The organism is Paenibacillus sp. H1-7, from assembly GCF_022354825.1.
Taxonomy (GTDB): domain Bacteria; phylum Bacillota; class Bacilli; order Paenibacillales; family NBRC-103111; genus Paenibacillus_S.
Genome location: NZ_CP031168.1, coordinates 6,455,023 through 6,570,365 on the forward strand (window position 1 = coordinate 6,455,023; position 115,343 = coordinate 6,570,365).

Below are 115,343 nucleotides of genomic sequence, written 5' to 3' on the forward strand. Positions count from 1 at the left end.
TCCCTCAGCCAGAGCAAGCCGCGAGTCAACCGGTCGTCCAGCTTTCCGACCATTTTGTCTTTCTTGAATATCGCTGTACCATGGATAAAGCCTATCGTCTGATTAGGCTGCTTGTACGGATCGGCCGGAGCGATATCCACCCAAGGAACGGCAGCAGCCTGAGCATCACCGATCAGCATTTCGGCCAAATCCTTGACCGTCACCTTCATCCCGGTTTGCAGCTTGGCCATCTCGCGAAGCACCTCCGCCGAGCTTCTTTCAATTGGCGGTATCAGCCCTATGACCTTCTTCGCCTCACTGCTTACAAATACGTCAGCACGTTCACGTGGCCCCGGAGCTCGCATCATAAAATCAAGCTGATTGCGGATTCCCTGTTTGGCCAGCTCTTCGCCGAAAATAAAAATTTCACAATGCCCCCAAAAGATGCGCCGAGGAAATTGCTCCTGGAGCTTAGCCATCGCGTCCGCCAGCGTCACTCCATAAGCCGATTTGATCAGCGTCTGCGCCCCGCCCGTGCTGCTGCCCGTTCCGGATGCTCCATGCTCGCCGCCTCCCGAGGCTTTTGGGACGTATACTTCGACTGAGAGCTCGATCGTCTTGTCGTCCCTTTTATCCAGGCCGGCAGCCATGATGAGCATCAAATCGTTCACTTCGTTTCGATCCCAACAGCCGGCCAGCGGAATAACGAGCAGCAGTGGCAGAAGTAAACCGACCGCTTTTCCCGGAAAGGCCGTCATCCCGGCTTTTTGCAAGATGAGTCTGATTATGTCGATCATGCAGGTATAGGACCTCCCTCTCTCCGGTTGTCAATGGTTTGATGGCTGGGGCGGAGCCTCTTTTTTGCACAGCCAGGCGATGACGAGCAGCAGAAGAGGCAGCAGCATTTTCATAAAGATCATATAGATCGCTCCGACAACATCGAAAAAATGGGCCATCTCCTGCAAATTAGGCGCAATCCAGAGAGTGTACGGTACAAGTAATATGCCAAGCGGGTACACTGTCGAGCGAAAGTTTTCGATAGCGAGCCATTGAGTGAAGACCAGAACGAGCGTGTAGTAATACACGCAAATTTTCAAAAAAATACTCATCACCCAAACCGCCATGACCAGCGCCTCCATATGCTCGATGAAATCGGCAAGGCTAATATAGCGGGCGGCAACCATAACCGGATAAGTAAAATTGGCCGCGACTTCTCCAAACAACAGCAGAATAAAGAAATTCGTTATACTCATCGTGAAGGCGACAGCGATAACAGCGATGAACCCCCATGTTCTTCCCTTAGACCGGTCTGACAGCATAGGAAATAAGAATGAAAGGAAAATGAAATCGCCGAACCAGCTCGTTAACGTAAACGAGCCACGAATCGATGAACGGAGCCCGTTCTCCATCATAGGGAAAAGTTGATGAATTTTCGCATCCGGAATAAGCAGAACAAACGCCAGCAGCAAAAAGAAAATCATGAACGGCACGAAAACTTGGCCGCACCTCGCCAATACGGCCACGCCGCAGCGAACGGCAACGGCACATGTAAAGATCATACAGATGGCTACGGCGATAAGAGGTGTGCTTGGCAAAAAGCTCCCTACCACAAACTCTCCGTATTCCCTAATAACAAAACCGGTGTCCTGCGTATACAAAAAAAAGTAGAGAAACCCGTATACTTTGCCGAGCGGCTTCCCCAAAATGTGCTCGCTTGCCTGAATCATACTCATTTGCGGATACCGTTTATTGAGACGGTCGACGATAAATACAAGAAGCAGTCCGCCAAGTGCCGCCCACAGCGGAGAGAGCCACGAATCTCTGTGAGCGTATCTTATTGTAATCGCGGGAACGATCAGGATCGCTGTAGCCAAGATCGTCGGGTACATCAGAATACCCATTTGAAGAGCAGACAGCTTTCCTTTCTCCATCATCCGGCATCCTCTCCTTGAGGAGGCTTCGGCTGCAGCCCGGGAACTTGCCGGTAAGCGTTGTATAAGCCATTACTCAGGTGCGGCCGCTTGTCACGCGTCCATAACGGGGCCCGGATCAGAACGTCCCCCAGTTCGTTCTTCTTCAATGGAGCTAAAGGGGAAAGATAAGGAACCCCGAAGGAGCGAAGCGTGCTCAGATGGATGACGATCAATATAATCCCGAGCATGAGCCCGAGCAAGCCGAGAAAGCCGGCCAGGAACATGAGCGGAAACCGCAGCAGCCGAACGGCAATTCCGAGCGTATAGCGCGGAAAGGTAAATGACGCGATTCCCGTGAAGGCAACGACCATGACCATCGGCGAGGAAACGAGGCCGGCGGAAATAGCCGCTTGGCCGATAACCAACGCACCGACGATACTTACGGCAGCGCCGACCTGCTTGGGGAGCCGCAGCCCCGCTTCACGCAGCGCCTCGAACGTGATCTCCATCAGCAGAGCTTCCACTAATGCCGGGAACGGGATTTCCTCACGTGATTTGGCAACACTCAGCAAAAGGGTCGTAGGGATCATCTCTTGATGATAGGTAAGAATCGCCACATAAGCCGATGGGACCGTCAGTGCTATAACGAAGAAGAAATACCGCAGCCACCGGATTAACGAGCCTGCCCAAAACGACTGATAGTAGTCTTCGGGAGATTGCAATAAAGAAAACAAGGTGATCGGAGCGACGAGCACGAATGGAGAGCCTTCGATGATAATGCCGACTCTTCCTTCCAGCAGGTTGGCGCTAACGGCGTCCGGACGCTCCGTTGACATCAGCTGCGGAAACGGGCTCATCGCATTGTCGCCGATCAGCTCCTCAATATAGGCGCTGTCAATAATTCCGTCGATTTCAATCCTCTTAAGCCGGCTGATCACTTCATTAACCAGGTTCATATCGGCGATGCCCTCTATGTAGGTAACGACTACTTCGGTTTGGGTGTACTGCCCGATCTTGAGCAATTTCATCTTCAGAGCGGGGCTCTTGATGCTTCGGCGAAGCAATGAGGTATTCACGCCGATCGTTTCGGTAAAGCCAAGTCTTGGACCGCGCACGACCGATTCGGCTACAGGCTCTTCAATGCTTCTCTTCGCCCACTTGGCTACGCCGAGCGAGATTGCCTTCTCATACCCGTCGATGAACATGACCGGATTGCCCTTGGATATTTGCCCCACCGCCTCTTCCATGCTGGCAAGCTCCTTAGCGTGGCAAACGCTGATGTTTTTGGCCAAATTTCCGACGGAGGCGTTAAAATCTGCCGCATTTTGCAGCGGGGCAAGCACTTGCTGGTCGATCAGCTCTATATCGCTCATATCTTCTATATAAATGAGAAAAGCTTGAGTAGTCCCGTAAACCGTAAATTGATGAAACACTATGTCCGAGCAATCCTTGTATAATGTGGTCAGCAGATCGATATTCGCTTGAATATTCGTCGCAACCGGAAGGGTTTGATCAGCTGGTGAGCCTGCAGAGCCAGCCTGTTGATTCTGGCTGTCATGCAGCCTATGGCGATGTTTGAACACATATTTCAAAAAGTTCATGGCTGCATCCTCTTTTACTCGTTTTATATCCATTTTCACCTAACAGCCGCATTTTTATCCTAACATTGGAAAACTGTTGGCCTCGCAGAAATGAATAAAACGTGAAAAAACCGTCCGAATCATGGTTCGGACGGCTCTCTTTGTATATGCAGCGCGCTGCGGATTATTGCGTTAATGTTTTTACCAAGCGTGTCGCCTCTCCATTAGGCGTGTCGATAGACTCATACAATTTGACCGTTAATGGATAATCGAGCTGCTCGGTGCGGACGTTGCTGAACTGAATCGTTTGTTCCCCGCTGATCAGCTTGTTCTCGCCGGTGAAAGGCACCGTTTGCGATCCGAGCACGCGGCCCAGATTGTCGGACAGCTCGACTTTGAATTTGGAGAAATTCGGGTCGACGACGACATCCTCCAGCCTTTCTACATTCAGCCACAGCTTAAGCTTGTAAGAATAAGTCTGACCTTGGCCGTTCGCCGCCGGATTCGTGTAGGAGCCAATCGTCCAATCGTCCAGCTTGACGGTGAACGGATAGAAGCTCATGACCGCATCCTCCGTATCCTGCTGCACCGCTGCCTGGAAGCTCGCTATCGTGCTGCTGTAAGGTGCTGCCGTTGTGGTATCCTGCAGCTTTATCGTGAGCTGATTTCCGTTCTCGGATGCCGGAATCATGAACGAATAGCTGACAACGTAGCCGAGATTCGGCATCATATTAGCCGCTGCCGTCGTTTGGCGGGTTCCCGTATAGCTCGAGCCGTCTCCTCCGACAAGCTGGGCTTGGAAGGCCGGTGTGGCCACGGTCATATCGCTCTTGTTCGCCAGCTTGAATTTGGCGACAACCGATTTGTAGCCCTCTCCCGCGTTGTCGTGCATATGAAGCTCGACCAGCGATACCTCCGTCGTTGTGCTGACCAGCTGATTCAACGGGTCAAAGGAGATCGGCTGCCCGATAGTATAGCTTGGACCCGGGTTCGAAGGAGCCGCTGGTGCCGGAGCCGTAATGCTTAATCGGCCGATATCGAAACCGGCAGGCTGTGCAGCGCCGCTCCCTGCAGCTGGTACGCCTTGACTCGGTTGGGCTCCACCCGGAACAAAGGTCTCCGTCGTCATCAGCAGCAAGCTTTGCAGAGGGACATCCTGATCCGCCGTTATAGCAAAATGGACGTATTTCTTCTCTCCTGCGGCCAAGCTGACCGGCTCTTGCTCCACTCTTTTGCCGGTATACACCTTATCGGCCGCCTTGCCGTCCAATCGAAAAGCCGGTACGTTCTCGGAGTTCGCTCCCGTATTTTCCGCGAGCAGCGTGACCAAATAAGTAAACCCGTTGGCATCGCTCTGCTTGGTCAGCTCAACCGGCGTATATCGCAGCGGAGATGTGGACGCAGGCAGTGTAAACGGCTGGCCCCAAGCGATGTTCGCAGCGGGGTCGGCCACCTGGTTTTTCGTTCCGTACCAAACATTCGCAGAGACTGGGACATTCAGCACTACCGTCTCCGTTTTCGGATACGTATACTCATCCACCTCAACGAAGGATAGCTCGCTGATGTCCGCATCTCCTGGCCGGTCTACGGTAACCATATAGGTCAGCTCCGCATTTTCCTTAGCCATAACGGATTTCACATTCGCGCTGTTCGCTTTGAGCGTATACTCGATACCTTCCGTCGTTTTGATCCGAAGCTCGTAATCGGGAACCCGGGTCATGGCGGCTCCGTTATTCGTGAGGCCGATCAATGCGCCCAATTGCAGGCCCTCTGCCGTACGGCTTACGGAAACTCCTTTCACTTCAACCGATAACGATTCGTTCAACGTGTAGGACGGTACCGTAATGACTGTCGCCTGGGACTCCGTCCCTTCTGCCCCGGCAGGAAGCACCGAGACGGAGGTCATGAGCGAGATCGATAAGACAGCGGCAGCCATTGTTGTTTTCCAAGTCGTTTTCATCGTTTTTCATTCTCCTCATAGGTTGATATCTGAATGTCCAACCTTTTTGTGTGTTGTTTGGGGCAGCTTATCCCTGTACCTTGGTCTGATCCTTGGTCTGATCCTTCTCCTGCTCTTTGACCGCAGCAACCTTCTGCTTGTCTTTGAGGTGGTGCTGACCGGATACGACAAGCTCCTCGCCGAGTGTCAGCCCTTCAACAATCTCCTGATACGTTTCGTTAACTCGTCCAAGCTTCACCGGCCGCTTCTCCACCGTATCGCCTTTCAAAATAAAGACGAACGCGTTGCTGCCCTCGCGAACGATGCTGAGGCTCGGAACTGCGATAACCTGCTGCTCTTCCACGCTGTTCAGCTGTACTTGAACTCTCGTTCCCGGCTTCAAATATCCGTCGGTATTCACAGCTTCAAGCTCTAAGGAAAACGACTTGGTCTGTGCATTCATCACATCGGCCAAGTACGTTACGCGTCCTTTGAGCAGCTTGGTCGGATTGTCCGCGCTGTAAAAGGTCAGCTCCTGCTTGCCTCTCGCCAGCTTAGCGGCCGACTCGGATAATTCGGCCTTCACTTTGATCGGATCGATCTGCTGGACTTGGCCGACTTTGCCGCCGCGAGCAATCATGGCGCCGACCTCCACATTCAAATCGGTCAAGACTCCCGCTATAGGAGCCTTCACTTCATAATTGGCCAAAGTATTGTTAATGTCCTGTAGGCCGATTTTGGCTGAATCCACTTGGGACTGTGCCGCGGCCAGGCCGTTCGTTTTTTGCATCGCATCCAGCTTGTTTTGCAAATTCTGCAAATCCAGCTGGGCGTTGTTCACCTGCATCTGGCTTTGCTCCAGCTGGCGCTTCGTTACGAGTCCCGCATCATAATCGTTATGCATTTTGTTGTAGTCCTTCGTAACGTTGTCCAGCTGCTGCTGGGCTTTAGCGATGGAGTTTTGCAATTCGGTCTTCGAATTGGCCAAATCCTCCGTAGATTTTTGCAGCGTATCTTGAGCGCTTTGCAAGGCTACCTCGCTTTTTTTCTTTTGCAGCAGGGCGTCCTTCGTATCCAGCCGGAAGATTACATCCCCCTGCTGGACCAGGTCGCCGCGCTTTTTCACAATTTCCAGCACCTGCCCGTCCGCTTTCGGACTAATATCGACCTGCGAGGCAGCCACGACGTCCGCTACCTGCTCTTTCGGATCTCCCATGCTTTGCTTGCCGACGGGGGTAACCTTGACCGTCTTCGTATCCGTTGCGGCTGCCTGCGGAGCCGCCTTCGGTGCCGAGCAGCCCGCAGCAAGCGCCGCCGCCAGCAGCAGCATCCCTGCCGTTCTAGTCAGAGCCCGCCGCTGCAGGTTCCTTTTTCGCTGATTCATTGATGACTCCTCCCCTTATACCCCGATGGTGTGGTCCGCTTTCTTCTCCCGGCGAAACCAGGTACGCATCTTGTTCTTGATTGCTTCAATCAACTCATACACTACCGGAACTACAACAAGCGTCAGCAGTGTTGATGTCGTTAATCCGCCGATTACGACCACAGCCAGACCTTTGGAAATCAATGTGCCCTTAGTCAGTCCAAGCGCGAGCGGAATCAGCGCCACGACAGTCGCTCCGGCCGTCATAATAATAGGTCTCAGCCGCACCATACCGGCTTCAACCAGCGCATGCCGCACCGTGTAGCCTTCCGCTCGTAGCTGCTGCGCACGGTCGATCAGCACGATTGCATTCGTCACGACAATCCCGATAAGCATCATAAAGCCGATCAGTGATGTAATATTCAGCGACTCTCCGGTTAACAATAAGGCCAATAGTCCGCCGATTGCGGCGAATGGCAGGGAGAACAGAATCGCGAAAGGAGCTCCCGCATTCCCGAAGGCAAGCACCATAACGAGATACACGATACATACCGCCGCACCCATCGCCACGAACAATTGCGAGAAGCTTTCTTCAATGTCGGCGCTGACACCCTTCACTTCCCGCGATACGCCGTCCGGAAGCTGAATGGAGCCGAGAGCTGCCGATACTTTATTACTCACGCCCGACTTGTTTGCATCATCGATTTTGGCGGTGATCGTAACCACCTGCTCCCGTTTTTCTCTTTGCAGCGAAGCAGGAGCTTGTTTTTCTTTGATTTTGGCTACTTCATTCAAATAAACGGTATTACCGTTAGAAGCTTTCAGCGGAATTTTGCCGATCTTCTCCAGCGAGTTTTTATCCGCCTTGGCCAGCTCCACCGTCGTTGTGTACAAGATGTTGTCAAACCGCAAATCGCCAAGATTATCTTTGGCAATCCAGCTTCTGGCGGTGTCACGAATAACAGCCGAGCTCAAGCCGAACTGACGGGCCTTTTGCTGATCGACCTCTATTTCCACCTCCGTCTTGGAATCGCTCAAGCTATCCTCGATTTCCGACAGTTCCGGGAATTGCTGCATTTGCTGTTTGATCAGAGCGGCGGCTTCTTCCAGCTGCTTCTGGTCGTCACCCTTCAGAGCGTAAGAGAAGTCGGTCGAGGACACGCCTCCTCCGCCCCCGGCCAGCGTTCTTGGAGTCACCTCCGAGCCTTTGGGCAGCTCGTTTAGAATGAGCTCCTGATATTGCTTTTTCACCTGTTCAGGGTCAACCTTCTCATTCACCTCGGTATACACCTCGGATTGATAGGCTACCTGATCGGTTTTGCCGCCGTAGCCGACTAGCGCCTCCACATAAGTGAACAGCGGCTCTCCCGTGCTGTCTTTCGCATCGCGAAGCATCGCTTCGATCTGCTTGGTTTGCTGGTCCGTACTCTCGAATGAAGTCTCATACGGGAGCTTGATTTCGTAGTACATTTGCCGTTCGGCGTCCGCGCTTGGAATAAAGCTCACCGCCAAATTCGGAACAACCGTGGCCAACGTCAGAACAAGAATTAGTGCTGAAGCAATCAAGGTCTTGCCGCGGTTGTTAAGACACCATTGCAGCACCTTCTCATAAAAAACTTGAACCCGTCCGCGTTTGGTTTCATCATGATGGGCGATGCTCTTGCCGCGCAGCACCAGCAGCTTGGCCATCATAGGGATGACGGTGAGTGCCACCAGCAGAGAAGCAAGCAGCGCACAAGCTAGCGTGATAGCGAACGGCCGGAAAAACTCGCCTGCAATGCCGCTGACCATCCCGATCGGAGCAAATACCCCTACGGTCGCTAAAGTGGAAGATGTAATCGCCATGGACACTTGCTTCGTAGCCAGCTTGATGACCGATTCATTGCGCTCATGGGCTTTTTGCAGCGATGCGTAAATATTCTCGATAACGACGATACTATCATCGACGACGCGTCCGACAGCGATGAACATACCGCCCAGCGTCATGATGTTCAGCGTAATGCCCAGCTGCGACATCATCAGCAATGTAATCAGGATCGATAAAGGAATCGACACGAGAACGATCAGCGTCATTCTCACATTGCGCAAGAACAGCAAAATCATAATTGATGCCAGTAATGCACCGGAGATGCCTTCCTTCAGCATGCCGTTGACGGATTCTTTCACCTGATCCGCACTGTTATAAACCGATTTGAACGTGATACCCGGCATCGTCTGCTGCCATTGCTCTATCAGCTTGTCGGCGTCATCGGAAAATTCGACCGCATTGGCTGCCTTGGTCTTATACAAATGAATGCCGATAGCCGGCTTGCCGTCGAACCGCGCGTTGAATGTCGCATCCGTTACGGCCTTGATTTTGGCAACCTGGTCCAGAGTGATTGTGCTGCCGTTACCGATGGTCAGCTCCATCTTCTCCAAATTGTATAAGCTGTCCAGATCGCCCGTGACTCTGGCCATCTTCGTATTGCCGTCAAAATCGACCGAACCGATAGGACCTTTGGATAAAGCATTGCGAAGCGACGCTGTGACTTGGGCCGGCGTTAAACCGAAGCTGTTCAATGCATCGGCATCCAGCTGAATATCCATGGAGGTTTCTCTCGAACCGACGGAGTCGACATGGTCAATCCCTTGCATCGCCTCGAAGCCCGGCTTGATCTGATCCTCGTACAGCTTGTCCAGCTCCGTCTGGCTCATGCCGTTGTCGGCATAGATCGCTAAGTAATAAGCGGGAATCGAAGCGAAGCCGAACGTCGATACCTTCGGTCTATCCGCCGTCGCGGGAAGCTTCACTTCCTGAACGAGGCTCTCGATGTCCTGCTTCCGCTTATCGGTATCCGCTTTCTGCTTCAATTGAACGATGATCATTGACATATTATCGCTGGAGGTCGAGGTCAACGTATCGAGATCCTCCAGGTTCGCCACTTTATCTTCGAGCGGCTTGGTGACCTCTTCCATAACATCCTGAGGAGGTCCCGGGTAAGTAGTAGATATAAGAACGACCGGAAACGAAACATCCGGCATATTCTCCACCTTCAATGTGGATGCCGAGTATAAGCCTCCGCCCATCAGCAAGGCGATAATGATGAATACCGCGGCCACATTTTTCATGGAGAAATGGGTCAATCGATCCATTGCTTTCCCTCCTAAATTCAAACGACTTTACTAAAAGTACACGACGAATATGAACGGAGCATGAACACGGCGATACATCCGCGGTAGTAAATTTTGCAAAACAAAATACCCCACAAAGTGAAGCTTTGGCTTCGAAGTCCATCAGACACTTTGCGGGGAGTCCCGATCCAAACTATTTACATGCAAAAACAGAGCCTCGCCTCGGATCTATTGCCCATCCAACACTGAAGCTCTGTTCAAGTCTTGACTCTACTATACCGAATTGAATCCGCTGACGGCCAGCTGAAAATGTTGCTACTATTACCACCGATATAATCCGCGCCTGCTCTTTCGGGACGACAAAAAAAAACCACAAGCCGATGGCCTGTGGTTGAATGATTTGAACGATGCTATAGTGCCAGCTTCGGCCTCTGAAACGAAAGCTTGAAGGTCGTTTCCCTGTCCGTGCTTTGAAATGAAATATCGCCGTTGTTTTTGGTCATGATTTGCTTGCAAATGGCTAGTCCCAAGCCGGTTCCGTTCGTTTTGTTCGTGACAAAAGGAGCAAAGAGCGTCTTGGCCAGCTCCGCGGGGATGGCGGGACCGTTATTGCCTATCCATATCCACGTATGATCCTGATCCTCGAAAGCTTTGATCGATATGATCTTTTCGTATTTAACCTCCGACAACGCATCGATCCCGTTATTAAGCAGGTTGTTCAATACTTGCTGAAAGGCGAGCTTTTGTACCCGAAGCGTTATGGAGTCGGGAATGTCCACCTTCAAAACTACATTCTCGTTAATAAGCCTCGGATTCAGCAAAGACAGATTGTATTCCAATATCTGCTTCAGCGAAGTATCCGCAAGCTCTTCTTCTATAATAGGCCTTTTGGAAAAGCTGAGAAAGCCGGTCACCTGCATATGCATGTTGTTGCATTCCGCTTCTATGAATTCCAGATAAGCATCCGCCTTCTCCATCGGCAATGCTCTAAGGTTCGTACGCAGCAGCTGCAAAAAGCCTTTAATCGAAGTGAGGGGATTGCGGATTTCGTGAGCCATGCTGGCGGCCATCTTCCCGAGCAGCGTAATCCGGTCGTCATGCAGCTGAGTAATAGCCATATCCTTTTCCTTCAGGTCGGAGATGGTCCGCTGCCAATAATTCTCGCACAGCAAAACTTCAAAATGATCGATCCGCAAGCAAATTTCACGAAACAGCTTTAAAGTAAGAAAATCGCTCCCGACCTCTATCAGCGACTTTCTCCACAAATGGGAACAGCGAATAATATCTATGATCTCAAGCTCTAATTCCTGATATTTTGCGCACCAATCGGGCACCACTTCCTGCAGCGGATGCTCGGTCATATCGATGTGCAAATCCGTTAAATAATCAAAATACACATCGGCTTTACGGTTCAAGCTGGCTGTATTGTAGTCTGCATGATGCCCTTTCATATATTGAAGCCATCTTTCTATAACCACTGGCTTACAGTCCCGCAATTGCTTTAGCAAAGGCTCTTCAACCATGATGAAAACCCGCCTATATGTAGTAGTGTGATCTATAATAACATATCACAAAGCCGATAGAAGTCCAATGCCAGTTTTTACAGGATTTTATATACATTTTGACTTTAGATTCGGACAACGGATGTTATGCAGAGATGTAGATGTTAAACTCTCCGATCGTTTCGATGGTAAGAGGAATGCTGAATACTTGACCGCCCCATTCATAGGCCGAGTCGTTAACAAGATTCGGCGGGGTAATGTCTACCTCGATGCCCTGCTGGTACAATAGCGTGCTTGCGTTTCCGCTGATCATATTACCCAATTCTCCGACCGCGCTTTGGCACAGCTCATCGAATTGAGTGACGGGATAGCCGCCCATCATCCCGGAAACCATCCGGAAGGCTACCGTCTCGGGAAATCCGAATAAAATATCCTTGTTCATTTGCCCCAAAATGCCAATCTTCAGCCACACATAATCGTCCGCATAGTGAATCGTTCTCATACTTAGCTGACCTACGACCGGTTTGATTTGAATCAAGGTCTCGATAACATGGAGAGACGAGGTTAGGAACGGATTCACGAAATTCGCTTGCACACAATACAACCCCTTTTCAAATAAAATAGGTGAGAAAACCTCTACCCAGGCCTTTCAAAAGATGAGCGACCGCGTTCAAAGGTAGGTTTAATCGCCAAATAGAATTTTTCATCCGATGATATTCGGAATCTTATAAATTCTATTGTGGTAAATAAAAAAACTGCCCGAAATTGGGCAGTCTTGTTGTACAAGAACTGGAATATAGCGCAATTTCGGTAACCCAGCCGCCGTAGGATATTCGATAGTCCCTTAGGCCTGAGGCTTTGCGTCCTTGCTTTTCAGCAAGTTTGCCTTTTCGGTTTGTCGATGGATGTGATGTAACAAAACTAAACACATTGTAGCACATAAGCTGATAAAATAGTACCAGTTCCGTATATTTTTTCTTCCGGACCCGCGACTTTGCTCCTAAATCGGCGCCAGCTCCGACTCTTCCGTGATAGAATTTTGGAACTAAGCATAATTGCTTACGTCACACGAAACAAGGCTGTGAAAAGGGAATGAGCAAGGATACCGAAGAATTTCCTTCCTCATTTTCCTTTTTTTGTATATAATAGTAAAGTGGTAAAAGGCTGCGGGAAGGAGCTTGTTAATTTGGAAAACAAGCCTGTCGTGAAACAAATCGAAACGATATATATGCCGGTCACCAATGCGGTATCGTCGGCTGAATGGTATGAACGGCATCTGGGACTGACTCTTCTCAGACCGCCGAGCGAGGATCAAGCCCAACTGAAGGTCGGATCGAATCAATCCATCTTTCTAATAAGGACGGAAGAACGGACCACCTTGAATTACAAATCCATAGACGATCCTGAAATGGCGGCGCTAACCGTAGAAGTCTACGATATCGAAGAATTGCATGCGCGGATGGTAGAAAACGGTGCAAAAACAGACTCGTTTGCGGATAACGGCGGCTGCGGGATCAGCTTTCATGCCTATGACCCGGATGGGAATAAGCTGCATCTATGGGGCGGCTGGCCAACCAAAACCAATGAAAGAGGCTAGATCCATGAACCAAGTTAGGCTAGTTAGCGATCTCCAACGATCCAAGGAATATTACAACAACCAGCTGGGATGTACTGTGGATAGCTGGGGGCATGCGGAACGCAAGGAGCCCCGTCTTGGATTTATTTTGTACGAAGCGGAGCATGCAGATGATGTCCGGCCGAACCGCAAGCCTCGCGCCGCCAACTATCCGAAGCAATGGGAAGGCCCGCTCAGCGGCATCGATACATATGCTTATACGGACTGGGACCGGATTGATGATCTGCTTGAGCAATTTCGCTCCGACGGAGCTGTGATTCATTACGAAATGAAGCTTGAAGATCAAGGCGATATGCTATGGAAGGAATTTGCGGTTAGCGACCCGGATCAGTACGTCATTGTATTCGGCGCCGGGAAAATGAAGTGATTGATGTCCTGATTGACTATTAAAGAAGGGAATGGTCTTCATTGGTTCCAATTCAGATTAGTGGCACCGCCGTTGTCCTGTTGGTAAAAAATCTCGAGCAATCGATCCAATTTTACACTTGTCTCGGATTTGCCTACGAGGCCATAGGCGGGAACATCAAGCACCATCACGTCTCGCGGGATAAACTGACTCTCATTCTGCTGCAAGCCCGGCACGAGGACGATGTGAAGCCGCTCAGTTCCATGTACGAGGAGCAGTACTTCGACGTGTTCTGTTATACGAACGCCGTCGACTTGTTGTTTAGCGAATTAGCCGGCAGCCATGTCACCATAGCTAGAGCCCCTCACTATTCCCTGCAGTGGAGCGAATTTACAATCCAGGATTGCAATGGGTATAGCATCGCGTTTGGCGGCGGCATCGTCAATCCCGAGCTTGCACTGGAAGAATTAAGAAGCTAATTAAAGCAAAAAAAGTAGTTAGGTACACCACATACCCCCTACTTTTTCATGTATAATAAGGGAGATACCAACTAGACGGGAACTTGTAAATACACAAACCTCCTTGGGGTGGTGGGACGCAAGTGAAGAAACGTGCCGTATTTTTAGGAAGAAAGCAACAGATTGAAGGCGTTTACAGTGTGACCAGTCGAAGCCAATTGGCTGAACTGGCCGATGTGTATCCGGAAGTGGTGAATGAGGACAATGTGGAGGAGCATGCGGCTGCTTTAAAAAAGGTCGAAGTCGCCTTCTCCACTTGGGGAATGCCGACCTTCTCCCAAGAAAGCATTCGACGTTATTTGCCGAATTTGAAAGCGCTCTTTTACGCTGCGGGCAGCGTCCAGCGCTTTGCAAGACCGTTTCTGCATTCGGACATTATCGTCGTCAGCGCCTGGGCCGCCAATGCGGTTCCGGTTGCCGAGTTCACGGCCGGCCAAATCGTGCTGGCCAACAAAGGCTTTTTCCAGTCCGCCATGAGGTCCAAGGAAGCCCGTTCCGAAGCGTCGAGGTACGCGCGGTCATTTCCAGGCAACTACAATGCCAAAGTCGGCATCATCGGGGCAGGCATGATCGGCAAAAAGGTGATCGAGCTGCTAAAGCCATACCAGCTGGACCTTATCGTCTTCGATCCCTTCCTGTCCGATGCGGCCGCTGAACAATTGAATGTCCGGAAAACCGGGCTGGTCGAGCTCTTCACGCAATGCCATACGATCTCGAACCATCTGGCCAACTTGCCGGCTACCGTCGGGATGCTTAATAAAACGCATTTTGACCGGATGCTGCCGAATGCAACCTTCATCAATACCGCTAGAGGCCAGCAGGTTGTAGAGTCCGACCTGATCGAAGCGCTTCGAGCGGTGCCCACGAGAACGGCTTTGCTGGATGTGACCTACCCGGAGCCCGTCCGGCCGGACAGCGAGCTGCTGAAGCTGGATAACGTTATCTTGACGCCGCATATCGCCGGCAGCAATCCCGCGGAAACCGATCGGATGGCCCGCTATGTCATCGAAGAATTCCGCCGCTATCTGCAGCAGGAGAAGCTGCAGTACCAAGTATCCCTCGCTATGCTCGAAACGATGGCTTAATGCGAATCCGACTTACTACCTCTCAAAAAGGGAGTCCTTGCTCCGGCGCTGCGTTCTTCGCCGAAGCAACGGCTCCCTTTTCGATGGAGTGCAGTGGAAAACAATTGACTGAAGCCGGACCGCTTCGCCTTCTAGCCTATTTTGGCCATCGGCTCGTTATCGGAGAATAAATCGGGGTTCACTCTCAGCAAGCCTGAGATCGTCTCGTGGAGCAGCACCGTGTCACATACTCTCACAAGCGCATCGCCCAAATATCCCTTGTACATCGCCTCATGCCTCTCCAATACTTCCTCTACCTTCCAAAAATGCTCCGACCAGCGCAGCCCGCAGTGTCTCCGGGACGGAACCGAAATTTCCGTGCCGTCGCTTAAGACGGTATACAGCTGCTCACGGGTATCGGTAAGCCGTCCCGGAATATCCATCCACTCCTCAATGCCGTGAATGAATGTATTCCGGCGCAGATCGACGCCGACCAGCAGAATGGTAGCTTTCCTGTCTAGCAGCTTGCCCCAGGCGGAGTTGCGGTGGCATGGCGTGTCATAGCATTCATCCCCGCGGACGAACTCCTCGGCATCGCGTCCCAACGCAGCAACCGAGTGGGTCGGATGAAGCGAACGGTGAACCCCGGGACGTTGGCGGAACAGCTCCGGCAAAATGCCGACGCAAGAAGGAGATGACTCCACATTGAATTTGGGGTTGCTTGCATTAATATAAGACCAGGTGTGGGTAGGCAAAACAAGCAGACCCTCCTGCATATATTCGGACAGGGCGTCCAGAACGGTATCCGCTCCGCCCTCGACCTCTCCTATACTTTTCATGGAAGAGTGAACCAACAAAGTCCCTTCCCTGTCAATGCCCATATATGCGAGCTGATCCATCAAGCTCATTTTTGTATGCATTCGATTGACCTCCCGTTACAGAGTAGTTTGCTTTGGCAAAGAGGGTACGGCGCTGATTTCAGAAGCTATCCGCCCTACCATCCCGCTCATTACGGTGCTTCTAGCTGTCGAGACCGCGTGTTTGATGGCGTCGGCGTTAGACGAGCCATGGCTTTTGATGCATACGCCGTCGATACCGAACAAAGGGGCGCCGCCATATTGTCTATAATCCATGCTTTTCATGAATCTTGTCAAACCGGGTCTTATTATAGAGGCCGCCAGTTTGGTAAGGGCAGACCGGGTAAACTCCTCTTTCAAATGAGACGTTATCGCACCAAGAGCACCTTCAAACGACTTCAACAAAATATTGCCGCTGAATGCATCGCAAACAAGCACATCGCAAACGCTATTCAGAACATCTCTTGATTCTACATTACCCACAAACGAAAAGTGCTGCTCTTGTAACAAGGTATACGCAGTTTTAACGAGTTCGTTGCCTTTTTTCGGCTCCGCGCCTACATTTAACAATCCGATGCGGGGGTTATCGATGCCCAATACTTTGGACATGTAGACATGTCCCATCCATGCATATTGCAGCAGCTGAGCGGGAGTCGGGTCCATAATAGCCCCTAAATCCAGAACCAATACATGCCCTCCACTCATCGTAGGCAGCAGCTGTGCCAATGCAGGCCGCTCAATGCCTTTGATTCTGCCGATAACGAAGAGCCCCATTGCAACTAATGCACCCGTGTTTCCAGCGGATACCATAGCGTCTGCTTCCCCGTCACGGACCATCCGTCCGGCGACCACGAGGGAGGAATCCTTTTTGCGGCGAACGGACTGTACAGGCTCATCATCACCTGCGATCGTCTCGGATGCGTGCACCAGATGTACATTCGGAAGGTCTTCGCTTAGCCAGGGTTTCATTCGGTTCAAGTCCCCAATAAGAACAATGTCATCGTCCTTCCACGCTTTTGCCGCCATCAGCGCCCCTTTCACATTGCATTCCGGAGCCGAATCGCCGCCCATCGCGTCGATTGCGATTCTCATCTTAAGCGCCTCCTTGCTTGGCGTATTTCATCCGAATCATCGAGAAATTGACTGTAGATTCAAGAATTGCCGCACGCAAGGGCATTAATGATGGGGTTATCCGAAGCTCGATTCCCGTCAACGACAGCTGTTGGAGCAAGTCCCCTATTGGCTCCACAGCAACGGGGTTTACGGTCTGCAAGCTGGTATAGTAGCCTGCATTGATATCATACTCCGCAAAGCCTTCCTCTTCGAAAACATACCGGTACAGCTTCGTCTCCCGGATCCGCTCCAGCCAATCCGATTCCACCGCAATAATTCGCTGTACAGCGGAATGGCCGAAGAACCTTTCCTTATCGGCTTCCGAAGTTGATTCTTCAGGCCATAGACATACCCGCGGACAATTTCTCGGGAAATAATAATGTGGGGCATGAAACTCATCTATGGCCCATACCATGGCCGGCTCCTCTTGCCGGTAGTCCAGCGTTCTCGGCTCGAACAACGCAATATCGGGATCTTCACTGAAATGATACAGCCGCATGCTTTAGAACCACTCCTTCGTCATAGCAAGCTTAAAAACGGGAAGACCAGGCTGCATATACACAGTCTGGTCTACATTCCTTACTCCACTATCGCAGACAAAGCGGCGTCGTTAAAATATTCAAAATTATGATAAGGACGGTTATTGATTCGCTTCATCGTTACTTGAAAATTAATCGCAATAAGCTCGTTATCGGGATCGACCATAATCTGGGTATTCCCTCTCCCGGAATGCGAGAACGTTCTCTCGGATCTTAGCGTTCCAGTATAATCCTGCTTCGTGCCGCTGACGTTCCAGCCATATCCCCAGCTCGCTTCCTTGAAAAACTCGTCCCCGAGTCGCGAAGAGACGCCCGGCACTTGATTCATTGTCATTTTTTGCACGCCAAGCTTGCTTAAGAGACGAAAATCATCGTAGAGTCCTTGATTAAGAAACGTCTGGCAAAAGACCGCCATATCGTAAGCGGTAGAGCAAAGTCCGCTTCCGCCCCACGGCTTGGTCAAGTTCTCGTATTCGGCGAAGCGCGGAAACGGCGCATTCGGCGGGTGCTTCGCCACTCGCGGATATTGGTCAGGCGGCACGATGAAGGTCGTATCCTTCATCCCTAACGGCTGAAAGATGCGCTCCGCCATAAAATCCTGGAAGCTTCGCCCGGTTACACGGCGGATAACTTCCGTAAGCAGGGTAAAGCCGTAGCCGCAGTAGTTCATCTCGGTTCCCGGAAAAAAGGACAACGGCGCTTGGTACCCTGCCGTTACATATTTGTAGATGTCCGGCTGCTGATTGTCGGGACACCGGTCCATATCGATTCCCGCTTCGCCGCTCGAAATCGAACTCCAGATATTGTTCTCGTCAATTCCGGAAGTATGTGTGAGCAGATGATGAATGAGAACGTTTTCTTTTTTCTCGCCGGCAAATTCAGGTATGTAATCCTGCACGGGCAATGCAACCGCAACTTTCCCTTCCTCCGCCAGCACCATGATGCCGGTTGCCGTAACCGGCTTGGATATCGAGGCCAGTTGAAAAATCGTATCCAGCTTCATCGGACCGTACGTCTTGTCGTACTCCGGATCAACATAAAGCTTATGCGAGACGATGATACCTTTGCGGGCTATCAAAGAAACGATAATCGGTGAAACTCCGCGATCCACCCAATCCTGCTGCAATGCTTCCAATTTGGCGATTCGCGTCTCGCACATCCCTGCTTCATGAGGATGACCATACCGTAGACCCATATCCAACCACCTCGGCGAATTCATTTTACCTGCAAACACTAATAATACCATAAATATCCATATGCGCAATCAAAAAGATCAACTCTTCTTCCGTCTCCTAAATATCATGAACAGCCCGCCGAGAAGCGCCATGATAAAAGCAGCAGCGATATACAATCTAAAGGGACGAATGTACCCGTAATAAATCATCCGGGCCTGGAACATTTGATAACTGGTTTGGTATGCTTTCATTTGATCGGATAAATCCGTTTGCTGCGTAGGCGTGTGCCCCGAAGGCAGCTTGGCCAGGTCGTCAGAGGCCGCTGCAAGCAATTTGGTTCGTGAGCAAGTCGAGGTATGCCATTCCACCGCATTCGCGTTATTTGTTTGGTAAGCATATACGAGATAGCTTTCTCCAAGCTGAAAATCAAAACCGCAAGCGGTATCGCCGCCTGCGCTAGTCATCACTACGAACTCGGTTTGGTCTGTTCCTTTCCACGACTGCTGAACTTGAAACCGTACGACATACCGATGATCGTAGATTTCACCTTTTTTCCGGTCCTCATGAACATTTTGGCGGATATCGAGCACTTGTCCGGCAAAGACAACCCCCGCCATATCCAACGCTTTTAACGGGTCTTTCTCATAAGCGCAGCTGCAACCGCGGCACAGCCCGGGAGAGGCGATCAGCAGGAAAGCGAACACCATCGCGGCTATCCAATTCTTTTTCACACCGTACTCCTTCAACAAGTGCTCCAAGGAAGACTAACCGGGATGCGAACGTTTTCTTCTCATCATCATTTTGGCGCCGAACCAGACTGCGGCGAGAACGAATGGCACCCATAACAGCTTGAGACCGTATTGATAAACGAGCAGACCGACCTTCTCCACATGATCGCCCGCCAAACGGCCTGCAGCGAAAAACAACAATGTCCAAACAAAACCGATGGAGTATGAAATGAGGGCGTAACGGCGGAACGACATTTTATTAACGCCGACGATATAAGGAGTGATGTGTCTGACGACGGGAAAAAAGTAGCTGATGACCAGCGCCATATTGCCGTACTTATCGACGAGATTTTCCGAAATCTGAATATATTTCTCCATGTTTTTCTTGCGCTTTAATTTCTCAAGCACCGGTGTTCCGATATAACGGCCCAGGAAGTAACCGAGCGACAAGCCGGAGATGACGCCGAGATACGTCAGGATAAATGCGGGAACGACATGAAGCAATCCGCTGGAGGTTGCGGCTCCGCCTGTCATTACAATGACTTCATCGGGTATAGGCATACCGACAATGCCGAGCCACAGCGCAAAAAATAGAGCCGCATAACCGTACTGGCCGATCATGGTGAGCAGCATATCGTAGGTCATGAACGGATCACCCTCTTTTGCGGCAAATGTAGACAAAGGCAGGCGGCAGATTGAAGGGGACGAATTGAATGGTTTCAATATCGAAGTATTCGCTTAACTGCTGCTTCATTTGCAGAGAATACTGAAAGGCGACGAACAAGCCGCCGGGCTTCAGGGAGTACATAATCTCATTGATGATTTCGTCGCGGATCTGCTGCGGAAAATTGAAGAACGGAAGCCCGCTTATAATCGCGTCGAGCTGTGCAATACCTTCGGTCTGAATCGCATTGCGGATTTGACATGCATTGGAATAGCAGCCCATTCCGGGATAACGCTCAGCCAGACCTTTGCGCAAGCTGTCCTCCTTCTCGAACAACAGCACTCGCGTTTGCGGTCTTGCCGCCGCATGGATATACTCGGTAATCGCACCGGTCCCCGCGCCCAATTCGGCAACGGAATCTATGTATTCCCAAGGAATATACCGGGTCATGGCCCTGGCCAAATATTTGGAGCTTGGTGTTATGCTTCCCACATCTTTGGGAGACTGGATGAATTTATGAAGAAACTGGAATTTCTCTTGAACGATTGAGCTAATGTTTATCATTTCACGAGCCTCTCCCTAATTGGGTATTCTTGTAATCTTATACTAATAGAATACAAATTTTGGATCGTAACTTCAACAGTCCGCAGCCCGGTATTTTACTAGACCTAAGGCTAGGTGGATGAATAATGAATCCATTGTAGCATATTTTGTAATTTTGTAAGCGATTACTGTTTATATTATTCGAAAGAGCCGCCTTCATGTTGGGGGGTATAGTAGAAAGGTAAGGTCTCCCGGGCAGTAGTCGTCTATTGAATGAATCGGGAAACCTCAGCCTAAGCCAAGTAATGGATGCCTCCTATCGCCCGGCCTGCTTGTTCAAAAATTGCAGTGTAGCCAGCAGCGCTTCCTCCAAATGAGGCGTTGTGCCCTGAAACGGATGGACCGCTCCGAAGGTATGGGTACCGCCCTCAATCACTGCAATAGGATGCTGCGGCGCGCCTTCGCGCAATGCCTCGAAGCCCGCTCTAAGCCGCGGGGAATCTTGATCGCCCTGTACCTGAAGCACGGGAATGGCCAGCTCCGCAAGCCGCTTGACGATATTGTATCGCTCCCCGTTGCGTTCCAAATCCTCGAAAAAGCTGGCGCGGATGGGCATCTCCTGCTTCGTTCTGGCGTTCGCCACATACCCGACGCCGTCCTGCTCCACCTGCACTTTGAACGCAGCGTCGAACAAATCCGCCCAAGCACTGCCGTTCCAGGTGACGAGGGCGCGGATCTCAGGATGCTCGGCCGCAAATACGATGCCGCCTGCGCCTCCCCAGCTGTGACCGACCAAATAGATCCTGTTCGTATCGGCCTGCTCGGCGAACGGCAGCTGCTTATCCAGCAGCCTCCGCAGGACAAGCTTAAGATCGGCTTGCTCGCGGGAGAACGTATTGAGGCCGAACTTGTCCAGTTCGTCGAAATCGCTCTCTCCTACGCCGTTGCAGGAGAAATTATACGTTACCGTATAATAGCCCTCCTCTGCAAAACGCGAAGCGGCATATGGGAAAAACCCCCAGTCCTTGAAGCCTTTAAACCCGTGGCTGATGAGCAGCACCGGTCTCGTCCCATCTCCGCCGGCACCGCTGCCATTGGTGTTGCAAACACGGATATCACCGCGAACGAACAGCGGTGCTCCCGAATCCAAACAACCTGCGTCCAACACAAAAGACTCTTGAACAACGGAATGCCGATCCAACAGACTTCCCCCTCTATTCCATTAACCGTGGATTGCTTAGCAAAATTTTGAAATCAATCGGAATATTACTAGCATACCATATCGGCCTTTCCGATTGCCAACAATGCGGAGGGCAGCCCTTCCTTCCCTTCATAAATGAAGAGATGGCGGACTGCCCTGTTTATTATGATCCTATTAATGAATGACTCTCAGCTTGTCGACTCCGCTGAAGGCGTTGCCGTTCTTCAGCTTGCCGGTCACTAGAACTTCTACTTCTCCCTGCCGGCCCTGCAGTGAAGCGATAACCTCAGCTCGATCGAACTTGACTGTGCTTTCGCTTCCCTTGCCTGCAAGCCCGTCTTGACCCTCGTCCTTACCGGCATTTTTACCTGACTCGGCTTGTGCCTTGACCACTTTGCCGCCGTAAACGCTCATCTGTACGGTAGAGGCGTCGACGGAAGCCGCATAGCCTTCAGGCAGCTTAATGGATACCGTCATGGAGTTGGCTCCGCCGTTGCTTTTCAAATTCAGTGTGCTCGGAGACAGCTTCACCTCCGCCGGAACGATCACGTACATATTCGGAGCCTGTGGAGCGGTCATGCCTTCGCCCAGATAGAAGCTTGTATGCGGCGGCTGGTTGTACGCGACGTTTTGCCACGCGACGCCCATTCGGTATACAGGGTCATGCATGAGCGTATAAATGCGGTGGTTCGTTACCGCCGTCGTAGTATAGATATGAAGCGCGGAGCTGTCGATCGTTCTCCATACGGCTTCTTCCCTCCAGTCGCCGAACAGGTCGGCTGTCAATGCCGGATTCGCCTTCGTGCTGTTGTTCGAGGCAGCTTCCTCCGCGGTCAGCACGTTCACGGATTTGAAATTGACGTAGTCCCATTTGTCAATCCGGTTGTTGTCCAGCAGCTCGCGCTGCAAATCGCCGTCCCACCATATGCCGAAGTTAATGGACGGAGTGGACGAGCTGATCTTGACCCCTTGGCTGGAATACAGGCCGACCCCGGTCGATGCCCACGCTTCCTCGCCCTTGTAATTCGGGTCGATGTCCGCAGCCATGCCCCTGCCCGTATCCTTGCCCGTAGGTACGCCCCACAGCACGGTTCCGTCTGCAGCATCCCACATGGCCGCGCCATACGGGGAATTTTTGTCTTCATTGACCTTGAATACTTCAAGGCCCGGACGATCCGGGTCCAAATCCCCGACATGCAGCGCGTCGCCATGACCCAATCGCGTATTGTACAGCCCGGTGCCGTTGTCGTCGACCGTCATTGCACCGTACACGATTTCGTCCTTGCCGTCGCCGTCCACATCCGCTGCGGTCAAGTTATGGTTCCCTTGTCCGGCGTAAGCCTCATTGCCTGCGGTATTGCTGTCGAAGGTCCACACCTTGCTCAGCTGTCCGTCCCGCCAGTTGTAGGCAGCGAGCACCGTCCGCGTATAGTAGCCTCGTGCCATGACAAGGCTCGGTCTTTCCCCGTCCAAATAAGCAACCGTAGCCAGGAAACGGTCTACGCGGTTGCCGTAATTGTCGCCCCAGCTCGTCACCGTTCCGCGAGGAGGATCGTAATCGACCGTTGCAAGAGCCTTGCCTGTCTTCCCTTCGAAGACGGTCAAATACTCGGGACCGGACAATACGCGTCCCGGACGGCTGCCCGTTAAATCGCGGTAATCCGCCTGAGGATCGCCGATAACGGCGCCCGTTCCGTCGGTCGTGCCGTCCGCGGTCTTAAACGCGACCTCCGACTTGCCGTCCCCGTCCAGATCGTAAACCATAAATTGCGTATAGTGGGCGCCGGCACGAATATTTTTGCCGAGTGCAATCCTCCACAGCATCGTACCGTCCAGCTTGTAAGCATCGACAAACACTTCGCCGGTAACGCCGTCCTGCGAATTATCCTTGGAGTTGGACGGGTCCCACTTCAGCACGATCTCATATTGTCCGTCGCCGTCAAGATCGCCCGCGCTCGCATCGTTCGCGCTGTAAGTAAAGACGGAACCGTCCGGATTCGTGCCATCAGCCGGCTTTTGCAGAGGAACGGAGAGATAGTTCGTTCCCCACACGTTCACCTGCTCCGAGGCAGGCTGCTCTTTACCGTTCAGAACGGCACGGACCGAGTACACCGAATTTGCGGTGCCTTCCGTATCCGCATAATTGGTGCTTTTCGTAATCGGCGCCGCATTTACCTTAACGCCGTTACGGTACAAATTAAACGCTATGGAGTCGGGTTCGTTGCCTAGCAGGCGCCAGCTGACGAATACGCCCTGCTCCACCTTGACGGCGACCAGACCGCGGTCCAGCAATTCCATTTGCCGCTTGACGGGTGACGCACCCGCAGAGATTGCGCTGCCCGCTTCGGCAGCAGCCTGCAGCGGTATTCCTGCTGCAGCGATCAGTAAGGAGCTTAGCAGAATCCCGCTTGTTTTTCTTACCTTACGGTTAATCTTGTCGAACATCATTTCAGCCTCCTGACGAGTTCATTGAATTGACCTTTGCATGGTCCACGAGCAAATCTTTATGTCCTGCTCATTCCTGCTTCCCGGCATGTATGCGGTTCCAAAACTACGGTGCAGCTCCGTTCAAGCCGAACTAAAATCAACTTTCCTCCTTTCTGAATACTTACTGGATGCATTACGCTCCCACGGTGCTTGCTTCCATTCTCACAAGCTTCAGGAGAATTCGGTATGCGGAATACCTCCCCCACCATAAAGGATTTTGCTCCAGGCAACAATTGCATATTTTTTATTCGTTTGTATTTTTTTGTAATTGGGTGAAAAAAGGGGTTGTACTTTTTTGCAAATTTTGAAAACGTTTACCTCCGCATTGCCTTTATGGTACGCTACTGACAATGACTATTTTCCAAAAGGCGGGCTGGATCATGAAGGATCATTTTTTCTTCCCCGGTTTTTTTACTTCCTTTCACGTGTGGAACGTTCTGTACAAAAATGCCGAGAAGGGCTCCGTCTATCCCAATCATAAGCATCCGTTGTTGGAAATCTTGTATATCGAGTCCGGGCTGATGAGCGAATGGGTCAATGGCGTGGAATACCGGCTGCACGCAGGCGATTTTATCATGATCAATACGGGCGATCTTCATTATCCCGAAGCGCACGAGGAGAGCCGGTTTTTCAACTTTCATTTTGACGTTGAGCCCCGCGAGGTGCATTCCTTGTTCCACAGGCTCGGCAAACCGATCGTCAGCGCACAGCAGCCGCCCGAAATTCGCGAGGAAATCCGCCATTGGATGAACCGGCTTATTCAGCTATTTAAGGATGACGACGAGCTTGCTTTTACGAAAAAAATGATCCTGCAGTCGATGATGATGCAGTTTCTCGCCTTCCTGCTGGAAAAGATCGTGATTCCCGAAGGCAACAACGTGTCCGTCGCTTCGAATTCCAAATATTTGATTGCTACCGAGGTCGCTTATTTGCTGGAGACATACGGAGGCTCGGAAACGCTGCGAATATCCGAATTGTCCGAACGGCTGCATGTGCACCGCAACCATATTACGAATTGCTTTAAGCAGGTGTACGGGATGTCGCCCAAGCATTACTTGACCAAGGTCCGGGTGGAAAAAGCGAAGAAGCTGCTGCAGGAAACGAGCTTGTCGGTCGAGGATATATCGGAGACGCTGATGTTCTCGTCATCCGCTTACTTTTGCAAATTTTTTCGCGACAACGTCGGAACGACGCCATTCAAATACAGGTCGGGAGCCTTGTCTTAAAAGCAATGGACCGGCTTAGCCAGAGAGTCCTTCGGGCTCTCTTTTTTCGGTTTGACATCAGCTGTGTGCAAAATTGATATTTTCGCATTCTTTTTTTCATTGTTGCAGGGTGAAGGGCAATGATACGATACTACTAAACCGCTTACAAATTTCAAACAGGCTAACGCTTAAACGAGGGGGACTGTACAATGAACATGCGTTTTTTGGCAGCTGCCGCAGCAGTCTTAATGAGCTTAACCGCAGCAGCAGGGTGCGGGAAAGGAGACGCTCCGCAAGCGACCGGCCCAAGCACGGATTTGGGTAATTCTGCCTTAGCTCCAGCCAAACAGGAAGAGCCTGTCAAGCTGCTGATGGCCCAAAAATGGTCTGAAATTAACGACGCCGATTTCAAATCATTGATTGTGGAGCCGTTGCAAAAACGATATCCGCATATTCAGATCGAAATGCTCAAAGGGGAAAACATTAAAGAGATGATCGCCGCAGGTACCGTTCCCGACATCGTCGCCACCTGGGTCAACCTCATTCCGGACTACCAGGAGCTGGGTCTGGTCGAGGACATGACGCCGCTGATCAAAAAGCACAGCGTAGACTTGGGCCGGTTCCAGCCGACCTACCTGGATACGATACGCGGCTATGACAAAAATGGAGGCCTCGTCGCCCTCCCCTACGATGCGAACTTCAATGTCATTTATTACAACAAGGACATCTTCGATAAATTCGGGGTGGACTATCCGAAGGACGGCATGACCTGGGATCAGACGATCGAGCTCGCCAAGCGCGTAAGCCGCGAGGAGCAAGGGATAAGGTACCGCGGGCTGGAAACCGACGGTTATGGCAAGCTGGCGCTGCAAATTGCCCTGCCTTCGGTGAAAGACGGCAAATCGAACCTTGGTGACGGACAATGGAAGAGCATTCTTGAGCTGGCCAAAACAATAGAAGCGATTCCTTACAACGAGCCTGTGCCGAACGTACACCAGCGCAACCAGTTCATGAAAGACCGCAATCTGGCGATGTTCGCTACCGGCAACAACTTTAATCTGCTTGCCGGCGACGCAGCCAAAGGCTTGAACTGGGATATCGCTCAATATCCGAGCTATCCGGACAAACCGAATCAGGCGGGCATGGTCGACGAGCATGTCGCCTTCGTCAGCAAGACGAGCAAGCATAAGGACGAGGCGTTCAAGGTGATTGAAATTTTGACCTCGGACGAAATTCAGAAGAAATTGACCCGTGCATCCGGCAAGCTGTCCGTGCTGAAGGATAACGGCATACGTCGCGAGCTGGGCGCAGATATGCCGGTTCTGCAAGGAAAGAACCTGGATGCGATTTTCAAAGGCACCTACATCCCCGCCTACACGGCAACGAGCAAATACCCGGATGCAGGAAAAATCCTCAGCGAGCAAGTGACCAAATATTTGAAAAACGAGCAGGATGTCAATACGACGCTTCGTATGGCCGATGAAGGGCTCCAAAATCATATAAGACAAATTGACGGAGCCTCCGGCAAGTAACCGACTACAAAGAGAGATATCGGAGGGAAACATCTTATGGTAAGAAACGCGATGTTATGGAAGGATCTGTCCGGCCTGCCGATTCACGCTCACGGCGGAGGCATGCTGCAATCGGGTCCGTATATATATTGGTTCGGCGAAAACCGGGAAGGACGCAAGCGGGTATCGTGCTACCGCTCCACCGACTTGACTCATTGGGAGTTCCGGGGGGATGTGCTCACACTGGATTCCCCGTTCGAGCCTATAGACATGCGCACCTCTCCCGAGCTGGTAACCGATCCGGATACCGGAAGAGGCGCCAATATCGAGAGGCCGAAGGTCATTTACAATGCCAAGACAAGCAAATACGTCATGTGGATGCATTGGGAGAACGGCAAAGATTACTCGGCGGCTCGATGCGCCGTCGCTACCTGCGACACGATAGACGGCGACTATGTATATCATGGCAGCTTCAATCCGGTCGGTGCGATGTCGCGGGATTGCACCCTCTTCGTCGACGATGACGGTACGGCCTACTTTATTTCGGCGGCAAGAGAAAATGCGGATTTGCACATGTACCGTCTGAGCAGCGACTATTTGACCATCGACGAGCAGGTACGCACGCTGTGGCCGGGCCAGTATCGGGAGGCGCCGGCTGTCGTGAAGCGCAACGGGGTCTACTTTATGGTGACATCCGGCTGCACGGGCTGGGAACCGAATCAGGGCAAATACGCTTATACCCATAGCCTTACGGACTCGTGGTCCGAGCTGTACGACTTGGGCAGTCCGACGACTTACGATACGCAGCCGACGTATATTCTCCCTCTGCAGGGAAGCGCCGCCACCAGCTATCTGTATGTGGGCGACCGTTGGTATCCGTCGAACTATCATCAATCCTCTTACGTGGTGCTTCCACTCGAGTTTCCGACCGATACGACCATGAGGCTGTATTGGGCGGATACAGTACACATCGATGCCGGTAAAGGCACAATTGCTACCGCCTCCAAGGACAGTGGTGTGTGGAGAATACGCACCGGCTCACACCGGTATTTGGCGCCGGATTCGTACGGTGCGCTAATGGCACAGACGCTCAATTACACCTCGGAGGAGCAGCTGTGGCTGCTGGAGCCGGACATGGATGCGGGGCAGGAGGAGCGAATCGTCCGAATCCGGAATAAAGCATGCGGACGATATATGGAGCCAATGAAAGCTGATGGTGCGGTCGAAGCTGTGAGCATAGCGCTCTCGGATCGCTCTGACCGGAGCTCGCAGCAATGGGGCATGAAGGCAGAAGCCAAGGAAGGCTGGTTCGTCTTGACGAACCGGGATTCCGGCCAGGCTCTGACCTTAAGCCGGGAGCATGAAGGCAAGCCACGCTTACTGGAGTTGAGCGAGGACGGTACCCCCGGACCGGGACAGCGGTTTTTGTTCGTCCCCCATTACGGAGCTGCCGGCGCTGGCGAGGAATAGCAAGCATCGTAGAGCTTGTTGACGATGCCGTTATATCTCATTGAACGATAAAGAAACCTCCCGACCACTTTCATTGTGAAAGCGGTCGGGAGGTTTTGTTCGTTCTGCTCAGAGTAAGAATCGAAGTACCTTGTCATCTAATTTGTGAAATCATATTTCATCAATTGAGACACTGAAAGGGAGAGAACAGCCCGGTTGGAGCTTCGTAGGGGTTTGACTGACCGCTCCGCAGCACAGATACTTGTCCGCTACAGCTCAACAACGGCTTTGATGACGCCGGTCTCGGGCTTCAGCCACGATTCGTATTCACCGATCATGTCGTCGAAGCCCACACGATGCGTGATGAACGACCTTGTATCGATATGCCCGTCCCGGATGCTCCGGATCACGTGCTCGAAGTCGACACGGGTGGCATTCCGGCTGCTGACGATGCTCATCTCGCGCTTATGGAACTCCGGATCGCTGAACGCAATATCGGACTTGACCAAACCGACATAGACGAGCCGGCCTCCATGAGCCACATAGCGCAGAGCGCTTTCCATCGATTTGGCATTGCCCGTAGCATCGAGGACAACCGTCGGGAAATCGCCTCCGGTAATCGCCTCGATCTCTTGAACGGGATCCTTCTTGGCGTTTACAGTGAAGTCCGCAGGCGCCCACTGCTTGCAAAACTCGAGCCGCTCGTCGTTGATATCCAATGCAATGACCTTCGCTCCGGCCAGCTTGGCGAATTTCATAACGCCAAGCCCGATGGGCCCCGCGCCGATGACAAGCGCGAATTCCCCCTGCTCTATCGCGGCTCTGCGGACCGCGTGAGCGCCGATGCTGTAGCATTCGACGATCGCCGTCTGGTCGAACGTCAAGCCTTCGGTTGAGAGTAGGTGGTCGGCTGGCACGGTCATATACTCCCGCATCCCGCCGTCCTGATGAACGCCCAGGACGCTCATCTTCGTGCAGCAGTTCGTTTTGCCGCTGCGGCAGGCGATGCACTGGCCGCATTCGATGTACGGCATGATCGTCACCATATCTCCTGCCTTCAAGCCGTTCGCGTTCGAACCGATCTCGACGATTTCTCCCGCAAGCTCGTGCCCTAAAATGCGAGGGTATTCGAAATAGGGCTGGTTGCCCCGATAGGCGTGTAAATCCGTGCCACAAATGCCGATGCGGCGAATGCGCACCAAAGCTTCTCCAGCGGCTGCCTTAGGCATGTCCGTCTCTTTCATTTCAAAACGGTTGGGCTCTTCACATACAATCGCTTTCATGAACGGTTCCCTCTTTTCTCTCGATTCGTGCCTTGCTTATCGCTATGTAGTTATGATACCTTAATGTTACCGATAACAATACGATAACACTCCCTTTGCCGTTCGTCAATCCATGGAACGGTTGAAAATATTCTGTGTTTGTTTTCATGTTTGCGGCATACGCAGTGCATCTCTGAGCATTATTTCAGCACATCATAGTGAATTGAGAGGATTATGAAATGGTAACCATTTATGATATAGCCAAAAAAGCAAACGTATCGCCGATGACCGTATCACGGGTCATTAACAATTCGCCTTCGATCAGCGAGACCACACGCAAGAAGGTCGAACAAATCATCCAAGAGCTGGACTACATACCGAACAAGCAAGCCCGCAGTCTGACCTCCAAAAAAACGAAGCTCGTTTCCCTCGTCATTTCCGATATTTCCAACCCCTTCTTCACTACGATAGCCCGCGGAGCCGAAGACAAGGCGCTTCAATCAGGCTATCAGCTGCTGCTTGGGAACTCGGACGAACAGACGGAGAAGGAATCCCGCTACATTGACATGCTTCTGTCAACTCATGTGGACGGCGTGCTTATCGCTCCGGCAGGAGACCTTTCCCATACGAACCTGCGCAAGCTGGCCAAAAGGAAAGTCCCGTTCGTCTTCGTCGACCGGTATGTGGAGGGGATCGAGGCGGATCTGGTCATGGGCGATAACGCGGAGACTACGCGCAAGCTCGTCGCCCATCTGGCCGAGCAAGGGCATAAGCAAATTGCGCTTATTAACGGCCCTTCATCCGTTTCGAACGCGCGGGAACGGCAGCAAGCCTTCGAGGACGCGCTTGTCTTGAACGGCATCGAAGTACGCCCTCATCTTGTCATTGAATCGCACTTCCGTCAGGATAACTTTCCGGATATCGTGCAGCGCTTGATGAGTCTGACTCCGGAGGAGCGGCCAACTGCGATTGTAGCGGCGAACAACTTTATCGGCATCAATACGCTTCGCGCACTGCGTGAGCTGAACCTGCGCGTTCCCGACGATATCGCGGTCGCCTGCTTCGACGATCCGGAGCCGATCCCGGATTATAATCCGTTTCTGACCGTCGCCGCACAGCCCGCATACGATATGGGATATATCGGCATGCAAATGCTGATCGAACGGATGGAAGGGACGGCTCCGGCAGCTAACCGCAAGGTGATGCTCCCCTCCCGGCTCATCGTACGCAAATCGACGCAGCGGACGGAGTAGCTTCAGTCCTAGTGGGTTCCGAGGCAATGAAGGCGCCCTGCCTGCCGCGGCTAATTTCTGCACCTTAACCGCCCAAAATGGTTTCAATAAAAAAAACCGCTTGCTGTAAGCGGTCTGCCAGTCAAGATAAGTATCGAGAGACTGTCGAGAATGTAAATGCTGCTGTGTACCCTGGTGAGGTAACCCACCCTAGCCGCTGTCGTTTTCACAAAACTTCATTGCGCTTTCTAGCTGCAAGTTTTTGAAAACAGGGACGGTGCGTGCTGTACTTGATCCGGGCTGCGAGCCGGACATCCCCGTTGTGAAATCGTTTAGTTCCAGTAACTCTTTCGGACCGTAGATCCGTTATTCCGCCAAAGGAAGCGATATTCGGCATGTTTTCGGACATACGATCCGCTATTAGCCTGTTTTCAAGCCAAAAGCATTACTTTTTCAGCGAATAAGGTATCTACGGTCCGATAGGTCAGCCATTTGCCCGGTTTTTCGCCAAATAGCGTACGCTGTGTCCGATCCCCACTATAGATGCTGCTCGATCGCTAAGTTCCTGAGAGATCAGGACTGCGAGATACTCGTCGATCATAACGCGTCCCGATAACAATCTGTATCGACTATGTCAGAATACCCGGTCCCACGCTTACACGGAGTCCGTTCCCCTTAATGATGCCGCTCAACTCAAAATTTCTGTTAGAACGAAGCTATGGCACGCCAGAACATCATCATGCGATTGCACGCAATCATCTCAAGACCAGCAGCAGAACCGGCACAGCAAGCTGTTTCGACTATGTCAAACTATCCGGCCCCACGCCTACATCGAGTCCATTCTCCTTAATAAGGCTGGCCGAACTTACGTTTTCCGTTCTAGATGTTTATTTTGATGAGCTCTAGAAATGACAAAATACCACATGCCAACTTCGCTAGGCTCTGCAGATCGCCGAGCACCTCAGCAAGCACTCAAAAATGAGTCAGCTCGGGGCATCGATAGCCAATACGCGTCGCGGCCGTATGGGTACCCTAGCGGAATCCGACCAATCGCCTCGCAGAGTTGCAACGCATGATGTGCAGCTTGCTTTTATAGAGATACCCCGTATGCTATTAACCGCTACAGCCACTCCGCAATCTTCAGAGCAGCAGCTTCCCCGTTGGCTATGCAATCCGGAATTCCGACGCCGTAGTACGAGCAGCCGGCCAGCAAAACATGAGGAAATAACGCATCCATCTTCGTCTCAAGCGACTTCACGATTTCGGGATGCTTAATATGATAGTTCGGCATCGTTTCATGCCATTTGGTTACATTGAAGGTAACCGGCTTGCCGGTAATGCCGAGACTTTTTTCAATATCCTTCAAGCCGACCTCAAGCAGCTCGTTCTCCGACATCTTCTGCAAGGTCTCGTAGGAAGCGCCCGAACTTTTATAAAACAGCCGCACTAACAACTGACGGTTAGCGGAAGTATGATCCCATTTGCGGCTCGTCCACGTACAAGCGTTGCATATCAAATGGTCGTTGTCCGCCGTGATGAAGCCGGTTCCGTCTTTGGGAAGCAGATGGTCGGGAATATCGAAGCCCAGGTATACGCTGATGAGCGAGCTGTTTTTGAGCCCGCTGAAATCCTCATCCAGCTCTTTCGACTGCAGTAGAGCTTGCGCACCCGTATGAAGCGTACTGAGCACGATGTAATCCGCCTCTATCACATCCGAGTTCGCAAGGGTAATCCGGTAAACGCCGTCCTGCGCCTTCTCGATCTTCTCGGCTTTGACCCCCTTGCGAATCTCCGCATCAGTCAGCCGTTCCTCCATTGTATCGACGAGGCAGGACACTCCGTTTTTGAACGACATGAACTTTTTGCCGCCGGAGCTCTGGAACTTCTTCTTGTTCGCCGACAATCCCTGGATGATACTGCCGTACTCGTTCTTGTAGTCCAGTAAATAAGGCAGCGTGGAAGCAATCGTCAGCTCGTTCAGTTGACCGGAGTAGACGCCTGAGAGAACGGGAGAAATTTGCTTTTCCACCAGCTCTTTGCCGAGGAAGCTCTCCAGAAATGCGCCTATGGAATCGTTCTTCGTAAAGGTTTCATTCACCGTATAAAAATCCTTCAAAGCCTCGACCTTGCCCTCCGCCGACACCAGATTGCTCTTCGCCAGCGATTCCACGCTAAGAGGAATGCCGAACACCGTATCGTCCGGAATGGGCTTCAGCTCGCCGTCGGCGTAAATAAACGATTTGCCCGTCGCATTATATACGACCTCGTCCTGCAAGCCAAGCTCCTCCAGCAATGGAGCTACGTTGGTTTTGCGGGTCACGATCGAATCGGCTCCGGCTTCCATAATAAAAGGCCCCTCGTGGACCGTATCGATTTTGCCGCCCAATGAATCGCTGGCCTCGATCAGGATACAGCGTACGTTTTTGTTGTCGGCCTTGATCTGTTTGTGCAAATAGTAAAGCGCAGATAATCCGGTTATGCCCCCGCCAATGACTACGACTGTTTTCAAAGTAGTTACACCTCAATTATCGATATGTTGGATCGAATCGTTTTTTATTAGTATAACACTCCCGGACAAAACAAAAAGGATACTGAAATCACATCAGCACCCTTTTTGTGTTACATTTTTGTGTCACTATGTTAAAGCCGAAATCATGCCGCATAGAAAATGAAGCTCAATTCAACCGTTCGACCGCTACCTCGCCGAGGAGACGCTGCACATCGCCGCTTTTCACGTATCCCGCTTTGTCCGTCAATGCATTAGCGGTGCCGACGGCTGTCGCGTATGCGATGCGTTCCAGTGCAGGAAGCTCACGGGCGGTTCCGATGGCCATACCGGCCACGTAAGCATCCCCGCAGCCGACCGTGTTGACCGCATCGATACGCGGCGCAACGGCGCGGTACACGCTGCCTTCGAACGAGCACAGCGAGCCTTGCGCGCCCAATGATACGCTGACCGCCGGAATGCCCTGCTCGTGAAGCTTGGCGAGCTGCTCTTGGAGCGATTGCTTGGCGGCGGAAGAATCCGCGTCGAATTTCGCACCGAGCAGCTGAACGATTTCATCCTCATTCGGCTTGATGAAATACGGATTTCCCTTCACGCCGCTGCGCAGCGCCTCTCCGCTCGTATCGAGAAAAGCGATGGCTCCCGCCTTCTTCACGATGCCGATCAATTCGGCATAATAGCTCACCGGAACGCCGCCCGGCAGGCTGCCGCTGAAGCAGACGATCTGCGAGCGGGCGGCGAGCCGCTCTACCGTTGCCGCCAGCTTCTCCATCGCCTGCTCTGATACCACAGGTCCCGGCTCCAGAACTTCCGTCGAAACGCCGTTCGATTCGTCTATCATATTCAGGCACAGCCTGGATTCGCCCTCTATAGCTGCAAAATCGTGCGCTATCCCCTGCCGGTCGAGCGTAGTGCGGATCCAATCGCCGTTGTGGCCGCCGAGAAAACCGGTTGCGGTCACCGGATAGCCGAGCAGGCTGATCACCCTGGCCACATTGATTCCTTTGCCTCCCGGCTCGGCATACATACGATGGACACGGGATACGCGGCCGAGCGGAAACGAGGGCAAATAATACGTTTTATCGATCGCCGCATTGAGCGTGACTGTAGTTATCATTTGAATTCTCTCCTACAAAAGCTTTGTAAAGCCATGCTGGCTTCGGCATCGTGTGAAGCCGTTTAACGCCAGTCGTTCGCTTTGCCGATGCAGCCTACCATACGCATTTTCTCGATGGCCGCTGCCTTGACCGCTTTTTTCGCCGGAATCATATATTTGCGCGGGTCGTTCTCGTCCGGATGCTGTGCGAAAACGCCTTTGATCGCGTCGGAGAAGACGATTCGGATTTCCGTTGCAATGTTCATTTTCGCCATACCGAGAGCGACGCAGCGCTTCACCTGCTCTTCCGGGATGCCCGATCCGCCGTGAAGCACGAGCGGTACAGGAACCTTTTGCGCAATGCGCTGGATGCGGTCAAAATCGATGTTCGGCTCTCCCTTATAAATGCCGTGAGCCGTACCGATCGCCGGAGCCAGCGTCTGCACTCCTGTTAGCTCGATAAAGCGGACGCATTCATCCGGGTCCGCCATGAGCGCTTCGTGCTCGGCTACTACGATATCATCCTCGACGCCGCCGACTTTGCCAAGCTCAGCTTCCACGTTGATGCCGGCCGCTTTCGCGATTTCGACGACACGACGGGTTTGTCTTACGTTCTCGTCGAACGGATGCATCGATGCGTCGATCATAACCGAGGTGTAGCCTGCGCGAATGCACTGTACGAGCACATCGAATTCGGTGCAATGGTCGAGATGCAAAGCAATCGGTACGCTGGACCGGTCAGCGGCGGCTTTGGCGGCTGCCGCTATGTAATCGGCGCCCAAATGCTTAACGGTACCGACGGTGGATTGCAGAATTAGAGGAGATTGCGTCTCCTCCGCCGCTTCCACGACCGCCTGCAGCATTTCCAATGTATGAACGTTAAAAGCTCCGATTCCATAGCCGTTTGCCCTTGCCGCTTCCAATAGCGGTGTAGATGAAACTAATGGCATATGATTTCCCCCAAGCAGATGTTTTGTAATGAATCGTTTAAATGAATGCTATTTCCGATTGCATGTCGCATGTTTGCATGTTGGCATACTGGCCATGCTGCCTGCAGCCGATTGATCAGATGATAACAACTTGCGTCAAGTTGCGCGGCTCATCCGGATTGACGTTGCGTTTCAATGCAGTGTAGAAGCCCAGGTATTGAAGCGTCGGCAAGTACAATACAGCACGAGCGTCATCGGAAATCGTCTCTCCGCCGATCTCTAGAACCGCGTCGGCAAACTTCGTATCTTCGCCTGCTTTTGCCGTCAGCAGCAGCACATAAGCGCCGTACGCCTGCATTTCTTGTGCCACCTTGAGCTCATAGGAACGGGCTTGCTCCGATACCATGACTACAACAAGCGTTCCAGGCTCGACAACCGATTTTGGACCGTGGCGGAATTCCAGCGTACCGTAAGCTTCCGTCCATACGTAAGACATTTCCTTGATTTTCAGGCAGGCTTCCAGGGCGATGCCATAGCTCGAGCCCATACCGAGATAAATGAACTTATTGAATGAGTTCTCGTTGATCAACGATTTTGCAAAAGGATCCGCCGCTTTCACGAGCGCAGCATCCAGTGCGATGACCTGCTCCATCTCGCTGACGAGCTTTTCGTTGCCGGATGCTTTGGCGATAGCCGCTTGCATCATAAACGTCATGCTCATGAAGGATTTCGTCATAACCGTGCTTTTTTCTTTCCCCAATGGAGACACAAGACAAGGTGCGATTTGCGCCATCTTGCTGTCCTCGTAGCAGGTTATGCCGGCTACCGTGATGTAAGGAAGATCTTTGACGGAGTCGAGAGCCAAAATCACTTCGGTCGATTCGCCCGAACGGGATACGCCGATGACCAAATAATTGCGGTGGGCTGGCGCCGTCTGATTGCGGAACAAGAACAGCTCGGAAGAAGGATAAGCCGCAGCGCTTTTGTTCAGCCAAGCCCGGCATGTCGAAGCCATCGATAGAGCCTGGTAGTAGGAGGAGCCGGAACCGATAAAAATAATTTCATCAAACTGCGGGTTAAGCAAATAGCTGTCGATCCAGTCCTGCTGTTGCGATAGTTGATCCCACGCCGCTTGCAGCGCTTCCGCCTGCGCGGAAATTTCAGGATACGTGTATTGACCGAAAGTTGTCATTTCATTACCCCTCTCATCTTAATAATGAAATTTTAAATCATTTTTTTGATTTTTTCAATCATTTATTTCGGGATTATGTCACTTTCGATCAGAAATTCGCCAAAAATATGCCCAATGATGCATAATAGAACCAATACTTATCCATATTGGATAGAGCAGGAGGCTTTTCCCAAGTGAACTCATTGTTTAAGCAGCTGTCCTTCACTCTGTTCTTGAGCCTGCTGTGTGCGGTTGGCTTCGGATGGATAGCCATGCAAATCGGCGACAGCCGGATCGACCTTTTCGACAGCACATGGATATCCATTATTCAAGGCACCCATTCGCCTGTGCTTACTTACATCATGCGAATATTCAGCTATATCGGCGCAGGCATACCTGCAACGGTACTAGCTCTGCTCGTCGCTTATATGCTCTATAGACGATACGGCTATCGGCGGGAATTGATCTTTTTTCTCGGAGTTCTGCTGACTTCTTGGCTGCTGAACGAATCGCTCAAGCTGGCGTTCCAGCGCACCCGTCCCACCATCAACCGCATTGCCGAGGCTACCGGTTACAGCTTCCCGAGCGGCCATTCCATGGCGGCTTTCACTTTTTACGGCATTCTGGCATTTCTTATATGGAAGCACCTCCCGTCCAAATGGGGCCGTATCGTGCTGCTTTTGTTCAGTGCAGGGATGATCGTCTCCATTGGTCTAAGCCGTATTTATTTAGGAGTGCATTACCCTAGCGATGTAATCGGAGGGTTCCTGGCAAGCGGATGCTTGATCACGATTTCGATTTGGTATTTTCAAACCTATATGGTCCGGCGCACGCAGGAACAACTGGTTTAAAACAGTGGCAACTAACTATTAAGAGGTGTGAGCCGGATGGCATTTGGCATTGCGCGTCAGGAGCTAAACGAATGGAAAAGCAAGGTTGCGCGCGGAGAAATCGCTTTTTTAACCCATTATTGGTACGAGCCCCGCTTCCCCGGCAGCAACACCGTCACGAAGGTCGGCTGCTCCAACCTGAACGTATTGCGTCAATGGTGCATCGACAACGGGCTGAACCCCGAATATATCCATCACCGCTCCGAGTTCCCGCACTTTGATCTGATCGGCCCCAAGCAAAAGGAAATTTTGCTCAAGGAAGGACTTCAAGAGCAGCTGGATCGATTCCGTATGTAACAGCAATTGAATAAAGGGAGCCTCCGGATGGGAATGTGTCTGTACGGAGAGCTCCCTTTTTCTTTTGCTTTGGCGGCGAAAAAAGCCGGCCTACGGGCCAGCTAAGGTTGATTTGTCAATCACCATTGAAAGGGATTGATGGATACTGCGGAGAGGTTGCTAGTGAGCCAAATTGCACCATTCGCCAAGCTATTCGTGCAGTAGCCACAATTAAGCGTATCAGCAACATTTACATACCTATCGGACTAAGTAACGATTCTGCGCTAGATTCACTCCCCCGTCTATTGCACCTATCGAGCAGATTTGAGCTAATCCTCGCCTATTTCCGAACCAATCGGACTCAATGCCATTACCACGCCAGATTCACTCCATTTCGATATACCCTACTGGAAAGTGGTGATTATTGAGCGTATCCGCAACATTTATGTTCGCAATCGGGCTGTGTAGCATTGCTGAGCTAGATCCACTCCCCTGCTTGCTGTACGTATCGGACACAGAATCCGCTATTGTGGTAAAATCACACCATTTGCCGCACCTATCGGACAGAGAATCCGCTATTTGCTGCAAATTCCTCTGATTTCTCCTCAAAAAGGGCAAATAAGGGATCCTGTGTCCGATAGCCCGTGTATTTCACCCTAAATATGCGAAATAGCGGATCTACGGTCCGCAGGATGGTCAGGGCAACCCGTTCGGCATCTTAATCCCGGTTACTGCTGTAAACTATCAAGAATCATCTGTTGCTGCTGTAACATACTCCTCCAATAGGAGCCTATGTATTTATCAACTCCAAGTGATTAGTTACCCAAGGTTACTGGAGGGGACACCCGGGGTTCGGGGGTTACGGGGGTTTCTGAGGTTTCAGGGGTTTACGGGGGTTCGGGGGTTCGGGGGTTCGGGGGTTCGGGGGTTCGGGGGTTCGGGGGTTACGGGGGTTACGGGGGTTACGGGGGTTACGGGGTTCGGGGTTCGGGGGTTACGGGGGTTACGGAGTTACGGGCTTACGGGCTTACGGGGTTACGGGCTTACGGGCTTACGGGCTTACGGGCTTACGGGGTTACGGGCTTACGGGGTTACGGGCTTACGGGCTTACGGGGTTACGGGCTTACGGGCTTACGGGCTTACGGGGTTACGGGCTTACGGGCTTACGGGGTTACGGGGTTACGGGGTTACGGGGTTACGGGCTTACGGGGTTACGGGGTTACGGGCTTACGGGGTTACGGGGTTACGGGCTTACGGGGTTACGGGGTTACGGGGTTACGGGCTTACGGGGTTACGGGGTTACGGGCTTACGGGCTTACGGGCTTACGGGGTTACGGGGTTACGGGGTTACGGGGTTACGGGGTTACGGGGTTACGGGGTTACGGGGTTTCCGGGCCTTCCGGGCTTACCTCCCAGGCCGTTCCACGCTTGCCCCTTTCCCCAGTTTGGGGCTTCCGGACTTTCCAGTTGCCGGAGGTGCCCGGCTTCCGGGCTTACCTCCTAGGCCGTCCCACGCTTCCCCCTCCCGCACATCCAGGCTTCCAAGTTTGCCAGACTTGCCGCTCTTCCCGGGCTTCTACGCTTCACGCTTTCCGGGTTTACCACGCTTGCTCCACTTCTAGTCCACTGGTGCTTACCATTATCACGTTTAGCAGGTTTCCCCTTCCCTGAGCACCCCACCTTATCCTAGTATCGCAAACGAGCAGCCACACTTCCCCATCTGCATCGTTCACAAACAGCAAAAAGCCGGCCATCCGGCCGGCTTCCAATACAGCTTAATTCCACACTACGTCCTGCTCCACGAGCAGCTTCTTCAGCGCCTCAACCGCCGTCACGAACAGCTCCGGCCCGCTGTAGCCCTGGAACGTCTCCGCCGCCGACAAGTGCGGCTCCAAGGACATGAAGCCCGCATAGCCGCGCTGCTTCAGCTCCCGGACAAGCTCGCGAAGCTCTCCATCCCCTTCGCCCGCAGGGACGACTTTTCCGCTGCCCATCTTCGCATCCTTGATATGGATGTAATCAACGTAAGGGGCAAGCAGCGGATACGCTTCCGTCATCGGCCGAACGCCGCATTGGACGAAGTTGGCCGGGTCGAACGCGCCGCGCAGATGCGGAGAATCGCATGCTTGCAAAATATCAAGGCACCGCTCGCCGATATCGCCGTATATGTCCTTCTCGTTCTCATGCAGCAACTGGGCGCCTTCCTGCTCGGCAATCCGGGTCAGCTGCTTCATCCGGTCCAGTACGACCTCACGGTAGTCGCCGGCGTCGTGTCCTTCAGGGATGAAGAACGAAAAGATGCGAATATAAGGAGCTTCAAAAGCTCGAGATAGCTCGATGGCGCGCCGGAAGCGGATCAAGTGCGGCTCAAAATCGTCGGTCACCGAGATTTTGCCAATCGGCGACCCGATGGAGGAGATCCGGAATCCCCGCTCATCGAGCCGTTTTTTGATCTGCGCGACCTCCTCGTCCGACAGATCCAGCACATTTTTCCCCCATACTCCGCGAAGCTCTATATGCGAGATGCCGACGGAAGCCATGACGTCCAGCTGAAGCTCCAAATCGGGTGAGATTTCATCGGCAAAGCCGGTCAGTGTAATCATATCGATTGCTCCTGTCTTCTCTTATTGATAGTCTTTCGCTTTTTTAACCAGCTCGTCGAAAGCGGCTTCCGGCGTCGTTTTGCCGAACATCACCTTTTCTCCAATGTCCTTGTAATCTTTCGCCGTGAAATTGCTCCAGCCCTTCGCCCCTGGATTGAACGGCTGCGCATCAGGCGACACGTTCTTGATAAGCTCGATTTGCAGTTTATCGCTCGGAGTCAGTTTAGGCGTCATATAATCGAGAATTTTTTTGGAGACGGGAACACCTCTCGTTGTACCTAGAATGTCGGCCGCTTCCTGATCGTTGACGAACCAGTCGATGAATTTCTTGGATTCTTCAACATATTTGGAATCTGCGCTCACCGACCAGAACATGGAAGGCTTCAGCCAGCCGCTGGATTGCACGCCTTTCGGCTGCGTAACGAGCGTATACGTACCCGGCTTCACTCCGTCGTAGCCCGGGAATAGAGCGGCGAAGCTGCGTTTCATCAGAACCGTATCGTTGTTCATCAAATCCAGCTTGGCATCGGACTCTTTGTCCGTGCTTGCTACGTCCGGCGGAGGTACGACGCCTTCTTTTCTCAGGTCCGAATACATTTTCACATAGTTGAGCCATGTTTCTTTATCGAAATTGAACTTGCCGTCAACCGTAATCGGGTACCCTTTGCCCTGACTGATCTGGTATGCCGAATACACGGTGTAATCCGATGTGGAGTCCATCAGCGCATACTTGTCTTTGCCGAGCTTCGCTTTCGCGTCTCTGCCGAATTGGAAATACTGATCCCATGTCCAGCCGTTGGCGGGAGGAGTGACGCCGAGCTTATCGACCGCATTTTTGTTGAATACCATGCCGGTGGCGTTATTGCCTAATGGAATCGCATACAAATTATCTTTGTATTTGCCGGAGTCGAGCAGCGATTTGTCGATATCCGTAGTAGCGACGCCTTTGGACAAGTCCGCGAGCTGGTTTCGTCCCGCATATTCGAACAGCCATGCAGGGTCCATCTGGATGATGTCGGGAGCATTCTTCGCGGCAGCCTGCGTAGCTAGCTTATCCGCATACCCGTCGAAACCGCTGAATTCCGGCTCGAACGTGACGTTAGGGTGTTTCTTGGTGTAGGCGTCCAGCGCTTTCAGCGTGGCGTCGTGCCGCGCCTGCGAGCCCCACCAGACGATTCTCAGCTTCACCGGCTTGTCTCCGCCGCCCGCCGCCGGGCTGGCTTCGCCGCCGCTCTGTTTTGTTCCCGAACCGCATGCCGCCATGCTCACTGCCGTTAAGGCAGCCAAGGACAGCAGCCCCCATGTACGTATCTGCTTATTCATATGAACTAACCCCTTCCTGTATTCAGTGCGTGCCCTGATAAATTCATTATAGTAAGGACGGGGATTCAGAAAAATGAGAGTAATGAACACATTTCTATCACTATTCATCACAACGTTTTTTTGCCGATCTCGCTCGGATTCATCCCGTAATACTTTTTGAACAGTGAACTGAAATAAGGCACGTTCTTGTACCCTACCTTTTCGGATATTTCATAAATCATGAATTTGCCTTCCAGCAGCAAGGCTTTGGCCTTCTCCATACGCACGCGGATCACGTAGTTGGTGAACGTTTCGCCCGTCGCTTTCTTGAATATCTGATTCAAATAATTGCGGGACAAATACAGCTGCTTGGACAAATCCTCCAGATTGATTTCCTCGGAGTAACGGCTATGGGCGTAATCGATCATGAAATCGACGGCGTCCTTATGCCGGGAATTCTCGTTCCAGCCGCGGCTCGAGCCGATCACGCGGATTTTGTCCTGCAGCCACTGCTTGAAATCGTCGATCGTAACGATCTTGCCGATCTCCTGCGCTACCGGGCTATCCGGGAACAGCTCGTCGAGCACGATACCGGCCGTATGCAGCGAGTAGGCAAAAATCGTCCACAGCTCCGAGCACAAATACTGCAAATAAGCCGGAGTAATGGCCGGCATCTCGTGCAGCTGCTGCACATAGCCGTCGATGATGGAGCGCGTCGCCTCTTCCCTGGAGTAGACGATAGCTTCCGCCAGCTCCTGATAAAACTTAACCGGGCGTATGGCAATTTCCTCTCCTGCCGCCAATGTAGCGGAGTCGCCCTGGTTCGTAATCGTCTGCCGCAGCAAATCGAGGAAGGCTTCCTCCGTCGAGTTGGAAATTTGCTTCCAGTCCGTTTTGATACTGCCGATGCCGATCCGAATTTCAAGCTGGAGATATTTTCGGATGAAATGGACGATGCTGTCCCCTATCGCTTGCAGCTTGTGCACTGCTTCCTCCAGTGACAGCCCTTGCGTCATGTGGAATACAATCGCCGCATGGTGGCTGTGCAGCTCGACCAGCTCCGATTCCGGCCACTGCTCGGCCAGCAGCTCGCGAATAATGTTCGCTTGCGCAAAACGGAACAAATTCCAATCCGTCAGCGTCACGTTCGAGATGCGGACCGTATTCGTCAGCTCGATCCCCATAACCGCGTGGCTTCGCTGCTGCCAGTAAGCTTTGCCGGACAGCTTCAGGCTTTCGTCCGCCACCGCTTTGTCGAACGTGCCTGTTACGACGGATTTCAGCCACTCCTTCTGCACGAAGGGCTCGTACATCATCAGCCGCCGCCTGACCTCTTCCTGCTCCAGCTTCTGCAGCTCCTTCGCTTCCAGCTCCTTGATGACGCGCTCCAGCACCGTGCGCAGCTCCTCCAGCGTCACCGGCTTGGACAAATAATCACTCACCTGCAGACGAAGCGCCTGACGGGCATATTGAAAATCCGAATAGCCGCTCAGAATGACGATTTCCCCGGAATACCGCTCCTCCCTAAGCTGCTCGATCATCTCCAGGCCGTTCATAACCGGCATATAGATGTCGGTGATGACGATATCCGGATTCGTCTCCTTAATGACAGCCAAGCCTTCCTTGCCGTCCATTGCTTCGCCTACCCATTCGGCTTCCAGCTGTTCCCACGGGATGGACCGCTTCATCCCCTCCAGCACTTGAAAATCATCGTCAATAATTAGGACTCTCCACATCAAACCTCTCCTCCGCCTCCTGTTTATTATGAATCTTCGGCAACCGGATGACCGCGACCGTTCCTTGCGACTGCTCCAATTCTTCCCTATTATAAAGCTCCACACCGTAAGGCGCCCCGAAGTAGGCGGCTATCCGTTCCTTGACGTTTCTAAAGCCGTAGCCACCAGTCTTCCGCGGCTTCCGCTTATCCCAATCCGGGTCTATGCCCTTGCCGTTGTCGATTATACGGAATTCGATCTCCCGATCATGACCTTGCATTTCGATGACGATCTCCCCGCTCCGCCTTCCGTGGAACCCATGAATGACCGCATTTTCGACGAATGGCTGCAGCGTCAGCCTGGGGATATACAGATCGAGCAATGCCTCGTCGGTCTTGATGGTATAGGATAAACGGTCGCCCCAGCGAATTTGCTGAATTTGCAAATAGCTTTCCACATGGCTGATTTCGTCCCGTATCGGGATCACCGTCTCGCCGTTCGAGAGGCCGATCCGGAACATTTTGCCCATGAGCGACACCATCTTGCTAATTTTCTCCTGTCCGGATTCAATGGCCATCCAGTTCAGCTGATCGAGCGTATTGTATAAAAAATGCGGATTGATCATCGCCTGCAGCGCCTGTATTTCCGCTTCACGCTGCCGCTTGTGCTGTTCCTTCAAAGAAAGTAGCAGCTCGTCGATCCGCTCCATTTGCCTGCGGTAGCCATGGAACAGCGTGCCGAATTCATTGGTGTAATCCGTCGGCAGCATACCCGCCGGCCTGCTGGCAGGCAGCCTCCCCATAATCGAGACCAGCTGCCGGATCGGCTTCGTAAACTGCCGTGACAAAAATAAAGTAAAGAAGGATGCGATAAAGATCGCCGACAAGCCGATGGTCACCAAAATAAACGCCAGCTTCACGCTGCCGCGGACAATCGAATTCCACGGAGTTGCTTCGATGAGTACCCAGTCGGACCGCGTTTTGTTCCAGACCAGGAGCGAATCCTCGCGTCCCGCCGCCGCAGGAAGCCGAATGCTTCCCGAGCTGTCCGGCATGCTCCGGATCCGGTTCAATTCCTCGCCGCTTAGCTTGACTCCGCCAATTGAGGATATCGTCTTGCCTCCTGCATCCAGCAGCAGCCGGCTTCTGCCGTCGGTTCCACCCCGTATTAAGCTCTCAATCGCGGAGGCCTTCACATTAAGCACCAGCATGCCGTAATATTTGCCGGAATTGTTATATACCTTTCGCGCAAAGCCGATGAATTTCTGCGGGCCTGTATTCGTAGCCAGCGTATGCTCGGCAATCCAGGTAAAATCGTTATTCTGGATTTCCGGGAACCAGCTTTCGCCCGTGACCTGCCGAATATCCCTGAATTGTACAGGCGCCTGGGAATCGGTCAAATCGGGATTTTCCATATACAAATAAATCGAGTGCACCATGGTCGTGCTGTACGTAATATTGGCGAGCATATTGAGCAAATCCTTTTTCCTCCGCAGCCGTTCGAAGGAGTCCTTCTCCAGCGGATCGAAGCCTACCGTATCGATATTCCGCGATGCCGCAAGCGACATCTGCTCAATCGACCTCAGCTGAATATCCAGCTGCTTGTTCAATTCGTTCAGCAAATCCTGCTGATAATAGGACGTATTGTTCACCAGCTCCCGGGACGTAATATGATAGCTGATCCACGTAAATACCAGCAGCAGCACGGCAATACACGCGGCAAAGCTGCCAAAGAACAGCCGGTCGATACGCGTACGCTTAAACAGATTCGGCATCGTTGTCCATTCCCCCTCGCCATCCCCGTAAATCGGTTACAAAACAGCAAAAGCAGGAAAAAAGCTGCCTGATACGTACGCAGCTTTTTCCAACTTTTTCATATCGTTAACCCCGCATTCGGGCTTATGTTCAGCCTTATTCTACCCTTTCACCGCACCGGAAGCAATGCCGTCCACAAAATGGCGCTGCGCCATGAAAAAGATAATAAGAGAAGGAATTACCGAGACGAGCGACATCGCCAGCAGCTGCCCCCAAGGCAGTGCGGACTGGCTGTCGACGAACAGCTTCAATGCCAGTCCTACCGTATACTTATCGATGGAGTTGATGTACAGCAGGTGGCCGAAGAAGTCGTCCCAATTCCACAGGAAACAATAGATCATGACCGTCACAAGCGCAGGCTTCGTCAGAGGGAGCACAATTCTCCAGTAGATGCCAAACCAGCTGCAGCCGTCCATTTTGGCCGATTCATCGAGCTCCTTCGGGATGGCTCTAATAAACTGTACCAGCAGGAAGATGAAGAACGGTCCTCCGACGCCCCCGGCGAGCAGGTGAGGCACATAAAACGGCAAGTACGAATTGACCCAGCCCCAAGCATTAAACATGATGTATTGAGGAACGAGAGTCACCTGCGTCGGCAGCATCAGCGTAACCATTAGAATGGAAAACCAGAAGTTTCTTAACGGAAAATCCAGTCTGGCAAAGCCGAACGCAACCAGGCTGCACGACAGCACCGAAGTAATAATGACGCCTAAGATCAGCTCGAACGTATTGATATAAAAATGCGTGAACGTATACTTGGGGATCGCCGTCCAGCCGTCGGTGAAATTACTCCACAGCCACGTCGTCGGGAACAGGGAAGGCGAGCTCATCTCATCGTTCGATTTGAATGCCGCTCCAACCCACCATAATATAGGATAGATCATAACCAGGCTGAACAGAGTCATCAGCACGTGGGTGCGAATCGATCGTTTCGTAGTTGTATTCATCTTTTCCGGCTCCCTTCCGTCTCATAGAACACCCAGTATTTAGAGGAGGCAAAAATCAGCGCGGTAGCTATACCGATAATGACCAGCAAAATCCATGCCAGCGCGGAAGCGTAGCCCATGTCATAGCGCGCAAACGCCCGATCGTATAAGTACAGAGCATACATATAAGTGGAGTTGACCGGACCGCCTTTGGTTATGATAAAAGCTTGCGTGAACATCTGGAACGATCCGATCGTCTGCAGCACCAGATTGAAGAGCAGAACCGGGGAAAGCATCGGCAATGTAATTTGGAAAAACTGCCTTACCTTCGATGCGCCGTCCACCGAGGACGCCTCATACAGCTCGGTTGGCACTTGCTTCAGCCCTGCCAGGAAAATGACCATCGAGGAGCCGAACTGCCAGGCGACAAGCAAAATCAAAGTGCCGAGAGCCGTTCCCGGACTGCTGATCCAGCTGATGCCCTGAATGCCGAATACATTTAATAGCTTATTGATAAAGCCGTCGATGCCGAAAATATTTTTCCACAGCACCGCTACGGCAATACTGCTGCCGATCAGGGACGGCAAGTAAATGAGCGTTCTATAAATCGAGATGCCTTTGATCTTCTTGTTCAGCAGCATGGCCACCATCAGGGCGCTGAACAGCTTCAGCGGCACCGACAGAACGACGAAAAGCAGCGTTACCTTCAGCGACTGGCGGAACGTATCGTCATCCTGAAAAATGCGCTCATAGTTTCGCAAGCCGATCCACTCGGGGGTATCGAGCAGCGTAAACTTCGTAAAGGAGTAGTACATGGACTGAAACATTGGCCATAATGTGAGCAGAAATAAGCCCAATAGCCACGGAGATATGAACAGATATCCAGCAAGCGGAGATTCCCATCGGCCTTTGAGGGAAAAGGAAAAGGTCCGTTTGCGGGCGGCTTTTTTCGCAGAAAGCGTTGTCGATTGTGTACTCATGGTAGCCCACCTTTTCTTAAAGAGTTTCCTTGTTCTTACTCAAAGTATAAAAGAAGGGGCAATTCTCTAAAATGAGGGGAATGAACACTTCTTTTTCACAATCGAACAAGAAACGATTCACCAAAAGTGAAGACAACCATAGAGCGGCTTCTAAGAAAATCAGCTTTGCATCATGTTCCAGACAACAAAAAAGGCTACCGGCCTATAGCCGGTAACCTGCTGCGTACAACCAATTGCACTGCTTTGCGTAGGAGTGTATATGTATCGTCCTACTACAGACGTCTTTTTCCTACAATAAACTTCTTGTTCCCCTTTTTCTTCACTACGGGCACATGCTTGTAGCTTCGAACCATCGCGCCTTTGCACAACGGGCAGGCCGGTTTCGCCTCCGTTACGAATTCGCTGCGGATCCACGCCTTGCAGCTCGTTTCCTTACATTTCCAAATCTCGACCTGCTGCAGCTCTTGCTCCTGAGCGGGCTGCTCGGTCAGTTCCCGTGCTTGTTCATCTGAAGTCGTCGTTTGCATTTTGAACCTGTTCTCCCTGTATCGTTCATTTTATAGACTCTTTATTATTATACAGAAGAGCGAGTTTATCAACCCCTGAATGCAAATTTTAACCGCGAACTTTTTGTGTCTGCAATCCGATCCACAACGACTTGTTGCGGTACTCCTCCTCTTGCCCCAATTCTCTCCCGAACCAGGACGGCGCTTCGAAGGATTGCGCAGCCGCTTCATCGTCAAATTCCACTTCTACAACCGTCAGCTCGATCTGTTTGTACTCGTCGATTTCGTAGATGAAGCCGTCCTGCTCTACCTTCGTGCGGATCTTTTCCAGAGGAACGAGCCCGGTATTGCCCAACAGCTGGCGGTAAATGCCTTCGGATATGGCGTACTCGATCTCCTCTCTTATCATTCCATGACCCGCCTTGAACGTATGCGTGAAGGAGGAATTTCCCTCGTTATCGATCAGCTCGCGCACACGGATCTCCTGATCCTCGGAAAAAGCCAAATAGGTCTGATAAATCCGTTTTTGCGATAGAAGCTTGATCTCATTGCTCTCTATCAGCGACTCCGGATACCCGGGCAGCAAAAATTTTCTTTCGATCTCTTTTCCCATCGTCTCATTAACTCCTCTCGCGTCCTTTCGCGACCCTTCAGGCCGGACAACCTCTATCCGGTATTATGATAACACAACTAGTGTGCTCATCGTCCAACAAACCGGTTCAAGCGCAATCTGACTCTGTCCTCACCCATGACCTGCATGACGTCGTACAAATCCGGTGTAAAGGCGCTATGTGACAAAGCCGCTCTCAATACCATGGCCACATCCCCTACATGCCCTTGGTAGCTGTCGGGGCTTTTCTTGAAAGTCTTCATGTCTTTGGCGAAGCCTACCTGTTCTGCCGTATGCTTCATCTTCTCGAACCAGCTGTCCCTGTCGTCTTTGCAATCCCAGGTTTCCATATAAGCTCCACGATCCGTTTGGCACGAGGCAATCCGGCATTAGGCGGCAGGATCGTCTCCGCGCGGGCTCCGCCGCTCTCGAACAAGCCGTCGAAGAAATAGCCGGACACCGGTCGCACGTCCGACCACCGGGACAAATCTTTTCTCGGCTTGGCGCCGCCCCGTCCGATATTGAAAACTCGCTTCGCATAATCAGGGTCATCCGATAAGTGCCGGTACAGCTCATCGTCGTACTCCTTCGCCCAATCGAGACATTGCGCGTAGACGCCGTCCGCCGTCATGCGGCTAATCACGTCCTTGCTGATGTCCGTGAGCTTATGCATATCGAACAACGGCCCGCTGGCGCTCATTCGGCTCGTTTCGAGGAGGAAATGCTGGTAAGGCTCGTCGGGATGAGCGCTTCTCCACTCTTCATAATTCGAATTCGCCAGCGTCATGAAATATTCGGAAATCGCGTCATCGGGGAAGCCTTGCTGCTGATAATACAGAACGGCTGCATCCGGATCCTTTCTTTTGCTGAACTTGCGCTTCGAGGCTCCGTCCATTTTCATGATCGGCGCAAGATGCCCGTATGCCGGCGCAGGCAGCCCGAGCACTTCGAACAGCTGCACATGAACCGGCAGCGAGGACAACCATTCGTCCCCCCTTATGACGTGCGTCGTTCCCATCAAATAATCATCTACCGCATGGGCAAAATGATACGTGGGTATGCCGTCCGATTTCATGAGGACGATATCCTGGACGTTCTCCGGCATCGATAGCTCTCCTTTGATCAGATCCGTAATCCGGATTTTCCGATCCGCGGAGCCGGGCGACTTCAAACGAATGACATACGGCTTTCCAGCGTCCAGCTGCTCTTGAACCTTCTCGGGAGCAGCGTGGCGGTACACCGCCCAGTCTCCGTAATAGCCGGTAGGCTCATTTCGCTTCCCTTGAGCCTCCCGGATCGCGTTAAGATCCTCTGCATCGCAAAAGCAGGGGTAAGCAAGCCCCTCTGTCACCAGCCGCTTAAGAAATACATGATAGATAGAAGCCCTTGCGCTCTGTTTGTACGGACCATAGCGTCCGCTCTCCCCATCCGAGTGGGTTATCCCTTCGTCCCGCCGGATGCCGAAATAGTCCAGAGCGGAAATAATGCCGTCGATACTCCCTTTCACCTCGCGCTTGCGGTCCGTATCTTCGATTCGGAGGTAAAAGACGCCGCCGCTTTGGTGGGCAAGCCGCTCGGAAATAAAGGTTGCATACAGTCCTCCAATGGTGAGAAAGCCGGTAGGACTCGGAGCGAACCGGGTTACTTTCGCCGCCACTGCAAGCTCTCTTCTAGGGTATTGCGCAATGACGTCCTGCGGCAGCAGCGTAACATTAGGGAATAACCGGTCCGCCAGCTGTTGATCATACGTCATAACTTCCACTTCCTTTCATCATTTTTTCGGCCATGGAACCATTCCCGCGCTGCGATGCAATACAAAAAAGCCTTCCGTCCTATCCAAGGACGAAAGGCCAGTGCTTCCGCGGTACCACCTGCTTTGGTTTTGCAACCCACTCACAGCGCCTTTTGCATTACAAAAAAGCGCTCTTCTATAACGGGAAGACCCGCCGGACTTACTCCCTCTTTCAGTCCGATGCTCCGAGGCTTCTGTTCGCCAGGATCGAATACCCAATTTCCACCGTCATGGGCTCTCTGTCATTCGGCCGCCTGCCTACTGTTCCTCTTCATCGCCGTTTGTACGATATAAAAATTATCAACACGATATCATATCGGGTCGTTCAAGTCAATACGCATCCGCTGCTGCCTGACCATAAGATGACAAAGCGGCTCTTTGTGGTATTCTATACATAGCCGCTGATTACGATGCTAGAGGGAGAGACTGCGCCATGAAAATTTATGTTGTCATATCGCTGCAAGAGGAACAAATGGATAATGTATATGTCACCACCGACGAGGAGAAAGCATTATCGCTCAAGACGGACGATTTCGAGGATTGCGATGCATTATTTGTGGAAGTATGGGAGGACGGTTCGAAAATCGACGACTACAGGCTGCAATAGCCGGGTCGTTTTTTTTATTGCGCGGATTAGACGACTCCGAAGTGGGCATAGTAAGGTCGCCAGTTTATTTCCGACAAAGCTCATATGATTAATATTAATTAATGCGATCAGGAAGCAGGGTGCCTTATGGAAAACGATAAAAAGTGGGATCTGATCTCCATCGCCTCCATCCCGCTAATCATGACTCTCGGTAACTCGATGCTCATTCCCGTCCTTCCCGCCATTCGCAGCAAGCTTGGGGTATCGTCCCTTCAAGTCAGCCTGCTGATCACCGTCTACTCCGCCGTCGCGATCGTGCTTATCCCGCTCGCAGGATACTTGTCCGACCGATGGAGCCGCAAGACGGTCATCATTCCAAGCCTTCTTATTACAGGGATCGGGGGCTTAATCTCCGGGCTTGCCGCGTGGAAAATGACGGATTCCTACACGGTTATCCTGCTCGGCCGCGCCCTTCAAGGCATCGGGGCCGCCGGCGCGTTCCCCATTGTACTGCCGCTGGTCGGGGATTTGTTCAAGCAGGAAAGCGATGTGAGCAGCGGTCTCGGTGTTGTGGAAACGGCCAATACGTTCGGTAAAGTGCTCAGTCCCATCCTCGGCTCGGCGCTGGCTTTCATCGTCTGGTATTTGCCGTTTTTGGCTATCCCGGTTTTTTGCGCGGTCTCGATGCTGCTCGTCCTGTTCCTGGTGAAAACACCGCCGAAGGAGGGGGACGCGCCGCCTGCATCCTTCAGCAGCTTTCTAGCTGGCGTCCGCAGCATATTCAAACAGAAGGGCCGCTGGCTATACGCCATTTTCGCCGTCGGAGGTCTGTGCATGCTCGTTATCTTCGGAACCTTGTTTTACTTATCCGATGCGCTGGAGGAACAATTTCATATCGACGGAATCCCAAAAGGCTGCGTGCTCGCCATTCCGCTCGCCGTATTGTGCATCAGCTCATATGCCACGGGCAAAGCAATCGGCAAAAACAAGAAGCGGATGAAATGGATTACGTTCGCCGGCATTACGCTGCTGGCCTCCAGTATTCTGCTCTGCGGCATGGTTCATTCGTTGTATTTGGTGATTGCGCTGATGGCCTTCGCCGGGATGGGCATCGGGGCCGCCTTGCCCTGTCTCGATGCGATGATTACGGAGGGGATTGAGAAGCAGCAGCGGGGCACGATCACATCCATTTACAGCTCCATGCGGTTTATCGGCGTTGCCGCTGGTCCTCCGCTTGCTTCGGTTTTGATGAAAATGTCTGTATCCGTCATGTTCTATGTCATATCGGCTCTTTGCATGGCCGCCGCCATCGCAGCTTTGTTCGCTATCCGGCCGAAGAACGCCGAAGCCGCCGGCCTGACAGGCCTGCGAAATATGGAGCCGCGGACCTAAGCTACTGCGCATCGTGAAAAATAATGCCAAGACTGTACCGCCGCCCCGAGGCAATCGTGCTGACGCCGTGTCGCAGCGTCGTCCGGTAATAGCCGCGGGAACCTTGCACCGGGCGATTCCGCGTAGGGAAGATCAATGCTTCGCCCTGCGCCAGCGTGATGACATGGCCCCGCGACTGCATCCGCGGCCGCTGCTCGACGAGCAGCAGCTCGCCTCCCGTGAAATCGGTCATACTCCGGTTTAACACGAATACGACCTGAAACGGGAAATACGACTCCCCGTACAAATCCTGGTGCAAGCAGTTATATCCGCCGGCCTCGTACTTCAGCAGGAGCGGCGTCGGCTTGCTCTGCCCCTTGGCATGACATTGCTGCAAAAAGTCGGCGAGCCGCTCCGGATACGCCGGCTCCTCCCCGGACATGCCGAGCCAACGATTCGCCGCCTCGGCAAGCCGGGGATATAAGCCGTCGCGCAGCTGATCGACCGGCGCTGGCAGCGGGGCGGCAAAGTACTGGTACTCGCCTTTGCCGAAGCTGTGCCGTTCCATGACGATCCGGCTGCGGAACAAGGCCGGATCGTCGTACATTTGCATCAGCCGGCCGCACTCCTCCGGCGACAACAAGGCGGGAATCGTTGCGAAGCCCGATTCGTCCAAGGAGCGGTGGATCGCCGGCCAATTGAGCGCCGTGATCCGATCCTCTATCGCGAGCTGCTCCAACGGGATCATAATTGAATCCCCTCCAATCGCAGCAGCTCGGCCTTGACCTCCATCCCGCCGCGATAGCCGGTCAATGCCCCGTTCTTGCCGATGACCCTATGGCAAGGCACAACCATCAGCGCCGGATTCGCGCCAATCGCGGCCCCGACGGCCCGTACCGCATTCCCCTTGCCTATCGATTCCGCGATATCGGAATACGAGCAGGTCGCCCCATGCGGAATATCTAGAAGCGCGGTCCAGACCGACCGCTGGAACGGGGTGCCGTGCAAATCGAGCGGCAGCTCGAAATGCTTGCTGGCCCCCTGCAAATACTGCGTCAGCTCGTCGCTGTAGCGCTGCATTCGGTCATCGTCCCGGACTAATGTGCAGCCCGGATAATGCTTTTGCAGCCAATCGGCCATCATGCTGAACGGTCCGAACGGCGAGTTGACATAACAAAGCCCCTTTTCCGTTGCCGCTATATGCATCGTCCATGACCCGTTTTGAAACGGTGCCCAATAGATCGTATTACCGCTTTCCATATCCATCCCTCCGTTCTTGCGGCTTTGTCGCCGCTGCCATTCTGTAATCGGTCGGTGACAGTCCCGTCTTCTTCTGAAACACCGTAGCGAAATGCCCCGCATTCGGAATCCCTACGCTGGCAGCGATATCCGTCACGGCCTGATCGGTTTGTGCGAGCCGCTCCTTGGCCGCCTCCAGCCGGATCCGCTGCACATACTCGGCCGGGGTCATTCCCCGGACCCGCTTGAACGTGCGTTGAAGATGGTACGGGCTCGCGTGCAGCGAATCCGCGAGTACCTGAAGCGTCAGCTGCTCTGGGTAATGCCGCTCGATAAACTCGGAAATCTGAGCTACCCACTCCTGATCCGGCATCCGTTGACCGTCCGGCCTGCACCGTTTGCAAGGACGGAATTTTTCAGCGAGAGCTTGCTCCGCCGTTCGGAAAATTTTCACATGCTCCTTGTTCGGATTTTTGGACTTGCAGGAAGGCCTGCAAAAGATCCCCGTCGTCATGACGCCGTAAAAAAAGGATCCGTCATAGGAGCTGTCGTTATGGATGATCGCATTCCATATCTCATCGTTCATTGCCTCTCACCTCCAAGCACAGTATACCCGTATTTGCAGCCGCAGCGTAAGGTGTTTAGAATAGGATAGCAAGATTACAAAAGCCGTCGGGATGAAACTATGTTACAACAAATAATAGATACAATTGATTGCTTCGAAATACGTCAATCACGGTAACGGTAATTTTCAACACCGTATTGCCGGCTGCATGAAAAGGAGACCTTATGAGCGCAAACAGCCATCTTATCCCCCCTGACCGATGGGAAGATCATGAATCGAGCTTGACACTGTATCCGCCTTCGGGATTCAGTATTGAGCATACGCTCGGCTATTTGACCCGATCGTCTAACGAGTGCATGTTCCATGTTGAACATGGTTCCATTTACAAGCTGATCCAAGCCGGACAGAGTCTGGCTCTGGTCCAAGTATCCGGCGGTCCGGACGAAACGATCCGGATCCGTTTCATGGACGAAGCCGCAGCTCTGCAGCCCGGGGAGCGAGCAGCCGTAGCGGACTATGTGTGGGAATGGCTCGATCTCGGCGTCGATCTGGAGCCATTCTATAAGCTGTCCGAGCAGGACCCGCTGTTGTCCGTCGTCGTTCCGCAGTTCCGAGGACTGCATATTGTCGGCATTCCCGATCTCTTCGAAGCGCTGAGCTGGGGCATCATCGGCCAGCAGATCAATCTCGCGTTCGCCTATACGCTGAAAAGACGATTCGTCGAAGCCTTCGGCCAATCGGTTGTCTGGAACGGCCGTGCCTATTGGCTGTTCCCGGAGCCTGAATCAATAGCTCGTCTATCCGTCAGCGATTTGACTCCGCTGCAATTCACCGGCAAAAAAGCCGAGTACATCATCGGCGTCGCAGAGAAAATATCCGAAGGCTCTTTGTCCAAGCAGCAGCTGCTCGACATCGGCGAGCCGAAGGCAATCGAGAAGGAGCTCGTGAGCATCCGCGGCATAGGACCGTGGACGGCGAATTACGTTCTGATGCGCTGCCTGAGAGCTCCGTCCGCTTTTCCCATCGCCGATGTAGGCTTGCATAACGCCGTGAAGCATGTATTGGGCCTGGAGACGAAGCCGTCCATCGAGCAGCTGAAGCAGTTTTCCGCCCCATGGGGAGAGTGGAAGGCTTACGCCACCTTTTATTTATGGAGAACGCTCTATTGACATAGATGGCGTCATCTGCCCGCCCGGCGGTTGACTATGAGCTTTCCGCCGGGGGCAGCTGCGGCATACTGCGGTACGGATTGTCGCGGATCATCCGTATGAGATTTGCTGCGGGTGCTTGCAGCGGCTCGTTTTTGCGCGTGCAGATAGCGATAGTATTGGTCATGCGGATGCCTTCGACATATACCCGGCACAGCTCTCCCCGCTCTACATCGTCTCGCACGACAAGGGAGGACACGAAGTTCGCTCCGTATCCCGCTTTCACCGCCGTAATCGCTTCGTGCAGTCCGTTGAACTGCAGAGGAATGACAGGCGCCGCCGTGTTATAGATCCGGCACAAGGATAACAGCCGCTCCCTCGTGGAGCTGCCTACCTCTCTCATGACGAAGGGCTCCTTCATCATTTCGGCCAATGATACATGCCGCTCCGCATAGCGGTGGCCGGGCGCCACAACGAACCACAGCTCGTCTTGAAACAGCTCTTCGGTCTCAATCGTGTCCGGGTATTCCTCGGCAATACCTCCATAGATGGCTATATCGACGTCCGCTTGCAGCAGCTGCTTCATCGCATCGCTGGAATTGGTCGTTGTAATAATCATCTCCACCTTCTCATACTGCTGCTTGAACTTGGCGATCCAGGCCGGGATGAGGAAATGTGCCGGCAAATATGTCGCAGCCAAACGAATGCGGCCGTTCAAGCCGTTGCGGTAGTCCTCCGCGAACTGCTCGATTCTTTGTTCTACGGCAAATAGCCTATCGGCCAGTATCGCAATTTCTTCTCCCGCATCCGTTAGCGCGATTCCTCTTCCTTGCGGCTTAAGCAGAGGAAGCATCAGTTCCTTTTCAAACTTCTTGATTTGAGCGGTAATTGCCGGCTGACTGATATTCAACAGCTCCGACGCTCGCGTTACGCTTCCGGTAGAGGCAATCACATGGAATAACCGCAGAGCATGCAGGTTCACTTTTACCCCTTCTCCTTCGCAAAGTCATATACAAAATATATAAATATGAATTTATTATATATTATATCTATCATTTTGACTCCTTTATACTGAACCTGTAAGCACAAAACAAAGAAGGAGCTGGAACGGATGCATCCAACTACGTGGGAAAAGGTCGATCGTTATATCGAGGAGCGTCTCATACCGTATGACCCTGTATTGGAAAAAGCGCTGGCAGCCAATCAACAAGCAAGCTTGCCGCCCTATGACGTAACGCCGGGCCAAGGGAAGCTGCTGCATTTGTTTGCCCGAATGATGGGAGCCCGGCGGATTTTGGAGATCGGTACGTTAGGCGGATACAGTACCATCTGGTTGGCGAGAGCACTGCCGCAGGACGGCGTGTTGATCACGCTGGAGCTGGAGGAGCTGCATGCACGGGTAGCACGGGCTAACATCGCTTCGGCACAGCTGGAGGACAAAGTGGACGTTCGGATCGGCAGCGCGCTGGATCAGCTGGCCATGCTGGAGGCGGAGGGCGTCGAACCGTTCGACCTCATCTTTATCGATGCCGACAAGCCTAACAATCCGGGTTACCTGCAATGGGCACTCAAATTGTCCCGCCCCGGGACGGTTATTATCGGCGATAACGTCATCCGTGAAGGAGAGGTCACGAATAAGCTTACCCAGGACGCCCGTGTACAAGGCGTACAGAGGTTTTTCGAGCTCATGTCGGAGGAATCCCGAATCGAAGCTACGGCTATCCAAACCGTTGGGAGCAAAGGCTACGACGGCTTCTCCCTCGGCATCGTTACCGGTTAACTGAATTCTCGCTGTCCCGCGCCGGCCCTTGGAGCCGGCTTTTTCTCGTGCATAGTTTCCTATGGGAATGGAAAAATAAAACAGATGGCATGAACCCCACACAGCCGGGAGGGAGCTTTATGATCTACATTTATCATGATTTCGGAGGTACTCACACATGACCATAGGGAGGACTGTTTTCACGGGCTTTAAAAATCGACTTCATCGGAGTTCCTCTACTTGTAATGGGAGCTAAACAGACGTATCAAAATATCATAAACCTTGTCGATCATACAAGGAATGCAGCGCGAAACGCCACTTCACCGCTGACATCGCTTCAAAACAAAGAGTAACGTCTTCTATATTTTGATGCCTCATCGGCTTATACTTGCCTCCGCTATCAATCAGCTCTTTGCCCCTCCATCATTACCGGGCCGTTGTCGCCTTCGGCTGCGCTTCCATCCATTATGATGCCGCTTCCTTTCGCGGCTTTTTTGTCGTTATCGCTTTAGGCGTCATTTCAACGTCGACCCGGCTCTCAAGCAGTTACCTCAACGTAAGTGAGATACCTCAGAGTAACTAAATGAACTCTTTTTCAGCTCTTACCAAAAACCGCTATTATTTCTATAATAATTTATGGGTTGTGAAAAACCGCAACAACATACTATGGGAGGCGTTATACCAATGCAATATCGGAAACTGGGCAACAGCGGTCTAAAAGTCAGCGAAATCAGCTTGGGCAGCTGGCTCACTTATGGCGGTTACGTAGATGACAATAATGCCGTCCGTTCTATCGAGCAAGCTTACGAATTGGGAGTCAACTTTTTCGATACCGCCAACATGTACGAGCGGGGCGAAGCGGAGAAGGTTATGGGCCAAGCGCTGTCCCAATATCCGCGGGAATCCTATGTGCTGGCAACGAAAGTATTCAATAAAATGGGCGAAGGACCGAACGACCGCGGCTTGTCGCGCAAACATATTATGGAGCAGTGCGATGCGAGCCTGAAGCGCCTTGGCGCCGATTACATCGACATTTACTACTGCCACCGTTATGACAAAGAAACTCCGCTTGAAGAGACGCTTCGCGCTCTGGACGATCTCGTAACCCAAGGCAAAGTACTCTATATCGGCGTAAGCGAGTGGAGTCCGGCTCAAATCGTGGAAGCGTATGCCATTGCGGACAAGCTGCTGCTGGACAAAATCATCGTCAACCAGCCGGTGTACAACATGTTCAACCGCTACATCGAGAAGGAAATCATCCCTATCGGCAAGGAAAAAGGCTACGGCCAAGTCGTATTCTCGCCGTTGGCACAAGGCTTGCTGACCGGCAAATACCGTCTCGGCCAGCCGGTACCAGCCGACAGCCGCGCCGCCAGCAAAAACTGGGGCGAGAAGCAGCTGAACGAAACGAATCTGACCAAGGTTGAGGGCATTTCCAGAATCGCCGACGAGCTTGGCATCAAAGTATCCCAGCTCGCGATCGCATGGATTCTCCGCCAAGACAACGTAGCCAGCGCTCTTGTGGGCGCAAGCCGTCCGGAGCAGGTCGTTGAGAACTGTGCAGCCAGCGGCATCAAGCTGTCCGACGATGTGCTGAATGCCATCGAGGAGATTTTGAAGGGCTAATCTCACTTCACCAACATAAAAAGGCTGTCCCTCGCCGGTTTACCGGCATAAGACAGGCTCCTCTCACAGCAGCAGGCATTCCTATTCGCCTGCCTGCCGCGCAGGGAGCCTGTCGCCAAGGGACAGCCTCTTCTTCGTTATGGTTACAGTTGCTCCAGCAGCACTTGATATTTCTGTATGTCTCCCGCGCCCATGAACACCAGCACGCTGTTTTCATAGCCGGATAAGTCGGCGACATTGCATTCCGAAATGAGCTGGGCGTTCGGAATTTGCGCCTTCAGCTGCTCGATCGAAACGCTGCCGAACACTTCTCTGGCCGAGCCGAAGATCGGGCATAAGAATACGTCGTCAGCCGCGCGCAGCGATACAGCGAAATCATCCATCAGCTTCTCCACGCGGCTGAACGTATGAGGCTGAAACACGCCTACGACGCGCTTCTCGGGGTATTTGCTCCGTACCGCTTCCAGCGTCGCCGTAATCTCGGACGGATGATGGGCGTAATCGTCGATCAGCACGTTGCCCTTCCACTGCTTCTCCGTAAACCGCCGCTTCACGCCGGCAAACGTCGCGATACTCTCGCGAATGCGTTCCAGGTCCAGATCCAGCAGCAGCGCCGTTCCGATAACGGCCAATGCGTTCAGGACGTTATGTCTGCCGAAGGCCGGAATGACGAACCGCCCCAGCTTCGAATCACGCCAATGCACTTCGAAGGCAACTCCACCTTCAGCGACTTCCGGTTCCGATGCTCTCAGATCATTATGCTCCATGAACCCGTACTTGAGCAGCTTTTTGCTAGTTTGCAGCTGTCTTACTTGCGGGTCGTCACCACAAACAATCAGCTGCCTTCCGACTTGCGAAGCCATTTCCTCAAAAGCGGAACGCACGTCCTGAATATCGGCAAAATAATCGGGATGATCGAAATCTATATTTGTGATCACGGCAATTTCCGGCCGGTATGCAAGGAAATGCCGCTTGTACTCACAGCTCTCGAAGATGAACAGCTCGGCACCGGCGCTTCCTTTTCCCGTACCGTCGCCAATCAGGCTGCTGACCTGTTTTACGGCTCCCAGCGTATGAGCCATCATGCCGGTTGTCGTCGTTTTGCCGTGTGAGCCTGTAATAGCAATACTCGTATACTCGCGCATCCACTGGCCCAGAAAATGATGATACCGCTCGATGGCATACCCCGCCTGCCTGCAGCGAGCCACCGCCGGGTGATCGTCGGTAAACGCATTCGATACGATAACCGTCAAATCCGGCAGGACAAGCGGCCCCTCCCCAAAAGGATATATAGAAATATGGCGCGCATCAAGCGCGGTCTGCGTGAACAAATGAGTCTCGATGTCCTCGCCCTGGACGTTATGCCCAAGATCATGCAGCATTTGTGCCAACGCACTCATCCCGCTGCCTTTAATCCCGATAAAATGATAGTTCGCCATTGCTAACCCCCGCAGCTATATAGTCACATGCCTACAGTATATGTAAAAGATTTCAAAGTGCTTTTCACAGCCCATATTTTTTTACAATGGACTTATTGTACGAGATTCTTAATAACGAAGCAACCTTTAAACCCTGATAAATCACTGTCTTGTCTATCATTCTAGCCCCTCAGCCGACTCCTTATACGACTAGGGATTTCCCCAAATAAGTATACGTCATATTTTCTGCCATCAAATCCAGTAAAAAAGAACATTCATCGCTGCACGACATGATTACACCATTATTTCTAACATCAAAATGAATCTTGATGTTTTTTTGCAAACCTCTTCCACAACGACAACTTTTATGTTATATTAACTAACATAAAACAAAGCTCATCCTCGCTGATTTCGAGAATTACCATCTTTCGACAGCAAGTTATGTGATATTAAATAACATAATACTTGTTTTCTAGGGTTCCGCGGAATGGATGTCCGGCCTGGTCCGAGAGAAAACGCACGGCCGACGCTGTGTTCACGGAGGGATAAAAGCCCGGGAGATGATCGTAACGATACTCTCCCGGGCTTTTTTTGTTGTTCATAACACGGGCACAGCCTGTGATGTACTTTAACAAGCCTAAGGAAAGGGTGTACCCTCATGAAAGAAGAAGCAACCCTGCGCAAGTCGCTAACCCTGTTTCAAGTCGTATTTCTTGGTCTCGCATGGATGACCCCGATGATTTACTTCTCGGTTTACGGCATTGCCTACGAGAACTCGCATGGCATGATGACCCAGGCTTATTTGCTTGCCTTCATAGCCATCTTTTTCACCGCATTCAGCTACGGCGTCATGTCCAAGAAATACCCCACCTCCGGCTCCGCTTACGCTTATGCCAAACGGGCCATTCACCCTTACCTAGGCTTTTTGGTAGGCTGGGCGCTCCTGCTGGATTACTTGTTCTCGCCGATCATTGCCTGCCTGACCTTCGGCATTTACCTCCATGCGCAGTTCCCTTCCGTTCCCGCATATATATGGATCATCGCTTTGAATCTTCTGCTCGCTGTCGTTAACATTATCGGAATCAATTTCTCTGCTAACCTCAGCAAGCTGTTCGTTTTAATTCAAATCGGATTTATCGCCATATTCTGCACCGTTCTCGTCAACAAGCTGATGTCCTCGGGTCAACCGGTTCAACCGTTATTTTCCGGCGATGTGCCTATATCCGTTATTTTGGCCGGCGCTTCGATTATTTGCTTCTCCTTTCTCGGCTTCGATTCCATAACAACGATGTCCGAAGAAACCATCCGTTCGGAAAAAACGATCCCGCGAGCCATTATGATCATCATTTTCACAGCGATCGTACTGTACACCGGTCCATCCGTATTGACGCAATTGGCTTTTCCGGCCATGACCTTCGATAACGTAGACACTGCGGGATTCGAGCTTGTAAAAATGGTCGGCGGAGCCGGGCTGAGCTCCTTGTTCATCACGGTGCTGATCATGGCAATCTTCACGCAAGGCTTGTCATCCGTCGTCAGCGTATCGCGATTGTTATACGTCATGGGCCGTGACTCGATCTTACCCAAACGGTGTTTCGGCTTCGTTCACCCGAAACTCAACACGCCTACGAACAATATTATTATTGTTAGTGTCATCTCCTTGTTAGCTTTGGTCATCGATCTGGAGATGGCGGTGAAGTTCGTCAGCTTCGGAGCCTTGTCCGCTTTCATTTGCGTCAACTTGTCCGTCATCGCACAATGCTACTGGAAAGACAAGCAGCGCTCGTTCACGCAAACGATTAAATATTTGATCTGTCCGCTCATCGGTGCCTGCTTCATCGGCTGGCTGCTGTCGCTGCTGGACAAAGACGCGCTGATTATGGGACTTGTCTGGCTGCTGCTCGGCATATCTTACCACTTGTACCGCACCAAATGGTCTACTGCCAGCCGTACCGGCGAAGCCCCGGATTTGAAGCAGCCCACCTCTGTTTAAAAAGAAAAATGGCCTCCCTGCGAATGGGAGGCCTCTTTTCTAATTATACACCTCGATCTCGTTGATCGTAGGCTCATCGCTGGCGGAGCTAATGTAGAGCCTCAGATACCTTGAATTGACGCTGGAGAAGCTGATCGTTTTGCTCGCCCCGATCGTCGTACCCGATGTACCTGCAATATCGGTGTATGTCGTACCGTCATTCGACGATTGAAGCTTGTAGGAAGTAACCCTTTGATAAGAAGATTCTTTAATCACCACTTGCTTGTAAGTAGTGGCAGCGCCAAAGTCGACGCTGATCCATTGGTTCGTCAGCGAACCGCTGGAAGCGGACCAGCGCGTTGACGTGTTGGCGTCGAACGCTTTGGCCGCCGTATACGAAGTGCTCCAGGTCGTGGATGCGGCATATGTTTTATTCAGCGCGAGATTGGTGCCGGGATTGGGGTTAGGGGTGGCGTCCTCCAGCTTGCCGTTCCCGGCCCAGGCTGCAAGCTTCGGCCAGATCGATCCCGTCAGCTGCTCCGGCAGCGTCACATTCCCGACGGCAGCAGCTCCCAGCCGGTCCTGCAGCTGCTGATAATACAAGCTGCGTGGCTCTACCCGGACGCCGAAGGAATCGTAGCCTCCTGCACCGCTCTTGCCCCCGGAGGCGGAGCCTATGCTCCAGTTTTTCGCCCCGATCGGACTGTCTACAATCATTTGATTGGTCCCTTCGCTGTTCCAGAATATCGTCTGCGCACCCGCCCAGCCATGTCCTGTACCCGAGGCTCCCCGGTTGCGTACATTGAGCTCCAGCGTCTTGATGTTGTCGAATAACAGGCCTGTAGCATAGCGATGATGCGGACCGGCGTCGTCATGCGAATTGACGGACAAACTGTCCACGAAAACATTCGGTCCGGGCACTCTCGATCCCGTCACGAAATCATGTCTGCCCTCGGAAGTATACAGCCTCTGGAACAAGTTAAAGGTAGCGCCATTCTCGATGTTGAACGAGTACCGGCGTCCGCCCGTCACTTGCGATTTGCCGTCCAGATAGGCGCTGTCCTGTACGGTAATATTGCGGGACATTTTGCTCAAATTGACGGCGGAGTAGCCGAAATAGCGCGCTGTAACGCCGGACACCCATCCGTTTTCCACCAGCACGAACTTGATCGCATTCCAGCCGTGATTTTCGTCGGTATTGCTGGCGTAGGCGGACTCAATGCGGAGATTTTCGACTCCGACTTTTTGAATGCGGTCTGGCACCGTATATTTGAAGATTGCGCCTCCGCCGTATTTCGTCTCCATAGCCTGCACGATCGGAGCATCGATAGTAATCGTATTCCCGCTTTTGGCGGTAATCGTTCTCTCGTAATCGACTGCATAGTCATCCGCCGTCCATCCGTATTGGGCCATATTGAGATCGGTAATCCAGGTGTCGTTCGGCGTACGCTCGACCATGATGCGGTCTCCCACATTGAAGCCGGATGCCGAAGCTACGCTGAAGCTTTTCGCTCCGGTAGGTACATACGCTGTCGATATGGACTGGCGCGTCCCGGCCGTCTCGACCCAGTTCGGCTTGCCCGCAGGGTCCGGCCCTACCTGGATGAAGTCGTTCTGGTATGTGGCCATATCTTTAATTATGGTCCCGTCGGTCCCTTGGCCCGCCCCTCGAAGCACAACGCCGCCTACAGGGATGTGCAGCTCTCCGTTCACCTCATACGTGCCTGCATTCAAATACACGGCACCGCGAACCCCATTCGCATCCGGCGTCAATCCGGAAACGTAATCGATGGCATTTTGGATGGTCAGCCTGTCGTCCCCGGCTACCGGACTTACCGTCTGCTTCACCGGGACGTTCGGCAGTACGACACCGCCTCCCATATATCCCGCATTGGAGAAATCGGGAATCGTATTGACCGAATTGGTTTGCCCCTGATTGGCATAGGTGTTGTACACGAGCTGCCCGCCTGATAAATACACAAGCGAGCTGGAAGCAGCCGATGCCGCCCCTCCCCAGCCGACAGCTGCCAAACTTACGGCTAGAGCGGATAATACGTATCGCCCGGCCCATTTTGTTACTTTCATAACTTTCCTCCTCGTATAGTTTGTTTTGGAAACGCAAGCCATAATGAAAGGCTGAAGCGTTTACATTTTTTCTTAAGTGGCGATGAATCACTCCTCACATCCTGTATTTCACTCTGATATAAGAAAATACGAGCCTCCTCCGGGAGAAGGCCCGTATTTATTGTATACAATGTTTTCCAGATTAGAACTTATTTTCTAGCATTAAAGCGATCGTAGGCGGCTTGATAAATTTTTTGCGCCTCGTCAATGCCCATGCTTTTAAGACGCTTCTGGAATTCGTCGATTTTGCTTACAGGGTCGGCCCCCATCAAAATACGCAATACCGTCTCCTGCTTGTACGTGTTAATATCGCTCATAATCGAACCGAGCTTGGAGCTTTCCTCGCTTGTCAAGCTTAACGACGTCGGCGTGTTCAACGAGGTATCCGCTCCGGCGAACAGCTTGATCGATTCTTTTTGCTCCGGGAACGGCATCGAAATTTGACTCCACGCATCGTATTCCATGACCTTCGTATGTCCGAAGACTGAAGTCGCATAGCGATACAGCGCTTGCTGAGGCGATTTGCCGTCCGGGCTTTTCATAATCTCGTCGGTGAATGCTTTCTTACCGTCTTTGACGGTGTAGCTCTTGCCTTCGATACCCCAGTTCAACAACGCCTGGCCTTCCTCGGAGTACATGTAGTCGATCAACCGGACGATTTCCTTCGGATATTTGGACGTCTTGGTGATGACGCCTGCGTAACCAACCTTCTGAACGGTGTTGGAAGCGTAGTTGTACGACTTGCCTCCAGGTCCGATAGGCGGCTTCACTCCGATAAGCGAATAGTTCGGATTTTTCGTTCTGACAACAGTCGTCGTGTTCCCGATAATCGATCCCAGCGAGCCGTACGTCGTACCGACCTGCTCGTTTTGCAGCTTCGTCGTCAAGCCTTTGGCATCCGTAGAAGCAAACTCCGAGTCGATCAGGCCTTCTTTATACCAGCTTGCCATCGTAGTCAAGTAGTCCTTGTATTGCGGCTGCATCGGTCCGTAGAGCAGCTTTCCGCTGGCCGGGTCTTTATAGAAGCCGTCCAAAATGCCCCAAGCCGCCGTAAATTCGGACATTCCGCTTCCTACGCCGCCCAATGCCGTTCCGCTCGGCGCTTTGGCAATGCTGTATGGAATTTCATCCTGCTTGCCGTTGCCGTTCGGATCCTTCTCCTTGAACGCCTTCAATACGGTATGCCATTCGTCAATCGTTGCAGGCGGCTTCAGAGCGAGCTTATCCAGCCAGTCCTTGCGGATGATCAAGCCGTTGTAGCTGGTTCTCATCGGGTCCGGATCGAGCTGGAAAAAGGCCGGATACGTGCCGTCATCCAGTGTGGCGAACTTTTTCACATCCGGATATTTATCCAACGCTTTCTTGTAGTTGACGGCATACTTGTCCATGTAATCGTTCAGCTTGAGAGCGACACCGTCATTGATAAGGCCCGTTAAACCGCGTGGCACACTGGCCCAATCCCAGAAAATAACGTCCGGATAGTCGCCGGAAGCCAGCATGACGTTGATTGCATCCGGAGTATTCGGCGGGTGTACGAATTCGATTTTGATCCCGGTCCGCTTCTCCAGCTCCTTAAACGCTTCCATTTCGCTCATGCTTTTCAGCTCGGTTTCAACGAAATTCTTTTGGTACCACTTGATCGTAATCGGCGTTTTCGCAATAGGAAGCGCAAGCGATTCGACTTCGCCCGAATTGGACGCAGCCGCATCCTTCGCATCTTCCTTGCTGCCTCCACAGCCTGCCAACACGCCGCCCAGCAGGACAAAGGCCATCATCGCTTGAACGGTTTTCATGTTCTTCTTCATAGCAAACAGTTCCCCCTGAATTCGTATAATGTATTACAGCCAGCGCCCGTTATGGACGTCAGCGCTAACCCTTGATTGCTCCAATCATGACGCCTTTGGCAAAATAACGCTGCAAAAACGGATACACAATAAGCACCGGAATGGTAGCTACCATGATGGTCGAGTATTTGATGACCTCGCTCATATCCTGGCCTTTCTTGTCAATGCCGAGCGTAACCATCATATCTTCCGTGTTGTTGTTGATCAGAATGTTGCGCAGCACCAGCTGCAGCGGATACAGCTCCGCTTTGTTCAAATATATCGATGCGTTGAACCATGCGTTCCAATGCCCTACTCCGTAATACAGGATCATGACGGATATAACCGGCATCGACAACGGAATAATAATACGGAACAAAATGACCCAGTCGCCCGCTCCGTCCAGCCTGGCCGACTCCTCCAGACTTTCGGGAATCGATTGAAAATACGTCCGCATAATGATTAGGTTCATCGTGCTGATAAGCCCCGGAAGAACAAGCGCTCCAATCGAATTCAGCAGCCCCATCCCTTTGATCATCAAATAGGTTGGAATCAAGCCGCCACTGAAAAACATCGTAAAGACGATGAACATCATAATATAATTGCGCAGCAGCACGCCTTTGCGGGATAACGCATATGCCATCAAAGCCGTAACGAGCACGTTCAGCGCCGTTCCGACGGTCACATAGATCAAGGTGTTTTTATAACCCGATACGATCAGCGGATTGCTGAGCACGAGCTTATACGCTTCCCACTGAATCCCTATCGGATGAAAAAGCAGTCCGCTGTGCGAAGCAAGCTCGGACGGTGTGCTTACCGACGCGAAGGCGACGTGTAAAAACGGGTAAAGAGTCACAGCCGTAAGAGTGCATAAGAACAAGACGTTGATACAATCAAAAAACATTTCACCGGCACTTTTTTTCTTCACCGTTCCGTCCTCCTTACCACAAGCTGGAATCGGAGAATTTGCGGCTTATTTTGTTGGCCCCGATCAGCAGGATGAAATTGATTAGCGAGTTGAACAAGCCGATGGCGGCACTGTAGCTGTAATTCGCATCCACCAGACCTTTGCGGTACACGAAGGAGGAGATGACGTCCGCCGTTTCGTAGGTGGAAGGGTTATACAGCAAAATGATTTTTTCGAACCCTACGTCCATCATATGCCCGATTCTTAAGATAAGCAGAATAATGATCGTCGGCATGATGCCCGGTATCGTTACGTTAAGCATTTGGCGCCAGCGACCCGCACCGTCGATTTTGGCGGCGTCGTACAGCTCTTGGTCGATACCCGACAATGCTGCCAGATAAATGATTGAGCCCCAGCCAATCTCCTGCCAAATCCCCGAGCTGACGAATATCGTACGGAACAAATCCGAATTCATAAGCAGATTGTCTCTGCTGCCTCCGAACCAAACGATAATATCGTTGATCAAGCCGTTCTTGGACGTGAAGTCGACAAGCAAGCCGCAAATAACCATAATAGAGACGAAATGCGGCAGGTAGGTCAACGTTTGCACCGTTCTCTTGAACCACTGCTTGCGGAGCTCGTTCAACAGCAGAGCGAGAATGATCGGTGCGGGAAATCCGAACAATAAGGAGTAAAAGTTCAGCAGCAGCGTGTTCTTAATAATACGAACGAAGTAGTAGCTGCGAAAAAATTCCTGAAAATGCTTGAACCCCACCCATTCGCTTCCCCAAATGCCTGCAACCGGAGTAAAGTGCTTGAATGCAATCGTCGCTCCGTACATCGGCACGTAGTGAAAAATAATGTAATACAGCAACCCCGGCAGCATCATGAGGTAAATGTACTTGTTCCTAATGATGTCTCGAGTCAAAATCTGAATGCCTTTAGGCATCGCCCGCTCCCGGTTCAACGTTCCCCCGTTCGCACTTTGGCGGGTAGCATCCATACCTTGGTTCCCCCATTCCTGATGTTGGTTTCTCGAGATTGATCATAGTCAACAGGCGGGGGTCCGGTAAAGAACCATTCCTTACGAGCCGTTGATTTTCCTTACGGATATTCGTTATATAAATTTCATTATCATTTCTTAAGGCGCGTCACTGCGGGCTTTCCCGGTATTCTCCCGGTGTGCAGCCGACATACTTTTTGAAATTGCGGATCAAGACGACGTTGTTGGAATAGCCTACTTTCGAGGCAATTTCCTGAAGGGAAAGAGACTCCTCGAGCAATATTTTTTTGGCCGCCTCGATCCTTAGCTTGTTCACATAGTTCAGGAAATTTTCCCCCACCTGCTCTTTGAAAAAACCGGACAAGTAGGTCGGGCTCAAATTAAATACCCCGGACACCTTCGTTAAGCTCAGATCTGGGTCGGCAAAGTGCTCGGCGATAAATGCCGTAATCCGGTCCTCGAGCTGATAGCTGTGCTTTTTCTTGCCCTCGTGAATGTGCTCGCAAATGCGCTCGTAAATCCACAGCAGCGTGCTCTGCATCTCCTGAATCGTCCGGCTGGAAATAAGCTTGGAGTACGGCTCCGGCCCGTCGGCAAAAATGACCTCATAATCCATGGCCGAGCTGTTCAGCACTTTGATCGCCGTACCCATCATATCGAAATACAGACAGCGCGCCATCTCGATCGGCAATTGACCGGTTACGAAGTTCATTTCATAGACGTCGTTCATAATTTCACGTACTTTTTTGATGTCCCCGTGCTTGATACTGCTGAGCAGAAGCTCCTCCGTCTGAATCGGGTACACATACGTTTGCGGCTTGGACAACGACTGGACCTCATCGTAGCCGATTACGCTGCTGTACCCCTTCACCATTTGGTATTCCATTGCCTGGTACGCCTCCTGGTATGACAGATGGATGCCCTCCAGCTTCTCGTGAATGCCTCCGATGCTGACGGTGATCGTATTATGGAACTTGACGCCGATAAATTCCAACGCTTTGGTGGACAGCTCATGCAGCAGCTCGGTCATTCTGAACGAAGACTCCTCCACATTCAGCAGCAATCCAACACGATCGATATCGATGTCCACGGCATATGACAGCCCCGCTTCCTGACCAAGATGCTCCAACACATTACTTATGACAAATTTCGACAAATTTCGCTCTTTCAATTTGCTCTCATCATACTGATCCACATGAACCAGAATAACGGCAAAATAAGGGTTCGGCAGCTCGACCCCGATATCGTGCATCGCCTGCTCCTCCACCGTGATGCTGCCTTTCATCAGTCTCAAGAACATATTGGAACGGAGCACGGGCATCTGCCGCTGCATCGCTTGCACGAATTGCTCCTTCTCTTTAATGGCCGTATCCGCCACCCATTCGATAAGCTTCAATTCATTGGACTCGGCGATGGGCGCCGCTTTCCATTTGGTCTGGAACACATCGGCGAGCTTTTTGATAGGCTTGTATTTCCCTCTTGCCAAAATAACGGCCAGCACAATTCCTGCTGTAATCAATCCGATCGTAACCAGGATGACGAGATCCGTGATCCGTTTCAAATCCTGCTTGATGTTCTCGACGGAGGTTACCGACACATACTGGCGCTCGCGGTAAGGCGATGGAAGACTGGAGACGTAATATTGCTTATCCGCCACCTTTACAAACGAGCTTTTATGCTCATCCAATGGATTGGCAGGTACGCTTGCAAGCAGCTCCTGGTCTCCCAATTCGAACACCTTCTTCCCCTTCCGGTCCAGGACATACAAATTGCCGAATGAGGACGGGCCGTCGGACAGCAGACCTTCCAGCTTCGTGACGTCGACAGTGACGACTATGGTTGCGACAGCTTGCTTGATGGAGCCTTGGAATACGGATTGCATCAACGACACGACTTTCCGCGGCTCCGAAGCGTCGTTTTGCGACAGCTGAGCCGTACGGTATTCAAGATTCTGGATTTGATTGATCGTATATTTCCAATCGTCGAACGTCCAGTCCGAATAACGGTATACATACTTAGGAAAATCCTCGACCGTCGATTTGGCGCTTTCGGTGACCACCGATCCGGATTTTGGATAATAAATGTAAATACCATGAATAAAGCTGTTCGTCTTCTTGTACCGGTCGATCGTATTGATCAGCTTGCTCAAATTGTACTTGTCCAGTGCGTCCATATTTTCGGTGACGTTGACAAAGCGTTGAACCTCCGTATCGTAGGACAGGTTCATCGTTACCTCTTCTATGCTTTGCAGCCGATCGTCCAGCACACGCTGAGCCTGCTTCAGCATGGACCGGTTATACATTTCCGTTTCTTTGTGAATCAGCTGCGAATATTGCATATAGCTGAACGTCTCGATAGACAGCGGAATGATCAGCATGAGCAAGTAAGAAAACAAAATACCGGAGTAGACGGTACGGCGTTTCAGCCATCGGTTCATCCTCTCCAACCTCTTCCACCACCTCTTGAAAAGTCTTATAGACCAACACCCTGCCGAGGCAGGAGTTGGTCTATTTAGCTTCTCTTACTTATACAACTATGATCTGATAAACGGCTCCCTGTTCGGTTGGGAATTCGATCTCGTCCGACACCCCGCTGGCAGTGGCGACAAGCCTGTCACCCTGTCTAATCTCAACGGGAGAAGCTGCCGCCAGCTTGCACACGCCACCGTTGAGCGATACGATTTCCGCACGCTGAAGCCGCGACTCGCTCCATTGCAGCGATACTTCGAAGCCTCCACGTGCGCGCAATCCCTTCACGCGGCCTTCCGACCAAGACGACGGCAACGCCGGAAGCAGTCTCACATTGCCTTCATGCGATTGCAGCAGCATCTCGGCAATACCTGCGGTAGCCCCAAGGTTACCGTCAATTTGGAAAATAAGCGGCGGATGCAAATCGAGCATATTGTCCGCGGTGCTGCTCTGCAGCAGCTTCGTAATCATCTCGTCCGCTCTGTCGCCCTCCAAGAAACGCGCCCACAGGCTGACAATCCAAGCGGTGCTCCAGCCTGTACCGCCTCCGCCATATTCGAGACGCCGCTCCAGAGCGACTCTCGCCGCTTCGGCCCAGCGTTCGTCGCGCAGCAGCTGGTCGTCCGGGAATACTCCGAACAGATGAGATAGATGCCTATGCCCTGGATCGAATTCCTCGTAATCCTCATCCCACTCCTGCAGCTGTCCGTACTTGCCGACCTTCGGATCCGGGAGCAGCGTTAGGGCTTCCGCCCACTCGCTGCGAAGCTCTTCGTCGATCTGCAGAATACCCGCAGCTTCGATACAACGCTCGAACAGCCCTCGTGCGATCTGAATATCCATTGCAGGGTCCATGCACAAGCGTCCGACCTGGCCGTTCGGCAGCTTGAATATGTTCTCCGGCGAAACGGTCGGTCCGATGTGCAGCTTCCCGTCTTCTCCCTTGAACAAGAAATCGAGAATAAACAGCGCCGCTTCCTTCATAAGCGGATAGCCGCGCTCAGACAGGAACGAACGGTCCAGGCTGAAGGTGTAGTGGTCCCATAAATGGAAGCACAGCCATGCTGCGCCCATTTGCCACAATCCTGCTCTCGCAAAGTCGGTCGGCGCCGTATCGCCCCATAAATCCGTGTTATGGTGGCACATGAAGCCGCGAGCACCGTACATCGACTTGGCCGACTCCTGCCCGTTAGGCAGCATGCGCTCCAAGTGATCGAACAGCGGAAAGTGCAGCTCGGACAGGTTGCATATTTCCGCAGGCCAGTAGTTCATCTGGATGTTGATATTGATCGTATATTTCGAATCCCAAGGCGGGACATAGCTGTCGTTCCATATGCCCTGCAAGTTCGCCGGAATCGTCCCCGGACGGCTGCTGCTGATCAGCAGGTACCGGCCGTAATGGAAATACAGAGTAACGAGTCCCAAATCCTGCTCGCCGTTTTTGACGCGGGCTAGCCGCTCGTTCGTTGGCAGCTCATGAAGATTCCCGCTGTAATCATAGGCGAGCTCCAGCTCCATCCGGTCGAACCACTGCCGGTATTCAGCGATATGCCGTTCTTTTAGCTGCGTATAAGGAATGCGTGCGGCTTGCTCCAGCTCTTCTTGGCACCGTTCGCGGTACTGCTCATACCGGAAATCCGTCGACACTGTCAATACTAAGGTGACGGCATCGGCCTCTTCGATATAGAAGTGATCTCCCAGCGTTCTGCTGCTCCCGCCCTCCAGAACCGCGTGCAACCGGGCATGGAATTTCGTCCCCCATGCGCCGCATTGGCCGTCAAGATTTACCGTATCGGCGGAAACCGCTTCGGTCACGGAGTCAAACTTGCGGAACAAATTGGCCCCGAATCTCAATGCATTCGGCTTATCCGCCGTGATTCTCACTATGAGCGCCTGATCCGGGGCGCTGGAGAACACTTCGCGGGTAAACACCGTATCTCCGATCCGGTAGCTTATTTTCACGATGCCTGTCTGCAAATCGAGCTCGCGGCGGTAGTCGGAAACCTCGCTTTCCCTCTGCCCCGGGAAAAATAAATTCAATTCTCCGAGCGTCTGATAAGGCGGCTGCCGCCGGGCGACGCCCATGATACCCATATCGGCCATATCATGCGCCTCTTCGACCTTGCCTTCCGCCAGAAGCTTACGCAGCACATCTATCGTCTGCAGCGAATCCGGATTGTTGCGGTTTATCGGTCCCCGAGTCCACACCGTATCCTCATTCAGCTGTATGACCTCGCGGTTAATTTCGCCATGCACCATTGCGCCGATTCGCCCGTTGCCAACAGGCAGCGCCTGAAGCCATTTCTTTGCCGGCTTGCGATAAAACAGCCTTGTGTCTTGCTTCCCGTGAATTGACGACACCATGAGTTCCCCCTTTTTGCCCGAAAAGAGCTTCGTTTACATTCATTCCTTTACTACTTTAGTGCAGCAATTGCTTGCTAAGGCTATTGTAAAGTGACTGTAACCGAACAGCCATGTACAATCCTCACATCTATGTATACAAAATTCACTTTTTTTCGACAAACCTCTCTTTTCCTAAGTTGAACAATATGGGGACTAGCATCCACAAATTCCCATTGACAAATTATCAGACTTTTCTTACAATGAGTACACTACTTTGATAGTTCAATTATTTAATAACTCAATTATTTGGAGATGATCATCATGGAACATGTAAAAAACGTCGCTAAAGGCCTGCTTTGGGGCTTGCTCGGATTCGCGGCACTCCCTTTCCTTCTTATTCAAACCATCGTTGAACTATTCGGATAATTAATAGATGCTGCCCTGAAAAAGATGATCCTCGGATCGTCTTTTTCATTTTTTTTGCGTGCACTTGAATAAAAAAGCCGGAATACGCTATAATATGAAAAAATAAATACAACCAACTATGCCGATGATGAGAATCCAACTCGGAGGCGTTTTCGTCAAGGGGATTGATCCGTTCGTCTCGAATTCCCCCTAAGTTATCCGGCACCGCCCGTTACCGCGGAACCAAAGAGGATCGAGCAGATGTATGATTTGCTCGGTCAAGTTGGGTGGCACCGCGAGCTGAGCGCTCCTCGTCCCATACGGATGAGGGCGCTCTTTGTATTTTTCTAAGAAAAGGAGTGCGGATGCATGCTGGACATGAAGTGGATTCGAGACCATGAGGCTGCCTTACAGACGGTTGCCGATCAGAAAGGGATGGAGGTCTCCATTGCGGAGCTGGTGAAGCAGGATGAGCACAAAAGACGCCTGCTGCAGGAAGTCGAACAGCTCCGGCAGGAACGAAATCAACGCTCGCAGGAGATCAATCGATTATTGCGTGCTGGGAAACAGGCGGAAGCCGAGGAAGAGAAGGAAAAGGTCCGGCACTTGGGCGGGCGACTAGCGGAGCTGGAGACACGGCTTGGCGATGCAGAGCAGGCATGCCATGCCCTCCTGCTTCGGGTGCCGAACATCGTATCGCCGGATACCCCCGTCGGCCGATCGGACGAAGATAACGTAGAGCTGCGAAAAGCAGGCGTACCGGTGAAGCCGGATTTCGAGCTCCGCGATCACGTCGCATTGGGTGAGCTGCATGATATGATCGACATTCCCCGGGGAGTCAAAACGGCTGGCAGCCGTCATTATTATTTGAAGGGCGCCGGGGTTCTGCTCCATCGCGCCGTGCAGCAGCTCGCGCTGGACCTTCTGCTGCGCAGAGGCTATGTGCCTTTGGAGGTTCCTACTATAGTCAGGACCGAGGCCATGACGAATACCGGCTTCTTCCCGCTCGGCCAGGATCAGACGTACCGGATCGGCAGCGAGGACCGGTGGCTGGTCGGGACGTCGGAGGTACCGCTTATTTCGTATTACAGCAACGAGATTATCGATGTGACGGAGCCGGTCAAGCTCGCCGCCGTATCCTCGTGCTTCCGCAGCGAGGTAGGATCGGCAGGCAAGGATGTGCACGGCCTATACCGCGTGCATCAATTCGCCAAGGTCGAGCAGGTCATCCTCTGCGAGGCAAGCTTGGAGCGGTCGGAGCAGCTGCTTCAGGAGATTACCGCCAACGCGGAGGAGCTGCTGCAGCTGCTGGAGCTCCCTTACCGCGTCATGGCCGTCTGCACCGGCGATATGTCGCAAAAAACCTACAAGCAGTACGACATCGAAACCTGGATGCCGAGCCGCGGCAGCTACGGCGAGACGCATTCGTCGTCCAACGTGCTGGACTTTCAGGCGCGCCGCTCGGGCATCCGCTACCGCGATGCCGAAGGCAAGCTGCGCTACTGCTATACGCTGAACAATACGGCAGTAGCGTCGCCTCGCATCTTGATTCCGCTGCTAGAGAATCATCAGGAGGAAGACGGCGCCATCCGGATTCCTGCCGCTTTGAGGCCGTACATGAACGGCCTGGAACGGCTGGTGCCGAACGCGGAGCAGCCGGTCGATAAGCAGCTGCTGTAGAGCGTGAGAGCCTCGCGAGGGCGAAGCAAGCTGTCAGCTCACGTGCGGGCGGGATGCGCGGGGCTGGGGCTCTACTGTAACGCGATTTCTCCGCGTTACAGACACAACCAGCCGCGTTACGCTGCGCCGTAACGCGGTTTTTCCGGCTTACCGTGCGCTCTCGAGGCGCGCGGCCAGCCGTGGCACTCCTGTAACGCGCTTTTTCCGCGTTACAGACACACCCAGCCGCGTTACGCTGCGCCGTAACGCGGTTTTTCCGGCTTACCGTGCGCTCTCGTGGCGCGGCCAGCCGTGGCATTCCTGTAACGCGCTTTTTCCGCGTTACAGACACACCAATCCGCGTTACGCTGTCCCGTAACGCGGTTTTTCCGGCTTACAGCGTACGGGCTGTCACCGTGCTCCGTTTTTCCAATACGAAGCGCAATTTCCCTCGTAAAAATTCGAAGTGCCCACAGCAACCCCCAACCGCGTCTCTCGCGATTTACACCCAACTTGCTGCATATCGTCTCGGAAGATACGTAAAACGCTCGATTACCTCCTCCAGCTCCCCATTTCACTTCACATGCTTCCCTCCGAGAAACCATCCTAAAGTGGCCAGACTCGAGACAATGCTGTTGAAATCAGTGCACAAAAGCTTAGAAAACGGAGCAATATAAAACAAAACTACATTGTTGCCATTTTCCCCAGGGCTGCTAATTCATCCTTCACTTCCTTTACTGTTTCCTAAACCTTATCGTGTAAACCAATCATTATCCGTCAATCCGTTAAGTACCGGTATGAATCGCTTTTTTTCAAACAAGGTAATAGAATTAAAATACTACCTTGACAGTCATAGTAATGTGTTGTATCATGCAGATGTGGGGGTGATGAAATGAGTGAGAACAAGATCACATCCGACCTGTTGCGCGGCCATACGGATACGATGATTTTACGGCTCTTGTCCGAAGCTGATCGCTATGGCTACGAGATCGTCAAGCTGATTGCCGAGCGGTCGGGCGGCGAATATGAATTAAAGGAAGCAACGATGTATTCCAGTGTCAAGAGGCTTGAAGTCGACGGAGATATCGAGTGGTATTGGGGCGATGAATCACAGGGAGGACGACGCAAGTATTTTAGGATTACCGCAAAGGGCAAGGATACATACGCCCGCAACAAAAGCAATTGGGAGTATGCAAAGCGTGTGTTAGAAAATTTACTATAAGGAGATTTGATATGATGAATCAGAAATTGACGGATTATCTGAACAGCGTGTTTACGCCATACGATGGGGTAAAAAGCGTCACCGAATTAAAGGCCGACCTGCTCTCCGATTTGCAGGAGCGATACCGCGAACTCAGAGCGGATGGCAAGGACGATGAAACAGCGTTTCAGATGACTATTGAGGGTATCGGCGACATCGAGCAGACGATCCTGGAGGTCGCCAACCTCTCCCGTTCGCTGGAACGGCAAGTACTGACCAACTTTAGCTCAAGCAACCTGGTGAAAAGCGACTTTGCAGGCGTTACGGCCCATAAAGGACAGTTTATAGGCAGCGCACTGCATGGTTCCGACTTTTCGGGCGCAGATTTGACCGGCAGCTCATTTAAGAGCAGCGACGTACGCGAAGCCAATTTTGACCGCGCGAATCTGACGGACTGCAGCCTATCGGCCCTTGATCTCAGGAATGCGAGCTTCAATAAGACGATCCTTGTACGAACCAATTTCAGCAAGTCAGGTCTTGATGGAGCCAAATTCACAGGTGTAAGACTGACCGACGTCACACTATCGATGACCGATCTTAGAAAAACGATTTTTGAAGGTTGTTCATTTGATGGTGTTGACTTCAAGTACTCCGATCTGGGCGGGATGTGTTTTGACGGACAGACGTTTATCGGAGTTACGTTTGACAAAGCGGCATTAAACGGAGCTTCGTTCAGGGGGGCTACACTTAAAAATGTTTCTTTCCAGTCCGGGTTTACCTTTTCTAAGAAGTACTACCTTATGATCAAAACCATCTGCTTTGACGGCGCAACGATGGATAAACTGACCTTCGCTCTGCTCAAAGGCATGGAAGCCGATTTGTCAAAAGTGACAGTCATTTAAGGGAGGGAATCCAATGCAAACCGTGCAAGCCAATTCCATTCAAGTAAAAGGTCTGCAAAAATCCTACAAGCAGCTCCAAGTGCTGAAGGGCGTAGATTTCGAGGTGGAAAAGGGCAGTATTTTCGCCCTCCTCGGCTCCAACGGCGCAGGCAAGACAACGGTTGTCAAAATCCTCACCACGCTGCTCAAACAAGACAGCGGAACCGCTGTCATAAACGGATTCGATGTTGCGTCAAAACCCGAGAGCGTGCGGCAGGCGATCAGTCTGACCGGGCAATTCGCCGCCGTGGACGAAATTTTGACCGGACGGGAAAATCTTATCATGATTGCGAAGCTGCGTTACCTCAAGGATCCGCGCAAGGTGGCGGACGACGTGTTAAAACGGTTCGGCCTCACGGACGCTGCCGACCGCAGGGTGTCCACTTATTCGGGCGGTATGCGCCGCAGGCTGGACATCGCCTTGAGCCTTGTAGGAAATCCGCAGATTATTTTCCTTGACGAACCAACCACAGGGCTTGACCCCGAAGCGCGCATCGAGGTTTGGAAGATTGTCAAGGAGCTGGCCGACGGCGGTACGACCATATTCTTAACCACGCAGTATTTAGAGGAGGCTGAGCAGCTTGCCGACCGAATTGCCATCCTGCATGAGGGCAGGATTATCGCCAGCGGCACGCTCTCGGAGTTAAAAAAGCTGTTCCCCTCCGCCAAGGTAGAGTATGTTGAAAAGCAGCCGTCTTTGGAGGAAATATTCCTCGCCATCGTCGGCAAAAAGGAGGAAAAGTAAATGGAGACGGCAAAGAATCACTTTTTCAGCGATATGGGCGTTATGGTTGGACGCTCCATGCGACATATTTCCCGCAGCATGGACACCATCATCACGGTCACCATCATGCCGATCGCTTTTATGCTGCTATTCGTTTATGTGTTCGGCGGCGCAATTCAAACCGGAACGGATAACTATGTGAATTACCTGCTGCCCGGTATACTACTGATTGCTATTGCTAGCGGTGTTGCCTACACGGCCTTCCGCCTGTTTACCGATGTGCAGCGTGGCATATTCGAGCGGTTTCACACCATGCCGATTTCCCGTTCCACCCTACTGTGGGGGCATGTCCTAACCTCGCTAGTATCCAACGCTTTATCCCTTGTCGTCATCCTTCTCGTAGCATTGATTATGGGCTTTCGTTCGTCGGCGGGTATTCTGTCATGGCTTGCAGTAGCCGGTATACTCGCGCTGTTTACACTGGCATTAACCTGGATAGCGGCGATTGCCGGGTTATCCGCAAAATCAGTGGATGGCGCAAGCGCCTTTTCCTACCCGATTATCTTCCTGCCGTTTATCAGCTCGGCGTTTGTGCCGACAGAGTCTATGCCGACTGCTGTTCGCGTCTTTGCCGAAAACCAGCCGGTGACCTCGATCGTGGAAGCCATCCGTGCATTATTATCAGGTCATCAGGTGGGTAATGATATATGGATTGCGCTTGCGTGGTGCATCGGAATTACGCTCGTAGCTTATATCTTTGCGATGAGGGCGTATAAAAAGCGGGGGTAAAATAGTTAAAGAAGGAACCTAGTCCAATGATCAATATAAAACTTAGATATTATGTAAAAGGAAAACGCCAAGCCGGGGGACATCATCATAGGCTTGGCGTATATTTTTGTTATTTTGAGCTTTTGACCCCAATTAAGCTGTGTCCTGCCGCCGCTCCCAACCAACAGCTCAGCTCGGTCCCCCCGGCCCAAGGCCAAGAGGAGCCCATATTTTCACTTACTCGTTCAGAGCGGCCCTCAATGCCGCAAGATTGTTTTTCATTATGCCGATGTAGTCCAGTTTGTCGGCTTTGTCTTTGTCAGTCAGCCCCTCGATCGGGTTCAGCACCGCCGTCTTGGCGCCGACTTCCTTGGCTACCGTCTCCGCCACTTTCGGTGCGACCAGCGTCTCAAAGAAAATCGTCTTCACCTGTTTCTCCTTAGCGAATTGGACGATTTCTCCCATTTCCCCCGGAGACGGCTCCTGCTCGGGTGACAAGCCTGCGATCGGAACTTGCGTCAAGCCATACCTTTTGGCCAAATATCCGAATGCCGCGTGCTGCGTAACGAATTCCTTGCGTTTGGCGCCGCTTAAGCCTTCCTTGAAGGCCCCGTCAAGCTCCTGCAGCTTGGCGATATAAGCATCCGCATTTTTCTTATAAGCCTCCTGATTCGCAGGATCGGCTTTTTCCAGCGCGGCTTGAATGGCCTTCACTTGCTTTTGCGCCAGGACCGGGTCTAACCAGACATGCGGATCCATTCCTTTTTCCTCAGCATGGTCATGATCTTTACCGTCTTTCTCCTCTTTCCCGTCATGCTCATGATCGTGTGCATGATCGTGGTCGTGCCCGTCTTCCCCTGCTCCCTCCATGAGCTCCAGATCTTTGGAAGCCTCCACAATGATCGTTTTATCCTGCTTAACGCTGTCCAGCGCTTTATCCACCCAGCTCTCCATACCGGCTCCGTTATATACGAACACCCCGGATTCATGAATTCGCTTCATGTCTTGAGCGGTCGGCTCCCAATCGTGAGGCTCCACTCCACCCGGCACCAGGTTCACTACATCGGCCTTGTCCCCGGCTACATTGCGGGAAAACTCATACAATGGATAAAAGCTCGTCACCACCTTAAGCTTGCTTGCAGACGCCGTTGCGGGAGCGGCTGGTGCGGCGGCATCCCCGGACGTCGGCTTCGAATCCGTGCAGCCGGCCAGCACCAAGACTGAAGTCATTAGCACCGCCAGCGATGTTTGTAATAGTGTTCTCATTTGTATGACCCTCCATAAAAGTTCGTTTAATTAAAACCGGCTTCCTTGCCGTGTCCATTGCGTTGAACGGACTTCCTTGTCGTTCTGCGGCAGCCGCTTATTAAGCAGCTTCCCTATGTAGACCCAGCATCTTTTCATAAGCAAGCCTGCGATCAAAAACAAAAGCAATATCAGGGCAATCGTACCTCCAGGAGGCGTACTAAGCCGGTACGATGCGGTTAGACCAGTAAAAACACCGGTCAGCCCAATGCCCATTGAAAGCCATATCGCGGCTGTAAACCCGCGCGCCACCCGAATCGCAAGAGAGGCAGGCAAAATGACGAGCGAAGACACCAGAAGCACTCCGACGATAGGCATCGCTACGGCAACAGCCATTCCCGTTACGATGCTGAAGGAAAACGTCAGCAGCTTGACCCGCAGACCGCTGGTCTCCGCTGTCTCTTCGTCAAAGGTCAGCATGTACAAGGAACGCCGCAAGAAAAAGAAATACAATCCGCCTGCTGCGACAACCGCCGACATCAATAGCAATTCCGTATTGCTGACGGCAACGATGGAGCCGAACAGGTAGGCGCTCATGCTTTTGGAAAGTCCCTGGTTCATATTCATGATGACCACAGCCGATGCCAGCCCGCCTATCATGATGATGGCGATGGATATTTCGCTGAACGAGCGGAACGACCTGCGGACGTATTCCACGGCGCATGCGCCTACGATCGCGGTGAGGAACGCAGTCCATACCGGATTCACATGAAGCAGAGACCCGATGGCAACCCCTGCCAAGGACACATGGGATAACGTATCCGCCATCAAAGCCTGCCTCCGCAGCATCAGGTACACACCTAATACCGATGCGAGCAGCGAGACTACGCCCCCGGCCAAAAATGCCCGCTGCATGAATTCGTAGTGCAGCATTTCCAATCGCCCCCCTCCTTTCGTTTCAGCTCGATTACGCGATCGATCTTCGGCAGCACCTCTTCCAAGTTGTGGGTGACTATGACTACCGTACGCTTGTGCATTTTCACCTGCTCATCCATCAGCTCGTAGAACGCCAGCCTGCTTTCTTTATCCATCCCCGTCGTCGGCTCGTCTAGCACCAGCAAATCCGGCTCCTGCACCAACGCTCTCGCAATACAGATCCGCTGCTTCTGACCGCCGGACAGCTCGCCGATCCGGGAATCCCAGAAGCTCCACATGCCCACCTGCTTCAGCACCTGTTCCACTACCTGACGATCTTCGACGTTCCAGCGGGAATACCATCGTTTGCGAACAAATCGTCCGGAGCGGACAAACTCCATCACCTTACTCGGAAATCCGCTGTTAAAAGCGGCCATCTGCTGCGGGACGTAGCCTACCCTCGTCTTCGTTCCGTCCCCTTGCTTTGCTGCCACCGGATACATCACCTCGCCGCTCCACGGCTTCAACAGGCCAAGCATCAGCTTGAGCAGCGTTGTTTTGGCAGCCCCGTTCGGTCCGACTATCGCAACAAATTCCCCTTGAGCTATCGATAGATGTACATCCTCGAGGCAGGGAAAATCCGAATAGCCGAATACGACGTTGCTCATTGCAGCTAATTCCATTGGGGCGTGCCCCTCCTTCCCGCACATGAGAATGATGGTTTGACTGTACCACACCATTAAATGTAATTATTACTATTAAAACCGACATGGACTATCATATAGGATAGTCACCCGTTTGTAAATAGTATTTTTTACGATTATCACTTTGCATAAGAATACCTTTTCGTCATAAAAGGTTTCATTTCGATATATTTATTAAGAAACACCACCTCGGAAAGAAGGCGCGGCATGGACAAAACAAACCTGCTGCTGTACGGCTTGGCCGGGATTGCCGCCGTTCTGTGCGGAGCTTGGCTCGTGCAGCAGCATCAACCGATTCCCGATTATAAGCCGGTATCCGTATTTACGGAGGAGCCTTATACCTTTGAAGTCAAAATGAATACCGACCACGCCGTCGTGCTCAAGCCTAACGGCTTCACGGTAGAGATTCGCCAGGCGGATCAACGGCCTGTCAGCGGCGCGGCCATTGACATCACGTTGTCGATGCCGGATATGTTTTGCGGGACGAGTACGGTCAAGGCATCGGAAGTCGCGCCGGGAATTTATCACGGGGACGGCATCCCGCTGATGGCGGGAGCATCTACGGCCGATGTCAAAGTATCGTTGAACGGCCATACTTATTCGATGCAGCACCCATTCTGGGCGGCGCGCTGATGAATTGGCGCATGGGCGCAATCACGCGGGGTCGTTGCTAAGATCATTTTACCGAACCTGTCCCTACAAATTGAACGTGGATCTGAAGGTCAAATTCCGTCTTAGGATAGAGCTCCAGCCACTTTTGCCATTCGTCGTCAGAGACATGTCCCATAGCCCGGTACCTCAGCCCGAAGCCAATCGGATCCAGGCCGTGATCACGCAATCGCCTTAACAACCCAAGAAAACGCTCTTCCGCCTGCTTTGCGGCGACACGCTCAAGCCGGCTCCAATCCTGGGAATGCAGCCTCCTGCTCGATTCCTCCGCAACCCCCGTTATGTGAAAGGTCATCCGGATTTTGGGATTTACCTGCTCATTGAGCAGCTTGTATTTCATGCCGAATCGATTTATTGACATAGCAAAATCATCTTTACCGCTCTTAGTGTAAAGCTCGAAATTTTTATTTTTTTTCAACAGCTCGTTCAAAACCCGCGTTTCCTGCTCGCTTAGTTCGAGCTTAATCCTATGTTTGTCCATTACGGCTGCGCGCAGGATAGCAAACGACTCGCCAGACATCTGGATGATGGGCATATAAGGATCCTTGCCTCTTTCGGTAATGCGGCGCTGAAAGTCGGAGAGCCTTTCGGTCATAATATAAGAAGACTCGGTCCCCTCCCCGTTAAAGGACATAATCAAAGCGTTGGCCGGCAGCCTTTCAGACGGCGGCTTGGTGGACAGAATCTTTTCCGCGCTCGGCTCTCCGATAGCTACGTATCCGATCATTTGAGTATCCCGCCGGCGTACGAACCAATCCAGAGGCTTCTGAATGTCGTCATAAGCCAGACTTTTGCCGAACAAATAAATTTTCGTGTGACCGAAATCGAGCTCCTTATCGACTTTGGATTTCAGCAATCGAACCGCTTCCGTGATCGTTGACGCGTCCTGGCTTATTAATTGAGAACGATTCGACTGCCCCGGCTCAACCTTAGCCGATGGAATTCCCAGCTTTAGAGTAACCCGGTAAGGCTTGGTATCGTCATTCGTTTTATCAATTCCAATCCCCAATACAAAGTAACGCTTGTCGATATCTTTAAACCCGCATCCCGACACTGACAGCATTACCGCAGTAAGAACAATAGAAATCCAGGCGCGCAACTAGACTCCTCCCTTCCTCTTCCCAAGCCAGTAGACCATTATGACCAGCATGCATTCGCTCGGATATCGTATGATGAACCACCACTTAGCTACTTCGAGGAACTGCTTCTCGTTAAAATACTGCACCGTCAACAAGACAAGAATCGACATCACGATAAAGGGAAGCCAATTTCCTATCCATTTTTGGCGAATCTGCAAATCTTGAGCGGCACTTTTCATCAGCTCGCCCCCCACATGCCATGTCACGCAAACAAATAACAGGGATACGGACAAATAGAGCACGAGAAAAATGTAAATGACACGTTCAATAAAGCCGAATTCCAAACGCAGTGAATCCGCCGTACTGACCCATAGATGAACATACGATTCCACCCCTATGGTGCCATGCAGTCCGATTGGAATAAGAAAGCTGGACAGCATAACCAGCAGGCCGGTGACCGGTATAGCCCACGTATGCTTGAGCACCAATCCGGAGAACTCTCTGTTAAAGACGACCCAGTTGACATAGCCTGTGAACACGTAGGTTGCCGTTGAAACGATCGGAAAACTTGGCATTTGAGTGGAATAATGTGTCATAACCCTTACAGCATCCCAATCTAGCTCAGGGGACGTTACCGCCTTAAACAGGAGCAATATGATAAAAGGAACATTCAGCACCAGAATGATTTCCGCCACGTATAGGATGGAACGTGATTTGCCGGATGCCAGCCAGCAGCAGACCGTGAGGAAAAAACCGATCAACACAAAAAGATTGAATTCCGGATTGACAAACCGTTGAATGATTCTTGAATAAGCGATGACGATAATACCGCCTGCGGTAAACCACATGAAGCCGAGAAAGAAGACATACGGAATGCGAAACCACCTTGGAAAAAAAAGACGGAATATATCCGGAAGATCCTTGCCGGGAAACCGTCCCATTCCCTTACTGAATAAGTAAATGCAAATACACCCTGAAATTACGCTGAAGCCAATACCTAGCAACGCGCCGTTAAACCTCTGCTCTACCAATATGGTAGGAATGAAAAAGATCGTATTCGTCAGCATGCTCATGATCAGCAAATAATAAAAGTAGCGTTTCATGGGCGCGTCACTTGGTGCGTATCGGCCGCCCCTGAGCTGCTTCGCCGATGAACAGCTTCAAATAAGGCTCCCCGAAGCTTCTCATATTGGCCATATGGCCGATGAGGCAGAACAACCCGACCGCTGTGCCTACGATCCCAAAGAAGGAAGCGAATATAATAAACACATACTTCAAAATGCGCACGGAATAACTCATGACATTGATCGGGATGACAAAGTTGGAGATAGCGACCGCCGATGTGATAATAATCATAATGCTGCTGACAAGGCCTGCTTGCTGTGCCGCCTGGCCAAGAATCAAACCGCCGACCGTGGTGGCCGTCGAACCTATATATTTCGGCAGTCTTAAGCTGGCCTCCGTCAAAGCTTCGGTAAGGAACATCATGATGAGCACCTCGACATAGGAAGGATAAGGCACTGCCGCACGGCTGCCCGCAATGGACAATGTTAGCTGGACCCGCGTAATGTCCGGGTTGAACGAAACTATGGATATATAAATGGCCGGCAGCGTAATCGTGAGGAACAATGCCAAATAACGCAGAAGAACAAGAGCTCTTGCAACCCAGAAGCTCTGGTACAAGTCGTCCATGGCCGACATGAAGTCATAAAAAACGGCCGGGGCAATAAGCGTGAACGGAGTGCCGTCGACCATGATCACTACTTTACCCTTGGCCAGATTCAATACGATTCGATCCGGCCTTTCCGTTACCAGCATCCGGGGGAACAAAGAAAGCCGGCGATTATTCATTCCGATCTCCAGCTGGGTTACCGACTGAAATATATCAAATTGGACGCGGGAGAGTCTCGTTTGGACCTCTTCCAATAATTCCGGCTTTACCCGTGATTGATCGTACAGCATCAAAACTCGCGTCTTTGTAAGAGTGCCCAGTACGTAAGGCTCCGCCCGCAATTCTACGTTCGGATAACGGGAGCGGATAATTCCCAGGTTCGCATCGATGGATTCCGACAACGATTTTTGCGGTCCCAGCAAGGTTTGCTCGACCTTCATGTCCTCCGGCTGGTCGGATCTTATCTTCTTCGCCGGAATCGTGAACAAGGCATTGTCTAGGCGGACTATAATGGTCCCGTCCAATAAGTGATGATCGAGTGAAGCAGGCTCCTTTGCACTTATCATACTCCCTAAGGAGAGCAATTTCGTCTGAAGCTCTTCTTGGTTCTGGCTGCTGATAATCGCAGGAAGTACAAGGCTGTCCAACTGCTTCGCGTCAATCATCGAGACAAGATAAAAATACTGAACAAGAAATCCGCGGTCGGACATCGTCTTCCATACGAAATCATCGGACTTGCTCATAAACGGAAAGATCCGGTCCAGCCATAGCTCGCTCACCACATAGCACCTCGTTGCTTACACATTTGACTGTTATTATTAGCCAATAGATGAAAAAATATTATGCAGCGGCCTTGGCACGCTACCTGTCGTCCCTTGGACCGATATGAGTCGCAGAGAAAACAAACCAAGGACACCTCCCGACGTGAGGTGTCCTTGGTTTTGCTCCTGCGCCCGGTCCCGCGAACCGGGCTACCAAAGCCACGGATGGATGCTCGGAATCCATCCGTTGGCGGCCATGCCGCGCAGTATCGACACCACGCCGATCCATACGGCAATGTAGTGGCCTGCGCGCTGGATTTTGCTGCGCAGCGACTTCTTCAGCGCGCCCGCAAAGAGGCCTGCGGCTATCAGCGCCGGGAACGTCGCCAGCCCGAACGCCGCCATGAGCAGCGCCCCGCTCCAGGCATGACTGCTCGCAGCGGCGTTCATCTGCATCGCGTACGTCAAGCCGCAGGGGATGAAGCCAAGCAGGATGCCGCTTGCGTAGATCGCAGCGGCATCCTTGCGGGAGCGGAGCTTGGACGCGAGCCGGCTCACCGGCGCGAAGCGCAGCGGTCCCCAGCGGGCCAAAGGCAGCGCGGCCTTGCGGAACGCCCAGAGCAAGATAAGTGCGCCGCCCGCCATGCTGGCAATGGCTTGAATCCCCGCCAGCTTCCCCGCCACATTGACAAAGGAGCCCAAGGCTCCCATGACCGCTCCGAGTCCGATATAGGTCGTCCATCGCCCCAGATTGTACGCCAGGACGGCGCGGAATGCTCCCGTATCCGCGTTCAAGGCGAAGCCGCCCGCCGTTCCTCCGCACATGGCGATACAATGGGGCGCTCCCATAAGGCCCGTCAAGGCGGCCAAAATGATTCCGTCTGCAGTCAGGATGGGCTTCACCTCCTGTGCAAGCTATGCTGCCTTATATGTATGATGCAGCCGGCGAACGAAGAACCATAGCATTGCGCTCCTGCCGGGCCTGGGAACAGCACCCTTTCACCGGAAGCACGAAGCTAGCAGCTTCCGAATTCAAGCTTTTTGCAGCCTGAGCGCATTGCAAATGACGGTGACCGAGCTGAACGCCATAGCCGTACAGGCGACCCAAGGCGCCAAATAGCCGCTTACCGCGAAGGGAATCGCCAGGGCGTTATACATCAGCGAGAACAGCAGGTTTTGCCGGATAATCTGCATCGTGCGGCGGCTGATTCCGATAGCGCGAACCATGCCGTTCAGGTCGCCTCTAAGCAGGACGACATCGGCGGCCGCTTTGGCGATGTCCGTTCCTTTGGCTATCGCCGCCCCGACATTCGCCGCCGCCAGCGCGGGCGCGTCGTTGATGCCGTCTCCGATCATCGCCACATGCTTGCCTTGGCTCTTCAATTCTTGAACAAGCGCCGCTTTGTGCTCCGGCAGCATCTCGGCATAGACGTGCCGAATGCCCGCCTGCTTCGCGATCGAGCGCGCTGTGTGATGATGGTCGCCTGTGACCATCATCACCTCCGCTCCCATCGCCTTGAACTGCTGGATCGCCTTGCGCGACGCCGGCTTGATCCGGTCGCTCAGCGCGATGGCTCCCGCCCATTCGCCGTCAATGGCGGCATAAATGACGTTGCAGCCCTCCTGCTCCCATCGCTCTATGCGGCCCGATGGAGGAATCGGCGCTACGCCCTGCTCCTGAAGCCATTTGCGCGTTCCGGCGAGAACGGCTGAGCCTTCCACTACGGCGCTGATACCGCGCCCCGCCGACGATTCGAAACGTTCGCTGGCCGGGAGCTCCAGCGCCCCCGAGCCTTCGGACAAGGCAGCCTCGACAATCGCCTTAGCCAGCGGATGCTCGGAATGCTGCTCCGCTGCGGCAACGGTGCGGAGCAGAGACGCGCGGTCTCTTCTTCCCGCTGCCATTACATCGAACAGATGCGGCTTGCCTATCGTGATCGTGCCGGTTTTATCCAGCAGTATTACATCCGTACGCGGAAGCTCCTCCAAATGCTTGCCTTCCTTGAACAAGATGCCAAGCTGAGCCGCCCTCCCCGACCCGACCAGAATCGAAGTCGGCGTAGCCAACCCCAGAGCGCACGGGCATGCGATGAGCAGCACCGCTATCGCTTTTTCCAAAGCCCCTCCGGTTACGCCCGGCTCCACCACGAAGTACCATGCAGCAAACGTCGCCGCAGCGATAGCTATGATGATCGGCACGAAGATGCCGGATATGTTGTCCGCCATCCGCTGAATCGGCGCCTTCGAGCTTTGCGCCTCCTCCATCAGCCGGATCATTTTGGCAAGCGTCGTCTGGTGTCCGACCTCTGTCGCTTTGACCTTCAGCACCCCGTTCTGGTTCCATGTACCGCTAATCACCCGGTCTCCTGGCCGTTTATCGACCGGCAAGCCTTCACCGCTGATCATCGACTCGTTAACGGATGCATACCCCTCGGTAACGACGCCGTCCACAGCAATCTTCTCTCCGGGCCTCACAACGAGCAGTTCTCCGCTCGCCACCTCTTCGAACGGGACCCGCAGCTCACGGCTGCCCCTAATGACTTGCGCCATCTCCGGCCGGAGCTCATGAAGCTGCCGGAGGCTGTGCAGCGTTCGCCGCTTGGACAGCGCCTCCAGCCATTTCCCGAACCAGACGATCGTCATAATCATGACGCTTGCATCGAAATACAAAGGCGTATGATGAGCCCCGCCTGCCGCATGGCCCGCAGTTGAGCTTGGATGAAACATTAAATAATGGCTGTAAAAATACGCAGCCGAGGTTCCCATAACGATCAGCACGTCCATGTTGGCGCCGCCGTTTTTTACCGCATGGAACGCACGGATGTAGAAGGGCAGCCCGATGATGAATTGAACCGGAGTCGCCAAAGCCAGCTGAAACCACGGGTTCACCAGCAGCTCGGGCACAGGGATCGAGGCTGACCATGCATGGTGATCCGCCATTGCCCACAGGAACGGGACCATGAACAGGAAGGAAAGGAGCAGCACAGCCCCCGTTCTGCGGATTTCAAACGGATCGGCACCGCTCCTGTCCGCCATGCCGGGATTATGCTCCTCCGCCGTATAGCCCAGCTGCCGCACCTTATCTTCGATGCTGCGGAGGGTGATCCGGGCGGGAACGATTTGCAGCGTAGCCCGGTGCAGGGCAAGGTTGACGTCAATCTGCTCGACGCCGTCCAGCTTGCCGATCACTTTCTCTATGCGAGCGGCGCATGCCGCACATGTCATTCCCGTGATGTTCATTACGACCTGCCGGACCGCCGTAGGCGCTGTACCGTTCATCGTCTTCACTCCATCTTCATTAAGATTGCCCGCTGTCTTTCCGTACCAATATATGGACTGGCTCAAGCAATCATGCTAACCGACGGCGAGTAATTTTCTGCTTAGATAGCTTCCATTCAAATAAGCTCCCATCTAGTAAAAAGGAACTAGTCTATGTTAATATAAGGAAATGATTAAGGAGGTAAACTAAATAATGCCCAACAATCGTACTATCTCGTTTCAAACGAAGATTAGTTTACTTTTCGGACGAGTAATCTATTTGCTCGGTTGGATCTTTCTTTTTATCGGTCTCTTGTTATCCATACTGATTACCCCCAAGATAGATATGTCCATTATCCATTTTAGAGGTGAATCTATTGAAGTCTCAGGTCAAGTAACCTCTGTTCTTCCTACTAATGCATCCATCAATAGAGCCAAAATCTATGCAGTAAATCACCAATTTACTATACAAACAGGAGAAACAATCAGCGGAACCTCTTATGCTACCGATACGATTTTCAGAGCGGGTGACAACGTCAGCATCCATTACCCTGCGGGCAAACCTGAATATTCAAGAATTATAGGAGCACGCGGTAACATGTTTCCGCTGGACCTCATCTTTGTTTATCTATTTCCAATAGCAGGTGCTCTATTTACATATTTCTGTTTGCGTCAGTACATCCGATCCGTCCCTCTTCTTACAAAAGGAGTACTGGCAAAGGGTACGTTGATATCCAAAGAAGAAACCATCTTGAGCGAAAATAAGAAGCCGGTCTATAAGCTAACGTTTCAATATAAAGACATGGACGGTAACATCCATCAGACCTCTGTACATACGAGTCTACCCGAGATGCTCGAGGATGATCATGAAGAGGCGCTTGTATATGATTCGAACCGGCCCGGTAACAGTCTTATGATCGACAGCATTGCAGGCGAAACAACCATAGATGATCATATCGTACATACTAAGCCCAGGCTTCATGTCATTATCTACACTTGGATTGTGTCACTGCTTATACTAATTACGATAGTAGTCGGGCTAGTGACGTTGTCTTTGTAATGCTAGATCCCTTGATTCCAACACAAAAAAGCGGCATCCCGGGGATTCAAATCCCTCCAAGGACGCCGCGTTTTTTTATTGGATCAATATAAGGTACCCTATTTAGCTGCTATACTTCCTCTTCCGAACCGCGAGCGAGAAGCAGGCTGCACGTAATCAGCATGAACGCAGTCAAAGCAAGCAGCGGAATCGTAACGAAGCCGAACCAGTCAATGTAATCCACATTGCAGGGTACCCCAACCGTGCACGGCAGCAGCTTGGCAAGCCCGGGGATCTTTTGCTCGGCATAATGATACAGCGAGATCAAACCGCCGATACAGCTCAAAGGCAGCAGGTAAGGAATGAGCCTGCGGTCGTTTTTATAGCAAGCCATGCCGAGCAAAATGACGAGCGGATACATGAAAATGCGTTGGAGCCAGCACAGCTTGCAAGGCTCGTAGCGCAGCACTTCACTGAAGAAGAGGCTGCCGCCTACGGCTACAAGCGAGACCACCCAGGCCAAATAGAGGCCGTACCGTTTGCCAATGGAGCGCATCGCTATTACTCACCCTTTTGCGCCTGCTCGATAGCGGCTTTCAGTTTATTGTAATCGAACGCCTCATCGAATTTTTTGCCGTTAATGAACAAGGTCGGCGTACCGGTCACCCGGTTCCTGCTTGCGAACGAGTTATGCGCGTCCACTTCGTTTTGATACGTTTTGTTCTCGATATCCTGCTTCAGCTTATCATAATCGATCGGCAGCTTCTCGTTGCGCGCAAGGTCCGTCAAGAATGCGGAAGTCGCCCATGGTGTCCTCTCGTCTCCCTGGTTTTTGTAGATCGCATCATAAAATTTCCAATAAGCCTCGTTGTTTTGATGGAAAATCGATTGACCGGCCAGTGCGGCCGTGTTGGAATCAGGCCCTATAATCGTATAATTCATAAAATGAAAGGAAGCGATGCCCGTATCGACGAAATCTTTTTTCAGCTTCGGCTCGATTTGTTGGCTGAACACCTGGCATGACGGGCATTTATAATCGCCCAGCTCGACAATTTTGACCGGAGCATCAGGCTTGCCCAATACCGGCATCGTTTCATACGGCATTTCGACAGGCGCCGCCTTCGGCATGGCTATAATGGCAATAGCGATCAGCGCTACGACGCAAGCGGCCGTAATCCACATGATCATTCTCATTCTGGCTTTCTCTTTTAACTTCTCCTGCTTGCGCAGCTCCTTGTACACCGATTTCTTCGCAGTTGGCTTCAATTCCATCTCTTCCTTCTATCAAAAGTTCGTCTTAGGCTCCGTCATTAAGCGAAGTATTCCCTATACGCTGCCATTTATTGCACTTAAACGCTTTGCTTCGCATTCCGTCCGCGGACGAAATAACGGCCCAGAGCAAGCTTCTGTTCCCCGCTGAGCGCTTGATGAACGGACATAGCAAGCAGCGCCACTTCCAGCTCATACCCGCCGGCGAACCCTGCAGACAGCTTGGCCATCGTAATGGCTCCTACCATTATACCAGCAAAAGCGACGGAAAAAATACGAGTTCCTATCCCCAGCAGCACGCAAATGCCGCCGACAAGCTCAATGACGCCTACCCCGTAGGCCAGCATTCCCGGAATGCCGATTTTGTTGAAAAAGCCCGCCGCATTGGCGATGCCACCCTGAAATTTCATGTAGCCATGAACAAAGAAAGTAAAGCCCAGCACCACTCTGGCAATCAATGTTCCAAGCTCGGCCCTGTTATTCATCATCATTTCCTCCTTCATAGTGAATATATTTTCAAACTACACATTGTAGTGTAATTCCCCAAAAAAATGGAAGCCTGCTGCCGTTCCGGCGAACTCGCCCGGGAACAGACTTCTTAGTTCATCACGAGTACAAACATCGTGCAAAGGGCAAACAGCACCTGCACCGAGATCATCGCCGGTGTAAACGGCCACTTCAGCGGAAGCTCCGTCTGCGGATCCAGCAGCTGCCGGATACGGAAGTTGATGGAGGTGTCCGAGAACGAAACATGCGAGAACGGCATTTGTACGGGCGAATTCCCTTTAAGCAGCTTCAGCAGCGCGCTTCCCAGATGGACCGAATCTCCGGTCTTGCTAATAGCGTAGTTGTCGGCGAGCACTTCTCTAACGATCTTATAATTTTGATGAAACGATTTTAAAATCGGAATATACCACATGACCGATGCGCAAAGCGAAATCAGGAATGTTTTTAACGGATCATAATGATTGCGGTGGTACGTCTCGTGATGAATGACGGCTTCCAGCTCCCGCCGGTCCAGCATATCGACCAATCCGGTCGACAATACGATTTGCGGCTTGATAAGTCCCATGGCAAAGGCCATCGGCTTGGAGCATTGAACGACAGCGATGGAATATTGCCCGCCGCTGTACCGCTGATTCAAATCGTGAGTGAGCGAGTCGCTCCGCCAGGACATCAGCTTCCGGTAAAATCTTCTGGACAAATACAGCTGTCTCGCGGCGATCCATATCGATAAAGCAAACGTGGAAAAGACGATGGCGTTCAAAATGTACCCGACCCACAGCATGCCGAGCGAACGGATCATCGTGTGGCACAATTGAATGACGTTATATCGGATCTGCCATCCGGCCAACGCATGCATGATATACATTCCCATCTGGGCGAACATTACCCCGGCAATGAGCATACATGATATAAAAATCAACTTGGATCGATTTTCCCACATGTATTACGTTTCCTTTTTCCATTGTTTTATTTTTTGCTCCAGCTTTTCCATTAAATCCGGATCGGCCGTCTCCAGAGCGTCCAGCATATGATTGACCACAACCGGCCCGAACTCCTCGATTAACTCGTGTGTCAGCTCTTTGGACTGGGTGTCGATGAATTGTTCCTTGGACAAAACGGGACGGTATACGAACGATCTGCCTTCCAAGCGCTTTTGCAATACGCCCTTATCTACCAGCCGGTTCATGACAGTCATCACCGTGTTGAAATTCACGGCCTTCTCCTGCCCCTGCTCGAGCTTCTGCTGAACGTCCTTGATCGTTATCTCGGCGCTGACCCACAGAATCTCCATAATCTTCGCTTCCAAGGCTCCGAAAAAACGGTTCAAGCCGCTCTCATTCGTCTTAAAATGATGAATTTTCAATATCCACACCTCTCACTACAAATTGTAGTGCCCCCATTTTCAAATGTCAAGTTCCTCCCATTATAAGGGAAACGGCGGCATTTTTTAAGACTTCTTATGTATATACGCCACGCTCGAAAGTATGATATACTTTTCTCGTTTCAGATGCTTGTGCTAGTTTAATAGAAGGAATACGGGTTGGAGACGACGAGATTACCCTGATCCTGCACATTTTCCCTTCATCTTTATCGAAGGAGACAATTTGTTAGGGGGTGAACTTTCGTCTTTTTGTGCTGCCATTGATCGGCAATCAGCTATTGATAAATCTGCAAACCCAGCTTGATAAAGGAGAATTCAACCATGAATATAAAGCGTTTACAACATGCCGCGAGAATCGGATTGGCCTGCTCAATATTCGCTGCTCCCCTTAGCGGTTTAACCGGATTTCCTGAAGCCCGGGCCGCTGCGGACTCCACACCCGTCTCGCCCTTGCTTATTACGGAAATGGTTCAAGACACCAGCAACGCAACGAACGCGGCGGGCGGCTCCGTAGACGGATATGAATACATCGAGCTTTACAACAACAGCAGCGCCCCGATACCCTTGAATGGGTATAAAATCATTTACAATACGACCTCCACCTGGAACCTGGACAAAGAGATGACGATTCAGCCTAGAGATACGATGGTGCTGTGGGTGCAATCTCCCGGGCTTTCCGGTAGTGTAGAAGCGTTTAACGCCCATTACGGCTCCAGCTTGAGACCCGATCAATTTTACCCGATCTCAGGCCAAGGCTTATCCAACAGCGGCTCGCGCACCCTCGTTCTTGTCGGCAGCGACGGCTACAAATTCAGCAGCGCCTCCTACAGCGACGGAACCGGAGCGGCCGATGACGTGGTGCTCAACAAGAGCGTCGTCTACAGCTATCCGCTGGACAGCACGATCGTCATGCGCAAAACCGCCAACCAGCAGACGCCGACTCCGGGCCTGCTTGTGGAGGGGCAAGCTCCTGAAACGGCAGCACCCGCGCCGTTAAACGGCTTGTTCGTCACGCCGGGAGACCGTTCGGCGCAGCTTAGCTGGACAGCCAGCAACGATCCCGATGTGATCGGCTATCATGTCCTCGTCAACGGCATCCTTGACAGTACTCTTACAACGGAGCCTGTCTACCAGGTGACTGGGCTTACGAATTTTACCGAATACAGGTTCGCCGTTGTCGCAGTCAACGAAACGTCGCAAATGTCGGTGCCTTCCGCTACGGTCAAGAGCACGCCGCAGCCCGCCGTCATTGATCCGATTCCGCCTGCGGCTCCTGCCGGCTTGACGGTTGCTCCAACCGGGATTGCCTCGGTGAAGCTGAGCTGGGCGCCGAATGCGGAGCCGGACATGGCTTCCTATAAAATTTACCGGAACGGCACACTCGTCGGAACGGTGTCATCGAGCACGTACTTGGCGGAGATCACATCGTTATCCGGCGGCTTCGAGTACAAGCTGCAGGTAGCCGCTGTGGATTCTTCGGCCAACGAATCGGACAAGTCTCTCCCGGCGCTGATCACTCTGCCGCACCAGCCTTTGACGCAGGAAGAGACCGGCGCGCCGATCGTCGGCGACACGTCGCTCTATCAGCGGTTTCTCGATGTCAGCCAGCCGGGCCCTATCGTGCCTGGATTGCTGCAAGGCCTTGTACCGCAAGGCATGCATGTGATCAAGGACAAGAATTGGGCTATTCTGTCCAGCTACCGCGACGACCGCAGAGCCAGTACGCTGACCATTGTCGATCTGCAGAGCGGAGCGCATGTCAAGACGATCCATCTGTATAAAAATGGCCAGCCGTTCACCGGTCACGCAGGAGGCGTCGCCGTCAGCAAGAAGTCGGTATGGATCGCCTACGGCAAAGAAATGCTCCGCTTGAATCTCGACGACGTCATCCAATGTCCCGACAATGCCAACTTAGCGATCGTCGACAGCTTCAAGACGAATACCCGTGCTTCCTTCGCTTCGTACTCCAATGGAACGCTATGGGTTGGAGACTATTACAGCTCGCCTAACTATTTGACGACGCCGATTCAGAAAATGACCGCCCGCGACAACAAGGTATACAATGCTTGGATCGTCGGCTATAAGCTGGACGAAGCAACCGATCTTTTACCTGCTGACAGCAAGAACACATCCGACGGCATGGTGATTCCGAACACGATATTCTCCGTGACGGATCGGATTCAAGGCGTGTCGGTTACGGATGATGAGGTGATGCTCAGCCAGACGAACGGCAATCCGAAGAGCAACATTTTGAAATACAAGGTCAGCGTGCAGGAAACGCCTCATTCGAGCGTAATGATTGAAAATACGAGTGTTCCGGTATGGTTTCTTGACGGCCTCAATATGGTAGATTCACTCGATATGCCGCCATCCGCCGAAGGTAATTTCGTCACGGACGACGGCAAGCTGTACATCATGTACGAATCGGGAGCGAACATTTATCGGCCCGGCATCAATTATCCGCTCGACCGGCTGCAGATCGTCGATCTGAAAGCGTGGGAGCAGTACGACCATATTGCGATCCAAGGTCCGTCGGCTCCTCTGATGGAGCAAGAGACCGGCACGCTGCAGGTGCAGCATTTCCTTGGCGAGCGCGGTACGTTCGACGTGACGCAGGCTTCCGGGCTGGTCAGCAGCGATCCATCCGTTGCCTCAGTTACCGCTGACGGGCAAATTACAGCACATCGTTCGGGAGAAACGATTATTACCGCCACCTATAACGGCCGGACCGCTTCCTTTACGGTCCGCGTCGTCAAGGAAAGCATCGCGACGCTCAGCAGCCTTTCCCTGAATAACGATCCGGTAGCCGGATTTGATCCTCAGAGAACGGCCTACACGAAGGACGTTGCCAACTCTGTCCAAACGATCCATCTGCAGACGACTTTGGGCAGCCTGAAGTCCAAGCTTGACGGCATCACCGTAAGCAGCGGCGGCAGCGTCACGAATGTGACGTATACGGTGAGCGGCGCCGTCTACGAGACCGGGGCAATTAACCTTACCGTAGGAGCGAACGTTATCGCTATCAAAGTGCTCGCGGCGGACGGCCAAACGACCGGTACGTATACGGTAACGGTGAACCGTCATGCGATTCCCGCCTCTCCTTCCGATCTCCAAGCCGACAAAGGGCACAAGGAAGCGACTTTGACATGGAAGGCCAATACGGAAAGCGACGTGTTGGGCTATTATGTTTATAAAGACGGCATCCGCTTGACGGCGCAGCCGATCAACCGCACCTCGTACAAAGTAACGGGATTGCCCAACGGCAAGAAGCATAACTTCAGCGTCACAGCGGTGAATACGTTCCATGAGGAATCCGCGCCGACGACGATTGAGGTCAAGCTGAAGCCAAACTAAGCTTAAGCTGCTCCTTAGCGGTTTGAACGAATTACAAACGGCTCTATTCGCAAAACTGCGAGCAGGGCCGTTTTTCATGGGTACGTCCCTACACCGGAAGATGTTCCTTCAAAATCTCCAGCCCTCTTCGTAATTCCTCCATAGAATTGGTCGACGAGAGCGCTACTCTTAAATATTGTCTCTGTGTGCTAGCCCCGCTTATAAACCGGTCGGAGTGATAAACCCGAATTCCCTTGCTTAGAAAATAACTCTCCATGTTTGTTGTAGTAACACGATCCGATAAAGGAAGCCATCTATAAAAGCTTAACGGATGGCCTGCATATTGAGGCTGCGGGAACAGCTCTGAGAATAAATGGTTGGCCGACCGCGCCAGCTGCTTTTTTTCCGCAACGATTTCATCTGCTTTTCCCGACTGTATAAGCTCGGTGACGATCTCGGCATCCAACGAAGAAGTCTTGACATTGATGTTAAATATCGCCTTCAGAATCTTCTCTTTAAACGCATCGCCGAATACCATATACGCCACCCGGAGGCCGGAACAGATGGACTTGGAGGTGCCGCAAATATAGACCGTTTGTTCGGGAAGCAGCTGGTACATGGGCTGGCCATAATCAGGTAAAGCGCCGGCAGACAAAAAGGCGTGAATATCATCTTCAATCACTATCAATTGATGCTTTTGGATCACTGCAGCCAATTCTTTTTTGCGGCTTTCCGGAATCATTATCGTAGTGGGATTAGAACAGGAAGGCATCAAGAAGACGCCGTGTATTTCCACCTGCTGGCACTGATGCTCCAGCTCGTTCGGCAGCATTCCATGCTCGTCGCCCGGAATCGGAACTAGCTTAACACGATACAGCTTCGAAATTTCAATGAAATTCGCGAACGTATACATATCCACGGCAATCCGGTTTCCAGGCTCAAATAGAGCAAGCAGCGCAACCGCCAATGCGTTCTGCGCTCCGGATACAATAGCCGTATTTTCCGTATCCGCATGGATGCCAAATTCCTTCATCCAATGGAGCGCCGCGATTTTTTGATGCGGAATTCCGGTAGGGTCGTTGTAGTTAAGAAGCTGCTCCAGGTAGCTCTTCTCCATCACTTTCTTCGCAGCCTCAGCGACAACGGCATTGCTCTGCTCGAAGGATGCGACAAAGCCAAGATCAATAACTTCATTGGACAATTTATCTTTGGAAATGGTAATGGAGCGCGCTGCATTAGGGGATACGAACGTTCCGCTTCCTGTAACGGCGTAGATTAAACCTTTCAGCTCACATTGCTTATAAGCGCGTGTAATTGTCGTAAAATTGACGTCCAGAAAATCGGCCAATTCCCTTTGCGGGGGAAGCTTCGTGCCGGGAGCCAAAAATCCGTTTGTAATGTCCCGCTCCAGTAACAGGGCCAGCGATAGATAGAGCGGTCGCTTCAAACCTTCTCTGTCAGGTTTCCACGACATAGGGTAATCGGTGAAGGAATTGATCGGCATGCTGCACCTCGCAAAATTGTAATCCATACAATTATATCGTTGATTGTATGGATTTGCACTGCTAAAATGACATGGAAAAGTATTCTGGCTGAGGAGATAGAAGCAAATCATGATTAGCAAAAAAGAACTTCAACTGGCGTTTCGTGCGGCCTTGCCCTCTACGCTGCCCATATTCGCAGGCTTTTTATTCCTAGGCGTCGCTTACGGCATTTTTATGAACGTGTCGGGGTTCGGTGCGGGGTATGCATTCCTTATGAGCCTGCTTATTTTCGCCGGTTCGATGGAATTTGTCGCCGTCAATCTGCTGCTTGGCGCGTTTAATCCGCTAGGTGCGCTGTTCCTCACCCTGATGGTAAACGCACGTCATCTTTTTTACGGGATATCCATGCTCGAAAAGTATAGCGGGACCGGGTTAAAAAAGATCTACTTGATTTTTGGCCTATGCGACGAGTCCTTCTCCATTAATTACACGGCAAATATACCCCAAGGGGTAAACAAAGGCTGGTATATGTTCTTCGTTACGCTGCTGAATCACAGCTATTGGGTGATTGGGGCATCGATTGGCGGGCTTTTTGGATCGCTGGTCAAAATCAATATGGACGGGCTTGAGTTTGTAATGACGGCTCTATTTGTGGTCATTTTTATTGAACAATGGACGAAAGAGACGGTGCATTACAGCGCGTTATTAGGTCTCGGAGTATCCATTTTATGCCTTTCTATTTTTCACAGCGGGAGCTTCGTTCTCCCTTCCATGATCATCATTTTGTTCGTGCTTATTTTGATGAGGAAGCAATTCGAGAAGAAAGCTAGGGAAAGCACATGTCAATGACTTTATTGGAACAAATCGTCACGATCGGAATGGTTGTCGTGGGAACGATGATGACCCGGTTTATCCCTTTTCTTATATTTCCATCAGGCCGGCCCACTCCAAGCTATGTGAAGTATCTCGGCAGAGTGCTGCCCTCGGCGGCTATCGGGCTGCTGGTGATTTATAGCATCAGAGATGTCAATCTTTTGGCGGGCAACCACGGAATCCCCGAGCTGATAGCCATTGCAGTCGTTGCAATTCTTCACCTATGGAAAAAGAATATGCTTTTATCCATTGCATGCGGCACTCTCGTCTACATGCTTTTGATTCAATTGGTATTTTAAAAATAAATTGCAAGAGAGTATCCCTCGGCTTATTCATAGCTTCAGAGACACTCTCTTTTCTTTTGTGATATTAGAAGGAAACCGTTCACCAGTTCATAACGATTGTCAAATCCTCGGTCTGGCAGTATGCTGTACCTAAAGCTGACGGGACCGCAGGTGCATTGCTTTGGATACACGACAGCGCCCACCCGTAGCTACTACACCCTTTGGAGGATCGGTTATGCAGGAATTCGGCCACGAATTTGCCGACGTATGGCTCAAGCTTCCTTCCCCCCTGCTGCAAAAGGGAGGCATGCGGATTGTCCGCGCCGGGCGCAATATCGCCAAGCCCCATTATCATGTAGGTCCAAAAATTATCGAATGCCACAGCCTCCATTTTATTATGGAGGGTGAGCTGCTCTTTGAGTACAATGGACAGCGTAAGCATTTGAAGGCGGGCGACCTGTTCTGCCTGTTTCCTTACCTCCCTTACAGCTATCGCATCCATGATTCCGGGAAGCCGCTGCGTTTAATGTGGCTGGCCTTGGAAGGCAGCCAGGTGCCGGAGGCAGTCCGTAGTCTCCATATAAGCGAATCCGAGCCGTTTCTGGTGAACAGGCTCGACTTTCGCGTGAAAGCTGCGCTTCATACCCTTATCAGCCTGCAGGAGCAGCGTCATTCCAGCGATTACATCGAGTCGAGCGAGCTGTACCGGCTGTTCGACGGGCTATCCCAGGCTCAGGCACCGTCGGCTTCCACTTTCGATCATGACCATGACATCCAGCGCGATTGGCTGGACGACAGCATCGACTATTTGCGTCTGCACTATATGGAGCCTATCAAAATAGAAGAGCTGGCCCGGCTGGCTGGCGTCAACCGCACCTATTATTCCACCCGGTTTACGCAAAAGACCGGAGCTTCGCCCATGCAGTATTTGCAAAAACTGCGAATGGACAAGGGCGCCCAGCTGCTTCGGGACACCTCGTTGTCCGTAACGGAAATCGCGCTCAGCTTGGGCTATCCCGATCTGTACTCGTTTACCCGCGCGTTCAAAAACTACCATGGCTCCTCTCCCAGCAGCTTCAGAGATGAGCTATAGGGCTGCGAGTTCGCACGTTCGCTCGCTAATACGTCTTGCTTATGCGTTGGCGATGCGGGGCATCGGCATCGGCTCTTTGCCGAGCTCCGCCCAAGCATAGCGCAGCAGCAGCTCGGTCTTCAGCTGCTCATGCTGGGGATCGTCCCACAGGTTTCGCAGCTCCTGCGGGTCGTCAGCCAAATCAAACAGCTCGCCGTACGTTTGATTATAATAGACGGTCAATTTGTACCGTTCATTGACATAGGTTTTTTGGTGGATCGTCGTCGGCTCGTGATGGAATTCGCACAGCACATGATCGCGGGCGGAGCTTTGCGTACCAAGCCATACGGAGCTTTGATCCACCCCGGTCATCGATCTCGGAACCGGAATACCCGCCAAGCTTAAGAATGTCGGTGCCAGGTCGACCAGCGATTGCATGGCTGCTGACGTTCGGCCCGCAGGCACTTGGCCCGGATAGCGGACGAGGAACGGAAGCTTGATCAAATCCTCGTAATGAAAGCCCCCCTTGAAGTGCAATCCGTGATGTCCGAATAAATGGCCGTGGTCCGTTGTAAACACAACGATCGTGTTGTCGGCCAGACCCAGCGCTTCCAGCTTGTCGAGAATGCTGCCGATGTAATGGTCCATCATCGAGATCATTCCATAGTAGGTCGCCATATTGCGCCGCTGCTCCTGGACGCTGTAGCGCTGATGAGTATGGTAGCCGTGAATGCCGAAGCCCGACTCCTTCCACGGCGTGAAGTCCGCTTCCAGCTCCTGGGTCAGCTTGAAATGCGGCGGATTATTGTCATGCTCTCCGGGTACCGCCTGAGGGAGATCCAGCTTATCGGGATCGTACATGGACGCCCACGGCTCGGGCACCAAATAATCCGGATGCGGATCGAAGAAGCTTGCCCACAGGAAGAACGGTTCCTCCTGCTGCTTATACTGCTCCATTAACGTGTTCGTTCTTTCGGCAATCCACGTATTGTAATGGTATTCCTCGGGAATCGGCCACGTGTGCATGATCTCCTTGTCCATCGTGCCGGTCGGCGGCAAAAAGTAGCTGCGCCAATCCGCACAGCCCTTCTCCTCCATCCACAAAGCGTAATGCTGTCCTACATGAGCTTCGTTCGTATGGTTACGCGCAAGCTCCACGTGGCCGAAGCCATAGAACGGCCCGTTGAACCGGTTCCAGTAGTCCAGATCCTGCAGGATCGGATACGATTCCAGCGACGGATACTCGTCCGTCCCCTTCAACGGCTGAAAATGCGCTTTACCGATCAAAGCCGTACGGTATCCGTGCTCCATCAAATCTTCCCCGATCGTATGGCGGTCCTCCAGCAGCTTCGTTCCGAGCGACCAGGCTCCGTGCTGGCTTGGATACATCCCCGTAACGATAGAGGATCTAGTCGGCGTACAGGTAGGATTCGGGCAGTAGGCCCGGGTGAAGGTAGTGCCTTCGCGGACAAGACGATCCAGATTCGGCGTGCTGATCTGCTCTTGAAACGCTCCTATCGTATTCCAGTGCTGCTGATCGCTTGTAATAAGCAGGATGTTAGGTTTTCTTTGCAATGTACTCTACCTCTTTCCCGGCTGTTTTCTCCATCATACATCGGGAATCCGGCGTGACCAATGGCAATTCGTCGGATGGTCGTGTTGTCATTTTGTCTGGTACTTGTTCACCCGAGCCTCGATTTACATGTTAGGAAACGAGGAAAGCAAAAATAGAGACTCGCGCGCTTCCAATTTGAAATGGAATGCAGGTCTCCGGAGTAACGGCATGTTTATGAAAGATTGCCGAGGATCCTTTACATCAGCGACAGCTTCTTCTGCTTGATGCCGGTCGAAAGCAGACTTGCTTTGCTGATGCTGTCCCGATACGAGAACGCGCTGCCGCCCGCGGCGTCATACCCGCTAGTAACCCCTACCGCAGCGGAGATGGTAAACGATCCGAAGCACATCGGAAGGGAAAGCTGATTGACGAGCGTATTCAGCTCGGTTTGCGCCCTTCTCGTAATCATAACGAATTCGTCTCCACCATAACGGCACACATAGTCCTGCTCTTGTGCGGCGTTCTTCAGCACGCTGGCAAAATGGATGAGCAGATCGTCGCCGATCGCATGGCCGTATTTTTTATTGACCATACCGAAATCGTTAAGATCGATGAACAGCAGCGAAAAGCGGATCCCTTCGCTCACCAAATAATCGTAAATATATTCTATGTACTTAGAGCGATACATGCCGGTTAGCTGATCGATGTAATGGCCGATCGTCGTATTCAGGGTCTCGCGGGTCACTATGCCCTTCATCGCATCCCCGTCCTTGACGATAAGCCGCTCGACCTTATGCCGCTCCATAATATGCAGGGCGTTGCCGATAAAGGTAGATTTTGATATTCCGATAGGGTCATGCGTCATCGCATCGGCGACGATACGGTTAGGATGGGCCGAACGAACGTCCTTCGACGTAATGATTCCCGTCACCTTCCCTTCGTCCACGACGACAAGCGAGCCGATTCCCAGCTCATTCATCCTGTCGGCCGCATACCGGACGCTTTTGCCTGAAGAGATACAGCATACTTGCTCGGACATCAGCTCCTCTACCTTCATTGCAGCTCTACCTCCCTTTGGATGGATATCGCGATTTTCAGCTCCGCCCTTAGCACCATCGTTTCATTGATGAGCCGATCGGCTTCTTCCAATATAATATCGAGCAGAAGGTGCTTGTCGAGCATTTCCAGTATCGAATTCCGGATCAAGACCCCCTCCACCTTCGGATGGTCGATCTTGAGAATCGAGAACTGCTCGGGAGATAGAGCTTCGGCCATCCGCCTTACCGCTTCTGGCCCTATGGGCGCTCTCTTGCCTATGATCAGCAAATCCTGCATGGGAGGCACTTCGAATTCTGTCATTTTCATCGACAGGCTCGCTCTGCGAGAGTAGTTCAATTTATTACTCATCATAAACTTCCTTTACGTAATGGTATGAACGAACATGAGATTTTCCAAAGGCTGAGGCTTGGCGAACAAATACCCCTGACCGTAGATCACGCCCATCTGCTCCAATATTTGAAACTGCTGCTCGTTCTCGATTCCTTCTACAATAAGCTTGGACATGCTTCCGCGGCAGTAATCGGCCAGCATCTTGATGAGCCTTTGCTTACCCTTGGAGCTTTCGAGACCGTTTGTAAAATATTTCGACAGCTTGATATAATCCGGTTCAAAATCTACCAGCTGCTTCAGCGAGATGGCCCCTTCCCCGACATCGTCGAAGGCGATCAGTATCGCTTTTTTGTGCAAATGGTTCAAGACCCCTCTGTCCAGCAGCTCCTTCCAACGGTCGAACTCCTCGATAGCTTCGTTAATTTCGAACACAATATCAAGCCCCGTATTGGATCGCCGAACGATCAGCTCATCCAAAAAAGAATAAAAGTCCTCATGAAGCAAAGTCGAAGGATATATGTTAACGAATAGCTGGCTCTTGCTGACGGAAGACATCACCTCATTGCATTGAACGACCGCCCTCAATACCGATTGCGTATCCAAATCGAATAACGAATCTTCCTGGCGCGCCATCTCGAACAATTGCTCCGGATTCCCTGTCTCGCTGCGAATGAGTGCCTCATATCCCAGTATTCTCCTATTTTGCAAGCAAACAATAGGTTGGTATACATGAGAGAAAGTACATCTCGATTTAGTATGCGGCATTGTCAATATTCCTTTCTTCCTGATTAAAAAGGCCCATTTCCGCTGCTATCAATTGTATAATTTTTCAAGCATCCTCTTAATTTTATATGAAATCTCCTTTCAAATCCACTAATCTCTTACATTAATCGACAGAATCTATCTTTAATGCGATATTTTTCGACTCGGAAAAGACAAATCTCTCTATTTTCAATAGTTCTTACTGCCTATAATTATTAGAGAGAAGCCGCGCCCTGCTTGACGTGCTGCTTTGGAGCAAGGCTTAGGGGGGGAGGTGTTTTGAGCGAGAGGGGATTGTTGGTGGATTAATAGTTGCATGAAATGAAAAAGGTTGAGGATTTAGCGCATAGCCCCTTAAACACTAACGCTTTTACAGAGCTAAATTCGAGCAGGAAGCGAGTAGCCGAAATATGCCGCTATGTAACTCATCCGTCAGCTCAACAGTCATATGACTGAAAGAGAAAACAATGGACTTAAGATCCATCGGAAGTGTTAGAGAATATACAATTCTCATCGTCATACAGTATCCAATCGGCAGAGTTGGCAGCATTGCTCCATTTCAGATCCTTGACGTGAGATAGATTTACCTTATAGGCTCTAAAGTTTACCTGCAACTCTGCTGGTAACTTCGCTACTGTTACTCTTCAAGCGACCATTTCTTCCGCGCTGAACTTCCGACCTGTACGCCCCCATCTAGTTCAAGAGTATATTCCTAACATGGTGCAACAAGGTTGGACAACGCGAATCTTCTCGATATACTCGTCGGTAAGAGAGCTATAACCTTTCTTCCCATTAATAAGGTTCAGTCATTGCCGCATAATCCGTTTTTCGGTATACTGGGTATAAAGTAAAACGGTCGTGAAGAACATGCCGCTTTGATACGTTCCATCTTTCGCAAAAAGGATGGATTGTATCAAGCGGTTTTTTTCATGTCAAGAAAGGATGTAGATCTCTATACTTCGATTTGAGGAAAAATACGAGGATTGGTTGGCGGCCCAAATTGCCGGGGAAACCAATCATAGAAGACGCGAATTGCTGGAGAATGGACTTGGCCATGGAACCGTCGAATTTCTGCGTTTCGTCTGGTATCCAATCGTTGGCAATTTTGATCACCTGTTTCCGGAGTGGGAGGTGCGCGATTTTAACAACGGATACCGGTACATAGATTTAGCTTATATGCCTGGCGGGGTCAAAGGCGGGATCGAAATTCAAGGATACGGGCCTCACGCCCGTGATTTGGATGTAAGGCGGTTTAAAGATTTGTGCCAGCGTCATTGCTTGCTAACGCTTGACGGATGGAGCTTTTTGCCTATCGCTTATTTATCGATTAAAGACGAGCCCAAGCAATGCCAGCAGCTCATCTTGTCCTTCATCGGCTCGTTTATATCTTCGGCCGCCCCATCCGGATTATCCTGGATTGAAGCGGAGACGATGCGCTATGCACGGCGTGTGCTTCGCCCGTTTACGCCTTTGGAGCTTGCCGAGCATCTTAGAATCAGCGACCGGCATGTTAGACGGATCCTGCACCATTTGGTGGACATGGAGCTGATAGAGGTTGCGGGCGGAACCATGCGTGCCAGATCGTATCGGCTCAAACTGTAGGCGGATGGACAGACTGATGTTTCAGTTTGTTGCTGAATGGCTGAGAGTTGTTTCCCTAAGCATAAATGTAGCAAACGGTAATAATGTGTTTTAACTTTGATTCGAAGGGAGTTTATGCTTACAAGCATCGAAATGGTGGAAAGTGCTATAGGACACTCTTGTGCTTAGTGAATGTACTCGACTCGTACCTTCGCTGATGTGGCAAGTAATCTAATCCTACACTCTTTGCGGACAGGAGTTCCGCTATTTGCTCAAAAATAGGGGTTTTGGAAGTGCGATCGGACACACGTTCCGTTATTGGGCAAGTTTCCCATGCAAAATCACATATTTCAGCCGAATAGCGGATCTGTTGTCCGATCACCCTTCAGTTTGGTGCATTTATCAGGCAATAGCGGAACCAGTGTCCGATCAGATGCAGGTGCAGGCTTTCATCTTCGTTAGACACAACATTGGAGGTTTCGTGAACACACTTTTGCTCAGAATCGTACCTTTGCCGAAATAGCCGATTTCGAGGGCATCGCCTAAGCTTGCAAATTTGCGGACAGGATGGATTCGGAGGTACCCGCTAAGTTTTTTGTGATCCTTTATGACAAGATGGATTCGAACGTACCACTAAGTTTGCTACCCCTCCCTTGGCTACTTGGCAAATTCCGAAGCAAATCTAATCCTGCACTCTTTGCGGACATGAGTTCCGCTATTTGCACAAAAATAGGGGTTTTGGTGGTGCGATCGGACACACGTTCCGTTATTGGGCATTATTCCCATGCGAAATCGCGAATTTAAGCTGAATAGCGGATCTGTTGTCCGATCACCCTTCAATTTGGTGCACTTTTACACAAATAGCGGAACCACGGTCCGATAGGACAGGTATCCCACAAATCTTCAACCCTATCGGACAGGAGTTCCGCTATTTGCTCAAAAATAGGAGTTTTGGAAGTGTGATCGGACACACGTTCCGTTATTGGGTCGTTTTCCCACCCAATATCACATATTTCAGCCGAATAGCGGATCTGTTGTCCGATCACCCTTCAATTTGGCGCATTTTTACTCAAATAGCGGAACCACGGTCCGATACATTGAAGGTACCGTCTGGTCCAAACCCAGTGTAGTCTGATCCTACCCGATCTGATTCGCCCAGACCTATCCGACTCCTGTCCGATTAAGCCTGGTTTACTATGGTCAAATCCAATCCAGTTCAGTCAGGCTCACCACCGGAATACATGGCCTTCCATTCTCAACCAGGCCCACAGCTGCCCCCATAACAAAGCGCCACTACGATACGTAGTGGCGCGCTGCCTTTTCTGCCATGTATCGTTGCCATGGCGCTGCTCTTGCAAGCCGACTAACGAGCCACCGTAACCGTAGGCTGGCGAACTAACGCACTAACGCAGCCATAGCGCTATCTCCCCGCACCAACGCAGCCATGGCGCTATCACGTCTAACGCACTAGCCCAGCCATGCGGCGCGTTACCTCACAAGCCCTCTAACGAACCAGCGTAACCGTGTGCGGCTCGTCGTAGGCTTGCGCCCAGTAGTAGCCGGGAGCGGTGACCCGTCTCGGCTCGAAGCCGACCTGCCTTCCTTGCAGAATCGCTTCGGAAGTCAAGGTGATCTTGCCGTTCGCGTCGGTCCGGCCGCCCGTGTACTTGCCTCCCGCAAAATGGAAGCGGCCTTCGACCAGCGCCCCGGCTAACGGCTGTCGGGTCGCCCGATCGACAACCTGCATCGTCACGACGGCGTTGGAGCCCTTCATTTCGATGCTCATGCCGGTGACGATCATCGGCTGCAGATCGGTCCACTCCGTCTTGGCCGAAGCTGCGTCCGATACCGGGCCGATGTTGCCCTGCAAATCTTTGGCGGCCACCTTGTAGTAATATTTCGTGTTCGGCAGCAGGCCGGTATCACGGAACGATAAAGACCGCGCATAGCCAGCGATGCTCGAAGCATCAGGAGTAAAATGCGGTTCCGTCCCGCGATAGACGATATAGCGGTCGATGTCCGTATTGTCCAGCGCCATGCCGAAGCGGATATCGATCTGCCGGTAATCGACCGCTTCCGCTTGCGGACGGTCACTGACCTTCGTAGGCGCCTCCGTATCCGCCGGCGGCTCCCAGCTGACGCTTCCCGTGCCCCAATAGGACGGAAGCGTCCGCAGCGAATCATAGTGGTGCATCGCGATGCCGGCGAACGAGGCCTTGCCCTGGAAGGCCGCGTACGTTTTATCCAGCTCCGTCTCCATCGCGGCGCGCCCTTCCTCGCGGAACGTGATCGTCTCCGGATCGCCGCTGTTGGCGATATCGAGCGACTCGACGGCGACGACAACGGAACGCGGCTTGCCGATCCTATCGGCATAGTCGATTTCCCCTTGAGCGCCCGTTATAATGCCTGCGCCCCCGTCCGCCGTATCCCGGTAATCCATGATAGCGATATAATCGCTGATGTCCTGAACATGCTCGGACAGCCACTTCGTCTGGCCGTTCCAGCTCACACTTTGCGCCTGCGGCGACGAATCAAACCATTTCGGAATGGCCGGCCCGAACGGCAGATAAATGCCGGAAGCGTCGCGGCGCTCGATCATTTTTTGCAGGCCATCCAAATATTGAAGCTGCAGCGACGGATAATTGGTTTTAAAATCCGGCGCGATATACGGCTCGATATCCACGTTCACACCGTCGAAACGTTCGTCCGCCTCCGAAGAAGCGATGTTGAAGTTGATGATCCTCTCCATTTCCCGCACAGCCCGCTCGTGATAGGCTTCATAAGCCCCCATATACGGCGGCGTCGTGCCTCCGGCAATACAGGCCTGCACCCGGTAGCCCCGGCTGTGAGCCCACGCGAGAAAATCGCGGACTTTATCGGGATCGTCCTCCATAATATCCATACCCGCCATCGGCCCGACCGCCAAATACAATGTCGTCACCGGGTCCGACTGAAAGGTTGCCGTATCCTTGGCGAAGGAGTCGAGCACCAAGCGTGAGCCGGGATTGAGCAGCAGCTTATAGGCTTCCGACTCCCAAATCCATATCGCCCGATCCTGCGACGGCATCGGCACAGGCTGCAGCTGCGTTCCTTGACCTACTTTGGCGTAGGTCGTCATGCTGCGGCCGGTCCGGCCCCGCACATCCGTCGCTCTCGCTTCGATACTGCTTGTATGATCGCCCAAGCCTGTCGTATTCCACGCATAGCTGTAATGGGCACCGTTCCGTGAAGCCTCCTGCCACGCTCCCCCGTTGATTCGAACCTCCACGCGGCGAACCGGCATATCGGCATACACCGATACTAGGACGGAAACCGTTCCGTTAACGGATACTCCCTCAGTGGGGCTCACAATCGTCACCAGCGGAGCATCGGCTTTGGGACGGTCAATATTCAGCTCGATCGGTTCGCTCCATACGCCGTAGCGAGTCTGGACATCCGAGCCGACGGCATAGATTCGCACGATTCCGCTGTAATCTCGGGTGTCGAGCTCGTAATGCCATGTCCCTGCATCGTCCGCATCGGGATCATCCATGGACGCGTATACCTGCTCGGCTGCATCGATATACAGCTTGACGTCGTAGACTCCGCTATAGGTTCCCTCAATGCGAATCTTCCCCGACGATACTTGCGCGCCGGAAGACGGAGTATCAATAGTAATCGCTGCTGCGGCGTGTACCGGCAGTGGAGCTGCAACCGTCAGCGACAGGGCGGCAAGCAGCAGGGACAGCATTAGAGCGAGCATAGGACGAAACGTTACCTGAATCATCTCTTCTTCCCCTCCATGTTTTCACGAAATCGTGCAATCATAGCACTTACTTCACCTTCAGCTGCGTGCTCTCAACCCGTTTGTAAGCTTCCTTATAAGTATCTACCAGCTTTTGCGCGCCGAGATTTTTCATCTCCTCGACATATTTGCCCCACTCGTCCAGGCTTCTCGTGCCGAGCACGAATTTGGCAAAGCTCTCCTCCCGGTGCTTCTTGAGCGCTTGACCCGTTACGGACAATACTTCGTTCTCCTTCTCCGTAAAGGACGGTCTCGGCTGCATCGCGACAGGATCGTATTTGGCCGCTTCTTTATACGCATTTTGCAAATCTTTGGAGAACAGTGACAGATGAGAATTGTAATCGATCCACGTATACACTCCCCGGTTCGCCTGCAGCCCGGTAATTTTGCGCATTTCCGTCACATCGGTAAATTCCGGTTTGAACTTCTTCTGCCCGTTCTCTACGACATAGCTGTCGCCTTCCTTGCCCCAGCTTGCCAACGTCTTGCCTTCCTCCGTATAGAAAAAGTCCATAAATTTCATGACATCCTTAATGTTCTTGGTAGTCGAAGCTACGGTCATACCGCCGTCGAGATAATGGAAGTACGGATTCAGCTGCTTACCGCCGGGCAATCCGGCAGGGGGAGCCATGAACTGCATGTTGTAATCCGGCTTCTCCTTTTTCATCGCATTGTTGAAGAAATCGACCCGGCTGATGTAATCGATCGTAATGAACGACTTGTCCGTGGACATCGTATCCTGCCACTGCTTCGTCTGGATGGACAGGAAGTCGGGAGGAATCAAGCCTTCCTTGTAAAATTTGTTCCACATCGCGACCATTGCTTTGTAATTGTCCTCGATCGGGCCGTACCGCCATTCCTTCTTGTCAAAATCGTAATAAGCATCCGCCCCTGTCTGATAGTTCGTCGTCATGTGGGCGTACATCTCATCCGGAATTTGGCCGAAGCGAAGCGAGAGCGGATAGCTGTCGGGATACGCTTCCTTCAATTTTTTCATCGTCTGATACAGCTCTTCATACGTTTTCGGCATCGTTAAGCCGTGCTTATTGAAAATATCCTCACGGTACATCCAAATCATCCGGTTAGTCTCGCCGAAGCCTTGATTCGGGAACATATACATTTTGCCGTCGGCCGCCAGCATCGCCTTGGCTTCATCGGGATATTTCTCAATCCACTTTTTCAAATTCGGCATTTGATCGAGATAATCCAGTATGTTCACCAGCGCACCCTGCTGTCCAAACCGGTCCGAATCGCGCCGGCTCGGCATGCTCATCAGATCAGGCAAGTTGTTCGAGGCGATCGTCAAATTGAGCGAATCGGTCAGCTTCCCCGAAGGCGTTTGCACCTGCAAGGTGACGCCCGTCTTCTCCTCAAGCCATTTCCAGAACGGCCAATCCTTGCTGTACGGGAATGTCGCATTGTTATCGAGCAGCGCCGTGAACGTTTTCTTCGCAGACGCTTCCGGTGACCCTTCCTTGACCGCTCCTCCCGGCTCATTTCCGGTGCCGCTGCAGCCGGCCAACAAGGACAATACCATGACTGACGCAACGGAGGACGTAACGATTTTATACATAGGACCCTCTCCTTTTCATTCCTTATAAAGTGAAGATTGCTTTTGAAGCCTATCCCCAATCCCAAGCGGGACCCGATTTGACAACTCTTTTATACAGCCTTCCCTGCAGCCGCGTCTATCCCTTCACTGCACCGATCATAGCACCTTTCACGAAGTACTTCTGCACGAACGGGTAAATAAGCAAAATCGGAAGCGTCGACACCATAATCGTGGCGAACTTGAGCGAATCCTCAACCACGAGATTGTCCCCGCCTATACCCGTAACCGCTCCGGAGCTCACACTGCCCGCCAGCACCAGATTGCGGAGCAGCACCTGCAGCGGAAACAAGTCGGGGTTGCGCAAATACAGCAGAGGCAGCATGAAATTGTTCCACATCGCCACAGCGTAGAACAAAGCTATCGTAGCAAACACCGCCTTGGACAACGGGATGACGATGCGAAAAAAAATACCGATATCCGTCAATCCGTCTACGCGGCCGGAATCCTCCAGCTCCTTTGGAATGCCGCTGAAAAAGGTCCGCATCAAGATTAAATTCCATGTATTGACCGCCCCCGGAAGCACCATCCCCCACACCGTATCCATCAGCCCGAGCGACCGGACGACGAGGAAGGTAGGAATCATGCCGCCGCTGAAAAACATCGTGAAGACGATCATTAACGTAAACAGCTTGTGATACCCCATATCCTTTCGCGATAACGCATAAGCTCCCATCGAAGTGACGATGATCGAAATGGCTGTGCCTAAGCCAACGTATACAATCGTATTTTTATAAGCCTGCCATATGTTCGGATCGTCGAACACCAGCTTATACATTTTCAGATTAAACCCTTTCGGCCAAAGAGTCACTTCCCCCTTCATCACATAAATGTCCTGGCTTAGCGATACGGCAAGCATATAGACGAAGGGGTACAGCGTAATGACAACGACGGCAAGTAAAATCACCGCATTGACAATGGTGAACAACCCGATTTTTTCTCTCAACTCCCGCTACCCCCTTTACCACAAACTCGTCTCTCCGGCTTTTCGGCTAATGGTGTTCGCTGTCCATATGAAGATCAGGCTGATGATGCCCATGAACAAATCGATCGCCGCCGCATAGCTGAAATTGCCCTGCTCCAAACCGACACGGTACACGTAGGTGCTTATAATATCCGCCGTCTCATACGTCGCCGGATTGTACATCAGGAACACCTTTTCGAACCCGATCTCGAGCACTTTGCCGACATTGAGTATGAATATGATCACGATTGCAGGCGCAATCCCGGGCAGCGTCACATGCCACAGCTTTCTCCACCGGGTCGCCCCGTCGATGCTTGCCGCCTCATACAGCTGCGGATCCACCGCCGTCAAGGCCGCCAGGTAGATGATCGTCTCCCAGCCGATATGCTGCCATATTTCCGATAGCACGTACACGCTGCGGAACATGCCCGGCTCCATCATGAAATTAACCGGTTGAAAGCCGAGCGATTCCAGCAATTGATTGACCAGTCCGCCGGTAGGCGACAAGAACATGATCACCATGCTCGCCACGATCACGTTGGAAATGAAATGCGGCAAATAACTGACGGTTTGCACGAATTTTTTGAAGACGGCGTTTCGAAGCTCGTTGAGCAGCAGCGCCAATGCAATCGGTGCAGGAAAACCGAAGATCAGTTTATACAAGCCGAGCAAAAACGTATTGCGCAGCAGCAGAAAAAAATCGGGGTTCTCCAAAAACATCCGGTAATATTTGAACCCCACCCATTCGCTTGCCATGATGCCTTTGAACGTATTGTAATTTTTGAACGTAATAACCAAACCGAACATCGGGGCGTAACGAAAGACGATAAAATACAGCAGGCACGGTAAAAAGAGCAGCCATAAATATTTGCTGCGGTTCCACGTTCGGATCCATGACGTTTGTTCCATTCCTCCACCCCCTTATGCACGATTGTGTTTGACTCCATCACTATCTTCTTTCCGGAGCTCTAGGCTCGCTCGTTCCGCCGTAGGGTCCCCGGTCATCTAGCGTTATCATAATCGAGCCGCCCCGCAAAATAAATCTGCATGTTATCGGCCCGGCGCTCTTTTATTAAAGAAGTGGTAACGTTGTGCATGAAGTGGAAAAAGTGCATATTGTTCCTAGCCAAGCAAAAGCCGTATGATAGGAGTAATCGCACCTGGACTTTGTAGACTCGATTAGGTGACTTCAACAACGAAGGGTTGGAAGCAGGATGCCGGAATTTATCCCCCGTTCGATCAAACCGAGATCTTTATTTTCCAAAATGCTGACCGGCTTTCTGGCCGTCATTGTCCTGCTGGTAGCCTTCAACTTCATCACTTCCATATATTTGAAAAATAAAATTCACGACGAAATCGTCAAATATAACGAATTGAGCATCACCCATACGGTCGAAGGCTATGAGAATCATTTTCGCTTGTCCAAAAATATGGTGCTAGGGCTGAACCAGAACGACCGCTGGCTGATGAACCTGAACATACTCCGCAACGTCAAGCAAAACAACGGCTATGCCAGCGTCGAGGATGTCCGAGCGGAGCTGAAGACGCTGTATGCCAACCCGTTCCTGCAGTTCGAGAATATCATCGTATACTTCAAGAACGACGCCTTCGTGGTGGAAAAGGACGGAACGAGCAGCGCACAGGACATGTTCGGCAAATATTATTACAGTCCCCGCTACCCGCTCTCCTTCTGGAACGGAAAGTTCGACGAGCGCGTCGGCTTCAGCGTGCTGCCGGCAGCGGAGTTTACGGAGAAATCCGCCGGAATCGAAATGCACAAAGGCTATTTGCTGCCGGTGCTCATCAAGCAGCAGCCCTACAACGATATGTATCTGATCGTCATGCTGGATGCGCAGAAGCTGTTTCAGATCCACAACATTTCGAAGGATCAGCGCTTCTATATATTGGATCCGAAGGGCAATCCGATCTACACTTCCGCAAGCGATTTCAAGATCGAGCCGCTCAGTGCGATTGAAGCGTCGGAGTCATCCGTTCTGAAAGGGAATTATTATACCTTTTATAAGAAAGGGCAGGAGACCGGGTTTACCTATGTCAGCATGGTGCCTGCGGAAAAGATTTCCCTGCAGCTCGTCCGCTTGAACATGATTCTCATTGTGCTGCTGGTGCTGGCTGCTATGATTAGCATCATCGCATCCGTTCTGTTCAGCCGCAGCCTGCACACGCCGCTGCGTAAAATTATCGAGTCGTTCCAATCTTCGCCCGACGACGAATCGCTCCCGAAGCAGGGACCGATCCGCGAATACGATCTGATCCGCCATACGATGCACCGGATGATGAAGACGAATCAGGACATCGCCCAGGACCTGGCCCAGAAAACGTCCATCCTGCGCAAATACGCCTTGAGCAACAGGCTCAAGCATATCCATATGAACCTCGCCGACATGCGGGAAATGGCCGATACGAGCATGCCGTTCCGGATCGTTCTGTTCGATATTCATTTCAAAGAGCAGTATGCCGAGCTCGACATGGATCATGAGAAAGGAACTTATTATATCCGTGAGTACATTGACAGCGTGCTGCTGCAAACATATCAGCATGCCGTCACGTTCCAGCTGGAGCGGAATCTGGTGCTGTCGATTGTGTTCGCCGAAGACTCCGAGCTTAGCGGCATCATGAAGCCGATCGGCTATTTGAAGCAGATGTTCGATATTGAGCGCGACCTGTATTTGGTCACCATGGCGGCGAGCTCCGTATATCCGGCTTCATCGGAATTTACTCCGGCGTACGAGGAGCTGACGGAACGGCTGAAGCAGCGCAGGCTCGTCAACGAGACGCAGATTATGGAAGACGGTCCGTGGAAGGCCGAGCGGTTTCATTTCTCCGTCTCGATGGAGGAAGAATTTCATACGAGGCTTATGAGCGGCCATGAGAAAGGAATGTACGATTGGATCGACAAGCAGCTGGACCAAATGGGCAAAAAAGCGGCTCCGGTCGAGCATTACTCGCAGCTGGCCAGAGAGGTGGAGCAGCAGATCGATAAATCGCTGCAAAAGCTGAACCTTAACGGACAGCGCAGCGGAACGGCTCCCCCGTTCGCCAAGCTTCAAAGCTTTTACTGCAGAGAGCAGTTCAGGGACTGGCTGGTGCAGCTGCTGGAGCCGGTCATCAGGCTCATCCAGAATAAGACGGAGGATCAAGACCCTATCACCCGCTTCGTCATCGACTATTTGGATTCGCATCTGCATGAGGATATCACGCTCGATTTGATGGCCGACAAGTTGAATATTACACCGGGGTATTTATCGACCTACTTTAAGGAAAAGACGGGGATGAACTTCAGCGACTATTTGAACGATATCCGGATTCAGCGGGCCAAGCAGCTGCTCCAGAACGTCGAGCTGAAAATTCAGGAGGTCGCCGCCAACGTCGGCTATCAGAACGCCAACTCGTTCATTCGGATGTTCAAAAGGTACTCTGGGATCACTCCGGGGGAATACCGCAAAAAGTATGCTTCGCCGTTATTGGCGGAGTGAGAAAAGAGAAAAGCCGGCCGTTTACATACGGTCGGCTTTTGGTATGTTGAGAATTATTTTTTCGTGAACAGTTTCTCGGCATCGTCCATCGCCATGCTTTGACCGAGAGAGGAATAATCCAGCCACTTTTGGCCGTCAAGAGTATACACATGATTGTTTTTTACTGCTTTCAAATTTTTCCACAGAGGGTTCTTTTCCAGCTCGCCATACACCTTCTTGGCATTATCGTCATTGTTCACAATAAGGAAAATGGCATCGGCATCATAATCGGGAAGCACTTCCTTAGAGATCACGGCGTACGGCTCTTGTGCAGGAATCTTTTCAACGCCGCCCGCAGGCTTCAGCTTCAAATCCTGGAACATAATAGGGCCAAGAGGTCTGCCTGTGCTCTGTACCCGAATTTCTTTAGCGGATACCCGGATCGCCATCGCTTTGGCGCCCTCTCCGAGCTCGCTTGCGATCAATTTCTTAACCCGCTCCGTTTTCGCGTCGTAATCCTTGATGAAGGTTTCCGCCTCTTTAACGCGCCCTACAACCTTTGCTACCCGGTTCAATTGATCCCGCCAAGTTCCTTCGT

At 52.0% G+C, this 115,343-nt stretch carries 96 protein-coding genes, 2 riboswitches and 1 other annotated feature (2 of these 99 only partly in view); of the genes, 30 read left to right on the forward strand and 66 right to left on the reverse strand.

Features of this window, described 5'->3' with window-relative positions; all coding sequences use genetic code 11:
* From DVH26_RS28505 to DVH26_RS28540, 8 genes are all read right to left on the reverse strand, one after another.
* Window positions 1-776, reverse strand: the 5' portion of a protein-coding gene (locus DVH26_RS28505; RefSeq protein ID WP_239628079.1) for a Ger(x)C family spore germination protein. Its footprint begins 463 nt before the window's first position; 776 of the gene's 1,239 nt are visible here — the first part of the coding sequence; it begins with the start codon at window positions 774-776; its stop codon lies beyond the left edge, outside the window.
* Window positions 777-806: 30 nt separating this feature from the next.
* Complete coding sequence (locus DVH26_RS28510) at window positions 807-1,913, reverse strand: GerAB/ArcD/ProY family transporter (protein ID WP_239628082.1); 1,107 nt, start codon at window positions 1,911-1,913, stop codon at window positions 807-809.
* Window positions 1,910-3,493, reverse strand: coding sequence for a spore germination protein (locus DVH26_RS28515; RefSeq protein ID WP_239628083.1), 1,584 nt, complete (start codon window positions 3,491-3,493; stop codon window positions 1,910-1,912). The genes DVH26_RS28510 and DVH26_RS28515 overlap by 4 nt, the downstream gene beginning before the upstream one ends.
* A gap of 163 nt (window positions 3,494-3,656) precedes the next feature.
* A complete protein-coding gene (locus DVH26_RS28520; protein WP_239628086.1) occupies window positions 3,657-5,432 on the reverse strand; it encodes a hypothetical protein in 1,776 nt (591 codons plus the stop codon).
* Window positions 5,433-5,499: 67 nt separating this feature from the next.
* Entirely contained in the window at window positions 5,500-6,795 is a 1,296-nt protein-coding gene (locus tag DVH26_RS28525; protein ID WP_239628088.1) for an efflux RND transporter periplasmic adaptor subunit, read from the reverse strand.
* 15 nt (window positions 6,796-6,810) lie between these two features.
* Window positions 6,811-9,906 carry an efflux RND transporter permease subunit gene (locus DVH26_RS28530; RefSeq protein WP_239628090.1) on the reverse strand — a complete coding sequence of 1,032 codons (3,096 nt, stop codon included), beginning with the start codon at window positions 9,904-9,906 and terminating at the stop codon, window positions 6,811-6,813.
* 389 nt (window positions 9,907-10,295) lie between these two features.
* The gene (locus tag DVH26_RS28535) at window positions 10,296-11,408 is read right to left on the reverse strand and encodes a sensor histidine kinase (protein WP_239628092.1); all 1,113 of its coding nucleotides are present in this window, start codon (window positions 11,406-11,408) and stop codon (window positions 10,296-10,298) included.
* A gap of 124 nt (window positions 11,409-11,532) precedes the next feature.
* Window positions 11,533-11,982 carry a chemotaxis protein CheX gene (locus DVH26_RS28540; RefSeq protein ID WP_239628094.1) on the reverse strand — a complete coding sequence of 150 codons (450 nt, stop codon included), beginning with the start codon at window positions 11,980-11,982 and terminating at the stop codon, window positions 11,533-11,535.
* A gap of 211 nt (window positions 11,983-12,193) precedes the next feature.
* A riboswitch (cyclic di-GMP riboswitch) is annotated at window positions 12,194-12,284 on the reverse strand.
* Between the two features lie 289 nt (window positions 12,285-12,573).
* Here DVH26_RS28540 and DVH26_RS28545 point away from each other — a divergent pair.
* The 4 genes from DVH26_RS28545 (at window position 12,574) to DVH26_RS28560 (ending at window position 14,972) form a co-directional block, all read left to right on the forward strand.
* Window positions 12,574-12,984, forward strand: a complete 411-nt coding sequence (locus DVH26_RS28545; protein ID WP_239628096.1) for a VOC family protein — start codon at window positions 12,574-12,576, stop codon at window positions 12,982-12,984.
* Between the two features lie 4 nt (window positions 12,985-12,988).
* The gene (locus DVH26_RS28550) at window positions 12,989-13,390 is read left to right on the forward strand and encodes a VOC family protein (protein ID WP_239628098.1); all 402 of its coding nucleotides are present in this window, start codon (window positions 12,989-12,991) and stop codon (window positions 13,388-13,390) included.
* 41 nt (window positions 13,391-13,431) lie between these two features.
* The gene (locus DVH26_RS28555) at window positions 13,432-13,848 is read left to right on the forward strand and encodes a bleomycin resistance protein (RefSeq protein WP_239628100.1); all 417 of its coding nucleotides are present in this window, start codon (window positions 13,432-13,434) and stop codon (window positions 13,846-13,848) included.
* A gap of 122 nt (window positions 13,849-13,970) precedes the next feature.
* Complete coding sequence (locus DVH26_RS28560; RefSeq protein WP_239628102.1) at window positions 13,971-14,972, forward strand: hydroxyacid dehydrogenase; 1,002 nt, start codon at window positions 13,971-13,973, stop codon at window positions 14,970-14,972.
* 131 nt (window positions 14,973-15,103) lie between these two features.
* On the opposite strand, the gene DVH26_RS28565 is transcribed toward DVH26_RS28560, so the two are convergent.
* The 9 genes from DVH26_RS28565 to DVH26_RS28605 form a co-directional block, all read right to left on the reverse strand.
* Complete coding sequence (locus DVH26_RS28565) at window positions 15,104-15,871, reverse strand: AAC(3) family N-acetyltransferase (RefSeq protein ID WP_239628103.1); 768 nt, start codon at window positions 15,869-15,871, stop codon at window positions 15,104-15,106.
* 15 nt (window positions 15,872-15,886) lie between these two features.
* Entirely contained in the window at window positions 15,887-16,900 is a 1,014-nt protein-coding gene (gene plsX / locus DVH26_RS28570) for a phosphate acyltransferase PlsX (RefSeq protein ID WP_239628109.1), read from the reverse strand.
* Between the two features lies 1 nt (window position 16,901).
* Entirely contained in the window at window positions 16,902-17,420 is a 519-nt protein-coding gene (locus DVH26_RS28575; protein WP_239628112.1) for a DUF6886 family protein, read from the reverse strand.
* An 80-nt stretch (window positions 17,421-17,500) separates the two neighbouring features.
* Window positions 17,501-18,655 (reverse strand): serine hydrolase domain-containing protein, encoded by a 1,155-nt coding sequence (locus DVH26_RS28580; RefSeq protein ID WP_239628114.1) that lies wholly within the window; start codon window positions 18,653-18,655, stop codon window positions 17,501-17,503.
* Between the two features lie 78 nt (window positions 18,656-18,733).
* Window positions 18,734-19,366 carry a hypothetical protein gene (locus DVH26_RS28585; protein ID WP_239628116.1) on the reverse strand — a complete coding sequence of 211 codons (633 nt, stop codon included), beginning with the start codon at window positions 19,364-19,366 and terminating at the stop codon, window positions 18,734-18,736.
* A 33-nt stretch (window positions 19,367-19,399) separates the two neighbouring features.
* Complete coding sequence (locus tag DVH26_RS28590) at window positions 19,400-20,008, reverse strand: DedA family protein (protein ID WP_239628118.1); 609 nt, start codon at window positions 20,006-20,008, stop codon at window positions 19,400-19,402.
* Window positions 20,009-20,015: 7 nt separating this feature from the next.
* A complete protein-coding gene (locus DVH26_RS28595) occupies window positions 20,016-20,591 on the reverse strand; it encodes a class I SAM-dependent methyltransferase (RefSeq protein WP_239628121.1) in 576 nt (191 codons plus the stop codon).
* A 295-nt stretch (window positions 20,592-20,886) separates the two neighbouring features.
* Window positions 20,887-21,771, reverse strand: coding sequence for an alpha/beta hydrolase family protein (locus DVH26_RS28600; RefSeq protein ID WP_239628123.1), 885 nt, complete (start codon window positions 21,769-21,771; stop codon window positions 20,887-20,889).
* A gap of 174 nt (window positions 21,772-21,945) precedes the next feature.
* On the reverse strand, window positions 21,946-24,219 hold the full coding sequence (locus DVH26_RS28605) for a rhamnogalacturonan lyase (protein WP_481857552.1): 2,274 nt from the start codon (window positions 24,217-24,219) through the stop codon (window positions 21,946-21,948).
* 419 nt (window positions 24,220-24,638) lie between these two features.
* Between DVH26_RS28605 and DVH26_RS28610 the strand changes: the two genes are divergently transcribed.
* The 3 genes from DVH26_RS28610 (at window position 24,639) to DVH26_RS28620 (ending at window position 28,444) form a co-directional block, all read left to right on the forward strand.
* Entirely contained in the window at window positions 24,639-25,484 is an 846-nt protein-coding gene (locus DVH26_RS28610) for a helix-turn-helix transcriptional regulator (RefSeq protein WP_239628126.1), read from the forward strand.
* A 188-nt stretch (window positions 25,485-25,672) separates the two neighbouring features.
* On the forward strand, window positions 25,673-26,995 hold the full coding sequence (locus DVH26_RS28615; RefSeq protein ID WP_239628128.1) for an ABC transporter substrate-binding protein: 1,323 nt from the start codon (window positions 25,673-25,675) through the stop codon (window positions 26,993-26,995).
* Between the two features lie 36 nt (window positions 26,996-27,031).
* Window positions 27,032-28,444, forward strand: a complete 1,413-nt coding sequence (locus DVH26_RS28620; protein ID WP_239628130.1) for a family 43 glycosylhydrolase — start codon at window positions 27,032-27,034, stop codon at window positions 28,442-28,444.
* Window positions 28,445-28,692: 248 nt separating this feature from the next.
* Here DVH26_RS28620 and DVH26_RS28625 read toward each other — a convergent pair whose 3' ends face one another.
* A complete protein-coding gene (locus DVH26_RS28625) occupies window positions 28,693-29,706 on the reverse strand; it encodes a zinc-binding alcohol dehydrogenase family protein (protein WP_239628132.1) in 1,014 nt (337 codons plus the stop codon).
* A 218-nt stretch (window positions 29,707-29,924) separates the two neighbouring features.
* Between DVH26_RS28625 and DVH26_RS28630 the strand changes: the two genes are divergently transcribed.
* Window positions 29,925-30,938, forward strand: coding sequence for a LacI family DNA-binding transcriptional regulator (locus tag DVH26_RS28630; protein ID WP_239628134.1), 1,014 nt, complete (start codon window positions 29,925-29,927; stop codon window positions 30,936-30,938).
* A gap of 1,099 nt (window positions 30,939-32,037) precedes the next feature.
* Here DVH26_RS28630 and DVH26_RS28635 read toward each other — a convergent pair.
* The 4 genes from DVH26_RS28635 to DVH26_RS28650 all read right to left on the reverse strand — a co-directional run bounded on the left by DVH26_RS28635 (window position 32,038) and on the right by DVH26_RS28650 (window position 36,640).
* Window positions 32,038-33,426 (reverse strand): protoporphyrinogen oxidase, encoded by a 1,389-nt coding sequence (locus DVH26_RS28635; protein ID WP_239628136.1) that lies wholly within the window; start codon window positions 33,424-33,426, stop codon window positions 32,038-32,040.
* 166 nt (window positions 33,427-33,592) lie between these two features.
* Window positions 33,593-34,540 (reverse strand): 1-phosphofructokinase family hexose kinase, encoded by a 948-nt coding sequence (locus DVH26_RS28640; RefSeq protein WP_239628138.1) that lies wholly within the window; start codon window positions 34,538-34,540, stop codon window positions 33,593-33,595.
* Between the two features lie 62 nt (window positions 34,541-34,602).
* On the reverse strand, window positions 34,603-35,469 hold the full coding sequence (gene fba / locus DVH26_RS28645) for a class II fructose-1,6-bisphosphate aldolase (RefSeq protein ID WP_239628140.1): 867 nt from the start codon (window positions 35,467-35,469) through the stop codon (window positions 34,603-34,605).
* 115 nt (window positions 35,470-35,584) lie between these two features.
* Window positions 35,585-36,640 (reverse strand): SIS domain-containing protein, encoded by a 1,056-nt coding sequence (locus DVH26_RS28650; protein WP_239628142.1) that lies wholly within the window; start codon window positions 36,638-36,640, stop codon window positions 35,585-35,587.
* Window positions 36,641-36,813: 173 nt separating this feature from the next.
* Here DVH26_RS28650 and DVH26_RS28655 point away from each other — a divergent pair, with 173 nt between their 5' ends.
* Together DVH26_RS28655 and DVH26_RS28660 are read left to right on the forward strand one after the other, a co-directional pair.
* Window positions 36,814-37,470 carry a phosphatase PAP2 family protein gene (locus DVH26_RS28655; protein WP_239628144.1) on the forward strand — a complete coding sequence of 219 codons (657 nt, stop codon included), beginning with the start codon at window positions 36,814-36,816 and terminating at the stop codon, window positions 37,468-37,470.
* A 36-nt stretch (window positions 37,471-37,506) separates the two neighbouring features.
* Complete coding sequence (locus DVH26_RS28660) at window positions 37,507-37,806, forward strand: hypothetical protein (protein ID WP_239628146.1); 300 nt, start codon at window positions 37,507-37,509, stop codon at window positions 37,804-37,806.
* Between the two features lie 1,754 nt (window positions 37,807-39,560).
* On the opposite strand, the gene DVH26_RS28665 is transcribed toward DVH26_RS28660, so the two are convergent.
* From DVH26_RS28665 to DVH26_RS28710, 10 genes are all read right to left on the reverse strand, one after another.
* Window positions 39,561-40,388, reverse strand: a complete 828-nt coding sequence (locus DVH26_RS28665) for a sugar phosphate isomerase/epimerase family protein (RefSeq protein ID WP_239628148.1) — start codon at window positions 40,386-40,388, stop codon at window positions 39,561-39,563.
* Between the two features lie 21 nt (window positions 40,389-40,409).
* Entirely contained in the window at window positions 40,410-41,711 is a 1,302-nt protein-coding gene (locus DVH26_RS28670) for an ABC transporter substrate-binding protein (protein WP_239628149.1), read from the reverse strand.
* Window positions 41,712-41,818: 107 nt separating this feature from the next.
* A complete protein-coding gene (locus DVH26_RS28675; protein WP_239628150.1) occupies window positions 41,819-43,426 on the reverse strand; it encodes a response regulator transcription factor in 1,608 nt (535 codons plus the stop codon).
* The gene (locus DVH26_RS28680) at window positions 43,404-45,179 is read right to left on the reverse strand and encodes a cache domain-containing sensor histidine kinase (protein ID WP_239628151.1); all 1,776 of its coding nucleotides are present in this window, start codon (window positions 45,177-45,179) and stop codon (window positions 43,404-43,406) included. The genes DVH26_RS28675 and DVH26_RS28680 overlap by 23 nt, the downstream gene beginning before the upstream one ends.
* Before the next feature lie 141 nt (window positions 45,180-45,320).
* Window positions 45,321-46,166, reverse strand: a complete 846-nt coding sequence (locus tag DVH26_RS28685) for a carbohydrate ABC transporter permease (RefSeq protein WP_239628152.1) — start codon at window positions 46,164-46,166, stop codon at window positions 45,321-45,323.
* Window positions 46,163-47,125 carry a carbohydrate ABC transporter permease gene (locus tag DVH26_RS28690; RefSeq protein WP_239628153.1) on the reverse strand — a complete coding sequence of 321 codons (963 nt, stop codon included), beginning with the start codon at window positions 47,123-47,125 and terminating at the stop codon, window positions 46,163-46,165. The genes DVH26_RS28685 and DVH26_RS28690 overlap by 4 nt, the downstream gene beginning before the upstream one ends.
* Before the next feature lie 272 nt (window positions 47,126-47,397).
* A complete protein-coding gene (locus DVH26_RS28695) occupies window positions 47,398-47,652 on the reverse strand; it encodes a cold-inducible protein YdjO-related protein (protein WP_239628154.1) in 255 nt (84 codons plus the stop codon).
* 88 nt (window positions 47,653-47,740) lie between these two features.
* On the reverse strand, window positions 47,741-48,244 hold the full coding sequence (locus tag DVH26_RS28700) for a CYTH domain-containing protein (protein ID WP_239628156.1): 504 nt from the start codon (window positions 48,242-48,244) through the stop codon (window positions 47,741-47,743).
* 86 nt (window positions 48,245-48,330) lie between these two features.
* Complete coding sequence (locus DVH26_RS28705; protein WP_239628159.1) at window positions 48,331-48,543, reverse strand: hypothetical protein; 213 nt, start codon at window positions 48,541-48,543, stop codon at window positions 48,331-48,333.
* A complete protein-coding gene (locus tag DVH26_RS28710) occupies window positions 48,540-49,994 on the reverse strand; it encodes a glutamate--tRNA ligase (RefSeq protein WP_239628162.1) in 1,455 nt (484 codons plus the stop codon). Before DVH26_RS28710 ends, DVH26_RS28705 begins: the two co-directional genes overlap by 4 nt.
* A gap of 82 nt (window positions 49,995-50,076) precedes the next feature.
* Window positions 50,077-50,317, reverse strand: a binding site (T-box leader).
* Window positions 50,318-50,466: 149 nt separating this feature from the next.
* Between DVH26_RS28710 and DVH26_RS28715 the strand changes: the two genes are divergently transcribed.
* Together DVH26_RS28715 and bcbE are read left to right on the forward strand one after the other, a co-directional pair.
* On the forward strand, window positions 50,467-50,640 hold the full coding sequence (locus DVH26_RS28715; protein WP_239628164.1) for a hypothetical protein: 174 nt from the start codon (window positions 50,467-50,469) through the stop codon (window positions 50,638-50,640).
* Window positions 50,641-50,766: 126 nt separating this feature from the next.
* On the forward strand, window positions 50,767-52,011 hold the full coding sequence (gene bcbE / locus DVH26_RS28720; RefSeq protein WP_239628166.1) for a bacillibactin exporter BcbE: 1,245 nt from the start codon (window positions 50,767-50,769) through the stop codon (window positions 52,009-52,011).
* A gap of 1 nt (window position 52,012) precedes the next feature.
* On the opposite strand, the gene DVH26_RS28725 is transcribed toward bcbE, so the two are convergent.
* From DVH26_RS28725 to DVH26_RS28735, 3 genes are read right to left on the reverse strand one after another with little or no spacing between them, the layout of a single operon-like run.
* Window positions 52,013-52,738 carry a 2OG-Fe(II) oxygenase gene (locus DVH26_RS28725; RefSeq protein WP_239628169.1) on the reverse strand — a complete coding sequence of 242 codons (726 nt, stop codon included), beginning with the start codon at window positions 52,736-52,738 and terminating at the stop codon, window positions 52,013-52,015.
* Window positions 52,735-53,250, reverse strand: coding sequence for a methylated-DNA--[protein]-cysteine S-methyltransferase (locus DVH26_RS28730; protein WP_239628171.1), 516 nt, complete (start codon window positions 53,248-53,250; stop codon window positions 52,735-52,737). The genes DVH26_RS28725 and DVH26_RS28730 overlap by 4 nt, the downstream gene beginning before the upstream one ends.
* The gene (locus tag DVH26_RS28735; protein WP_239628174.1) at window positions 53,237-53,815 is read right to left on the reverse strand and encodes a bifunctional transcriptional activator/DNA repair enzyme AdaA; all 579 of its coding nucleotides are present in this window, start codon (window positions 53,813-53,815) and stop codon (window positions 53,237-53,239) included. The genes DVH26_RS28730 and DVH26_RS28735 overlap by 14 nt, the downstream gene beginning before the upstream one ends.
* Before the next feature lie 203 nt (window positions 53,816-54,018).
* Here DVH26_RS28735 and DVH26_RS28740 point away from each other — a divergent pair, with 203 nt between their 5' ends.
* A complete protein-coding gene (locus DVH26_RS28740) occupies window positions 54,019-54,963 on the forward strand; it encodes a DNA-3-methyladenine glycosylase family protein (RefSeq protein WP_239628175.1) in 945 nt (314 codons plus the stop codon).
* Between the two features lie 34 nt (window positions 54,964-54,997).
* On the opposite strand, the gene DVH26_RS28745 is transcribed toward DVH26_RS28740, so the two are convergent.
* Window positions 54,998-55,924, reverse strand: coding sequence for a LysR family transcriptional regulator (locus DVH26_RS28745; RefSeq protein WP_239628178.1), 927 nt, complete (start codon window positions 55,922-55,924; stop codon window positions 54,998-55,000).
* A gap of 129 nt (window positions 55,925-56,053) precedes the next feature.
* Here DVH26_RS28745 and DVH26_RS28750 point away from each other — a divergent pair, with 129 nt between their 5' ends.
* From DVH26_RS28750 to DVH26_RS28760, 3 genes are all read left to right on the forward strand, one after another.
* Window positions 56,054-56,722 (forward strand): O-methyltransferase, encoded by a 669-nt coding sequence (locus tag DVH26_RS28750; RefSeq protein WP_239628180.1) that lies wholly within the window; start codon window positions 56,054-56,056, stop codon window positions 56,720-56,722.
* Between the two features lie 203 nt (window positions 56,723-56,925).
* Window positions 56,926-57,054, forward strand: coding sequence for a DUF3189 family protein (locus DVH26_RS28755; RefSeq protein WP_239635518.1), 129 nt, complete (start codon window positions 56,926-56,928; stop codon window positions 57,052-57,054).
* Between the two features lie 331 nt (window positions 57,055-57,385).
* Window positions 57,386-58,327, forward strand: coding sequence for an aldo/keto reductase family protein (locus DVH26_RS28760; RefSeq protein ID WP_239628182.1), 942 nt, complete (start codon window positions 57,386-57,388; stop codon window positions 58,325-58,327).
* A gap of 143 nt (window positions 58,328-58,470) precedes the next feature.
* Here the strand turns inward: DVH26_RS28760 and murC are convergent, their stop codons facing one another.
* Entirely contained in the window at window positions 58,471-59,766 is a 1,296-nt protein-coding gene (murC, locus tag DVH26_RS28765; RefSeq protein WP_239628186.1) for a UDP-N-acetylmuramate--L-alanine ligase, read from the reverse strand.
* Window positions 59,767-60,206: 440 nt separating this feature from the next.
* A riboswitch (guanidine-I (ykkC/yxkD leader) is annotated at window positions 60,207-60,307 on the forward strand.
* A gap of 96 nt (window positions 60,308-60,403) precedes the next feature.
* On the opposite strand from murC, the gene DVH26_RS28770 reads away from it, so the two are divergent.
* The gene (locus DVH26_RS28770) at window positions 60,404-61,738 is read left to right on the forward strand and encodes an APC family permease (protein ID WP_239628187.1); all 1,335 of its coding nucleotides are present in this window, start codon (window positions 60,404-60,406) and stop codon (window positions 61,736-61,738) included.
* A gap of 39 nt (window positions 61,739-61,777) precedes the next feature.
* Here the strand turns inward: DVH26_RS28770 and DVH26_RS28775 are convergent, their stop codons facing one another.
* The 6 genes from DVH26_RS28775 to DVH26_RS28800 all read right to left on the reverse strand — a co-directional run bounded on the left by DVH26_RS28775 (window position 61,778) and on the right by DVH26_RS28800 (window position 72,406).
* Window positions 61,778-63,802, reverse strand: coding sequence for a discoidin domain-containing protein (locus DVH26_RS28775; protein ID WP_239628189.1), 2,025 nt, complete (start codon window positions 63,800-63,802; stop codon window positions 61,778-61,780).
* A gap of 188 nt (window positions 63,803-63,990) precedes the next feature.
* On the reverse strand, window positions 63,991-65,646 hold the full coding sequence (locus DVH26_RS28780; RefSeq protein WP_239628191.1) for an extracellular solute-binding protein: 1,656 nt from the start codon (window positions 65,644-65,646) through the stop codon (window positions 63,991-63,993).
* A 64-nt stretch (window positions 65,647-65,710) separates the two neighbouring features.
* Window positions 65,711-66,592, reverse strand: a complete 882-nt coding sequence (locus DVH26_RS28785) for a carbohydrate ABC transporter permease (protein WP_481857553.1) — start codon at window positions 66,590-66,592, stop codon at window positions 65,711-65,713.
* A 13-nt stretch (window positions 66,593-66,605) separates the two neighbouring features.
* Window positions 66,606-67,520 carry an ABC transporter permease gene (locus tag DVH26_RS28790; protein ID WP_239635520.1) on the reverse strand — a complete coding sequence of 305 codons (915 nt, stop codon included), beginning with the start codon at window positions 67,518-67,520 and terminating at the stop codon, window positions 66,606-66,608.
* Between the two features lie 202 nt (window positions 67,521-67,722).
* Window positions 67,723-70,011: a helix-turn-helix domain-containing protein gene (locus tag DVH26_RS28795; RefSeq protein ID WP_239628192.1), complete on the reverse strand. Its 2,289-nt coding sequence runs from the start codon at window positions 70,009-70,011 to the stop codon at window positions 67,723-67,725.
* Window positions 70,012-70,099: 88 nt separating this feature from the next.
* Complete coding sequence (locus DVH26_RS28800) at window positions 70,100-72,406, reverse strand: glycoside hydrolase family 95 protein (protein ID WP_239628193.1); 2,307 nt, start codon at window positions 72,404-72,406, stop codon at window positions 70,100-70,102.
* 753 nt (window positions 72,407-73,159) lie between these two features.
* Here DVH26_RS28800 and serS point away from each other — a divergent pair.
* The 5 genes from serS (at window position 73,160) to DVH26_RS28825 (ending at window position 78,104) form a co-directional block, all read left to right on the forward strand.
* Entirely contained in the window at window positions 73,160-74,470 is a 1,311-nt protein-coding gene (gene serS / locus DVH26_RS28805) for a serine--tRNA ligase (protein ID WP_239628195.1), read from the forward strand.
* A gap of 871 nt (window positions 74,471-75,341) precedes the next feature.
* Window positions 75,342-75,671, forward strand: a complete 330-nt coding sequence (locus DVH26_RS28810; protein WP_239628197.1) for a PadR family transcriptional regulator — start codon at window positions 75,342-75,344, stop codon at window positions 75,669-75,671.
* A gap of 14 nt (window positions 75,672-75,685) precedes the next feature.
* Window positions 75,686-76,552, forward strand: a complete 867-nt coding sequence (locus DVH26_RS28815; protein ID WP_239635521.1) for a pentapeptide repeat-containing protein — start codon at window positions 75,686-75,688, stop codon at window positions 76,550-76,552.
* A 13-nt stretch (window positions 76,553-76,565) separates the two neighbouring features.
* A complete protein-coding gene (locus DVH26_RS28820) occupies window positions 76,566-77,336 on the forward strand; it encodes an ABC transporter ATP-binding protein (protein ID WP_275590428.1) in 771 nt (256 codons plus the stop codon).
* Window positions 77,337-78,104 carry an ABC transporter permease gene (locus DVH26_RS28825; protein WP_239628200.1) on the forward strand — a complete coding sequence of 256 codons (768 nt, stop codon included), beginning with the start codon at window positions 77,337-77,339 and terminating at the stop codon, window positions 78,102-78,104. It abuts the gene before it with no gap.
* A gap of 216 nt (window positions 78,105-78,320) precedes the next feature.
* On the opposite strand, the gene DVH26_RS28830 is transcribed toward DVH26_RS28825, so the two are convergent.
* The 3 genes from DVH26_RS28830 to DVH26_RS28840 are packed head-to-tail and all read right to left on the reverse strand — an operon-like array spanning window position 78,321 to window position 80,926.
* Window positions 78,321-79,349: a metal ABC transporter substrate-binding protein gene (locus tag DVH26_RS28830; RefSeq protein WP_239628202.1), complete on the reverse strand. Its 1,029-nt coding sequence runs from the start codon at window positions 79,347-79,349 to the stop codon at window positions 78,321-78,323.
* Between the two features lie 30 nt (window positions 79,350-79,379).
* Entirely contained in the window at window positions 79,380-80,267 is an 888-nt protein-coding gene (locus tag DVH26_RS28835; protein ID WP_239628205.1) for a metal ABC transporter permease, read from the reverse strand.
* On the reverse strand, window positions 80,213-80,926 hold the full coding sequence (locus DVH26_RS28840) for a metal ABC transporter ATP-binding protein (RefSeq protein ID WP_239628208.1): 714 nt from the start codon (window positions 80,924-80,926) through the stop codon (window positions 80,213-80,215). Before DVH26_RS28840 ends, DVH26_RS28835 begins: the two co-directional genes overlap by 55 nt.
* Window positions 80,927-81,154: 228 nt before the next feature.
* Here DVH26_RS28840 and DVH26_RS28845 point away from each other — a divergent pair, with 228 nt between their 5' ends.
* Complete coding sequence (locus DVH26_RS28845; RefSeq protein ID WP_239628211.1) at window positions 81,155-81,580, forward strand: FixH family protein; 426 nt, start codon at window positions 81,155-81,157, stop codon at window positions 81,578-81,580.
* Between the two features lie 43 nt (window positions 81,581-81,623).
* Here the strand turns inward: DVH26_RS28845 and DVH26_RS28850 are convergent, their stop codons facing one another.
* From DVH26_RS28850 to DVH26_RS28870, 5 genes are all read right to left on the reverse strand, one after another.
* Window positions 81,624-82,715 carry a Ger(x)C family spore germination protein gene (locus DVH26_RS28850; protein WP_239628214.1) on the reverse strand — a complete coding sequence of 364 codons (1,092 nt, stop codon included), beginning with the start codon at window positions 82,713-82,715 and terminating at the stop codon, window positions 81,624-81,626.
* Window positions 82,716-83,798 carry a GerAB/ArcD/ProY family transporter gene (locus tag DVH26_RS28855; RefSeq protein WP_239628217.1) on the reverse strand — a complete coding sequence of 361 codons (1,083 nt, stop codon included), beginning with the start codon at window positions 83,796-83,798 and terminating at the stop codon, window positions 82,716-82,718.
* Window positions 83,799-83,805: 7 nt separating this feature from the next.
* Window positions 83,806-85,146, reverse strand: coding sequence for a spore germination protein (locus DVH26_RS28860; RefSeq protein ID WP_239628219.1), 1,341 nt, complete (start codon window positions 85,144-85,146; stop codon window positions 83,806-83,808).
* A gap of 192 nt (window positions 85,147-85,338) precedes the next feature.
* Entirely contained in the window at window positions 85,339-86,031 is a 693-nt protein-coding gene (locus DVH26_RS28865) for a sulfite exporter TauE/SafE family protein (protein ID WP_239628220.1), read from the reverse strand.
* Window positions 86,032-86,160: 129 nt separating this feature from the next.
* Window positions 86,161-88,407 (reverse strand): heavy metal translocating P-type ATPase, encoded by a 2,247-nt coding sequence (locus tag DVH26_RS28870; RefSeq protein WP_239628221.1) that lies wholly within the window; start codon window positions 88,405-88,407, stop codon window positions 86,161-86,163.
* A gap of 730 nt (window positions 88,408-89,137) precedes the next feature.
* Here DVH26_RS28870 and DVH26_RS28875 point away from each other — a divergent pair.
* Window positions 89,138-89,446: a hypothetical protein gene (locus DVH26_RS28875; protein WP_239628222.1), complete on the forward strand. Its 309-nt coding sequence runs from the start codon at window positions 89,138-89,140 to the stop codon at window positions 89,444-89,446.
* Window positions 89,447-89,555: 109 nt separating this feature from the next.
* Here the strand turns inward: DVH26_RS28875 and DVH26_RS28880 are convergent, their stop codons facing one another.
* The 5 genes from DVH26_RS28880 to DVH26_RS28900 all read right to left on the reverse strand — a co-directional run bounded on the left by DVH26_RS28880 (window position 89,556) and on the right by DVH26_RS28900 (window position 92,564).
* On the reverse strand, window positions 89,556-89,981 hold the full coding sequence (locus tag DVH26_RS28880; RefSeq protein ID WP_239628223.1) for a disulfide oxidoreductase: 426 nt from the start codon (window positions 89,979-89,981) through the stop codon (window positions 89,556-89,558).
* Window positions 89,982-89,986: 5 nt separating this feature from the next.
* The gene (locus tag DVH26_RS28885; protein ID WP_239628225.1) at window positions 89,987-90,697 is read right to left on the reverse strand and encodes a DsbA family protein; all 711 of its coding nucleotides are present in this window, start codon (window positions 90,695-90,697) and stop codon (window positions 89,987-89,989) included.
* 77 nt (window positions 90,698-90,774) lie between these two features.
* Entirely contained in the window at window positions 90,775-91,185 is a 411-nt protein-coding gene (locus DVH26_RS28890) for a DoxX family protein (protein WP_481857554.1), read from the reverse strand.
* Between the two features lie 107 nt (window positions 91,186-91,292).
* Window positions 91,293-92,141, reverse strand: a complete 849-nt coding sequence (locus DVH26_RS28895) for a M56 family metallopeptidase (RefSeq protein WP_239628227.1) — start codon at window positions 92,139-92,141, stop codon at window positions 91,293-91,295.
* Window positions 92,142-92,144: 3 nt separating this feature from the next.
* Complete coding sequence (locus DVH26_RS28900; RefSeq protein ID WP_239628229.1) at window positions 92,145-92,564, reverse strand: BlaI/MecI/CopY family transcriptional regulator; 420 nt, start codon at window positions 92,562-92,564, stop codon at window positions 92,145-92,147.
* A gap of 339 nt (window positions 92,565-92,903) precedes the next feature.
* Here DVH26_RS28900 and DVH26_RS28905 point away from each other — a divergent pair, with 339 nt between their 5' ends.
* A complete protein-coding gene (locus DVH26_RS28905) occupies window positions 92,904-95,936 on the forward strand; it encodes a fibronectin type III domain-containing protein (protein WP_239628232.1) in 3,033 nt (1,010 codons plus the stop codon).
* Between the two features lie 88 nt (window positions 95,937-96,024).
* On the opposite strand, the gene DVH26_RS28910 is transcribed toward DVH26_RS28905, so the two are convergent.
* Window positions 96,025-97,419 (reverse strand): aminotransferase-like domain-containing protein, encoded by a 1,395-nt coding sequence (locus tag DVH26_RS28910; RefSeq protein WP_239628234.1) that lies wholly within the window; start codon window positions 97,417-97,419, stop codon window positions 96,025-96,027.
* 109 nt (window positions 97,420-97,528) lie between these two features.
* Between DVH26_RS28910 and DVH26_RS28915 the strand changes: the two genes are divergently transcribed.
* The 3 genes from DVH26_RS28915 (at window position 97,529) to DVH26_RS28925 (ending at window position 99,649) form a co-directional block, all read left to right on the forward strand.
* The gene (locus DVH26_RS28915) at window positions 97,529-98,248 is read left to right on the forward strand and encodes an AzlC family ABC transporter permease (protein WP_239628236.1); all 720 of its coding nucleotides are present in this window, start codon (window positions 97,529-97,531) and stop codon (window positions 98,246-98,248) included.
* Window positions 98,239-98,571, forward strand: coding sequence for a branched-chain amino acid transporter permease (locus tag DVH26_RS28920; protein ID WP_239628239.1), 333 nt, complete (start codon window positions 98,239-98,241; stop codon window positions 98,569-98,571). The genes DVH26_RS28915 and DVH26_RS28920 overlap by 10 nt, the downstream gene beginning before the upstream one ends.
* A 220-nt stretch (window positions 98,572-98,791) precedes the next feature.
* The gene (locus tag DVH26_RS28925; RefSeq protein ID WP_239628242.1) at window positions 98,792-99,649 is read left to right on the forward strand and encodes a helix-turn-helix transcriptional regulator; all 858 of its coding nucleotides are present in this window, start codon (window positions 98,792-98,794) and stop codon (window positions 99,647-99,649) included.
* Between the two features lie 39 nt (window positions 99,650-99,688).
* Here DVH26_RS28925 and DVH26_RS28930 read toward each other — a convergent pair whose 3' ends face one another.
* From DVH26_RS28930 to DVH26_RS28945, 4 genes are all read right to left on the reverse strand, one after another.
* Window positions 99,689-101,203 carry a sulfatase family protein gene (locus DVH26_RS28930; RefSeq protein WP_239628244.1) on the reverse strand — a complete coding sequence of 505 codons (1,515 nt, stop codon included), beginning with the start codon at window positions 101,201-101,203 and terminating at the stop codon, window positions 99,689-99,691.
* A 236-nt stretch (window positions 101,204-101,439) separates the two neighbouring features.
* Window positions 101,440-102,240: a diguanylate cyclase gene (locus tag DVH26_RS28935; protein WP_239628246.1), complete on the reverse strand. Its 801-nt coding sequence runs from the start codon at window positions 102,238-102,240 to the stop codon at window positions 101,440-101,442.
* A complete protein-coding gene (locus DVH26_RS28940) occupies window positions 102,237-102,590 on the reverse strand; it encodes a hypothetical protein (protein WP_239628248.1) in 354 nt (117 codons plus the stop codon). Before DVH26_RS28940 ends, DVH26_RS28935 begins: the two co-directional genes overlap by 4 nt.
* A 12-nt stretch (window positions 102,591-102,602) precedes the next feature.
* Window positions 102,603-103,337 (reverse strand): EAL domain-containing protein, encoded by a 735-nt coding sequence (locus tag DVH26_RS28945; protein ID WP_239628251.1) that lies wholly within the window; start codon window positions 103,335-103,337, stop codon window positions 102,603-102,605.
* A 951-nt stretch (window positions 103,338-104,288) separates the two neighbouring features.
* Between DVH26_RS28945 and DVH26_RS28950 the strand changes: the two genes are divergently transcribed.
* Window positions 104,289-104,936: a transcriptional regulator gene (locus DVH26_RS28950; protein WP_239635524.1), complete on the forward strand. Its 648-nt coding sequence runs from the start codon at window positions 104,289-104,291 to the stop codon at window positions 104,934-104,936.
* Between the two features lie 1,483 nt (window positions 104,937-106,419).
* Here the strand turns inward: DVH26_RS28950 and DVH26_RS28955 are convergent.
* From DVH26_RS28955 to DVH26_RS28970, 4 genes are all read right to left on the reverse strand, one after another.
* Window positions 106,420-108,681 (reverse strand): Ig-like domain-containing protein, encoded by a 2,262-nt coding sequence (locus DVH26_RS28955; protein ID WP_239628253.1) that lies wholly within the window; start codon window positions 108,679-108,681, stop codon window positions 106,420-106,422.
* 46 nt (window positions 108,682-108,727) lie between these two features.
* Window positions 108,728-110,272, reverse strand: coding sequence for an extracellular solute-binding protein (locus tag DVH26_RS28960; protein WP_239628256.1), 1,545 nt, complete (start codon window positions 110,270-110,272; stop codon window positions 108,728-108,730).
* A gap of 115 nt (window positions 110,273-110,387) precedes the next feature.
* Window positions 110,388-111,254, reverse strand: a complete 867-nt coding sequence (locus DVH26_RS28965; protein WP_239628259.1) for a carbohydrate ABC transporter permease — start codon at window positions 111,252-111,254, stop codon at window positions 110,388-110,390.
* A 15-nt stretch (window positions 111,255-111,269) separates the two neighbouring features.
* Window positions 111,270-112,181, reverse strand: a complete 912-nt coding sequence (locus tag DVH26_RS28970; RefSeq protein WP_239628262.1) for an ABC transporter permease — start codon at window positions 112,179-112,181, stop codon at window positions 111,270-111,272.
* Window positions 112,182-112,486: 305 nt separating this feature from the next.
* On the opposite strand from DVH26_RS28970, the gene DVH26_RS28975 reads away from it, so the two are divergent.
* Window positions 112,487-114,766 carry a helix-turn-helix transcriptional regulator gene (locus DVH26_RS28975; RefSeq protein ID WP_239628265.1) on the forward strand — a complete coding sequence of 760 codons (2,280 nt, stop codon included), beginning with the start codon at window positions 112,487-112,489 and terminating at the stop codon, window positions 114,764-114,766.
* Window positions 114,767-114,819: 53 nt separating this feature from the next.
* On the opposite strand, the gene DVH26_RS28980 is transcribed toward DVH26_RS28975, so the two are convergent.
* Window positions 114,820-115,343, reverse strand: partial view of an ABC transporter substrate-binding protein gene (locus DVH26_RS28980; protein ID WP_239628267.1) — the 3' portion only. 451 nt of this gene lie beyond the right edge of the window; the window shows 524 of its 975 coding nt (coding positions 452-975); its start codon lies off the right edge, out of view; its stop codon occupies window positions 114,820-114,822.

Excerpts from the sequence above, each read along its gene's own strand:
- DVH26_RS28690 (WP_239628153.1), bottom strand. The coding sequence starts at position 47,125 with ATGAGTACACAATCGACAACGCTTTCTGCGAAAAAAGCCGCCCGCAAA.
- DVH26_RS28740 (WP_239628175.1), top strand. The coding sequence starts at position 54,019 with ATGAGCGCAAACAGCCATCTTATCCCCCCTGACCGATGGGAAGATCAT.
- plsX (WP_239628109.1), bottom strand. The coding sequence starts at position 16,900 with ATGAGAATCGCAATCGACGCGATGGGCGGCGATTCGGCTCCGGAATGC.
- DVH26_RS28665 (WP_239628148.1), bottom strand. The coding sequence starts at position 40,388 with ATGATTACACTGACCGGCTTTGCCGATGAAATCTCACCCGATTTGGAG.
- serS (WP_239628195.1), top strand. The coding sequence starts at position 73,160 with ATGCTGGACATGAAGTGGATTCGAGACCATGAGGCTGCCTTACAGACG.
- DVH26_RS28815 (WP_239635521.1), top strand. The coding sequence starts at position 75,686 with ATGAATCAGAAATTGACGGATTATCTGAACAGCGTGTTTACGCCATAC.
- DVH26_RS28735 (WP_239628174.1), bottom strand. The coding sequence starts at position 53,815 with ATGAACGATGAGATATGGAATGCGATCATCCATAACGACAGCTCCTAT.
- DVH26_RS28820 (WP_275590428.1), top strand. The coding sequence starts at position 76,566 with ATGCAAACCGTGCAAGCCAATTCCATTCAAGTAAAAGGTCTGCAAAAA.
- DVH26_RS28595 (WP_239628121.1), bottom strand. The coding sequence starts at position 20,591 with ATGATAAACATTAGCTCAATCGTTCAAGAGAAATTCCAGTTTCTTCAT.
- DVH26_RS28630 (WP_239628134.1), top strand. The coding sequence starts at position 29,925 with ATGGTAACCATTTATGATATAGCCAAAAAAGCAAACGTATCGCCGATG.
- DVH26_RS28510 (WP_239628082.1), bottom strand. The coding sequence starts at position 1,913 with ATGATGGAGAAAGGAAAGCTGTCTGCTCTTCAAATGGGTATTCTGATG.
- DVH26_RS28700 (WP_239628156.1), bottom strand. The coding sequence starts at position 48,244 with ATGGGAAAAGAGATCGAAAGAAAATTTTTGCTGCCCGGGTATCCGGAG.
- DVH26_RS28575 (WP_239628112.1), bottom strand. The coding sequence starts at position 17,420 with ATGCGGCTGTATCATTTCAGTGAAGATCCCGATATTGCGTTGTTCGAG.
- DVH26_RS28790 (WP_239635520.1), bottom strand. The coding sequence starts at position 67,520 with ATGCCTAAAGGCATTCAGATTTTGACTCGAGACATCATTAGGAACAAG.
- DVH26_RS28725 (WP_239628169.1), bottom strand. The coding sequence starts at position 52,738 with ATGATCCCGTTGGAGCAGCTCGCGATAGAGGATCGGATCACGGCGCTC.
- DVH26_RS28800 (WP_239628193.1), bottom strand. The coding sequence starts at position 72,406 with ATGGTGTCGTCAATTCACGGGAAGCAAGACACAAGGCTGTTTTATCGC.
- DVH26_RS28650 (WP_239628142.1), bottom strand. The coding sequence starts at position 36,640 with ATGACAACTTTCGGTCAATACACGTATCCTGAAATTTCCGCGCAGGCG.
- DVH26_RS28945 (WP_239628251.1), bottom strand. The coding sequence starts at position 103,337 with ATGCCGCATACTAAATCGAGATGTACTTTCTCTCATGTATACCAACCT.
- DVH26_RS28935 (WP_239628246.1), bottom strand. The coding sequence starts at position 102,240 with ATGAAGGTAGAGGAGCTGATGTCCGAGCAAGTATGCTGTATCTCTTCA.
- DVH26_RS28960 (WP_239628256.1), bottom strand. The coding sequence starts at position 110,272 with ATGTATAAAATCGTTACGTCCTCCGTTGCGTCAGTCATGGTATTGTCC.
- DVH26_RS28535 (WP_239628092.1), bottom strand. The coding sequence starts at position 11,408 with ATGGTTGAAGAGCCTTTGCTAAAGCAATTGCGGGACTGTAAGCCAGTG.
- DVH26_RS28515 (WP_239628083.1), bottom strand. The coding sequence starts at position 3,493 with ATGAACTTTTTGAAATATGTGTTCAAACATCGCCATAGGCTGCATGAC.
- DVH26_RS28970 (WP_239628262.1), bottom strand. The coding sequence starts at position 112,181 with ATGGAACAAACGTCATGGATCCGAACGTGGAACCGCAGCAAATATTTA.
- DVH26_RS28550 (WP_239628098.1), top strand. The coding sequence starts at position 12,989 with ATGAACCAAGTTAGGCTAGTTAGCGATCTCCAACGATCCAAGGAATAT.
- murC (WP_239628186.1), bottom strand. The coding sequence starts at position 59,766 with ATGGCGAACTATCATTTTATCGGGATTAAAGGCAGCGGGATGAGTGCG.
- bcbE (WP_239628166.1), top strand. The coding sequence starts at position 50,767 with ATGGAAAACGATAAAAAGTGGGATCTGATCTCCATCGCCTCCATCCCG.
- DVH26_RS28710 (WP_239628162.1), bottom strand. The coding sequence starts at position 49,994 with ATGACGTATGATCAACAGCTGGCGGACCGGTTATTCCCTAATGTTACG.
- DVH26_RS28890 (WP_481857554.1), bottom strand. The coding sequence starts at position 91,185 with ATGATGATGAATAACAGGGCCGAGCTTGGAACATTGATTGCCAGAGTG.
- DVH26_RS28910 (WP_239628234.1), bottom strand. The coding sequence starts at position 97,419 with ATGCCGATCAATTCCTTCACCGATTACCCTATGTCGTGGAAACCTGAC.
- DVH26_RS28580 (WP_239628114.1), bottom strand. The coding sequence starts at position 18,655 with ATGGGTCTACGGTATGGTCATCCTCATGAAGCAGGGATGTGCGAGACG.
- DVH26_RS28750 (WP_239628180.1), top strand. The coding sequence starts at position 56,054 with ATGCATCCAACTACGTGGGAAAAGGTCGATCGTTATATCGAGGAGCGT.
- DVH26_RS28525 (WP_239628088.1), bottom strand. The coding sequence starts at position 6,795 with ATGAATCAGCGAAAAAGGAACCTGCAGCGGCGGGCTCTGACTAGAACG.
- DVH26_RS28680 (WP_239628151.1), bottom strand. The coding sequence starts at position 45,179 with ATGCCGAATCTGTTTAAGCGTACGCGTATCGACCGGCTGTTCTTTGGC.
- DVH26_RS28905 (WP_239628232.1), top strand. The coding sequence starts at position 92,904 with ATGAATATAAAGCGTTTACAACATGCCGCGAGAATCGGATTGGCCTGC.
- DVH26_RS28530 (WP_239628090.1), bottom strand. The coding sequence starts at position 9,906 with ATGGATCGATTGACCCATTTCTCCATGAAAAATGTGGCCGCGGTATTC.
- DVH26_RS28605 (WP_481857552.1), bottom strand. The coding sequence starts at position 24,219 with ATGATGTTCGACAAGATTAACCGTAAGGTAAGAAAAACAAGCGGGATT.
- DVH26_RS28855 (WP_239628217.1), bottom strand. The coding sequence starts at position 83,798 with ATGAAACGCTACTTTTATTATTTGCTGATCATGAGCATGCTGACGAAT.
- DVH26_RS28760 (WP_239628182.1), top strand. The coding sequence starts at position 57,386 with ATGCAATATCGGAAACTGGGCAACAGCGGTCTAAAAGTCAGCGAAATC.
- DVH26_RS28685 (WP_239628152.1), bottom strand. The coding sequence starts at position 46,166 with ATGAATACAACTACGAAACGATCGATTCGCACCCACGTGCTGATGACT.
- DVH26_RS28695 (WP_239628154.1), bottom strand. The coding sequence starts at position 47,652 with ATGCAAACGACGACTTCAGATGAACAAGCACGGGAACTGACCGAGCAG.
- DVH26_RS28780 (WP_239628191.1), bottom strand. The coding sequence starts at position 65,646 with ATGAAGAAGAACATGAAAACCGTTCAAGCGATGATGGCCTTTGTCCTG.
- DVH26_RS28660 (WP_239628146.1), top strand. The coding sequence starts at position 37,507 with ATGGCATTTGGCATTGCGCGTCAGGAGCTAAACGAATGGAAAAGCAAG.
- DVH26_RS28845 (WP_239628211.1), top strand. The coding sequence starts at position 81,155 with ATGGACAAAACAAACCTGCTGCTGTACGGCTTGGCCGGGATTGCCGCC.
- DVH26_RS28825 (WP_239628200.1), top strand. The coding sequence starts at position 77,337 with ATGGAGACGGCAAAGAATCACTTTTTCAGCGATATGGGCGTTATGGTT.
- DVH26_RS28920 (WP_239628239.1), top strand. The coding sequence starts at position 98,239 with ATGTCAATGACTTTATTGGAACAAATCGTCACGATCGGAATGGTTGTC.
- DVH26_RS28840 (WP_239628208.1), bottom strand. The coding sequence starts at position 80,926 with ATGGAATTAGCTGCAATGAGCAACGTCGTATTCGGCTATTCGGATTTT.
- DVH26_RS28520 (WP_239628086.1), bottom strand. The coding sequence starts at position 5,432 with ATGAAAACGACTTGGAAAACAACAATGGCTGCCGCTGTCTTATCGATC.
- DVH26_RS28610 (WP_239628126.1), top strand. The coding sequence starts at position 24,639 with ATGAAGGATCATTTTTTCTTCCCCGGTTTTTTTACTTCCTTTCACGTG.
- DVH26_RS28915 (WP_239628236.1), top strand. The coding sequence starts at position 97,529 with ATGATTAGCAAAAAAGAACTTCAACTGGCGTTTCGTGCGGCCTTGCCC.
- DVH26_RS28615 (WP_239628128.1), top strand. The coding sequence starts at position 25,673 with ATGAACATGCGTTTTTTGGCAGCTGCCGCAGCAGTCTTAATGAGCTTA.
- DVH26_RS28940 (WP_239628248.1), bottom strand. The coding sequence starts at position 102,590 with ATGAGTAATAAATTGAACTACTCTCGCAGAGCGAGCCTGTCGATGAAA.
- DVH26_RS28885 (WP_239628225.1), bottom strand. The coding sequence starts at position 90,697 with ATGGAATTGAAGCCAACTGCGAAGAAATCGGTGTACAAGGAGCTGCGC.
- DVH26_RS28925 (WP_239628242.1), top strand. The coding sequence starts at position 98,792 with ATGCAGGAATTCGGCCACGAATTTGCCGACGTATGGCTCAAGCTTCCT.
- DVH26_RS28625 (WP_239628132.1), bottom strand. The coding sequence starts at position 29,706 with ATGAAAGCGATTGTATGTGAAGAGCCCAACCGTTTTGAAATGAAAGAG.
- DVH26_RS28565 (WP_239628103.1), bottom strand. The coding sequence starts at position 15,871 with ATGCATACAAAAATGAGCTTGATGGATCAGCTCGCATATATGGGCATT.
- DVH26_RS28675 (WP_239628150.1), bottom strand. The coding sequence starts at position 43,426 with ATGTGGAGAGTCCTAATTATTGACGATGATTTTCAAGTGCTGGAGGGG.
- DVH26_RS28670 (WP_239628149.1), bottom strand. The coding sequence starts at position 41,711 with ATGAATAAGCAGATACGTACATGGGGGCTGCTGTCCTTGGCTGCCTTA.
- DVH26_RS28895 (WP_239628227.1), bottom strand. The coding sequence starts at position 92,141 with ATGTGGGAAAATCGATCCAAGTTGATTTTTATATCATGTATGCTCATT.
- DVH26_RS28795 (WP_239628192.1), bottom strand. The coding sequence starts at position 70,011 with ATGAACCGATGGCTGAAACGCCGTACCGTCTACTCCGGTATTTTGTTT.
- fba (WP_239628140.1), bottom strand. The coding sequence starts at position 35,469 with ATGCCATTAGTTTCATCTACACCGCTATTGGAAGCGGCAAGGGCAAAC.
- DVH26_RS28830 (WP_239628202.1), bottom strand. The coding sequence starts at position 79,349 with ATGAGAACACTATTACAAACATCGCTGGCGGTGCTAATGACTTCAGTC.
- DVH26_RS28770 (WP_239628187.1), top strand. The coding sequence starts at position 60,404 with ATGAAAGAAGAAGCAACCCTGCGCAAGTCGCTAACCCTGTTTCAAGTC.
- DVH26_RS28880 (WP_239628223.1), bottom strand. The coding sequence starts at position 89,981 with ATGCGCTCCATTGGCAAACGGTACGGCCTCTATTTGGCCTGGGTGGTC.
- DVH26_RS28620 (WP_239628130.1), top strand. The coding sequence starts at position 27,032 with ATGGTAAGAAACGCGATGTTATGGAAGGATCTGTCCGGCCTGCCGATT.
- DVH26_RS28705 (WP_239628159.1), bottom strand. The coding sequence starts at position 48,543 with ATGAAGCATACGGCAGAACAGGTAGGCTTCGCCAAAGACATGAAGACT.
- DVH26_RS28810 (WP_239628197.1), top strand. The coding sequence starts at position 75,342 with ATGAGTGAGAACAAGATCACATCCGACCTGTTGCGCGGCCATACGGAT.
- DVH26_RS28775 (WP_239628189.1), bottom strand. The coding sequence starts at position 63,802 with ATGAAAGTAACAAAATGGGCCGGGCGATACGTATTATCCGCTCTAGCC.
- DVH26_RS28975 (WP_239628265.1), top strand. The coding sequence starts at position 112,487 with ATGCCGGAATTTATCCCCCGTTCGATCAAACCGAGATCTTTATTTTCC.
- DVH26_RS28640 (WP_239628138.1), bottom strand. The coding sequence starts at position 34,540 with ATGATAACTACAGTCACGCTCAATGCGGCGATCGATAAAACGTATTAT.
- DVH26_RS28730 (WP_239628171.1), bottom strand. The coding sequence starts at position 53,250 with ATGGAAAGCGGTAATACGATCTATTGGGCACCGTTTCAAAACGGGTCA.
- DVH26_RS28955 (WP_239628253.1), bottom strand. The coding sequence starts at position 108,681 with ATGATTCAGGTAACGTTTCGTCCTATGCTCGCTCTAATGCTGTCCCTG.
- DVH26_RS28590 (WP_239628118.1), bottom strand. The coding sequence starts at position 20,008 with ATGACCTACGATATGCTGCTCACCATGATCGGCCAGTACGGTTATGCG.
- DVH26_RS28870 (WP_239628221.1), bottom strand. The coding sequence starts at position 88,407 with ATGAACGGTACAGCGCCTACGGCGGTCCGGCAGGTCGTAATGAACATC.
- DVH26_RS28715 (WP_239628164.1), top strand. The coding sequence starts at position 50,467 with ATGAAAATTTATGTTGTCATATCGCTGCAAGAGGAACAAATGGATAAT.